Genomic DNA, 111,110 nt, shown 5'->3' on the forward strand with positions numbered 1-111,110 from the left:
GCAGTTTCTGACGCTCTTCACCCATGCTGGCTTCGAGGACGGCACGACGCGACAGCACAACGTTGTTGCGCTTGCGATCGAGCTTGATGACCTTGAATTCCATGGTCTTGCCCTCGTAGGGCGTGGTGTCTTTGACCGGACGCAGGTCGACCAAAGAACCGGGCAAGAAGGCACGGATACCGTTGGTCATGACTGTAAGACCACCTTTGACCTTGCCTGTAATCGTACCGTTAACCAGCTCGCCGGACTCGAGCGCTTGCTCGAGAGAGAGCCATGCCGAAAGACGCTTGGCGCGATCACGCGACAGAATTGTGTCGCCATACCCGTTTTCGAGGGAGTCGATGGCCACGGAGACGAAATCGCCTGCTGTAACTTCGAGCTCGCCCTGATCGTTCAGGAACTCTTCAAGGGGGATCAGCGCTTCGGATTTAAGACCGGCGTTGACAACGACAAAGTTGTGGTCGATACGAACGACTTCTGCCGAAATAACTTCGCCAGACTTCATGTCTTGGCTTTTTACACTTTCAGCAAACAGATCGGCAAAGCTTTCACCGCCAAGAGCGGCAGCAGGGGTTAGCGTTGAGGACATTAAATTAAATCCATAGGCCAAAATGGCCGGTAAATACACACCGGGGCAAACCATTTACCCCAGCGGAGTTGACAAAAAATACCCCCGGAACCTACCAGAAAACTACCCGGTATACGTGCCGGAAGCACCTCTATTCGACCAAAGGTCGAGTACTGCATTAACGGTTTCTTCGATGCTTAAATGCGATGAATCGAGGGTAACCGCATCGGGCGCGGCCGCAAGCGGCGCATTTGCCCTTGACTGGTCTCGGGCATCGCGTGCTTCAAGATCCCGTGTTAAGTCTGCTAGGTTAGCAGGAAACCCCTTTTCGATCAACTGCTTACACCGTCTTTGTGCCCTTGCGTGCACATCAGCCACCAAAAAAACTTTTAATGGTGCATCGGGGAACACTACCGTACCCATATCGCGACCATCGGCGACCAGCCCCGGCAGCTGACGAAAAGCGCGCTGGCGCCCCAAAAGCGCCTCACGCACCCCCCCCAAGGCAGCAATTTGCGAGGCAAACAGCCCAACGCTCTCGGCACGGATAGCCTCGGTAACATCCTGACCCGCCATAAATATGCAGCCGTCGACAAAACGCACATCGAGTCCTGCGGCAATTTTTGCCGCACCGTGCTCGTCGTCGGGCGCAACGCCCTGACCAATGCACGCCAAAGCAGTCAAACGATACAGCGCGCCACTGTCGAGCACCGTCCAACCCAACGCATTGGCCACACGCTGGGCGACGGTACCTTTACCCGACGCCGTCGGCCCGTCGATAGCGATGACTGGAACCGCACACGCTTCACTCATTTATTCACCAATTGACTGAACACTTTGAAGTAATCTGGAAAGGTTTTGCTAACACAGTCAGGGTCTTGAATGGTGACCGGCACCGGACCAAACGAGGCCAACGAGAAGCACATGGCCATGCGGTGGTCGTCGTAGGTCGCAATGCTGGCCGAATGCCAGTCACCAAACGATGCCGGTGGTGTTATGCGCAACCAGTCGGGCCCTGACTCAACGCTGGCCCCAAGTTTTTCAAGCTCGGTATGCATGGCATGGATACGGTCGGTTTCTTTAACGCGCCAGCTGCCAATATTGCGTAACGTACAAGCGCCGTCGGCAAACAGCGCCAGAGCCGCCGCCGTCATGGCCGCATCGGGGATCAGGTTGAAATCAAAATCGAAGGCGCGCAATTTTTGGCCGCTGGCAACGTCGATGCCACGGGCCTCAATGAAATTGTCATGGCGAACGATTGTCGCCCCCATCGCCTCAAGCGTATCGGCAAAAGCGACGTCGCCCTGAATGCTGTTGACACCCACGCCATGCACCCGAACCGGGCCGGCGCCTATGGCACCCATGGCCAGAAAATAGGACGCAGAAGACGCATCGCCTTCAACGTCGATGAGGCCAGGCGCGATATAGGCCGCACCCGCCGGAATCGTGAACCGTTGCCAACCATCGCGTTCTACAACAACACCAAACCGCGCCATCAGATTGAGCGTAATCAGGATATAGGGCTTGGAGATAAGCTCGCCCTCGACTTCAATGACAACTGGCAACCCGGCCTGCCCCGTATAAATAGGGGCCGCCAACAGCAAGGCGGTTAGAAACTGGCTGGACACATTGCCTTTGATTCGCACAGGCTGCGCGGCATTGATCTTTGCACTGGATATCGCCAATGGCGGATAGCCCGGGTTCCCCATGTAGTCAATGGAGGCACCCAACTGTCGTAACGCCTCGACCAGGTCGCCAATGGGGCGCTCATGCATGCGGGCTACGCCCGAAAGGCGATACTGCCCGCCCATCAGGGCCAGCGCAGCAGTTAAGGGGCGGAAAGCCGTACCGGCATTGCCTAGAAAAATATCGATATCGTCACGTTCGAAGGGTAGCCCGCCTGTAATTTCGACCTCTGTCGTTGCCACCCGATCAAGCGACACACCCAGCTTCATCAAGCCGGCAAGCATGACCCGGGTGTCATCTGAGTCGAGCACACCGCGAATGAGCGTGGTGCCACGTGCCAAAGCAGCAAGCAGCAACACGCGGTTCGAAATACTTTTGGACCCGGGCAAAACCATATCGCCAGAGGCGTGATTGACCGGCGACAACAACAAATCGGGACTGGCCGTCATGACAAACCGCTCCTGCTACCCCAAAAACGACGCGCTAATGCAGCACGCTCGAGCAAATCAAAAAGTTTCACGCCATCGCCATCAGCCAACGCCTGCTCGGCCTGAGCCAGCACATCGCGCACCTGGGCAACTTCGGCTAATACGGCCTGCCGATTGGCAAGGAAAATATCGCGCCACATTTCGGGCGAGCCCGCTGCAATGCGCGTGAAATCACGAAAACCAGTGCCCGCCAAACTTAAACGCAAGTCGGCATCGTTGGCTGCAGCAACCTGAGCCATAAACACTGATGCCAGAAAATGCGGCACATGACTGACAGACGCCAGCACAGTATCGTGTGCGGCGGCGTCCATGTTCAAAACACGCGCACCGCAGTGCTCCCAAAGCTGGGTTAACCAATGGCGGTCTTGAGGCGTATTTTCGGGCAGCGGCGTAAGAATGACATTTCGCCCCCGATACAGTTGCGCGTCAGCGGCCTCGGGGCCTGTACGTTCGGCCCCGGCTATGGGGTGACCCGGAATAAACTGCGCTACCCGATCACCCAATGACTGATAAGCCGCTTGGACCACATCGACCTTGGTGCTACCAGCATCGGTAATGACGGCCTGCGAGCTTAACGTGGGCAACATGCCAGCCAGCAAGGCGGGAAATGCGCCCACCGGTGCAGCCAGAAATATAAGATCGGCCTGCGCTGCAGCTTGTGCCAGCGTAGCCACTTCGTCGATTAACCCCAAACGCTTGGCCAACGCCAGGGGACCGGGACGGCGCCCCACCCCCAATACCTTGTCGACCAGGCCTGCCTGGCGTAAGGCCGCCGCAAAAGACCCCCCAATCAGGCCAACACCAACAATTGCCAACACGCCCACCCTGGGCGTGCGCTGCACCTCTGGGTCAGTCATCAAGCGGCGCCCTTAAATATGTACCGGGTAGGAACCCAGCACCTTGAAGAACGCGGCTCGTTTCTTGAGCGCTGCCAGCGTAGCCTGAACTGCCGGCTCGGTATGGTGGCCAAGCAGATCAAGATAGAAATAGTATTCCCATTGGCCAGTACGCGCCGGACGGGATTCGAGACGAGACATAGACACGCCATTCTCGGCAATAGGCGCCAGCATCTCGTAGACAGCACCGGCCCGGTTGGGCACCGCAAGGATAAGACTGGTTTTGTCTTGCCCGGAAGGGAGCGTATCTTGTGCGCCCACTGCCAGGAAGCGCGTGCGGTTTTGCGGGTCGTCTTGAATGCCAGCAGCCACTACCTTAAGCCCCCACGCCTCGGCCGCAACCGCACCTGCAATAGCGGCAACGGTAGGATCTTCAGAGGCAAGGCGTGCCGCCTCGGCATTACTGGAGGCCGCGTCACGAGACAAAGCGGGATAATGCTGCGTCAGCCAGCCCTGGCACTGAGCCAGCGCCTGCGGATGCGCCATAACACGCGTGACGCCGTCGAGCGTACCCGAACGCGTCATGATGCAATGGTGGATGCTCAGCGAGCGCTCGCCCAATACCTTTAGCGGCGAATTCAACAAAAGATCGAGCGTGCGGTTGACCGCGCCTTCGGTAGAGTTCTCGACAGGCACCATGCCCACATTGGCCTGCCCTGCCTCGACAGCACGGAAAACTTCGTCGAAGGAAGCACAGGGTAATTTGGTAATGGCATGGCCAAACTGTTCCAGCGCGGCCTGTTCTGAAAACGAACCCTGAGGACCCAGATAAGCCACCGTCAGGGTGCTTTCGAGCCCCCGGCAAACAGAAATGATCTCTCGCCAGACCGATTCAATGCCAGCCTCGGTAAAGGGGCCGGCATTAAGCTGTTGCAAGTGGCGAATAAGGCTGGCCTCGCGCTCGGGCTTGAGGACTGGGCCGTCGGCATCAAACGCCGCCTTGACCTGCCCCACCGCCTGAGCGGTTTGAGCCCGTCGGTTCAACAAGCCCAGAATGTCTTGATCGATACGGTCAATTTCTTCGCGCAAAGGCTGAAGCTGGCTTTGCAAAGTGTTATCCATGACGGCGTTCGAATTCCTTCATAAATGTAATCAGGGCCTGGACGCCCTCGAAAGGCATCGCGTTGTAGATAGAAGCCCGCATGCCGCCCACGCTTTTATGCCCTTTTAGCTGCAATAACCCGGCGGCATCGGCCTGCGCCAAAAACTCGGCGTTAAGCGACTCGTCGACCAAAAAGAAGGGAACGTTCATGCGCGACCGGACGTCGGGGTGGACGCGGTTTTGATAAAAACCGGAGCCATCGATGTATTGGTACAGCGCCTGCGCTTTGCGAATGTTTTCTTGTTCGATAGCCTCAACGCCACCCTGGGCCAACAACCACTTAAACACCAGCCCAGCCATGTAAATGGCATAGGTGGGCGGCGTGTTGTACATCGAGTCGTTCTTCTCGACGTTAGCGTAATCGAATGCCGACGGACACGTTGGCAATGCATGACCGATGAGATCGCGGCGAATAATGAGCAAAGTAACGCCGGCTGGCCCCGCATTTTTCTGGGCGCCCGCGTAAACCACAGCGGCTTTGGAAAAATCGATGGGACGCGACAAGATATGCGATGAGGCGTCGACGACCAACGGCACACCGGATGCGCCCAGCGCAGCCAAATCGGGCCACTGCGTGAACTCAACGCCGCCGATAGTTTCGTTGCTGCAAAAGTGCACATAAGCCGCGTCGGACCTGATTTGCCATTGGTCTGCCGCGGGGAACCAGGTGTACGGCGCCTGATGACGGCCGTCGATAACCGCTTCGCTGGCGCTGGTGGCCGCAACCGCCGCATCGCCGTACTTGCGCGCCTCTTTGGCAGACTTTTCGGACCAGGCGCCCGACACGATATAGTCGGCCTTGTTGGCCCCGTTACGACCGATAAGGTTTAAGGGCAATATGGCGTTCTCGCCTGTGGCACCGCCCTGCAAAAACAACACGGCGTAGTCATCGGGCACCCCCAACAAGGCGCGCAAATCGGCCTCGGCCTGATCGCGAATGTGCATGAACTGCTTGCCGCGATGGCTCATTTCCATGACCGACATGCCACTGCCTTGCCAATCGGTCATCTCGGCAGCCGCCTGTTGCAACACCTGAAGCGGCATCACCGAGGGACCCGCAGAAAAGTTCCAGGGCCGCGTCATACCTGCTCACCACCGTCGTTGTCTGAAGCGTCTTCGGCGTTTCCGGCATCGTTGCCCTGCTCGCCTGCGTCGGTAGACGGGTCAACGGCATCTTCAGCCACCAAACCCTCAACACCGTCTTCATCAAGATCAGCCTCGTCGTCGGCATCGCTCTCGACAACACGGCGCACGCCAGACAAGTAGCTGTCTTCGTCGATATTGATAAGCGTAACGCCCTGCGTAGCGCGGCCCATTTCACGAATTTCTGCCACTCGGGTGCGCACAAGAACGCCTGCTGACGTGATGAGCATGATTTCGTCAGTAGGATTGACCAGCACGGCGCCGACCACCTTGCCATTGCGGGCACTGGTTTGAATGGCGATCATGCCTTTGGTGCCCCGGCCGTGACGGGTGTATTCGACAATAGAGGTGCGTTTGCCGTAGCCGTTTTCGGTGGCGGTCAGTACGCTTTGCGACTCATCGCCCGCAACCAGCAGCGAAATGACCGACTGCCCGTCTTCGAGCATCATGCCGCGCACGCCACGTGCGGTGCGACCCATGGGGCGAACGTCGTTTTCGTCGAAGCGAACGGCTTTTCCAGCATCGGAGAACAACATGATGTCGTGCTTGCCGTCGGTAAGGTCGGCACCAATAAGGAAGTCACCTTCGTCGAGGGCGACAGCAATAATGCCGGCCTTACGCGGGTTGGAAAAGTCGGACAAAGGTGTCTTTTTGACAGTACCACGCGACGTTGCCATGAAGACGTAGTGATCGTCGCTGAACTCTTTAACCGCAAGCACGACCGTGATTTTTTCGCCATCGACCAACGGGAACATGTTGACAATGGGACGGCCACGGGAATTGCGCGAGCCTTGCGGGACTTCCCAGACCTTGAGCCAGTAAACACGGCCGTGGTCGGAGAAACACAACAGGTAATCGTGCGTGTTGGCAATGAAAAGCTGGTCGACCCAGTCGTTTTCTTTCATGGCCGTGGCCTGCTTGCCGCGCCCGCCCCGCTTTTGCGAGCGGTATTCGGACAAGGGCTGGCTCTTGATATAACCCGTCTGTGACAACGTGACGACCATATCCATAGGGGTGATCAGGTCTTCGGTGTCGAGCTCGGTTGCGTTGTGTTCGATTTCGGACAAACGGGTGTCTTTGGCGCCAATACCGAATTCGTTACGGATGGCGATCAGTTCGTCGGAAATGATGGTGGTGATGCGCTCGGGGCGCGCCAGAATATCGAGCAAATCGGCGATGGTATCCATCACGTCTTTGTATTCGTTGACGATCTTGTCTTGCTCGAGCCCGGTCAGGCGCTGCAGACGCATATTCAAAATTTCTTGCGCCTGGGTTTCGCTTAAACGATACATGCCGTCGTCTTGAAGACCAAAGACTTCAGACAGGCCATCGGGACGATAAGCAGCGCGGCCGCCGGGTGTTTCGCCCTGATCGGCACGCGCAAGCATTTCGCGTACCAACGAGGAATCCCACGAGCGGGACATGAGTTCTTGGCGCGCCACCGGGGGTGTAGGCGCGGCCTTGATAATAGCGATGAAATCGTCGATGTTAGCCAGAGCAACAGCCAGGCCTTCAAGCACGTGACCGCGCTCGCGCGCCTTGCGCAGCTGGAACACGGTGCGACGCGTGACCACTTCGCGACGGTGGAACAGGAAGTATTCGACCAGTTGCTTCAGGTTCAACAAGCGGGGCTGGCCATCGACCAGCGCCACAAAGTTCATGCCAAAAGTATCTTGCAACTGCGTGTGCTTGTACAAGTTGTTCAGCACCACTTCAGGCACTTCGCCACGCTTGAGCTCGATGACTAGACGCATGCCGTCTTTGTCAGATTCGTCACGAATATCGGAGATACCCTCGATTTTCTTTTCGTTGACCAGCTCGGCAATACGCTCTTGCAGGGTTTTTTTATTGACCTGATACGGAATGGCATCAACGATAATGGCCTGCCGGTTGCCGCGTTCGAGGTCTTCGAAGTGGGTTTTAGCCCGCATGACCACGCGACCGCGACCCGTGCGGTAGCCTTCGCGCACACCCGACAACCCGTAAATAATGCCGCCAGTGGGGAAATCGGGCGCGGGGATGATCTCGATAAGATCATCGACCGTGCAGTCGGGGTTGCGCAAACAATATAGGCAGCCCTCCACCACTTCAGACAAATTATGGGGCGGGATATTGGTGGCCATCCCCACAGCAATACCCGAGCTGCCGTTGACCAAAAGGTTCGGCAAACGCGACGGCAACAGCAGAGGCTCTTGTTCGGAACCGTCGTAGTTGGGCCCGAAGTCGACCGTTTCCTGGTCGATATCAGCCAACAATTCGTGTGCGATTTTCGACAAACGGATTTCGGTATAACGCATAGCCGCCGCGCTGTCGCCATCGACCGAGCCAAAGTTGCCCTGACCGTCGACCAGCGTATAACGCAGCGAGAAATCTTGCGCCATACGGACAATGGTGTAGTACACCGCCCAATCGCCGTGCGGGTGATACTTACCGATAACGTCACCCACAATACGCGCCGACTTCTTGTAGGCACGATTCCAGTCGTTATTCAGTTCGTGCATGGCAAACAGCACACGCCGATGCACCGGTTTCAGACCATCGCGGACATCGGGCAGCGCCCGACCCACAATAACGCTCATGGCGTAGTCAAGATAACTGCGGCGCATCTCCTCTTCCAGCGATATGGGAAGAGTCTCCTTGGCGAAGGAATCCATAGGGTTCTATATTCTTGAAAGGTATGATCGTGAAGTGGCCGACTACGGGCGAATGGGAAATTCTAGCACTTCCACCCTAGCCCTGAAGACGTTGCCCAAAACCAACAATATTGCAAAACTTACGGTAGAATTACTCATATCTGGACACCGCATGCGAATCAGGCGTCACGAAGCTCACAAAAATACCGTAAGATTCGGCCTAACACGCATGATTTCCAGAGCAATTCTTTGTTTAAAACCATTGCATTGCTATACTGGTTACGTTTTTCAATAATGCGGCGGAGGTTCGCTGCGGTCACTTACCAGCATTAAGCTCAACGAGGAGAAACATGAATAAACCCTCTAAATTCGCATTAGCCCTTGCTATTGCCGCCTTTTCGGCTTCCGGTGCAGCTTCTGCGCAAACTGTAGACAACTGGCAAACTCCTTACGGCGGCGCCGTAATGAACGGCACGAACGAATTGTGCTGGCGCGACAACTTCTGGACACCTGCTACAGGTCTGGCCGGCTGTGACGGTGTGCCTGTTGCTCAGCAAACGCCTGTTGTTGCTCCTACAGCTTCGAAAGTTGTCCTGAACGCTGACACGTTCTTTGACTTCGACAAAGCCACGCTCAAGCCCGCCGGTCGCCAGGTCCTTGACCAGGTTGCTGCTCAGGCTCAGTCGCTGAACCTGGAAACCGTTATTGCTGTTGGTCACACCGACTCCATCGGTACTGAACAGTACAACATGGGTCTGTCGCAGCGTCGCGCCAACACAGTTAAAAACTACCTGGTCAGCAAAGGCATTGATGCCAACCGCATCTACGCCGAAGGCAAGGGCGAAGCCCAGCCTATCGCCAGCAACAAAACTCGTGAAGGCCGCGCACAGAACCGCCGCGTAGAGATCGAGATCGTAGGCGTTCGCAAGTAATTCTTGCAGCAATAAACGCTACAATAAGGGGTGCCTTCGGGCACCCTTTTTTTATTCGGGAAACGTCCATGCAACAGAACACGTCGTCTTCTTCTACCCAAAATGTCAGCCAGGCTGAAATCGACAAATTCAGTGCACTGGCCTCGCGCTGGTGGGACCCGGAAAGCGAATTCAAACCATTGCATGCCATCAACCCGCTACGTTTGGGCTGGGTACAAGACATTGCAGGTTCGCTAAGCGGCAAAAATATTGTCGATGTTGGTTGCGGCGGCGGCATATTGGCCGAAAGCATGGCCGTAGCGGGCGCGCAGGTCACGGGTATCGACTTGGCCGACAAGTCGTTAACGGTCGCCCGACTGCACAGCCTCGAATCGGGTGTAAAGGTCGACTATCAATCGATTAGCGCAGAAGACTTCGCGGCGCAGCATACCGGTCAGTTCGATGTGGTCACCTGCATGGAAATGCTTGAACACGTCCCCGACCCGGCATCTATCGTGCAAGCATGCAGCCAAATGGTCAAACCGGGGGGGTGGGTATTTTTTTCCACACTCAACCGCAACCCAAAGTCGTTCCTGTTTGCCATTGTCGGCGCCGAATACGTACTGCGTTTGCTCCCCAAGGGCACGCACAGCTACGAAAAATTCATCAAACCCAGCGAGCTTTCGCGGGCCGTGCGTCAGTCGGGCCTCACCGTCATGCAAATGGCCGGCATGGAATACAACCCCATCACCGATTTGTACTCGCTGTCCAACGATACCTCCGTCAATTACCTGATGGCCACGCAAAAAAAGGTACTGTAAGGCATGAGCAAGCTGGTTCTGTTTGATTTTGACGGCACCCTGGCCGACACCGCGCCCGACCTGGCAGCGGCGGCCAACCGGCAGCGCGAACGGCAGGGGCTCAATGCCCTGCCCTACGAAATGCTTCGGCCAATGGCATCGGCCGGGGCACGCGGCTTGCTTAAAGTCAGCCTGGATATCGACCCTGACCATCCCGACTACGAGTCGCATCGGCGACAATTTTTGTCAGACTACGAGCAGCACATGACGGTGCTGACCCGACTATTTCCGGGTGTACCCGAATTGCTTCAGTCTTTAAAAGCACAAGGTTACCGCTGGGGCATCGTCACCAACAAGGTGGAATACCTCGCCCTGCCCATCGTCAAGCACCTTGAACTTCATACCGAATGTGCGGTCACTATTGGCGGCGATACCGCCGGGTACGCCAAGCCGCACCCGGCGCCCTTGCTTCTTGCGGCCGAGCGTGCGGGGTTTACGCCACAGCAATGTATTTATATTGGCGACGACGAACGCGATATTGTGGCGGGCAAGGCAGCGGGCATGCCCACCATTGCGGCTGCCTATGGGTATTGCAACCCGGCACAGGTGGCCAACTGGCAGGCCGACGCCATTGCGCATCAAGTTAACGACTTGTTGGGGCATATCAACCGGCTACTGTAAGCATTACTGTGCCATACCAGCGGTCGCTTCTGCTGCGCAGCGGCCTTACCTGCAGCCCGGCGCAGTGCATGGCCGGTTTTTTGCACAAATAATGCGATGCGGGCGGAACTTTCTTCCAGCCCTTCCCTCTAACCCTGTGTAGTACGTTACAATCTATGTTCTGGGGTCGACTTGGCTTCGACGTGGGTCGCGAAACAGAGTAGGGCATGCCGAGCACCAGTAAGCTCGTTAATCCACTGGAAAACTACAAACGCCAACGACGAGCGTTTCGCTTTAGCCGCTTAAGCGGTAAGCCGCTGCACTGATTTGTCTTTGGGTCAGGTAGGGTAAAACCTACAGCAGCGTCATTTACAAAGAATCGGTTTTGGCTGGGTCACTCAGTCAACGCTTAAATTAATGTGAATCGCTAAGGGATGGCCTGTTAACCGGCATGGCCCGAGGCTAAAACCTTAAAGTTGGTTGACTAAGCATGTAGAACTGCCTGCAGAGGGCTTGCGGACGGGGGTTCAATTCCCCCCGACTCCACCAATACACACCACGCTGCACTATGTAGCACTAGACGGGGCCAATAGAGATATTGGCCCTTTTTAGTGTCTGGTGGTGTAGCAATTCACACACAATTCACACGCGATTCACACACGCCAACATAATTGCTTTGAGCCGGCCAGCGTATCAACGGAATCAGCGCCAGGCTGACCCGGATTGCAAATCCGTGTACCCCGGTTCGATTCCGAGTTGCGCCTCCAATACTCATGCGGTTCTTAAGAGGATTTTTAAGTATCGCCGCTTCGCAAAAGCCTGTTTGCTTCGCAAACTAAAAAAATCACCCGCCATTGAGCGGGTTTTTTATTGCCCGGAACGCAAAGAGTCATAAGCCATTTCACACGCCAATCCCGCTACTTTGAGCCGGTCAGCGTATCTGCCCACTTCCCCCGCTCGATCGTCAAGTTCGCCAAGCACGACGGCAAGCACACCGATGGGGTCGGCACCAGGCTGACCCGGGCCTGAGCCGGTAGCGGCGGTATCGCTGGCGGCTCGACGGAGACGGGCAAGTTCTGCGCGCAGCCGCTTAGCACTATCAGCAGCGGCATCAGCATCAGCCTGCACAGCAGCGATCTTTTCATCTGCATCTTTTGTCACCTCTTCAATAGCGGCCACACGGGCCTGTTCAATTTGTCGCGCTTTGGCCTGGGCATCAGCCATGGCGGTTGCCTGGGCAGTCTCAATGCGACTAATCTGGGCGTCGTATCGCCAGCCCTGCACCCACCAGGCGGCGACCCCAGCGACTATGGCAGCGGCGGCGTAGCCCTTCCAGCCTAAAAGCACCCTAATCATTTGCGGCCACCGTGCTCTAGCGAATAGTGATTGCCATCGTTGAATATTTTAAGAATATTAATTTTCCATTCTTCGTTATATATAATGATATCCATCGCTAATTTCCTAAGAATTAAATGAACAAAACTTGCACGCATTGCGGCAGCGAAATTCAGAGAAAAATTCATCCAAACACCGTACGCCCGTTTTGCAACTCCTCTTGCTATGGCCTTTGGCAGAGGGGGAGAAAATTCGCAGAACAAGGGAAACAAGAACGCCCCAAACTCTCTTGTTCAGTGGACGGGTGCAAGGCTGAGCATTTCGGGAAGGGGTTTTGCCGACCTCACTACCTCCAAATGGCATACAAGCCTCCGAAAACACCAACGGCATTCACCACTTCGACCCCGCACAAATGCCTCCACTGCGGGAGAGCATTCATTGCCCACTGGGCAAATCCAAAATATTGCTCGATGGCGTGCTCTGGATCTCACAGGAAAAAGCCATTTATTATCAAAAAGGGGTATAAGAAAATTCTTCTGCCTACCCACCCAAGAGCAGACGCCAAGGGTTATGTGTTCGAGCACATAATTGTGGCTGAGGCGAAAATCGGACGTCCCATCAGGGATCCAGAGGAAGTTCACCACAAAGATTTCAACAAGCTGAACAACTCACCTGACAACCTAGTTGTTTGTGCCGACCACGCCCAGCACATGGCGTATCACGCTCTTCCGTTATGCTCCAAAGAGTAATGATTCCCATCCGGTGACGAGAATCTTCCACCCCAGGTGCCGCCGATAGATTCCCAATACTCGCCCAGCGGTCGGTGATCTTCGGTCGAGGTCAAATACCGCCCGTCTTTAAACAGGTTGAAGTCCACCGCTAGCCGTTCTTTGTGCAAGCTGTTGGCGCTGCTGTAGGACTGCTTTTGCCCGACATGGCCATGCACTCGTGGATCTCGATAAGCATCACCGAAGGTCAGCTCATAGCCCTGGTCATACGCATACCGGATAAGGTCAGCGATCATTCGGGTGAATTTGCGTTGCTTTTGTCCAAGCGTCATTTCCGATACCTCCATACCCACGTCTTAACCATCGTTCCTGCAGCGAACACAGCCATGCCCACGGCGCCAAGCACCATGTGCGGGTGCACCTGCCCCTCTTCCACAATCAAAGCAATGCGCCAAGCCGCCCAAAATGCGATCAGGGTCATACCAACGCGCTGCAGCAGCGTGCCGGCGTAGCACTGGCTAAACGCACCGGCCACACAGGCCAGGCTCACAAAGCACAACAAAACAATCACGATCTTTTCCATGGCTTACTCCCGAGGCAGGCCCAGTCGCATACGAACCCACTCGCGCACGATCGATGAAATGCCGAGATCAGCCCACGCACGAAAAATCGAATCGACGACGCTCATGCCAAATAGGCCGACCATCAGCCCCGCAAAGCCCTCTGGTATGCCTGTCACATGAGATAGCCAAGCCGAGGCGTACCAGCTCATCACCCCGCCAAAGGCAAACAGCGAGAACCTTCGCTTCCACGACCCCTGTATCCAGAGCATCGCGCCCATGCTCCCAAGCAGGCCGGGGGCCAACTTCTCCAAGTGGTTTAACCAATCTGCCGGCATTGCCTCTCCTTTGAATAGACGAAAAAAATGCCCCCTCCGGGGCAGTTGTGATCGACGCAAAAAAACCGCTCAATGGCGGCTGTCGTTACTGCTATCGGGTTGTTGCTGCTGGATTAGAGCGTTTGGGCGAGCACGAAAAGATCGTCTAGTTGCGACTCGGTACCACCAAGCTGCGCCCAAAGTGCTTGCAACGTTTGGTTGTTGCGCTCCCAGGTGGACGCGTTGAAGTCCAGCTCGGCATCTTCCCTCATGAAGTCGTCAGGGATCGAAGCGATCAGCGCTTTGACCGCCGCAAGCATGTTGCTATCTTCGCCGTAGGGCGTGCGAAGTAGAGCCTTCTGGCCTTGGCGACCGCTGCATTGTTGGGGCACTGGTGGTTTAAGTTTGGATTCGTCAATCTGAATATTAAGCATTTTGTTGACCCCCAATCCCGTCCATTAAATCAGCTTCATCAATAACCCATGCTTCTTGCAGTACAGACGGAAGGATCGCCACGTCAACAATCGCAAACGGCTTGCCTGTCGGAACGTCTTTGACTGCTACTTGGTGAATTGTCATTACTTGCAGTGCTTCAGGTGTTGGCATCATTACTGCCGGGACACCGTTGTCTTGTAGGTAGATAATTGCTTGTGTCATTTGGTGTCCTTAACGGAAAACAGCTACATTGCACTGAGTTAAGTCAGCAAAAGTGCCGTCAGTTTTATCGAACCTCCCAACACTCACTTGAACAGACGAGGCGCTTGGTAGCGACCCAATGTTTGTCGTCATGTACGCATAGTTGGTATTGTTCCCTATGACCCCGCCCACGACAGCGTAGTTGGCGTCAGGCATGGTATTTGTAAACGCTATCTCATACCTCCCCGTAGTGAGCTTGGTTACACTACTCACATTCCCACTCGCCCGAATTGTCGGAGGTGTAGTCGTACCGTTAAAATTCACCCATGCGCGACAGGCGTAAATAGGGGCACCACCAGTGGCATTTAATGCTTTCTTGGCCCCAACGTTATTAGCTGTGCTTAGCTCATCGACTGCAGCTTGCACGTCGTCAGCCGTCAATTCACTGCCGGTATTGTCATAAGAAACCTTTGCCGCGCCTGTCAGCGTACTCGGAGCATACGCGGATCCATCCCACTCAATTGGGCCTTTGCCGACAACATAGATCGGGCCTTTATCAGAGGTTGGAATATCGGCTTCAAGATACTGCGGTAGGGAGGCCTTGAATAGCACCCCCTCGACAACCCAAGCAGTGCCAGCGGCATTCCTGCGCTTTTTCAGGTTATTTCCCGTATCAGCCCAAGTGCAGTATGGCCAAGACATGCCAGCAGGATCATCCGGGCCAGCAAAGTCAGTAGCGATCGTGCGAATGATCTTGTTGATGTTCTGTATCGCAACCGCCCCAGGCAGTGGCGGGTCTTCAGAAAGCTGAGAAAGCTCTTGTGACATAGTTCTCTTCCATAAAAAAGCCCCGCACTTGGCGGGGCAATGGGGCTATCGGTGTCAGTAACCTTGACTGATCCAGTTGATGCTTCGCTCGACGTAGCCGGCGCCGTTGATGATCGAAACAAAAAAGCCCGTCTCGTCCGGCCCGCCCAGAACAGCCTGGTCACCATCCTCGGCATCCAGGATCGTGATCTGAACGTTCGGTACCGCGTGAAAATGCTTTTCGTAGTCGATTTGCAGGCCGCCGGCAGGAACCAGAACGCCCTCGTCGCGCTGAACCAAATCGGGAACATCGACTGTCCATTCAAACTTCGAAATGAACGGCACGATCAATGGGTCGCTGGTTTCGAGCACTAGACGGACATCAAAGTACCGGGCATTGACGAGACCTGGCACATAGTCGCGCCACGGCGTCCAATTGCCAGCCTCCTGCGCGTGTCTGATCTGAGGGCGCGCAGAAATTGCCTGTAGGTCGGAACCCCCAAGCAAGTCAGCCACAGCAAAAAGGTCGGGCTCGGCCAGCAAGTCCGCGGACATGTTGTAGGCCGCGACGTCGATATCAAAATCCACGCGCACCGGGGTCACATACCCAATGTCGACCTGCTCGACCTCGGCATTGGTGTAGACGCCCGACAATGCGGGCCCGCCGAACCAGAGCAAATCACGCTCAGCCAACAGATCAGGGCTATCAAATAGATCACCCTGCGGCGCCAAGGTCAGCTGGCCGTTGTAGACCATCGCACCGCCGCTGACGGTGCCTGACCAGGCTGGGGCCTCGTCCTGAACCAGAATCACGTTGCGAGTCAGCGTGGCGCCTGAGATTTGCAGGCTATCGGCAGGCCCGTAGACGGGCGCACCCTTATAAGCAAATCGAGCCGCAACCCAGTACAGCCCATTACCAACGGCCAATGTCTCGAGTGAGGCTGTAATGGCTACCAGCCTGGAGTTAGCCCACGACTGACCCATACGTATCTCGTAGACCGGCTGGCGAATATCGACCACCCGATCCCACACCAGCACCGTCAGCCCGTCGCGAAATACGCTAGTCAGCCCGGTCAGCTCAGGTAACGGCGCAGTTAGACCTTGGACGGTATAGCTCTGAGTAAGAGGCTGTCCTCGCCCTGCTGAAGATACGGGCGTAACCGTTAGGGTCACAACATCGCCAGTCTGAGCCTGTACCGTAAGCGATCGGTCTGTCATGCGAACCGATGGCCGTGCCGCGCCGTTAACACTGACCACAATCTCCGAGTCCATGGAGCGAGACAGAACCCACCCCATGCGTACATCAGAGATATCGGCCTGCACATTGACCAAGCTCTCGGTAAAGCCAATGCTGAAAACAACGCCGGCCAGTAGCGCGCCATCCCGAGGCGGCGTGTACAGGTAGGGATTGGTTTCGCTGGCGTAATACTGAGGATCGTCGTCGACGGCGCTGAATTTCACGCCGTCTTGGGTGGGCTCGACCGATGTAATCTTGAACCTGCGCCCAGGTGTGGCCATTGGATCAAAGAACCAGGCCCAATCCATGGGGACGATATCTTCGAAACCAGCGTCCCCCGGCAGGGCAAAATCTGACATATCGCCGACGATGGTCAGCTCGTCAACGTCACCGGTCAGCGAAACCACAGACACAACCCGCATTGCCCCTTCAGGGTCACGGATCATGAGGGTGCCGGTACCGCCAGACGGCACATGCTTATCCAACGTAATCACGTTACCCACACGCCCCAGTAGCCGCCCGGAATAGCCCCAGACGGTCAGGTCGTGGCTAATCTGAACGACATCCCCCCTGTTGGCCACCCAGCCCTCGATGTCCGTCTCCCAGCTTGTGCGCCGGCGGTGCCATACTTGTGAGGCCGCGATAAGGTTGGCCTCGCGCCCAGCCATGTCCGGGTTCGTGCACCCTTCAAGGTCAAGCTGCAGGGGGTTGGTCGCGCTGGTGGCGCCGGGCACCATGACCCGAACCTCGTCCATTTCGTAATCACGCACGGCATTAGAGAAGTTAACGATCACCTCATCGACGTTGCCCTCATTGATGTAATCCACCTTGAAAGTGCCCGCCTTGATGTTGAACGGGCCAAACATGGCGGTCACCGGCAAGTTGGCCGCATCCCAGATAATCCCGAGCTTGCCCGTTTGCCAGGTCGGCGAGGCCCGGCCCGCACGAGCGATGGTCTGCAAGACCTCCGCTGTACTGACCTTGCGGTCAAGCACATAGTCAAAGGTCAGGCTTTTCTCTTGGCAGAACAGCGCCCAGGCCTTGATACGATCGATATCAATCTGCGCGTCCAGAAGCCCTGCCCCGTATAGCCGCTTGCCCGAAATCTTCTTGCCGCGCGCAAAGTGCAGATACCACCAGGCCGGGTTGCGTGTGTGCTCAACCACCCAGGCAGAACCATTCCAAACTTGCGTTTTGGCCAGGGCCACAGCGTTGAATTCGTCGACGGCGCCGTTGAGCTGACTGGTCGCCTTGATCCGCAGAGCTACGCGCTGCTGGCTAAGATAGCTGGCTTCGTCCGCCTGGTAGGCCAGGATTTGATTGACCGCCGTCTCGTTCGACTCTCGGCTGCTCTTGATGTCGCCAGACTCCTTCCAGACTCGAATCTCGTATTGCCCTTTGGCCACCGACCAGCCTACGGTCTGGCGGGTCGGCTCCTGGCGCGCACCGGTCAGACGCACGCCCGGGGCCGAGCTGTACCCAATTAAAGGATCAGGCGCATACCCTTGCCAAGGCTGCCCAAGACGATACGGGTGTGGCTTCCAGCGCCATGTGCCATAGCGCGCGTTACCCCAATTGTCATAGTCGATAAACCCTTGCTGCCCTTCGTAATGATCCGCATAGTTCGTCGAACCAAAGCCCACCTGCGCAGTGTAGGAAAGGGCATATTCCGGATAGACCGTGACCTCTAGCGACCAGTAGTGCGTGGCGTATATCGCATCTTGAAGCAGGCCAATATCTGTCCAGGTCCCACCCACTGGCCGGTATTGGATACGAACTTGGGTCGTACGCGCATCAATACCGCCATCATCCCGGATGTAAAAAAGCTGCGCAGCAAGCTCAACCGCCAGATAGGTCACGTCTTTGGCTGTCGTGCGGCTATTAACAACGCCCGACTGCAGCGTAAAGCCCTGCAGAGTGTCCACGTTCCCCGGGAAAAGCGTCAGACTGCCGTCCGCACCCGAGACTTGCAGCTGCACGCCCTGGTAATTACCAATCGGGGTGTTGCCGATCTTGAAGTCGATCAGATCCAGCTCGCCAGCCTGCAGGCCAAAGTGAAAGGCCTGATTCAGATACTGGTCTTCGCCAACATACTCCGTGTAGTAATTGGCGGCCAAATCAGGCACAACCTTGTGCCTACCAAAGATAATCGGCATCGGCTCCCAGAGACGGGGCCGGTTACGGCCACCGGCAATGGCGTACGTCGGGCTGGTTTCGTACTTGCCACCGCTGGTCAGCTGCGGGAGCGTGGCCTTGGGCGGCGGGAGCAAGGCGTTGATCAGCAACGAACCGCCGATCATGACACCGGCTGTGAGGACTCCCATGCCGATACTGCCGGCGGCAAAACCAAGGCCAAGAGAAGTGTTCAAGAGGCCTGCAATATGTGGCGCAGCGATCACCAGCGCAATCATCGCCACGGTGCGCAGAATTTTCCCACCACCGCCCCCGCCACCTTCAGCAACTGCCTGAATCATCAGTTGATCGCCCGTGCGCGGGATGAGCCGATCCCAAAGGTGCATAGGTACGGGACGCGCATTGTGCCAAACACGGAACTTGGACCGAGGCAGGCCAACGCTATTGCGCTGAATGTAGGCACCCAGCGTCTCACCGGGCAAAAACTCTGCCACGTAGGTGCGCTTGCCCTCTGGAATGAGCGGGTTAGGCAGAACCACCAGAGGCGTTGCGTGCTTGATCAAATCCACTTGTAGTGTCCTTCCAATCTGTAGGCCCAACGTGTCATCTCGGCCAGACGCTGGCACACCACCGCGCCGGCGCTCTGATCCGCGTGCACGATCCAGGTTTCGCCTCCAATCAAGGCGGCCACGCCAATGTGAAAAAAGCGGCCACGGGCCACAAACAGAACGGGCTGGCCGTCGATCGGAGCATCGACCCGCACAGCGTGAATGTGTTTAAGCTCAGCAATCTGTTTAGCCTGGGCCCGCAGGCTTTTTGCGTGCGAAACAGGCAATTTCGGATCAACGCCCAGCACCTCCCGGGCCACGCGCTCGGCAAACGCCGCGCAGTCGCCGACCTCGGGAACGTAGGGTTGCCCGATATATTTGTCTGACCAATGCATTAATAGAGGCCCGGTGCGGTAAGGGTGTCGTAGCGAATTGCCACAGCGGGTTGATTCAAAGTTTCCTGGTAACCGAGGTCGCCGGACACCGACATGTTGTCGATCGACAGGCCTGTAAGGTCCATCGTCATTTCGTACTCGATAATGTCCGGCTCAGACGGCAGCACCATCAGAATGCGGCACTTAGCACCCTTGCCCCCGTTTGATACCTCAAGCCATTGGGTCAGCTCGCGGCCGATGTTGTCGACCGACAGCCTTGCCTTGGGCACCTGCTGATCAACATCATCAGGCAGGGTCAATTGAAACGGGCAGGCCACGAACTCGTTGCCACCAATGGTTATTGGCTGCGAATCATTGACCACCCGAATCGGCGCCACAAGCTCGGGGTGCGTGATTTCAAGCGCAACCAGGAACGGTTCATCGGCGCTGGTGGCCAGTAGGTTGCGTCGACCTTTGGCGGAATATGAAGTGGCCATAAAAAACCCGCTCAAAGGCGGGCATCAAGGGTTAAACGTAAGACTCAAGGAAGCAAGTAATCAAAGTCAGGCCGGTTGCCTGTCAGTTCCTCAACAGTGTCAGCAACGCTCGGCAAATCCATTTTTAAGAAATCCGCCCGGCTCCTGACTTTCTCATCATCCCATTCGCCAGCCACAATATCATCGACGCTCGCCTGAAGCATCCTGGCGTGCATCAGCAAAACCATCCAATTTTTAACGGTCCTTCCGGCCAAATCGGCGCCCAATACCCCGACCTTGCCCGCCAGCTCGGGCCAAACCATTAGATCTGGCGCTCTCATCGCCCGCACAAGCGCCATGCTCCGACCTGGCTCAGGCGGAACCCTGGCCTGCATAAACAACCTGCATAACATTACCGTATACACGCCCATCTCTGCTCCAATCGCCGCAGCAATGCTCTTTGCCTCATCATTCATGATTTTGTCGTCTCGTTTGCGGGTTAGCTTGGCGTTGTAAAGCGCACCCAAAAGAATCGCAATCAACCCGATCAAGCTACCCAGTAAAGCACCCACCCACTCAGCCATGCCTATCCCCTTGCTTTGACGAAGAAGAGGGAAGATTACCCGATGGTCTCGATTTCAGTTTGCGCAGCCCAGGTTGCGCCGCGAAGCTGCCAGGTCAATTCCCCGCCAACAAAGCGTGCCTGCTTTGAGATGCCGTCGACAGGATCGGTATAGGCAAACCAGCCTGATCCGCCCGACAAGCTTGTTTTGAACCACTCATCAAACAGAGACTTGTTTGTATCCGCCCCAACCAGCACAGAGCACTTTCGGCGAACAACGCGCTTTGTCCAGCGCGCGCGCTGCTTGGCCAGTCCGCCATCCATTTCAGTGCGAATAACGCCGAAATCAGGAGTCTCCGTGTAGCCATCACGCTCGATCGAGGCGTAAGTTGGAAACGTAGCCATTAACCAGTTACCCCCTTCATTCCTCGAGCAATAGGCCCGTTAGTACGCAGGTCTGACAAAATGACCTCCTGAACCCAACGTTTTCCATCAAAGGACATCGCGCCAGGCTTGGCCTGAACCGGCTGGCTTGACTGGTTGATAACGTTTAGCTGAAGGCTTGGCTGAGATGCTTGCGCAGGGGTATGCACAACACCGCCCCCCGCATAGCCACGGCGAAGCGACTCCAGAAAAGGGACACCAAGCCGTCCTGTGCTCTCCTGATCAAACACGTACTCGCCACGGTGAACCACGCCAGCGGGCTCAAATTTCCCGCCGGCGCCGGTGTAGCCGTCAGAGGCCCAGCCGTTAGCACCGATCAGCACACCAATGCCATCCCCACCGGCCATTTGCACCTGGCTTGCAGCCTCAACGCCTGAAACCCCGCCAAACAAGCTGCTGGCAATGTTCCCGAGAATTCCACCAATCTGACCTGTGCCGCCATAGTCACCGAACAGGGCCCCCGCCAAGTTGGCGGCCGCAGCGTCAGCAACCATGCGCGTGATGGTGTCCCCGAACGCCTGGCCGATATCGTCAAAGTTGCCCTTCAGAATGTTGTAAAGGCCGTCACCCAGGGCGTTCTGGATGTTCCTTGCCGCCTGGACAGTGAACTGATCCATCTGCCCCATGGACTTGTCGGTTTTATCAACCAACTGATCAAGCGCCTTTGAATACTCTTCAGAGGTGATCGCGCCAATGCTCAGGGCGTTCTGGAGCCACTCGGCTTGAGTAACCAGAATACGATCCTTCGACCGCCCTGTTGCTTCATCGAGAAAGTCCAGGTACTTCTGATACTCGCCCATGGCGTAGTCGATATTCATCGACTTCATGAAATCGCCGAGATGATCGGGGACCTTCTTTTCTTTGGCAGGTTTGCCCAAACCGCCCGAACCGCTGCCGGCGCCCCCAGACCCGTCTTCGCCCAACATGTTTTCGTACAGCTTCAGGATTTGACGCGTCTCAGAGTCTTCGGCTCGCTGCTGCTGGCGAAGCCAATACTGCTGCTCCATGAGAAGACCGCGCAGGCGCTCAGCCTTTCCCTCTCCCCCCATTGTGATTGGATCGATGTCGAATAGTGAAACCGACCCATCCTTGATTGACCCAACCAGGCCCGACATGTCCTTATTCAAAAGATCGATTTCTTTCTGAATGCGCTCCAGGTGCTGAGACGGGCTCTTCGAGGGATCTGTTAAGCCATATTTAGCCAACGCATCAAAGAACCCGTCCGAGTAACGCATGCCCTCGGCAAACTGGTTTGTCAGAGTCAATACCGATTTTGCCGCGCCCGCCATCCAAGCAACAAATGACTCAAATGTCCGTTTTGTTTCTTCCGAGCCAAGGGCATCTGTCAAATCATTGATTTCCTCAGTTAGGCCGTCGATACTTCCATCGCCGCCAGTCATCAAATCATTGACTCTGTTCTGCAGCGCCGCTAGGGCGCCACCCAGCGTGTCCCTGGCCGCCGCAGCTGCACCGCCATAGCTCGACTCAAGCGCCTGCAGGACAATGGCTTGCGCCTCAGCCACCCTGCCGGTTTTCTCAAGCTGCTCCACCACCTTTTTCTGCTCTTCGGTGAAGCGAAAGCCCTGACGCGAAAGAGATGAAAGTCCTTGGCTGGGAATATCCAGTGCCCGCCCCACAGTCTCCGCGGCCTGTTCAACAGACATACCCATGCGAACAGAAGTATCAACGACGGCTTGCATAGCTCGTGGGAAAGTTTCGCCGGCTATTCCCGTGTAGGAAAGCAATCGAGTCTGCGCCCTATTAATGTCGCCGGCACTCAAAGTTGTTGCATTCGCCAACGCCTCCGCCATGTCGTTCAGTTGCTTGACCGAATAACCGGCCGCCGCCCCCGTAGAACGAATCACAGCTGCCAGCTGTCGCTGCTCGTTTTGGGCATTGATTGTCTCTTGCGCAAACTTATTAAAAGCCATACCAAGCCCGACCCCGAGCCCGGCCCCGGCGGCAACCCCCACCAACCTAGAAAAAGCAGAACTTGCGGAAGATGCGGCCTTTTCTACCGTATTGAGTCTTGAGGCAACGCCATTGCTGCCATTTTTCAAACCGTCAAACTGTTTTTCGGCCTTGGCGCCAGAGGCTGCCATTTTGTCCAAGTCGGCGGCTGCCGTCTTTGCAGAGCGGCTATCAACCTCCAGCGCTAGGCTTGCTATGTCCATACGACACCCAATAAAAAGGCCCCGCGTAAGCAGGGCCAGAAACGACAAAGCCCCACGGTTAAGTGGGGCCGAAAGCAAAAATAAAATCGAAAATAGCCTTATAGTCCAAGCGCCCTAAGGATTTCGCCGAAGTGCCTGGGCAAACGATTTGAAAGTCTGAAGCCAGCCAAAATATCCGCCATTAATTCTTCAGTGCATGGATCTGCACAACGCCACTGATTCGAATTAACTCTGGACTCAACGTCTACCACAGGACAAATTCGCGGTTCGCGATAGTAAATAAAGCTGTCCCGCGTAATGAACGGATGTGCGCCAGCGTCGACCGTGCACGCACCATCATAAGGAAAACCGGGCTTAATTGAAGAGAAACTAACGAGCACAACTTGAGGCTGGGATCCATATCCATCAAAGACGGCAGGCCCAAGGGCTACAGCAAAAAGGTGCTCATTTGGACCTGATGGGATCATTAGGCAAGCCCCTGGCTTGCACCGCCATTCCGCCATCAGTACTGACTTAACACCGCATTGAGCTTGGCCTGCTCATTTAAATGATCCAGCACTGACCGAAGGGCGTCTCCGTCATAACCTAAAGCCCTTAGAAGCCTGCCGGTAGGAATGGGTCGACTCGAACCATTCGGGTCTTCCCACTCCGGGCACGCCTCTGAGTGAGTGTATTGCACAAGATCAAATTTACCCATGTGACCAAACTCAGCCCACACCGACTCAAGGACTTCCAAGTCGCCATTACTAAGTTCCAGCAAGTCCTGCTCCGGCGAGCGAATCATGCTCGGGTCACGAAGCGCCAAATCATGCCCTGACCTATCCTCAACCCAGGAGTTCCAACCGCCCTGAGCCTCGCCACCCCAACCATTCATCATATCAAGGGTTTTGGATAGCACTGGACCTTGTGGCAGAGAGACCAACCGATCACCAGTGATAGGCTCCCCAAACACGCGCAACGACTCACGCTCTGCTAAATACATCAGCTTCATTAGCTTTAGCAGTGGCAGACGTCCGCCGGCCTTGTGCAGCAAAAATGCCGCAGCCTGAGCGGTGCGTTTTTCATTGAAAAGTGTGGGATAGGTCATATATGAGAAGTAGAGCTTATGGAGATCACGCTGAAGATGCACCACAATGCCTGTTGGACGAATGCTACGCCCAAATCCATAAAGTTATTCGATTGGAATAACTTTACATTGTCAATGTACTCAAATTTGAGCAACTTAGCAATCCACTGACACTAAGAGAGCTCAACTAGTAAGCGAAGCCAGCTAACTTACAAACTCAAGCAAGTAACTGAAGCGTACGTTGTGTTAGGCAATAAAAACCATCAAAAGTTCCACTTTTTGCTTCGATGGTATCCTGACGGCTAAGTAGCCGTCAGGCGGATGACCCTTCAACATTTCACGCTTCCCCAACAATCCCATCATCCAAAAAATAGACGCGCTGGGCATCCTTTGCGCCCAGGCGCTTCTACTTTTTAGGCGGCGTCTTAGATTTCAGAATCTCGACCGGCAAGGGCTGATAAGACGATTGGAAAAAATCCGTATTTTCGTGCGGCTCGGCACTCGATGGACGGCGCATAGGCAAGCCAGCAGAAGCTAACAACGCCACCGGCCCAAATAAAACACCCCATAAGAACCAGCATATGCCACAGCGGTTCTTCTCTGACGCGACATATCCAGCAAATAAGCCGCATGCAAGCCAGCCAATAAGCAACCATGTGCCGGCAAGACTCCCCAGGATAAACATTAGTTCACGCATTGCTCTTCCAAAAGTATGTGACTACGCCCACTATACTTTGGCTAGCCTCTGCCGGGAAAGGCTGCAGGGCATCACCGTTTCATCAAAAGAAGCGCGTCCAGGCGCAATATCAAATCCAGCTGCCACCTCGCTAAGCGAATGCCTCTTAGCCTGCCCCAGGCGTCGATCTCGGTGAAGGAAAGAGACATGCCCCCATTAATGCCCTGTTGCCGCTGTGCCGCCAGTTCTTGAAACCAGCCCCAAACTGTCTCGGCACCCTCAGGAAGTTCAGGCGGATTCTGCAGGGCCGCCGGCGTTATCCCGGTCTTGGTCCTGACTTGTTCAAGCACCTGCCTAAGTGACTCGCCGCTTTCGGTTTTGCGCTCCAGGTCGAACAACCATTCAGCAAACGCGGCCAGTTGGTCACTTAGGCCTTGGTAAAAAGGGTTTCGTCAGCCGATGCGGCAATCACCTGGCGCGCAATGCTCCGATTCAGGCGGTAAAGCTTCTCGGCATTGGCCTCGGTACACTCCTCAGCCAATCCGCGCCAGCCAGCTGTGCGAACCACTGCCGACTCAATTTCATCGTCCAGCGTGTCCTGAGCGGAGAGCGCCGGTTTCTTGTTTTGGCGAGCCTTCATGATGGCGGCAGCGCGCTCGTCTGCTTTGCGAACAAGATACTGCTCCACCACTGGCGATTGCTCGCCTAATACCATGATGAAAACACCCGTACCGGTACCGTCGGCCCGTGTGATTTCGATTTCTTGGCCCTTGGTCGACGGAGTGCGGATGTCAAAGTCATCAATAGAAAGTGTTTTTTGCGTCATGGTTTTCCTTAAGCAGCGATAAAAAACCCGGCTCTTGGCCGGGCTAATGAAGTTGTAGGGAGGGCTGGATTTCGGCCTCCAAGCGCTCACGCCGCCGCCGAAACTCGGGGATTGCGCGTTTTCGTTCGAGCATCAGGCGCGAGCCGAACGAAGCCTTTACCTGAGTTTCGACCTCCTCAGCCACCAGTGCTTGAAGCTGCTGGTACAAGTTCTGGGTGCGCTGATTCAAAGCATCGCGCATGCGGTAGAACTCAGCAATCAGCCCGGCCTTGAATTCCACCACGTCGTCCGTGTTGCGCATCAGTGATATCAGCAGGGCCGCCTGTCGCTCGTTCAGCATTGCGTACTCAAGGTCTCCACCACCATGGCGACCGCGCAATCTTGGTCGGATTTCAAATCTGACCAAGCCGAACCTGTTCAATGTCTTCAGGTGCCGACGAATCAGTTTAATGACGCTGGCGTGCTGTTGTTTCATGCCTCGCGCAATCACAAGGCTGGACGCCAATGGCTCACCTCCGATGACAGAAACTAATGGTTCAAATGGTGCTCGCATATTCACTCCCTGCAATGCCCTGGAATGAGGTTGGCCGCAGCAGCGCCCCAGGGAAGGCGGTTTCGGATGCCTCCTAGCTGCAGCCAAAGCGTTAAGCGGCGATACGTGAGTCTTCAATCAGGATGACGGACTTGGCCTTAGCGTCCAGGCCGTCGCCATCCATCAAAGCCGTGAACTGGCAAGTGGCCACGGCCTCCCCAGCAACGTCGGCGACCGTGTAGCTTCCGAGTTTGATCTTGGGCATCGAGAAGCGCATGAAATGAGCGCTGCTGCCGCCCTCATCAAGCTGGATCGACAGCGACAAAGTGTCTTCATTGATGAATTGGTCGAGAATCGTTTTGTCCTGCATGTAGAGCGTCAGTTGGCCCGAAACCTCGACCACGCCAACAAACACATCCGGGCTCAGGTCCGATCCGATCACGGCGCCGGTTGTACCGTTGCCGTTGATGGTGAACTCGGCGCCTGTCACAACCGCTATGGAAACGCCATCTGCCTTTACTTCGCCAATCGCACCAGAAGCGACCGACGTGGTGGTGGCAGCAGTTGGCGTCGTGAAATAGCGGCTGGTGGCCGTCTCCATGTCCTGGCCAAGTACTGTGAATCCGACCGTGGCGATGCCGTTGGCCGGAATGCTGACCTGAGCCTGTGTGATGCGACACCCTGTAGCCGTCTCCGAAACGCTGATATCCGAGCGCCATGACTCGATGGTGAACGAGTCATTCGTGTGGCCCGACTGCGGCACAAACAGGTGGCCTGGCGTTGGCGTAGCGACCACACCTTGAACCCAGGCATTGCGCAGCAGCGCTGCCCACAAGTCTTTGTGCGTGGTGCATGAAATCTCGTCGTTCAGCGTGCCCTCGACCCGGCGAGTGCCATGGCGCATGTCGACAATCTGCTGGTGCGTGGCAATCTGGCTCGACTGATAGGTGTCTTTGATCAGGTTCAGGTCGAACGTGGTGCGGCGCATCTCTTGAGCGCCGGTCGCACCGGCCTTCGTGCCGAAAGTCGTTTCCTTTTTCAGCGCAACAGTACGGAAAATGCCTTTAGATATGGCCATGTCTAGCTCCAAAACAAAAAGCCCTCGCGAAGGAGGGCAAATAGGTGGTTAGATGGTGTTACGCGAAAATGTCTGCTCGATACCGGATGCTGACAGGAATAAACGAATACGGGCCGTCAGGCATCAGCCTGCCAACCTGAGGCGTTCGATCAATCACGACACGCGTTGTGCCTTGGGTCATTACAGTGCCACGAGCAAACAACGCGGCAATGCCAGCCGCCTTTGACTCCGCCGTGACTGGCCCGGATCCGGCCGGAACGAACACGGAGATCTGGTAGACGCCTTGATGTCGCTGCAGGCCCTGGCCAAGCACAGGATCGTCAGGCTCAGCCGTGAGCATGCTCACGCGCAGATAAGTGCCGTTTGGCGAGAATGGCCGGTCTTCCCAAGCAACCGGAAGCGCCGGCGTCTGTTGAGCGGCCCATGTCGCCAGACGCACTTCGAGGGCGGCTCGTATAAGGTGTTTCATGTCTGTCCTTGAACTGCGCGCCGCACAAAAGCGTCGAACTCAGCCAATGTGACGCGCACCATTCCTGATGCGGCCTGCTGTGACCACCCATACTCAAGCCTCTCGGCGTACGGAAGTGAATTGCTAATGTAGGTCTGCCCGCCGGCCTTACTGGCCCCGATGCTGGCGGCAAGTCGACTTAACGTGCCTTGCCCGCCTTTGTCCACGGCGTCTGTGGTCTGAGCATCGATGGCACCGACGCCAAACACCCAATTGGCTCGGAATCGACCAGTATCGACCGGGCTCTTGAGCACCACACTTCGGGCGAGGTCGAGTGTCACCTTGCGCACTACCTGGTCAACATTGCCGTTGGCCTTGGCCACAAACTTGGAAATGTCAGCGGTAAAGCTCATAACTGGGCCGTCGCTTGATAAATGATTGGATTGGCTGCATCCGGGCTCAGCGGCGTGCAGCCAAGCAAAGTCGCCGTGCTACCGTCGGGAAAGACTACTGTGTCGCCAGGGCCCGGCTCATACTGCATGCCGTACGCCGCGATCAGCAAGCCGCGCAGCGTGGACTCGATCAACGTACCGTTTTCAAACCTCAAATCGAAGGCCTGGACGGTACCTTGGCTGGCCGGAAGAACTACCGCAATACCAGTCCACGTTACTTCCACGTCCGTGGCGCCGCCCGTGGCCGGGTCGTACTGACCAGGAACCTTTCGCTTGAACGTCAGCTCTGCGGCATCGCCTTCGTCTTTTGCCTCCTGCAGCATCTGCAGGGCTTCTTGTGCGTCTTGCAGGCTCATGCTCTAACCAACTTGATAGTTGCACCACCGCCAACGGTCCAGCGCTTGACCAGGGCATCCACCCCAGCGAAACGCTTTTGACCACCATTAGCGGGCGCGGCGTACTTTTTGGTGATCGGGCCGATGGTCTTTTCGATGACGGCTGATGCTTCCACATCGGCCCAAAGATCGCCCGATTTACAGGCCAGCTCGCAGCAGGCGGACACGATTTCACGCGGGATACCTGCCATGACCGTGCGCGGCCACGCTAGGGCTTGAGATGCCGTGAGCTGTTCGCCCTTATAGGCATACTCAGCATCCAAGTACTGGGTGGCGCGGCGCAGGCGGGCTTCCTGCTCGGACTCAGAGCCGGTGAAGACCAGGTTGTGCGCGGCGGCGTAGGTTGTGCAGTCGGCTACGGAAATGTAGCTCTCGGCGCTGGGATTTGATCCAGTACCATCCTCGACAATCAGCGCCATATCAAACCTCCACCACAAAAGCTACCTGATGCCGATCCGTACGGCCTATCGGCTTGACCTGGCGACCAGTGGCCAGCCATTCGTTCAGAGCCTTCCACTCGCCCTCTAACCAGTTCTGGTAACTTCCGTCGAAGCTGCAAAGCTCGTCAAACAAGAGGATCGTCCCAGGCTGAATGTGCTCGTTCAGGAGCGTGAGCACGTCCCGCGCGCTGCTGTACAGATCGCAGTCGATGTGCACGAACTGCACGGGCTCGCCATGCTCAGCCAGCCAAAGCGGGAGCGTTTCAGAGAACAGCCCCTGCACCAGCTGCACGCCGATGGCAAAGTCGCGCGGAACATCGCAAGCAAAGTGACCTGTCGGGTGCTCCGCCTGGCCCATATCCCATGCCTCGGGAAGCCCTGACCACGTATCAAAGCCAAAAACGGGCGGCTTGCGAAAGTTTCGGATGACCCGCAGTGAATCGCCTTTGAATACGCCGAACTCGCACGCAATACCGGGCGGGGCCGACAAGCAAGCGCGCCGAATCAGGCTGTACCGTGTGTAAACAGGCGCAGACTCGATCAGCGCCAGCAAAGCACGTTCCGAATCAGGCAATCGTGCATCTGCCCTGTCCGGAATTCCGCCCAGGTCCACTGCCCCCATGCTGCTCGGCAAAAGTACTGCGTCCTGGCTTTCAGTGTGGGCAGACTTGGCCCGCTCAGACCCGCCCAGGCCGCCCCGGGCATAGTCGCCAGTGCCGGCACCCCTGCCAGAAGCGCGTCGTGTCCGCTGTTGCTGTTGCCCGTCACTACCAGCCTGGCCGACTTCAGCGCCTGCTCCAGAGTCTTGGCTGGACAGATCGGCAGCCCGTAGTTCAGGTGCTCCTGCAGAGGATGTGGCCGAATCATCAGGCCCGGCCACTCTCGCGCTTGCTTTTCTGCCCATTGCTCAAGTCCTTTTTCATCAAGTCCATGCGACGCATCGCCTGGGGTTTGGACGCATAGAAGCGGATAGCCCTCTGGGTTACCGCCGCGTTCGATAATTTCAATGCCCAGCGCATCGAGCCGGCTCGAATCGCAGCCCCAATCAGGAACGCGATTCAGGCCGCCTAAACTCACTTGCCAGTGGCCCGTGCGCCAGTCATGTGCGTGATTGGTGCGCTTGAGGTACCCGTAATCGATCACGAAAGCGGGTACCCCCAGCGCGGTATAGTCCCGCAGGACATCCCGCCCCTTCCACTGCAGGCCGAATACGGCCACGGCATCGAACCGCTCGCTCTGGCCCGGCGTGTAATCCGAAACCGAGCGGGCGGTTGGGATGCCGCCGGCCCTGATGGCGCCCTCACAAAACGCCTGAACGCCCTCAAAGCCGTTGCGCCCGTAGACGCCCCAGTGGATCAGCGACACTGGATGATGATGCCCGCCAGGTCTTTGTCGGACGTGGCGGCCTTATCCCAGGACCCAGATGTGCCCAAGGTGGCATCGGTCGGATTAGCGCCCGCCGAAGTGTCGTACTTGTAGCCCTTGATGCCCAGGTTGTAGGCATACTCGCCTTGCATGCGGATCACAAGGTTTTCAAGGCCGGTCACCTCATCAAGCACCACACGCTCGGACTCGCTGTTCTCCACCACCACGCCGCCAGCCGTCAGGCCAAGAACGTGATAATCGGTGTAGGCGCCGGAGCCAGAGCCGCCTGCTACCATCAGCGCATCCGAGTCGGTGACAATCACGGGGCGATTCAGTGTGGCAGGGGTGGCCGACTGCACTACCGTGCCCGACACGATGTCGCCGTTGGCGCTGGTGCCGATCTGGTGCTCCATCAGGTCGAAGTAGTTCTTCGAGTGCATGACCCAGGCGCTGATTGCGCTGGCGCGGTCGCCGAACTTAGCAAGGCCTTTGACCAGGTGGGCTGTGGTCAGCTTATCGGTCGCCGCATCGTGCAAGAGATTGGTGTTCTGCACGAGCGCTGCACGAGCGGCGCGCAGGCCGCTATTGAGCATCTCGACCTGCATGCCCTTGCCGATCATCTCACCCAGGAGAAAGGAAAACTCTTCCGGGCTCATGTCCATGGCGACCTTCGCGAAGGCGTCATAGGTTTGGTTTACAGGCCCGATCTTGCGGTTCAGCTTGACGCTGATGGTCTCGTCCATCGAGAGCAGCAGGTCAGTGGCTGCCGATACCGAGGTGGTATCTCGGCGGCTGACGATGTTCGCGATGTTCTTGAAGAACGATTCCTTGGCGAAGTCGCCACGGCGCGAGACCGTCGAGAGCAGGATGGCGTTGCCGGCACCGTTGAAGTAGTTGGAGGCTTGCGTCAGGGTCTCGACGATCCCGCCGCGCATTTCGTCTTGGTAGACTTTGAAGTTAGAGGCTTTACCGATGGTCATGGCTTATTCCTTGAAATTGAATTAGATGGTTTCGGCGTTGAGCTTTTTGCGCCATGCGTCAAGCCCGTTTTCGCCGATGAATTTCGCTTTTTCTGCTGAGGTCATTTCAGCGGCCTTCTTGGCCTTATCTGACCCTGCGCCCTTGTTGCTTGGTGTGCCGCTGCCAGTGGTTCCAGTAGCTTCAAACGCACGACCAAAGATGTCGGACTGGCGCATCTCGCTGACCAAATCCTTGATTGAGAGATAGTCTCCCTTGGCATTCACCCGGGGATTACCATTAGCGTCGACAACTCGCACGCTGTACTCGCCGCCTTCCTCGATAACGCGGACAGACGACTTAACGTGAGGCAGCAGAAGCGCCGGCACGCCTTTAAGCTCCGCAATGGCCGCAGTGGCCTGGGCATCGACAAGATGCTTCTCAATGGCGCGTTCCTTGGTGGTCAGCGAGTCAAGAAGCTGCTGTTTTTCCTTGCTGAACTGCTCGTTCATCTGGGCTTTGAGCTTGTCCCATTCGCCAGCTTTGTTCAGCTTGTCTTCCTCAGCCTTTTGCTGGGCTTGCAGAAGTTCCTGAATTTCCTCGGGCGATTTGCCTAAGGCTTCCCAAGACTTAACCTGTTTTGCAGCAGCTTTGGCAGCTTCACGCTCCTTTTGCAGTGCACTTTTCAGGTTCGATGGGTCTTCGTAGCCATCAAGGTCAAGACGAAACTTCCCGTCAACTTCCTTGTACTGGTCACGCAAGGGTTCAGGCACAGCGTCGATCGAATCGACAATCAGGGGTATTGGCATTGCAGTCACTTCCTCTCGAAGCAGGTTGATGCGCGCCAATCACTGGCGCAAATAAAAAGCCGCCGAGGCATCACACCATGGCGGCTTTAAAAAACGTGTCTTTTATCCGTATCGCTCACGCAGCTGCGCAAGCGTTAATTCGCGACCTCGCATGTTGGTGAGGTCGCGCAGGGTAATCTTCCCATCGCGGTACAGTTCGTATCGGCCTGGGCCAAACCACTCACGCTGCACGGCAACGGGCTTGGCTTCGATCCACTTCTCGAACGTCAGGCCTGCCGATACTTGCCCGTCTGCGCTTGCCCTGGTCGTTGGCTCAAACTCATCAATGTCCAGGCCCAGCTCACGGTAAGTCTTTAGCCAGGGCGTTGTCGCGCACCGGCAGTTGATATGAATAGCCCCCGGCCCAGATCCCCACGGCAGCGTGTGACCCGCCGGGCGATGCTCCATCGAGTACTTCTTGCCGTCCCTGGCTGCGCACACAGGGCATGTCCTGCTGTCGAGTGTGCTCACCCAGTAATAGCCATTCACAACATCATCGTTGGCGGCTATGGCTTCTTGAACGCTCGCATTGGCCACGGTCATCACAGATGAATGCGCTAGGCTTCTGGCTTGGCGAAGCGACACATCGATAACACCCGGTTGGCCGCGCATACCGACAATTCGCCGCGCGATTTCATCCGTGGTCTCGCCAGACGCAAAGCCGGTACGAACCTCCTGCGCGAATGCACGGCGAGCCGCATCGCTTTGGCGGCGCCACCATTCAGCCGTTGGCGCCCCGTCTATCAAAAGCGACTCAACACGCACAGAAAGGCGAGGCGGCTGCTTAAATAGCCCCACCGCCAGACCGCTATTGACTGTGGCCACCGTCGCCTTGCCCGTCAGCTCTGCGAACTCTTGCAGCTCATTGGCCTGCTCAGAGGCGATCGCGTCAAAAACCTCTTTTGCCTCAGCCCCGAAATCGCGAATAGCTTGATCCTGACCGGCTTTCGTGTCGAGCCTTGCCTGAGCAGCGATCTTGCTCGCTATGCGCCTTAACACCTCAACCTTGATCGCGGCCTTGCGCTCTTGGGTGGCGGCAAACCGCAGTGCCACAATTTCATTGTCCAGCAGCCCCGAGGCTATGATCTGCTCTATGCGGTTCATGCGACCTCAGTGAGTGCGCCTGCGGCGATACGCTCCTGCTCAGCCTCCCAGTCAAGGTCATCGGACAGAACCCCTCGGCGCTGCAGCTCACTGAACAATGTCTGTGTCGAAAGCTGACCGGCAGCGGCCATCTGCACGAGCGATTGCACCGACTGATCGGAGATCACCTCAATATCGAAATCGTCATTCACGGCAACCGCCCCAGCATCTTGCTCGATGCCTTGCCATGCGGCCATGTACTGCAAGGCCAGATCGACGGCATCCTCCAGGGCCTGGGCCATGCGCCCAAGCTGGGATTGCTCATTGATCGAATCGTCACGGCTCTCGGTTGCTGTTTTAGCGGCGGCCTGACCCTTCTTAAGTAAGCGCGCACCGGCCTCGCGCATTTCGTCTTTCAGATCTTCAAGAGCCAGACGCCCGGCGGCAATCGCGGCCCCTGTATGCTCGATGTACGAACCCTTTGCCTCTGGATGATTGGAAGTCAGGGCATAACGACTCCCAAACTTAATCTCCCCCTCCTCGATCCCCGTCAGGAACAGGATCGGATTGCGGGCAATATGCAGGTTGGTGTCCTGCTCAGATTGCTGCTGCCAATGCTTGATGTTCAGGTTCGCCAGGTGAATAAGCGGCGGGGTTGCCGTCATGAACCCGGTACGGTTGGTGTATAGCGTCACGAGAGGGATGTCAGGGACAGACATCAGCCCCTCATCGAACAGCAACCACCCGCCGTTTTCAGCGGCGCGGTAGACCTGCCAGCTCCCCCGGCGCAGCACCCGAATCTGTTCGACGCTGGCCACACCAAAGTCGCCGTCATCCTCCTGCACCGTCTCCTTGATGCGAACCTGAGTGAGCTTCTCCACACCATTGATGCGGGCAGACTTCCAGCCGATGACCTGCTTTGGGTTGATCACCGTGGCATAGGGCCGACTTCCTGACTGGCGCTCTTCGGCCAGATTGCGGGGCTGCTCCTCAACGCTGGGGTAATCAATCAGCAGGTGCGACAAGCCATAGGTCAATGCCTCGTCGAACCAATCGGCCGCCACGATATCCAGGCGCGAGCCCTGCAGATCAAAGTCTGCCGTTTGCTGGCGAATAACCTCGGGAATGCTTTCACCCAGGACGATAGGACGCATAAATACGCGACCAACCATGTTTTCAACAGTCTGAGCCAGGGCCGGATACAGAACTGCAGAGCCCAGACGGATTTTGTAATCCTCATCATCCTCGGCAGGCCATTGGGGCAGGTACGCCTTGCCCGCCGCACGCATGGCGCGCGTGCCCCCTTTGAGCGCATCGATGAGCTGCCAGTCAGACAGCATCGCCTCATACGCTGGTAGCGGGGTAGAAATATCTGCCATTTCAGAATGCTCTCAATTCAATCTTGGTTGTGGTGCGTTTTCTGCGGCTCATCGCCACTGCAAAGTACCTAAAAGCGTCGGCGCCGTGACTCGACCAGTCGTGCAGCGGCTTATCCTTCCAGCAGCCGCGTTTGTCATCCCACTCTTTGCGGTAGTTCTCAAGGCAGCTAATGCCCTCTTCGCAAGTTGGCTGATGAAACGCGCAGTGCGGCAGGATTTCCCGGGCCTGATCTATGCCGTCGTCGACGCCAAGCTTGGGAACGACATTGAATTTGATGCTGTATTTCTGCCCGTCGATCTCGTAGCCTTCCTTGGCCAGCTCACGTCGAGTCTTGCCATCGCTTCCAAACTCGCGGTTGTCAATATCATGCGGACCCCAGTGATCGCCGTAGGCGTAGCCGCGATCCTTCAGCACTTTCATGTAGTGGCGCAAGCCTTCGCCGGAGTTCTCGTAGTAATCGACTACGTGGTATTCCTCGCCAATAATCCGTACAAACCAGATTGCCGTCGAATCGCCAACCCCAATATCCCAGAAGGTATGCACAGGCTGGTGACTGTTGTCGGGCAGCTCGCCAATGCGCTGCTGCGCATAGAGCTTGGCAAACTGCTTGGCGTAGTAGGCACCCTCGACAGACTGCTGGAAGGCCTCAGCCGGTATCGACGGGTATTCCCGCTTCATATCGTCGCCAAGGGTCTTTTCCTTAGCGTGATACCAGGCCTTCTGCCCTGCAGTGAGGCTTATGCCGTGCTTTCCCTCGAGCTCGGCGAAATAATCAACCAACCGGCTTGGCAACGCGCCAACCGGTTCAATACTGTATTCAGGGTTCTTCCACCAGGCAAAGAAGAAGAACTTCCAATCTAATTGCCCTAAGGGCTGTTTGGCTGCAGCCTGCTTTTCTGCCGCCTGCGAATACTCGAAGAAATACCCTGCGCGACCCTCAGCCGTCGATTCGATAGTGACGAAGCAGTTTGCAGCAACAGCCTCAAACGCTCCCGTAACAATCTCTCGCGCCTTATGCGGAAACTTCGCGCATATCTTGCCAAACTCCGATACATGAAGGTATCGAAGCGTGCCGCCACGAAAGGATGTGCTGACATACAGCGAGCCGCCTTTCGCAAACACCAATTCGCCAGCAGCATCATTGCGCGCCGGGTTGGCCAGCTTGATCTCAGCAGGCAGATTGTCATAGGCGTACTTGATTTTTTCCCTGAATAGCCGTTTGGCGTCGTTCAGGGTGTGGGCAATCAGTGCGCACTTGGCCGACTCGAACAGCGCGGCATCCAACTGGATGATGCATTGCTCGGTCGTAAAGCCAAGCTGCCGCGCCTTCAGAATGATGTTTCGGGTATGCAGGCCCTGGAAGTACTCCAGCTGCTCTGCAGTCATCCGAAACCGTACTTTTTTGCCTTGCTTGTTGGTTATCCAATAAAGGTGATTCAGGCGCCAATGCTTATCCCGAAGCTTTTCCAAGTGCTCCGGTTTCATAATCACGCCTCGGTCGATAAGTCATCCATGAGCGAAGAAAGCGATTCGACAGTGCTGTCGCCCTCTTCTGTGTCCAGGTTGTATGCCTGCCGCTCGCCCTTGATGACTTTGAGCTGGGCGTCAACACCAGCGTTCAGCGACCGGGCGAACTCGTTGTGGTTGTCCTCTGTAACTTCCATGGACTCCAGAGCCGTGCAAAGCTTGCCTGCAATACCTCGCCACTGCGCGAGCACAGTGCGGTGAGCCAGTACGACAGCGGCGGCCTCGCTCGCGGCTTCCTCAACAATCTCCTCATCGGTGCGCGGCGTGCGTACCTGCGTACCAGCCGTGCGTACCAGCTTGGTCTTTGTAGCCGCCTTGACCTTCCCGGTAAGGTCTCGCATCCAGCCCTCTTTCTTGGCCTTCTTGCGAATCGCGCCTTCAGTGATCCCGTATTTTTCTGCTATTGAACGGATGGACAGCGAGCCAGCACGGTAAGCCGATTCGATGGCCTCCCAGTCTGGTGCCTTCGTTGTCATTGTGATTTCCTATTGTTTTGCTGGCCGCCCGCATTCATGCCGCGCCTATCGCGACCGCTCAACTTCGATCTTCGCTGCCCTGGCCACCCAGTATCCCACCCTTTTTGGGTCAGGCCGCAAGCCCGTGACCGAAGCCACGAACACAACCCCGCGCAGGTACCATTTCAGCCACCAGGCAAGTTTGATTGAGAAGGTGATTTGATTGGTAGCCATAAAAAGCAATACCCGCCGAACCGTGAGGTCAAGCGGGCATTAAAAAGCTTCCGAAGAGGCGGAGGAGACAGCGGGAAATAGGTACGCAAACCGGGCGCTACCCGGTCAAAAGCTTTTTGGTTTCGGAGCTGGCGTAAACCCGGTGCATCCGTCCGTGGCGTTTAAGTGGTGGTAATGCCCAAAGCCTTAATAGTTGGGCGGGTGAAAGCAATCCACTCCTCGGGGGTCTTCGTCAGAAGCGCCTCACGGCCCGCCAAAACTGCCTCAATGTCAAAGATATGATCCCACAGACCGTGCATAGGGCCGACTGGCTGCGCAATCCTCCTCATTGCAGCAGCCATCCGTGTAAGCTCAGCTCTTTGCTCGTCGGTCATGGCTACCATGAGGGTCACAGATCCTTTTCGTACGAGGCCCAAACAGCCTCACCTGTTCCTGAGCATGCGTCTTGGCCGTCTTGAAGCCCCCACTCAGAGACTTCGAGATCGCCGTAATTCTTTTCGGCGCGGGCGGCCTCTGCGGCCTTGATCGCTGCCGGCAGGGCTGCATAAACGCCCAGCACTTCGCCAAACTCGTATTGGTGGTTCCTGTGCAGCACGTAGACTTTTTGCATCTTGGCTCCATGTCGGATGCTATGCAAAAAGCCCCACCAATCGGCAGGGCTTCATAAATTCTAGGCGGACTTGTGGCCCGACATGCACATTATCGCCGGTATCAGTCCGATTTGCAAGCCCTCTCTATCGCCGTAATCAGCGCCAATGTGCACTCCGGGCAGCCCTCAGGATGCAGGCTCATTGGCACGATATTGCCATCATCGTCGGTCACGGTGTTGCCGCAGCCCTTGCGCCACTCAGCGATCATTTCTAGGATGGTCATTCGTTGCTCCCTCCATCGCCCAGCGCCTTAGTTTGCTCCAATATCATTTGTAGATACCGGGCCAGCGCCTCTATTTCGTCAACACCATCTATCTTGATGTTGAGCGCCTGCTTTCTGCCCATACCAAATTCCTCGTACTCGTATTGAAAATGGAGCGTTTCAGAATCAGCGTCAAACGATACTCCTAAGTTACCCTCGAATATCTGGCTAAAGGTCTTGCCGCCATCATCGGTGCGAGCATTGCCCTCAAACGTAGTCAGTATAAGTTTCGCTGTTGTCATTTCACCATCCCCCTTCTCTTTAACATCGGCCACAATTTCTCTTTGGCCGCCTGATACGCTTTATGTTGATCCTCAATGCGCGGGTTACGGTGAACGCTTACCCCCACATACTTGTTCCGAAAGTGTACGCCTATGGCCGCCCGCTCCAGGTAGTGCAGCGTGTCAATGCAAGCGCCCACTGCCTCTGCCGTCACGCGCTCAAGCCTGGCATCCCTGTCGTCGCCCGTATCGTGTACGTCGCCTGCGTCATGGCCTCGGCATGATGGGCTTACCCTTGGCGCTCCTAGCGCTGGACGGTAGCGGGCCTCGTAGCTGTGCCACGTCTCAAGCAACGCTTCGACCTGCTCCGACTCATCCTGCGTCATACCTTCCCCCTTGAATAGCTGCTCTATCCCTGCCCTTGCCAGTTCCTGCTTGCCTTGGCGGCTTTTGGCGTGCTGGCCTGCCTGTCGCTGGCGAATTTCCTGAAGGCGCTCCGCAACGAGCGAAGGATCCTTCATCATCCATTTTGGCAAGTCCATTACGCCCCCCCTTCCAAAACCGTGCTTGCGCTCCTGGCCGTTTCCAATGCCCTTCATGGTTTTGACCGGCGGCTGCGCCTGGTTAATGTCCTGTCCTCGCGGATGAGGCTTGACCTTGAGCTCTTTTGGCCGGGCTTTGATTCGGGTATTCATCAACCGATCTCCACAACAACGAAGCCCTGACCTTTGGTGTCCAAGCAGTCATCCAGCGTCCAAGGCCTAAAAATCCTGTCGTCTACGCCCAGCGCTTTGGCGATGCCGTCGACGTAATGCTTGATAGCTCCGATGCAACCCTCGATGTCGCGGTTGCGCCGATCCGGGAATGCGAACATGACGCTTACCGGCATGCGATCCGACGGCGAGAATGTGTGCCGCCCAAGGGCTTGCTTGGCAGCAAGAAAACCATCCTGACGAGCGCGAACCTTCGGGGCTTGGAATGTGGCCCAGTGCCTGCCGCCTTTGGCGTTGGGAAATAGAGCCGGATTTGGCCAGGGCAATGTGATAATCAAGCGGTCCTGAGTCATGCAGGCACCTCACCCAGCGCACGCTGTGCCATGGCTACAGCCGTTGGCGATTTGCCCTTTGGATTTTCCAAAACGCGGCGCGCCCATGCCTTATGATCCTTCCGAGATTTACTCAAGACATCGCCAGCGCCAAGCCGCTCCATGGCTTTTTTCGCCTCGGCCTCGCTCATCTGCGTCTTTTCTGGCGCCGGCAGCGCGACATGAGCATCAGGAACAGCCGCCCACTGTCCTTTCGCCAGTTGATTGGCCAATGCCTTTTCCCAGCGAACCTTCATTACGCTGTAGCCGCAATTGAGCAAGTCGTGCTGCCCTGCCTCAATGCCAGCGTGATAGACCGCTGGGTGCGACCACTCGCCCCGCTCGCCCTTGCGTCGCGCAGCCATGCCTTGAACCGCCTCATAGAAAGACGCCTCAGGGTTGATTGGCGGTCGACACATGGCCATAAACTCGGGCAATGTCGGCGCAAAGCCCTTTGTCATTGAGCGGCATGCATCCAAACCTCGTTTTATCTCCTCGCCGGTGTAGCCAGCGAGCTCCTCGGCCCATTCGGTCATCATGACGTTTGGATCAATGCCTTCCCACTGCTGAGCAAAGCGGGCTCCGAAAAGCACTTGCATTTTTTGAACGAGCTTTTCGACCCACAGCTTTGGTAGCGGCTGCGCCTGATTTTGGTTAACGACCTGCATCGATCACCCCCATGTCTTTCATCGGTTGTCGGGTTGGTTGCCAGAACGAGGCCATCCAGCTGGCGCGCTCGTCAGCTCTTGAGGTCCGAGGCTTTGGCGCAGCTTTTGCCGCGCGAAGCACCCCTTGCAAGTAAGCCACGGGCTCCATGGCCTTGCTGTCGACACAAGCCTGAAGCGCAGCAATGACGTCCTCGTCACCATGGGTTTTGCGCAGCATGCCCAGCATTGACCTGGCGTTTTTCTCAGAAACACCTGATGCGGTCAGCAATGGAACCCCTCGACCGAATATGACTTCAGCGGGATCGATTGGCGCATCGGCGCCCGATACGTCAGTATCGGAATAATTGGTTCTTGGTTCTTGGTTCTTGGTTAGTTGCTCATCTGTTGAACACTCGTTCAACGGCTGTTCAACGTCTGTTCTTTCTTTGCTCGTCGGCTCTTTGACTGATGCTGTACGTTTGTTGGTTTTAGGCGTACTTTTATGCGCTCTACGGGCTGCACTGGCCTTGCCTGCTGCGGACTTTGCCGAAATGTTTGCCCTGTACTTCTGAATCTCGTCGTCGCAACGATCGTGAAACCATCCTTGTTCAGTCTTTGTAAAGAACTCGTTCAACACCTGTTCAACAGCTGTTCGTTCTTCGTCTGAACGGGCAATGATCAGACGGCATAACGCGTTGAAGTCCAGCGTTAGTTCTGCTTCGGTGTCGTAATACAGGTCAATCAGATCCCGGTAGACACTGCGTTCAATTCGCGTAAGGTGCCTGGTGGCGCTATTGAAGTCGCCTATGTGATGTGGGTAATAATTCATGCCGCCTCCAATTCATATCCGGCAGCGGCCAGCGCTTCCTTGGGCAAGGCGTGACCTTGGTCGACCAGCAGCTGCACGCACTCCCTAAGCAGGTCACGCTGGGGGCCGTACTTCGCCTCAAAGCGCCCTTTCCATGGATGCACAGCGATTAACCCGGGCGCACCGGCGCCGTCTTGATGGTGACCGGCGCAAAGGCCAAGTACGAGCCAATGAGCACCCGGCTTGGTGCGACCATCGATGTGGTGGATGCTTACGGGTGTGTTGTGAACGCCGTCCTTTCGGCACGCAATGCAGCCAAGATCGGCAAGAAGGCCGTGATAATGCTTTTGGGCAAGGGTTGCGGAACGGCCTTTCATTCGCCAAACCCTCCCAATACGGATTCCAGTGTCTCCAGGGCCTGAGCTGGGCTCAAATGCGGCCACATGGTTTTGCATGCGTGCGGTGTACGTAGAAAGGCGACAGCATCCGTGTGGAATTGCTCCATGTCGGCCTGCTCAAGCTTTGCGTAGCTGATGGATTTCGGTACCGGAATAACGCCGCCTTTGGGACCCGGGTACCAGTCGACAAAGCCGCTGCCGGTTTTCAACCAGGCGCGAAATGCCTCAAACTCTTCAAATCGCTCCTGCGCTTCAAATACAGCAGACTCAAGCGCCATGTGCTTGCGGTGGAACCAGCCGATGCGCTCCTGGTGGGTGCGCAGCTCGACCATCTCACCGGGCTCAAGCTTCATTAATCGATTCCAGAGCCGACGCCATTGTTTTTGCCCGCGCTCACCAAGGCCGTCGACAAAGCCGAACATGGCCTTGCGTGCGATGGCCTTTTCTTGCTCGGACAGCTGAACGTCAGGTTTGCGCACCAGGGTAATTTCAGCCATAGCTAGCCCACCATCCCGCGCAAGCGCTGTTGAATTTCGACGACCTCGGTCATGAAGGCCTGCCCTACCTCCTCGATCTTGGTCATTTCCTTGGCGCTCAGATCGCCATCGGCCAAGGCGGTATGGATTTCCTGGGCAAACTTGCCTTGGGCGACCATCAGGCCCGTGACGTGCTCGAGCACGCTCATGTCCGATTCGACGGTGCAGTTCTCAGGGGCCCGCACCAACAAAAATCCGTGCTTATGAGCCAGGGCTCTCAGTACCCGGTAGTCGCCCGTCAAATCCATGATCTTGTCGACGTCGGCCAAGAGCGGCTTGTTGCACTCTTTCTTTGGGTCAGCCTTGTTGCGCAACACGGCAGCGCTCATGCCCATGCGCGGCGCCAAAGACTCTGCCCCGCCGGGCTGGTCATGTACCGTGTGATAGAAGGCGTCAATTGGGTTCATCTGTTACCCCTGAAATCTGATGATGTTTTGTTGCTAGTCCTGGCCTACAGTGGCCACATGGACAAAAAAATCAAACGACAACTACGAATTGCGCCGGGCGCACCCAGCCTCGAAAATGACCTCATGAGCCAAGACATCCGCGCTGAATTGATTGACGAAGCCTTCGACCTTGCTTATGAGGCCTTCGAAGCCCCAACCGACGAACACATCGAATGGGTGTTCGAGCGGTTGCTGTTCAATCGCGCTATTGGGGTCGGGATGGCTGGGGCTGTGACGCTGCATTGAGTAGGTCAATCCCAATCGGTTACGCTCAGAATCTCCAGTAACTGAACTTATCCAAAAGGAATTGACCATGAAAAAAATGCAGCTAACTGGCGTCACTGTTTTTGACGATGGAACCACCTTGCACGCAAAGCTTCGCTCATTTGTTGACGACGGCGATGTTTCGCATGAGCTATCTGCTAACGTTGTCTTGCAGTACTCGGATGTTGATGTCATGAGCCTCACCTTGAGCCAGATTCAGGACGATGCTCGTAGCCGTCTGAAGACAAGCGAATGGCCCTCGATATAGGCCCATTCCTTCGCAGGTCTTTGAGCATGACGTCAATGACCTGCTGCGAATCGAGGGGCGAAGATTTGATTTTCGACAGGCGCAACTCCAACGCAGGCCGGATCAGCCATAGAACGAAACGGGCATATAGGGTTTTAAGCATGGGAGGGCTCCTTGATTTTTTTTGACTTAAGAGCGCGCCCATGCAGGGTTAGCAAACGATTGCCGTTAATCCATCTCATGTCGCGCTGGTGCCCAGCAACCAACCCAGCAATGGTTGGTTGCGATACCCCGGCTGCCTTTGCGATTTGCGCCTGTGTCAGACCGCCAGAGATGAGATCGTCAATAATTTTTTTCCAGTCCATATCCGAATAATATAGGAATTCCTATTTATCAACAATAGGCAAAACTATTTCAAATGGCATCAGAATGCCTATATGCAAACATTTGGTAGCCGTCTTAAAGACGCTAGAAAAAAAGCGGGCCTAAGTCAGAAAGAGGTAGCCAACAGAATTGGTACCAAGCAGCCGCTTATCTCCGAGTTGGAAAACGACGAGTATCAAACCTCGGGCTTTACGCCCAGGTTGGCGCATCTTTACAAGGTCAACGCTCGATGGCTGGCGGAAGGCAAGGGGCCGCGTGACGCTTCGGCGATTGAGTTGCTGGACGATGTGGAGCTGGAAGACCTTCTGCGCCGTTATGCAAATCAAGATGACTCAACAAAAGCGATAGTCCAATACCTATTGCGAGAGGACCAAGACCCTAGGCCCGCATGGATGAGCGAAGGCACTGCCTCATTCATAGAAAACGCCAGGCAGCTTGTGCGAGAGCAGTTGCAGGCTGCCAAACAAAACTCGAGCACGGAAAAGTAACGCATGCAGAATCAGGCAACTTTGTTTACCCATGAAGTAACAAAACTTTAGTTTGATGTTTATTTGTGAGGAATCTTGCGTGAAAAACCCGCTGACCATCTTCGTTCTAGCTATAGCCCTAGTGGGCTGCGCCCCAGCCACTCTCGAGGGCGTCAGAAAAATGGGGCCGGATCGATCCTACGCATTCACTGCTGCGCAGAACTACCAGCAGGTCTATCGAACCGTTTTGGATCAGGCTAGAAAGTGCTATCAAACTGGAATGATCACCGCCCAGATGGTCGTTCAAGGCGATCTGTACCACGACATTAAATCGGGCACGATATCTGTGGCTCTGCATGGCGGCCTCGGTGTAGACACATACCAAGTAATCGACATAAGCGAGACGGGCGAAAACGAAACAAAAATCGTTGGGCACTACTCACTTGGCAGCGTGCAAAGCTACGGCTCATTGCTTGAATCCTGGGTATTGGCCGGCAACAAAGAGTGCCAAGTTTGACTTATGACGACCAACCGAAAGCCAGCGTTAAATCAAAGCCACCCCGGAGACAAACCCATGTTGAAGAAATTTGCCGCCCTGGCCATCGCGGCCGTCGTTGGACTAGTGACGTTTACGCCCGAGGTATTCGCCCATGGTGGCGGTTGTCGTAAAGACTCGCCACCGGGCCAGTGCTGTCACATGGACCGCAAGACCGGTACTAGCCATTGCCATTAAGCAGTATGCAAACGCCCACCCTAGTACTGCTCTCGATCGCGGCCGTCTTTGGACTGGCGCTTTGGATAGTGTGCCGGCGGGATTGATCCAAATACTTTTATAAAGGAAACGTTTTGAAGAAGGTTGTAATTGCAACACTCGCGCTGGCTTTGGCCGGCTGCGCTACCAAAAACTACGGTCGCCAGGGCGAACTGACCTCATACGAAAAAGAAACGATGACATGCAGAGAAATCGCGCTTGAAGAGGCGAAGGTGATGGGATTCCTCGAGCACGTCAACAAAGAAAGTGAATTCGATGGGCGCTCTGTCCTTTCCTTCTTGGGTGACTTCGGGATTGGGAATTTGATGGAAAAAGATAACGCCGTCAAGAGTGCAAATACGCGGCTTGCTCAGTTGAAAGAGGTTTCAACTCAGAAGAAATGCGGGCAGGGTGCCTCACTGTAGGAGCCCCATAGCATTTGGATTGGCAATTTCAATCCTCGCAGGGCTGGATTCCGTTACGCCGAAGGAGTGCTCTCACGGCATTGGTTCTGGCAAAAATTAACTGCCAGGCCAACGCTGTCACTTGATTCAAGATAAGGGTGAAGTTTGTTGTCATTGAATGCTCAAAACGCTCGAACATTTAGATCAAAGATTAACAACCCACCGCAATGAACTCCGTAGGATCAAGCAAGTAATAATTAAGACAAATTATGACAACAGAATATACAGAAGCAGACGCGCCGAAACTAACAATTAGCAGCGTTGAGGAAGCGCTAGAGTTGCTTGATAAATTGGGGGAAGATGACTTTGCTTTTACGGATCGCGATTATGAAAACCTAGAAATTACGGGCGTGGTAGCTACGCTGGCGATCGAAATCAATGGCCCCCCATTCCATGGGACGATCACAGGTGGGCTGGCGAGGGGCTTGTGGCATTACCAGAAAGAAATTTATAAGGCAGCCGCATTCGCCATCTACAATAATGATAATTACGGGAAAATACCTCGACAAGAACTAAAAAACTACACGCTGGTCTTTGATGTTGACGAGGGCTGCACAGAGCTTATCGCCAAAATTCTGGATATCGGAAAAAGCTTAGTTGAAAAAACCATGGACGGAATGACCCCAAAGGAGAAGGCTTCCTTATTGCTTAAAATCACACTGGCGATCAGCGGAGCTGCTGCGAGTGTCGTAATTGCAACAGCATTTAGCGAAGACTATTACAACCACAAATCAACTGTCTTGGTCGAAGAACAAAAAGCTAGGCAGGCCGAAGCAACTACAGAAGAAAATATCGAACGCATTAAGTCCGAAGTGGAGCGCGATAGGATTCAAGCCCAATTGGTTGCATCTCTTTTGGACAAAGAGCCTGTTCCTAGTCGCTTCAATGCAGCATCAGCAGAAGGGATTAAGGCGATTGCCAAGTACAGCCCAGAAGCCACAGCCCTAAAATTTGGCAATGTAGAGCTCGGAAAGGAGCAGTTGGAAGAGCTTAATCAACGATCATCAAGAGAAATCCCCGACGAATTCAATATTGTTGGATACTACCGAGTGACATCAACGACTGAGCCACTACCAGATGGAACCGTGAGGGTTGGCCTTTCTGGGAACGGTGACGATTTTACTGCTTATGTAGACTTGAACAATGAAGAATCGCCGATCACAGATGAGCAATCGGACGCATTGTTTTTGGCACCAAAAACAGGGGAACGACTTTACATGAATGTACGAATAAGACGTGCCAGTGACGGTATACGCTCTGCATACATTGAAAGCTTCCCTCCCATTCCAGCCGCAACCGCCAGCGCAAAAGCTGCGGACGACTAGCAAATATCGCACTACATTTGCAGAAGCGCCATTAAACCAACCCGTCGCACAAACTCCTCATACGCAATAGGCCGCCCGGCCCTCGCCTCCGGTCCATTCTCTTGCCAATGCACCCACGACCTCTTGGTCGTCGCATCATAGACGACCTTGAACAGGTGCGTTGGTACCGCCACCTGCCCTGTTCCGATCCGTTCTGAGCGGTCGGCATACACCGGCCCGGTGAACACATACACGTCCCCCTTGGCCCGCATGATGTATTTGCGGGTGTCCTGCTCGATCTTGTTCCATGGCCCGCTGTTCTGGCGCTGGTCTTGCGGGACCATGTTGGCCAGGCTGAAGCTTTGCGCCATGGCTTCGGGCGTGTGCATGTCGCCCGCTGGCGCCATGTGGCCACGGGCATAGCCTGAACCCTTGTAATCATCCAGCCTGGCCCGATCCGCCGACGGCAAGCGCCCTTCTTCATAGAACCGATCCTGTCGCTGAACGCTTTGTGCTTGCTCGAGCATCTGACGATTCAGGCGCTGTGCGACAAACACCGGCGTCTTGGTCTGACCACTGTGTAGGATCGCGAACGACGAATAACACAGCTCGCGCAGCCTAGGAGCAGCCGGTACCGCCGGCGGCTTGCCCGGGAAGAACTGCGGGCAGTCTTTGAACGAGGTTTGAACAAGGCCGGATTTCGCCGCGACGGGCGGCTGGCTGGCGACCGCCGTGGCCACGCGACCAATGTCGACATGCTCGAGCCCAACCAGGTCAGCCAGCTGTGGATTAAAAAGCGCGGTGAAAAACGCGAATGATGCCGCCGTAGAGGTCAGAAGCAGCTTGAAGCGCCTGCCTTTCTGGGGTGTTCTTTTGATACGTCTGCGTGTTGCCATGGCCTGAATTCTAACAACGTTATGCGGGCAGAATTTTACGTCTAGAGCCGCGCCAGGCGGGCGCCACCCACCCCAAACCCATACAATTAAATCTTGCAACATCAATCCGTCAAAACAACTTAACTTATTGATCTACAAGAACTTTCTATGCAAAACCCGCCAGTACGTGATAAACTTCAGCTCACTCGCCGCCGGTGAGAAAGCAGATAGGTAGGGGTGGCTTCGAAATGCAACCGAACAGCTCATAAATTCGGTATTGACTGAAACAACTGGTTAAATATACAGTACATACTCCCCGCCCCAAAAAGGATGCGCCCCCACCAGCTGGTACCTGGAAGGGGCGCGAGTTGCCACATTTCAGAAAAGCACTAAAAAGCAGCGACATGAATCATAACTTAGATGATCCCCCGGACCCCAACAATCCAGCCGGCGTCGAATTACACGCCTTCTGCCCCTCACTTCAAAGCACGGTCACGCTAGATCTACCTGTTACTGCCGCCGATATCGCTGCGCTCGACGAAGCTATTCGCCTGGCGCCTATTGGCGTACTGGACCGCCGCACTATCGCGCAATTAAGAAACTTGCGCGAACGCCTATCAATCACCGCCCCACATAACTAGCCGCAGCAACCTGACCGAGCAGTAGTCTTTGCCTTTGTTACAAATAAATATAGGAATTCCTATTGACTATAAATATCGGATTTCCTATACTTCATCCATCGCAGCACAGAACGCTTAGGCCCAAGGCCAGCAAGTAATGCTGCAGCAGTACCCCGGCAAGGCCGGTTTGCTCATTAACAACCAGACAAGCGATAAACAGGCCAATGACTGCATTGCAGTGGCTAGGCCCAGGGCGCAACCCGTTACCCCTGACACAAGATCGACGGCTACCGATACCCAGGATGGGCGAAAGCTCTGCCTGTGGACGGTTGAAGAGGTGCCACGCCAAAGCCAGAGCCGCTAATTGGAGCGGGAGTAGCTGGATGGCGTGGTGCCCCGGAAGTTATCCGAGACAGCTTTCAGTGAGAGCTGTGCCTGATAACCAAAAGGAGAAAAACATGCCCAACTGGGTCACAACAGAAATCAAGACAAGCCCGGAAGTGATCAGAAGCATGGTTAATGGCAACGGCAATATAGATTTCTCTACCGTTCTACCATTCCCTGGTGAATTCGAGTGGGGTGGCGTTTACGGTGATGCAGAAACCGCTGCTGAAGCGGTGCTTAGAAATCCACTGAGCGACCACCCTCTGATAGCTAGCCTGGAGGCCGCAAACCGAAGTCAAGCGGATATTGCCAAGCTAAGTGACGAGTCATTCGAACAGTTTATTCAGATGCTCAGGAATCATCGGAAATGCGGATTTCTGCATCAGATGGATTTTGCCCGCGAAAAATGGGGAAGCAAGTGGAACGCATGCGATAGCACCCATAACGCGGAAGATGGAACGGCGCGATTCGATACCGCTTGGTCTTGTCCGGAGCCGCTTTTAATCGAAGTCTCGAAGAAATTCCCGGATACAACCATCGAAGTCATGTTCGCCGATGAGGATATCGGCAGCAACTGCGGACGGTTCTCTTTGAAAAATGGGGTAATCATCTCATCCGATATCGCGCCGAGCTGGAACGACATGGACGAACAGGCGAGAAAGAAATGGTCTGACTTCGCCAGAAAGGTGAAGGGGTGGACGGATGAAGAAAATGACGATTCCGAATAATCCCGACCTAGACAGCCATCTCCGCCGACCATCAACGCCTCCATAACCAAGGGGAAGAAATTGGAAATCAATCAACTGAAACAGGTCAAGGTTGACGCCAAGACCATAAAGCTTTGTCTGAAGGTTAGAGACAGGTTCAGCTACATCATCGAAGATACGCAAGGCGATGTTCTCTTCCAGCAAGATGACGGATACGTACCTGAATTCATGCCAGGTGAACACTATGGCGATTACGTCATTCTGGACATCGACATTGATTCAGGCCAGATAGCCAACTGGCCAAAACTCACGGCGGCTGATATCGAAAAGGCTATCAAGCCTGACGAATACTAACTTCAACGCCTGCTTAGCTGGGATATGAGCCTCACCCAGGCTCAGGCCCCGTCCGGTTGGGTAAGCCGGAATCATCATCAAGGCGGCGGCGTGGAAAGCAGGCACGCGGGAGGCGCGGGAACAAGCGCGCACTATGAGCCGGAAACGGTTGAGGCTCCGGGTATCAGCACAGTAAGGCCAAATGGCTCGTTATCGAGAAGCGCACTGATACCAATTGCCGGGGTAGCGTCCGGCCCGCCTTGATGATGATGAATTACACAGGCCGACCGGGAAACCGGGTGTGTGCAGGCGTGAACGGTCTAGCGATCCTGCCCCCTACCATGCGGCGTTATCAGAGGCGAACCACCTGCCTAGGACATGGGAATGCAAACCTGCTGCAGCAGGCTGTGGTGACCACCCCGGGAAAGTAGCGGGGACTATCATCAAGGCGGAAGCACGTAAGCTCGTGCCGATCTAAGTGCGGAGTCTTGGAGCGGGCTAGAACCCAGCCAGAGTAGCGACTGGCTCGCCTTGATGATGGTGAATGGCATTGTGTCCGTGCAAGGTTAGTCCTACGGCGCATTTGCAGGTTCAAATCCTGCCACCATCACTCCCGGAATCTCTTGGAAAGTTGGGAGTAAAGATACAGCAAGAGTGACGCCCAGGAAGAGCACTGGGATCAACCGAAGCGGATGCAGGAACAACCAGGTTGCGAATACGCGCCCTGCCTGTGCAGCCTCGCGGCTGGCCCACGATACGGGCCATCTCACCATCAACCGACCACAAGGAGCATCATGTTTTTATCAGAACAGAGTTGCCGCGACATCATAATTGCCGCGCTTCACGCTAAATCGAGCACCAGTACGTTTCAAAGCGAATGTGCATCGATCAAAGAGGTGATCCAAGAGACGGTCGACGCATTGGTTAGCGCCGACCGCAAGCTACTAGAGCATTACAAAAAATCCGATTAAGGCTGTTGCAACTCTTTCGCCAAGGTTTTAACTAGAGTTGCCAAATAAACGCCGTCCGCAGTGCCTCGTGAAACGGCCTTCTCTCCAAAAATCACAGCTGTCGAATTATTGACGGGCAACGCCCCGGCCTGAGCTAAAGCCATAACGATATCTTTTGCCAAGCTATGGGCCATGTTTTCATTAATTTCCACTTTTCCATCCTTGTTGAGTTGTTAACGCGAAATTTCAACTTAGCACGGATGGTGACGGTCGGGAATAGACCGGCACCCTCAAGCAGTGGCGTTCGGTACAGCGTCTTAGCCGCGCTGATAACGACTCCTTCATGCTGACCCTATCCCGGGGCTTTACACCGGGCCCGAGCGTCACTCCTTGAGGGCTGCAGCGTTGCGGCTTGGCCCCGCAACACAACAAACCATCTGACTACGTGAAGGCGAACAACGCTGCCTCAAGCGAAGCTGCCTGCCCTCACCCTCTTTTCTTACTCCACCAGGAGAACCCCATGACCTACGTACTTGACCGGGACGGCATAGCCGCCTGCCCCGATGACCCGTTGCGCGTCGGCGCACCCACTTACATCGACATCGACTACGAAAAGATCGACGCCCTGGCTGCCGATTACGAGCACGAGGTTTACCAGGTCATCGACGGCTATCGCTCAACCGCCACGATCGCTGGAGACAGTTACGACGTTACCGAGCTATTTGAACTGATTTTCATGGTCGACAACCCGGAAACCATGCGACTGCTGATGGCCTACGACCGAGCAACAAAAGAACGGCTGATCAGCACCTGGTGCAAGAGCATGGCCGAAAAACACATTTTGGGGGAATGACATGAGCAACTGGCCCGGACAAGATTTAAGCCATAGCAACTACACGTTGAGATTCCCCCGCGTCAGCAAATACGACGGCATGGGGAAGTGGGAAAAGGGCTCAAGCACACCCCCTTGGGGCTGGCCGCTGGCTCTTGCAGCCGGGGTTGCTGTATCCGCCCTGTTCCTTTTTGGCCCAACGCTGGCCGCACGAATTATAGGAATGTGAAATGAGCGAAGTCATTGAGAAAGAATCAACCGAACTGGCCATCTTGCCGCCAGCAGAAACCGCCCTGCAGGTCTACCAGCAACCATCGGGCCTTGACCCTTACATCGAACGCATCCGGGCCGAGGTCACTGGTCATGAGCCCGACCTCACGACCGACAAGGGCCGCAAGGCCATCGCCAGCTTGGCATTCAAAGTGCGCAAATCCAAGACAGCACTCGATGCACTGGGCAAGCAGTTGGTCGACGACTTGAAAGAGATCCCGAAAAAGATCGACGCCGAGCGCAAGCGCATGCGCGAAACGCTGGACGCCCTGGCTGATGAAGTGCGCCGGCCGCTGGATGATTGGGAGGCGGCAGAAGAGGCGCGGATTGCCACCCATAAAGACCTGATCGCATGGATCAACCTGCGCGAGACGGAAAATCGCGATCTTGATGCCGCTGAGCTGAAGGCATCCATTGCCGAAGTCGAGGAAATCGAGATCGGCCCGCATCTGGATGAATTCGAACCGGAGGTGGCACGGGCGAAGGATCGGGCGCTGGCCAGCCTACGTGAAGCCCTAGCAGCCCGCGAGAAACACGAGGCCGAACAAGCCGAGCTTGCCCGCCTTCGCGCCGAAGCCGAAGCCCGACGCGTCCAGGACGAAAAGGACCGCATCGCCAGGGAGGCAGCAGAGCGCGCTACCCGGGAAGCTGAAGCCAAGGCCCAGGCCGAACGAGACGCAGCAGCCAAGCGCGAAGCCGACGCAAAAGCTGCCCAGGAACGCGCCGAACGCGAACGCCTGGAAGCCATCGAGCGCCAGAAACAAGCCGAAGCCCGGGCCGAAGCCGAAAAGCTGGCCGCAGAGCAACGCGCGAAAGAAGCCGCCGAGGCTGCCCGCCTGGCTGAAATCCAGCGTCAGAAAGACGAACAGACCCGCATTGAAGCCGAGCAGAAGGCCCGCGAAGCCGACCGGGCGCACCGAGTCAAGATCATGGGCGCGGCCAAAGAAGCCCTAATGATCGAGGGCATAGACGAGGAACAGGCGCGCGCCATCGTGCTTGCAATCGTTCGCGGCGAAGTGCCGCACGTCACTATCAATTTCTAAGGCAGATATGCGTAGCCGCTGCACCCTACACAAGACCAAGCTGACCGAATTCCAGAAATTTTGCGAGGAATACGGCTGGCGGGCCGAGCCGACGAAAGGCCCCTATGAGGTTCTGCGCATGCGTCATTCAGGTTGCGAAGACCCGATGATCGTTCATGGCCGGAACAGTGGCGATCACTTCACTACATGGGGCGAATCAGCGCGGATGGTTCGTCAGTACATCAGGAGCAAGAGACATGAAAGTCCTGCGTCCGCAAAACAAGCCGCGCATCAAGATGATTGATGGTCGCTGGTACGCCAGCCCTGGGCACGGTATCCCGTTGCGCCAGATGCATTTGATGTTGGCCGCCGCTATTGCGTTCTGTCGGCGACTGAACGGGAGGAAATTATGAGCACAGAAATTATTGAGGCCCCGCAAACTGCGGTGTCAGCCCCTGCACCCGCCGGATCACCCATGGCAATGGCAATTGCTGCCCTGCAGTCCGGCATGAGCCCGGAACAGATTAGCGCCATGATGGATTTGCAGGATCGCTACAACGCCACGCAGGCAAAGAAGGCCTACGACGAGGCGTTTGCTGCGTTCAAGGCCGAGTCCGTCCGAATCATCAAGGGCCGCGACGTGAAAGACGGCCCCCTGAAGGGCAAGAGTTATGCAGAGCTTCACGATGTCGTGAACGCGGTCACCCCCGCCCTGTCCAAACACGGCCTGTCGTCAAGCTGGAAGCTGACCAAAGACGAAAAGGACTGGATGGAAGTCACCTGCTACCTGCGCCATGTGGGCGGCCACGAAGAAAGTGTGAGCATGGGCGGCCCGCCAGATGCCGGCGGCGCAAAGAACGCCATCCAGGCCCGCGCCAGCACCAAGACCTACCTTGAGCGCTACACCCTTAAGGCCATCACAGGCCTTTCCGAGCAAAACGACGACACCGATGGTCGACCCGCTTTTGACCAGGACATTGTCGACGACTGGGTAGCTGCTGCCGAGTCTGCGGCAACCCTGGAAGAGCTAGACCAGACTTGGAAAGACGGCCTCAAGGAACTGGGCAAGACCGACTCGCTGCAAGTTTATGAGCGCTTCAAGGCCGCCGTCTCGACAGCCAAGAAGCGGCTGGAGACCAACAAATGAGCTACCAAGTCATCAATTGCGACCAGGGCAGTGAAGATTGGCACCGCATCCGCGCCGGCCGCATCACCGCCAGCATGTTCTCAACCATCCGAGCCAAGGTAAACGGACTGGACGAGAAGCAAACCAAGTATGTCGAGGCGATTCTAGCCGGCAGGACGGAAGCCGCTGCGCGGGAGATTGCCGGTTACAAGGCTGCGCCCAAAGCGGAGGCCGTCTTTCGCGCTATCGATGGCCTGCCTGTCGGCGAGTTCTCGGATGTGGCCAAAAACTATGCCTTTCGCCTGGCCGTCGAGCGTATCAGCGGTGAGCCACTAGATGAAGGTTTTCAGAACTTCGCCATGCGCCGCGGTCATGAGCTCGAGCCTCGCGCCCGCATGGAGCATGAGCTGCAATCCGGCCTTTTCGTCGAGCGCGCCGGGTTCGTCATGACTGCGGACGGTGTGTTCGGCGCCAGCGCTGACGGCCTGATTGATCCAGATGAAGGCAGTGAGTACAAGTGCTTTATCGCACCCGAGAAGCTGCGCGCCTTTTGGATCGACAACGACCCTTCCAGCGTTATGGAGCAGGCCCAGGGGTGCATGTGGATCACCGGCCGCAAGCGCTGGCACATCTGCCTTTACTGCCCGGCCCTTGAGGCCGCCGGCAAGCAACTCTGGTGGCAAGTCTTCGACCGTGACGACAACTACATCGAAAAGATGGAAGCCGACCTGCTGGAGTTCAAAGGGCTGGTTGATATGTACGAGCAGAAGTTACGGCTCAAGGAGGCCGCATGATTACGGAAGATCAATTCTTGAAGGAAGTCGACCAGCACGTCATGGAGGTCATCCGTGGCGACGGCCTATACCGGCACGTTCGGTTTCGACGCCCAGACACAATGTGCATGCACTTTGACCTGATCACCTGGCCAGGATACCTGTGCTACTGCGGCGATATGGGCACGTATGTCTTCTGTCGATTGGAAGATATGTTCGAGTTCTTCCGAACTGATCGTGATTACGCGCACCGCAGAGGCCGAAAACTATTTATCAACCCCGGCTACTGGTCGGAGAAGCTGCAGGCCGTTGACGGTAACCGCAACAGCGCGAGTGCCAAAGAGTTTTCAGCAGAGAAATTCGAACAGACGGTAAAGGACTGGCTTGCAGGCTGGATGCGACACCGTGGCCTGGACAAAGAGGGCCGTCGCGAACTGCGGCAACTGGTCGAAGATAGCGTTCTGGCCTGCGCCTACGACGGAGATGTTCGTGCCTTCGATGCAGCTATGAATTTCTCTAAGGAGGTTGGCGGACAACGCTTCGAGTTCACCGACTTCTGGGAGGTGGACTGCACCGAATACACCCACCGTTTCATGTGGTGCTGCTACGCCCTAGCGTGGGGGATCCAGCAATACGACGAATCAAAAACACTACAGGAGGCTGCGTAATGGCCCAGTTATTTGGATTGGCCCGAATCGGGCGAGATGCTGAAATTCGATACACCCAGGATGGAACGCCAGTTGCCGGCGTTGCGCTGGCTTTCAATTATGGCAAAAAGGGCCAGGACGGCAAAAGGCCTACCCAATGGGTAGAGGCGTCAATTTGGCGCCAACGAGCCGAGGCGCTTGCGCCCTACCTTCTGAAAGGTACTAGTGTGAGCGTGACGATTGATGATATCCACATCGAAACCTATCAACGTCAGGATGGCAGCACAGGCGTAAAACTGGTGGGCGTTATTTCATCAATCGAGTTTGCTGGCGCGCCAGCACAAGAACAAACGCAATCCCAGGCTCAACGACCAGCCGCCCCGGCACGACAAGAGCGGCCGGCAGCGCCCCGGGCGCCGGCGGCTAATTCCAGCTCGGGCGGAGGTCTGGCCGACCTCGACGACGATATCCCATTTAACCGGCTTGGCTCAGGACGATCTTGGCTGTGTATTTAGGGGGCAACCTCAATCACGTCAACAATTGCTTCGTTGGGAATATTTCCGCCATCACTGGCGCGGATTGAAACCTCGGATTCTTCAGGATATTTTGGGCCATCAACTCGCCTCATGATGATCCCAAGATCATTGAATCGAGAAACGTCGAGCACATACACAATCCCCCGTTCCTTGCCCCCAGAGGTTGCGAAACACTTGGCCACCTCCAGATTTTCGGCGGTCGAGATAAATGCCCCGCCCCACAAGCCTGAATCTATATGGTGAGCATGAACGGTATTTGTTTCTGTTTCCCCGTGGGTAAAAGTTCCGTCATAACTCGCTCTGCCATCGTACCGAGCTGTGACGCTTACTTTATTTCCACGTGGAGCAAGCTTTCCGCAGTTCTGCTGATGCATGCGCAGACTTACGCCCCAATAGAGAATTTCGGCCATTAGAAGCCCTCAAACTAAACCGCCAGTAGAAGCGGCAACTCTTAATCATACCCCCAACCACCACGAAGCCCGCGCCCCCAATAAGGGCGTGGGATAGACCTGTGCGCGAAACCCATGTTCATCAGGCCCGCGTCTATCTAGCCCAGGCGCGGCACTTCAGGCAACACCCAAGATTTCACGCGATCCTGCTTATGTGGGCGGCCAACAGGCGCAGCCAAGCAAACCATGGCAACCAGCAACTGGAGCTTTTCCGATGAAGCCGTACGAAGATTTTCTACGCCACAAGATAAAGATCGCTAAGTTCGAAGGCTTCGATGTTTCTGACGACGATCTGTATCCCGGCCTGTTCCCCCACCAGAAGATGCTGGTCAAGTGGGCCGTGAAGGGCGGCAATCGTGGCCTGTTCGCCTCATTTGGCATGGGCAAGTCAGTTATGCAGTGTGAATGGTTGCGCATCATCATCGGCAAAGTCGGAGGGTTCGGCCTGATCGTCTGTCCGCTGGGCGTGCGCCAAGAACTGATCCGGGACGCCAAGATGCTGGGCGTCGATCTGCGATTCATCCGCGCCGATGCGGAAATTTCATCCGACCATCAGTTCTACATCACGAATTACGAGTCTGTGCGAGACGGCAAGCTCACGCCTGCTCAGTTCACGGCCGTCAGCCTGGATGAGGCGTCTGTGCTACGCAGCTTCGGCAGCAAGACCTATCAAGAATTCCTGCCGCTATTCTCTGGCGTGCGCTTCAGGCTGGTAAATACCGCCACGCCATCGCCCAACCGCTACAAGGAGCTGATCCACTACGCAGCATTCCTTGGGCAGATGGATTCTGGCCAGGCGCTCACCCGATTCTTCAAGCGCGATTCCAGCAAGGCCGGCAACCTGCAGCTGTACCCGCACAAGGAACAAGAGTTCTGGCTGTGGGTATCCAGCTGGGCCGTCTTCATTCAGAAGCCCTCAGACCTGGGGTTTTCAGATGAGGGCTACGACCTGCCGGAACTGGATGCTCAATTCCACGAAGTGCCGACGGACTACGCGACCGCAGGCGCTGACAAGTGGGGTCAGGGCCTGCTGGTGCCGGATACCGCTCTGGGCCTGTCGGCCGCCGCCCACGAGAAGAAAAATAGTCTGGATGCCCGTGTGACAAAGGCCGTCGATCTGATCAATGAATCGCCCGATGATCATTTCGTTATCTGGCATGACCTGGAAATCGAGCGCTACGCCATCCAGAAGGCCATCCCGGATGCTGTCAGCGTCTGGGGGTCGCAAGACCTGGATGAACGTGAAGACCGAATCATTGGGTTCGGTGATGGCGCATTTCGCATCCTATCCACCAAGCCAGTGATCGCTGGCAGCGGCTGCAATTTCCAGCGCCACTGCCACCGGGAGATCTTCTTGGGCATCGGCTTCAAGTTCAACGACTTCATTCAGGCCGTGCACCGCGTACAGCGGTTCGGCCAGAAGCGCCCTTGCCGAGTGGACATTATTTACTCCGAAGCCGAGCAGGACATCCTGAAGACGCTGATGGAGAAATGGCGTCGGCACGACCAGATGGTGAAGAAAATGACCGAAATTATCAAGAAATACGGATTGAACCAGCTTGCTATGCAAGAAGCACTGGCCCGTTCCATCGGGGTCGAGCGCATCGAAGTCACAAGCGACCTGTTTACAGTTGCCAATAACGACTGCGTAGAGGAAGCAAAACTGCAGCCTGACAACCATGTAGACCTGATCGTCACCAGCATTCCGTTCGCCAATCACTACGAATACAGCCCTAGCTATAACGACTTTGGCCATACGGAAAACAACGATCACTTCTGGTCGCAGATGGACTATCTGACGCCCGAACTGCTGCGCATCTTAAAGCCGGGGCGCATCTACGCCTGCCACGTTAAAGACAGGATCCTGTTCGGCAACGTCACCGGCGCCGGCGCACCTACCGTCAGCCCATTCCACTGCGAAGCCATTATGCATGGCCGCAAACACGGCTTTGACTACATGGGCATGATCACCGTAGTAACTGACGTGGTTCGCGAGAACAACCAAACCTATCGGCTTGGATGGTCTGAACAATGCAAGGATGGCACAAAGATGGGTGTTGGCTCACCCGAGTACGTCATCTTGTTTCGCAAGCCCCAGAGCGACCGCAGCCGGGGGTATGCAGATATTCCGGTAGTAAAGAGCAAAGATGCTTACACGCGGGCGCGATGGCAGGTTGACGCACATGCCTTTTGGCGATCAAGCGGCAATCGACAAATTACCGCTGAAGAGTTGGCCGTCATGGGCCCGGACAAGCTGGCCAATGCCTTTACCCAGTACAGCCTGCAAAACATCTACGACTACGAGTTCCACGTCCGCATCGGGGAAGAGCTTGAGGGCCGCAGCGCACTGCCATCGACATTCATGAGCTTAGCACCGGGCAGCCATCACCCAGAGGTCTGGCACGATATTAACCGCATGATCACCCTCAACAGCGACCAGTCAAAGCGCGCCGTTGAGCAGCACGTATGCCCTTTGCAATTCGACATCGTGGATCGGCTGATCGAGCGCTACAGCAACAAGGGCGAGTTGGTTTACGACCCATTTTGCGGCCTGGGCACAGTTCCATATCGCGCCATAAAACTGGGGCGTCGCGGCCAAGGTAGCGAACTGAATCCTGGCTACTTCTTCGATTCGGTTCATTACCTAAAAGCCGCCGAAGCCGAAGCAAAGATGCCGACCCTGTTTGATTTTGAGGAGGTCGCATGACAGACAACCCGCCCCGCCCTACTCCAAGGCTACGGCACGTAAAGCCTGGGCAAATCATAGTCCTGAAGCACGAAACCAAGCCCCGCAAACTAATCGAGACCGACGGCAAGTACGGATATTTCGACGGCATGAAAGCCAGCCTGTGCCACGAGGTTGATAAAAGCCTCATGGTGTTTGGGGATGGGGCTGGGTGGAGAGTTAAGGAGAGCCCAACTTATCCACACAAACTGTGAATAACCCAATGGATAACCACATGACAACCAAAAAAGACGCAAGCGGCACGCCGGATTACGTTGGCGTGGTCGATTCGGGCCCATTCCCGCCGATTAAACGCTACGACCTGGGCACCCACTTTTACAACAGCCTTTCGGTGCCGGAGATTGTCGAGACGGCCGACGGCAAGTACGTCACCTACGACGATTACCTGATCATGGTGAAGATCAACGACTACCTACAGGCACGGCTGGCTAAGCAGGCGGCGCAGATGGAGGCGATTGGCGCGGGCGGCGTCAGCGGCAAGCGAATTACGAGCCCGGATGCTGCAGAGCTGGTTAGTGATGCCGCCGAGATCATCGACACATTGACCTGCGAACTACCCGCAAATCACCCGATCCGTGCGTCAGCCCAGAACCGGGCAAAACGGCGGGTACAGGAACTGTATGTGCTGGCAGAGTCGATATCCAAAACGGAAGGAGAAAAGTCATGAGAATGCAACGCTACTGGATGGCCCACGACTGCCCCAGCTGTGGGAAAAAGGACGAGCACGACCAATGGGGCGGCGCTCGGATGTGGTCGTCTACATGGGGACACGGCTTTAGTTGCTGCTCAGAATCCTGCGGGGTGGCTTTCGCCGAAGTAGTCAAAGAAAAAGAGCGAACAAAGAAGGGTCGCAAGTGGCTGGCCTCGCTATGGGAAATGCTCGAATCTCAATCAGACGCACGCCTAACGGGTGAACCCTATAGCGGGTACAGCGCGGAGCGCCAATTGAAAGCACTTGGAAGATTCTGACATGACACAGCAAACCGTACTCAAAGACGAGCAGATCAATCAAATCCGCCGATCCATGCAGCCGTGGCAACTGATGAATGAATTTGCCCGCGCCATCGAGCAAGCTGTATTGCAATCGCCAGAGGTGAAAGATTTGGCCTCGGCATTGCGCGCCCTTCTGGATGCATTGCCGTCCGCTACTGCGCACCCGGCCATTCAAAAAGCCCGCGCCGCACTTGCTGCCATGGAGAAACAGAAGTGACTGACCTGATCTTGCCGCTCAAGCGGGAATACTTCGAGCAAATCAAGGCGGGCGAAAAGTGGTTCGAGTATCGACTGCTAAATGACTACTGGGCTAAGCGCTTAGAAGGATCGCGCGTCTACAGCCGCATCATCCTTACCCTTGGCTACCCCCGACGCGACGACTTTGAGCGCCGCATCGAGCGGCCATGGCGCGGATTCTATATCAGAACCATCACGCACCCGCATTTCGGCCCTGAGCCAGTGCAGGTGTACGCAATCGACGTGAGGCCGGAATGAACCAACAAGACAAAGACAACCAACGAGAAGCGGTTGACGCGCAAATCGAATTGCCGCCTATGCCCTCCGTGTGGCCCGCCCCAGACACCAATCTATGGTCATTGGTACTTAAAATGAGCAAAGCTGCATATGGCTTTGATTCAGACTTGGCGGCAAGTGAACTACGGACGGAACTTCAACGTGTTACGCAGAACTACGCCAGCCAAGCCATCGCCCACGACCGGCAGCAGCGCGGAGATCCTTGGCGCCCACATGAGTACTCGGACACTGAGATAGAAACTCTTGTCGAGGGTTTCGGTCTTAAATGGAACGGAGATTACTGGATTTGTGAAGACGCTGACTTGCATCCAATGGTTCGCAGCCTGCTTTACCGATTTACGGAAGCCCCACAACCAGTCGAGCCGGTGAGCGAACACGACTTGAACACCAGCAAAGGCGGGCGTGCATACCTGGCCGAGTTTTTTGCCAAGAAAATGCGCCGCCATGACTTTCAGCAATACATTACAAACATGTTGGCGGCTGATTTCGCGTGTGTGTTGGCTAAGTGGCTGCGTGACCAAGCGCCACAACCAGCCGAGCAGCGCATGGAGCCTGTGGCTGATCTCCCGGCCGGCGCCATTGAAAACGGCCGGGCGTTCGCAGACCGCTTGGAAACTGACTACTCCTTTGAGTGTCAGGGAGGCCCACTTCGCAATTGCTCCGACTGGCAAGAGTTCCGGCGATGCTTTGAATATCTTGCGGAATGGGCTGCAGGTCGCGCCCCACAACCAGCCGAGCCTATAGCATGGCCGGAAATGCCTCCATCCAAGGGGCAGTCACAGGTACTATTTGAAGATGGCTATGCTGAAGGATGGGCTAAGTGCATTGATATGTGTAAGGCAGCGGTAAAAGCATATCGAGAGTACGAGCCGGTGAGCCCAAGCGCAACTAGGGCCGACTTTGAATTGTGGGCGAAGTCCCATGGTTGTCTACCGCTTGATGAATGGGATAGCAACGCAAATCACTCATTGGCACCTGCCACCTATCGAAACAATCTCACTGAAATTGCTTGGCGCGCTTGGGCGAATAAACCGCGCCACGATAAGCCAGTGAGCAACACCCCCCGACGCCAGTTGCGCTGAGTGCGGGAAGTCCGCCAGCGAGGGCTGGGCGCTGTATTGCGTGGCTTGTATGGATAAGGTTAGCCCGGTGAGCGTGCCGAGTGTTGAGGTGTGGCACGGTCTTGCGGAAATATGGGAACGCAACGCCGCTGAGCTTAGGGAGTACGGGGATGAATTACGAGCCGAAGCCTACTACGAGTGTGCTCAAGAGCTTCGCGCCATGCTCAAAGCCACACCAGAGCCGGAGGTCACGTGACCGACCGCATTAAAGAAGTGCTGGCCACGACGGCCAAAGATTGGAACCTTACCGCCCCATGTGGGCGGTAGTTTTTTGGGAGATCACCAATGAAATGGGTGAGACTGGACAAGTACTGCGAAATTTCAGGCGACACGAAGCAAGCGGTTTACTTTCGTCGAAAAACCTTCCTATGGAAGGAAGGTGTACAACTGCGCAAAGACCCTCAAAATCGCCTTTGGGTAAACCTTGAAGAGGTGGAAAATTGGCTACAGCAAAAAGCGCCAGAAAACTCCCCAGGGGAGTCAGCATCCGCTCGCTAAAATCCATCGAGCGCCTTCAAATAGCATTTAGCTATCGCGGCAAGCAATGTCGTGAACTGCTGCCAGAGAAAAAAATCACACAAGCCTATATTGACTATGCTGCCGGGCTTCGAAATGAGATCAGAAGAAAAATAGCCGACGACGTATTTAACTATGCAGCCTACTTCCCTGAGTCGCCTTCCGCCGATGCTTTTAAGCCAGAACGCAAATGGGTAACTATAGGAGACCTGCTGCTGGCGCAACTATCAATGTATGGCCAGCAGGTGACAAATGGCAGCATGTCGCCTTCAACGCTCCTGGGCTACACGAAGATAATTAAGGGCAAGCTTCTCCCCAAATGGGGTGAGCTGGCTGTTACGGATATCTCGCCATCAATGCTTCGAGAATGGATCGGTCAAATGGGCGTTACCGCAAAGACCGCTCGAAATGTCTTGTCTCCTTTGCGGTCAGTTCTCGATGACGCAATGAATGATGACCTTATTGAGTTCAACCCGCTGGATCGGGTGGCCTTGTCCAAACTGATCAGGCAGACGTCCAAAAAATCGGAATATGACGTTGATCCGTTCGACGCTGACGAAACCGCAGAATTGCTAAAGCATGCCCGCCCCGACGAGCGATCGCTTATTCAGTTCTGGCTGCAGACAGGACTGAGGCCGGGCGAGATCATCGCCTTGCCCTGGTCAAATATTGATTGGGTGCACAGCAAAGTTAGGATCGACACAAACATCGTCACCGGCATTGTTGACGGCAAGCAAACGCAAATCGAAAAGCCACCAAAAACCGAAGCAGGCATCCGAGACGTGGAGCTGTCTTCACTTGCGCTGGCGGCCCTGCGTGAGCAGAAATCGGTCTCTTTTATCTCATCTATTAGGGTCTGGATCAACCCGCGAAACGGTGAGCCGTGGTCTATGGACTCCCAGATCAGAAAGACGCTATGGGAACCACTGTGCAAACGATCTGGCGTAAGGTACCGAAACCCGTACCAACTTCGACACACCTACGCAAGCACCCTACTCACCTCGGGCTGCAATCCATTTTGGCTAGCGAATCAGATGGGGCATGAGGATGTCGAGATGGTTTTTAAGATCTACGGGAAGTGGATTCCGGCCAATTATCAAAAAGGACAGAGATTCACACAGGAATCACACGCGCCCGATTCTGACCGAAAAGCAAAATCCTTAACAGGTTGATTCGGCGGTATATTTTCCCCACAACCAAATTATTTGTCGGGGGTTCAATTCCCCCCGACTCCACCAAATGCAGAAGGCCGTAAACGGATAAAACCGTTTACGGCCTTTTTTTGTCTCGGCTCTTAATACGGGCGGCGTCAGGGCCGCCGAGCAATAAACTACCGCTACAATCGGCGCAACCGCCGCGTGGGTAACCTGCACCCACGGCATCGAACATTCCAAGAAAAGCACACCTGATGAATAAAAATGCACTCAAGCCGCTGTCTGAAGCGGAGTTTTCCGAGCTCGATGATCTACTGCTGCACCACGTTGACGCCGATGATGCGATGACGTTGGACATGCTGGACGGCTTTCTGCACGCAATCGCCATCGGCCCCACAACTATTCACCCGGCCAAATGGCTCCCCTTTGCGCTGGGGTTGGACGGCTCAGGGCCACCGAAAACGTCAATGGCTGTGCTGAACCGTGTCATGGATTTAGCAATGCGGCACTACAACGGCATTATTACGGGCCTGCAATCAACCCAACCCGAAATGACACCCACTTGGGCAGCGCAGGAGTATGAGGGACAGACCTACGATACGGCCGAGGGCTGGGCTTACGGCTTTATTGAGGGCATGCAGATGTGCGCAGACGACTGGCAACCCATGCTGGACACCGCAGACGGCGCAGCCTGGTTTCGTCCTATTGCGCTCCTGGGTCAAGACGATTTTTCGCCCGATCAAGACGAACTAACGAAAACGCCGGCGCAGCGGGCGAAAATCACACAAGAGATTCCGCCAGCCGTACTCGAGATGTACTTATATTGGCTGCCCCATCGCGAGGCCATGCATGAGCAGGAGGTCGCTAACACCTCAAAGCCCAAAGTGGGTCGAAACGACCCCTGCCCATGCGGCAGTGGAAAAAAATTCAAAAAATGCTGTGGTGCCGGTGATGCCCTGCATTAAAGTCAACCACACTTTTCCTAAGGCCCACGATAACCTTAGAGGCGGGTGAAACACCCATAATAAGCTGCGGTTCGCAGCATAGAACGCAGCGCAATGCGCTTCGTATTCAGCCAAATCCAAAAGTGCTGTCATATTCGAGCACTATGGCGACTGCTACACTGCGACGGCCTCCACTTTATAAAATGTTGCCAGGATGACCAGTACTTTAGCCATTGTTGTTTCGCTTTTACTTCTGATGTACCTGGCCTACCGAGGCGTGACCGTGCTGCTTCTGGCACCGCTCATGGCGGCGCTGGCAGTGCTGCTGTCGGGCGAGATCGGCGTGTACCTGCCCATCTACACCGACACTTTCATGAAGGCGCTGGGTAACTACGTCATTCAATTTTTGCCCATTTTTTTGCTAGGGGCGTTGTTCGGTCAGTTAATGGCAGATTCGGGGGCAGCGCATTCAATTGCGCGCTGGATCGTCGACAAGCTTGGCGATAAACACGCCATCGTGACGGTGGTGTTGGCTTGCGCGGTACTTACCTATGGCGGGGTGTCGCTATTTGTAGTGGCATTTGCCATCTACCCTATCGCAAAAGACCTGTTCCGTACGGCTGACATTCCCAAGCGGCTCATACCCGCAACAATTGCACTAGGTTCGTTCACTTTTACAATGACCGCGCTACCGGGCACGCCGTCTATTCAAAACGCCATTCCCATCCCCTATTTTGGTACTAACGTGTTTGCAGCGCCAGGCCTGGGCATTATTGCGGCTGCCATCATGTTTGTGGGGGGTATGTGGTGGTTGCGTGGCCGCGCGGCCAGCGCAAAACTCGCCGGCGAGGGCTATGGCCATCACGAAGACGATAACGACGATACAGCGCTTCGCAACGTAGACAGCGGCGCGTTATCGCATATGCCACTTTTCCTGGCGCTTTTGCCGCTGGTGCTGGTCATTTCCGTGAATGCGCTTTTCACCTACGTTGTCTTCCCGCGTATGGACATGAGTTTCATCACTGACCGCTTCCCCCACATCACGCCCGCCAAAGTTATTGGGCTTTGGGCCTTAATTATTGCGCTGGCCACAGCTTGTACCACGCTGATTATTTCGCGCTTGGGGCACTGGAGCAACTTGCGCGACACAATCAACAAAGGCGTGTTTGGCTTTATGTTGCCCCTATTCAATACGGCCTCGGAAGTAGGCTACGGCGCAGTAATTGCCGGCCTCGCCGGCTTTGTGGTGATCCGCGATGCAGTGCTTAATGTAACCCCCAACAACCCACTGATTTCAGAGGCAATTGCCATGAATGTGCTGTCGGGCATTACGGGTTCGTCGTCGGGTGGCCTGAGCATTGCGCTGCAAACTCTGGGGCCGGACTATTTACGCATGGCACAAGCAGCAGGCATTAGTCCCGAACTGATGCACCGGGTTGCCGTACTTGCCGCAGGCGGGTTCGACACCCTGCCCCATTGCGGCGCCATTATTACGCTGCTGGCCATCTGCAAACTGACGCATCGCCAGTCGTATTTGAACATTGCCGCCGTCACCATGGGCGCGCCCATGATCGCCTTGGTTGTTGTGATTACTTTAGGCACGATGTTCGGCAGCTTTTAAGTCAAAGCCTGAACCTATTCGCTATGTAAAGGTCAATGAGCCTTGCTGTTGATGCCTCCGAATGCTATTAAAACGCATAAGCCATGGTGAGCCAAAACCGGGGCTTAGGGTCTGCATGGGTATCAGAGGATGGTTCACCGCCACGAGTTCGCCATGCAATGGCGGCATCCATCGAAAGCCCGTGCGCCTGGTAACGCACCCCAACCCCCGCCCCGGCACGGGTTTCGTCGGGCGCAGGCGATGTCACTTGGCTGGGTCGGGCATTGATTTTCATGTACCCATAATCATAGAACGCATAAGGTGAAAAATCGCCCAGACGATAGCGAAGCTCTAGCTGGGTAAGCCACCCTTGGTCTCCACTGGCTTCGCCGCTGGGGTAGGCGCGCACAGCGCTGGCCCCACCCAAAGACATTGACTCAGAACTGTCCAGATTCTTATTCGCCCACTGCCCGCTAAAACGGACAAACAGACTGACATTACCAGTTACGGCTTGCAGTCGAACCAGATCAAGGTTGTATTTACTGAAGCTGCCCTGGCGGACGACATCATCTTTGTGCAAGTGGCCCTGTGTCCATGTCACGGCACCATAAGTCACGCCACCGCCGCCAAAACTGTCTTTGTGATCAAAGCCAAGTGTGACGGGGAGCGTCGTTGAATGGTAGCGCTCGGTCGACGCGCCGAAAAAATAACTGTTGTACAGGCGTTTGTGTTGCCACGACACACTTAGGTTAATGTTGCTGCGTTGTGACCTAAGCAGCGCATATCCAAGGCCCGCACCACTTATACGGGCGACGCCTTCATTACCCTCAAAGCCGTTATCCAGGCTGTATACCGTTTGTGCGTAGCCTATATTGGCGCGCAACCCCTGACCGCCTAAGGGAATGCTGTAGTTAGCGCTACCCAGCCATAAGTGGCTTTGGGTGTACAAGGCACGAAGGCTGATCTGATCGCCCAAGGCAAACGGGCTGTTGATGTCCAGATTGGCGCGTGTGCGCCATTGGCCGGAATAGTAGTTACCGTGGTTATCCAGACCGACCTCACCCTGGTAACGCTTATCGTAATCTACGACGATATCGAGATCACCGGTACCCAGCGCTGTACCAGGGCGTATCACGGGGGTTATTTTTATGCCGGGCAGATCATCCAACAGCAACGTGGTGCGCTCGAGTGCAGACGACTCGATAAGCGAGCCGGACTGCAAGCCGGAAAGATACGATTGCGCCTTTTGAGTCAGCCCAGGGTTACCGTCCGCACTAACCCGACCATAACGTCCCTCTACAACCTGTATTTGCAAAGCACCGCCGTTCACAAGCTGCTGCGGCGCGATAAAAGCCCGCGCAAACGGGTAACTGGCTTGTTGATAATGCTGGGTGATTTTGTCGCTTAAAGACCGCAAACCCACCAGATCGAAGGATTGGTCTTGAACCTTACCCAACACCCGCAGTAATTCGTCTGAACCGAAAACTGTATTTCCCGAGAAGGTGATGCTACCCACCACCACCTGCGGTCCGCCGGGCTGCGCCGGAGCGCTTTGTGTCGGCTGCATATCCAAGCCTTTGGATGTTCTGGGTGGCGTAGGCAGTTGCTTCAGTTCTTCTTGCAAAACTCTGCCGGCATCGGGTGCTACTTGAGCAGCTGCAGGTACATGGGCAAGACCTATTAACGAAAAACACAGGAGCGCGGCGGACTGAAAAACGAATCGAGTCATGTATGCAAGTAGACGGTACGTTGAATGGTGTTGCAGCTTCGGGGGGCTGTATCAGTTTGCAGGAGGGGCAAATTTATGGCTGCGGTTCGCGTTCGCCCAAGTTACCAAGGGGGTTGGGGTTTACGTTGGCACCACCAGCAGCGGCCTCGGTGGCGGCCTGTGGCAGGCTGACCCCCGAACTAACGACAAAGATCGGGTTCAGTCCCGCAGTGCCAGGTAAGCTCGGCGCAGCCTGACGGCCGACACCATTGAATGACACGTTGTTGTTCAACCCGTTACCAAAACTGTTACTGGTGGCCGATTCGATGGCATTTCTTCCTGGCGTACCAAGCTCGTTCGACGATGCATTTGACGAAACGGCACGACTAGGAATTTCGTTTGACGAGGCCCCTGGCTGGATAGTCAGAACGCCTGACTGAGTAGCTACCTGGTAATTGGAGTTATTCAGGCTTTGCGCGAAGATCGTGTACGTGCCCACGGCTTCGCCGACGTTACGCGTTAAAGGAATCGTGAGTGTTTCGTTGGCAACCAAACTGCCTTCGATAAGGTGCCAGGTGAGTAAGGGATCGGCTTCAGTGCGTATTTTTGTTTTGTCATCAGCCTTTACGGTCACAGCACGTGGCGTAATGCTTGCAGTAATGTATTGGCTGGCCAACGTGTAGTTGCTTGCCTCCCCTTCGCCGGTACTACCGTCGGCCAGGGTATAGCTGACGGTAACGTAGTTTTCCCCGACGTTCTTGCTGTAGAACTGCGCAGAGACTTGCGCTAACGTCAGGCTTTCGCCATCTACTAGCCCGACAAGCTCACCACCCGAGACTGTTGCACTAGTGTTGCCATCGTAAATCTTACTTGCCACGGTCGCACCCGAAACACTCAAGGCCTTCGGGGTAATGGTGGCTGTTTGCGCCTGGCCGGTAATGTTGTAGCTTATGTCATAACCCACGGGGGACGATGCATAGTAGCCCTGTGTCAGTGTAAGTGTCTGAACCCCGGCGTCTTTCCCCCCAAGTTCGAGTAGCGTGCCCGAAAGAAATGTTCGGTCCGGATCAAACGCAACACCATTTTTGAGCCACGTCAGATTGGCCTGAGATTCCGTAAGCGCACTTGACCCGTCATAAACTTTCGTAATGGGCGCAGCCCCCAGGTCGCCATCGATACTGACCTTCGTCAGAAACCGCCTGAGTAGGGGCGCCGACAGGCCTTCGTAAATGCGCCATGTTGTGTTGTCTGCCCCTGACGATGAAATACCCCAGTCGGCAAACGAACCGGAGGCTTGCATTTGACTGGTGCTTAGGCCCGTGCCGCCCCCGCTAGTGGCCCGGCCGGTAGAGTCAACATTCCAGTAGCTGGCATTCACTACGCCGCTGTTAGACCCTACCAGGCCCCCGATAGGCGCTTTGGCGCTGGGCACAGTTCCACTGGCATAGCTTCTGTTGATTACCCCGCTGGAGCTACCGACCAACCCACCTACGATACCGCCACCACGTACTGAACCCAATGCAAAAGAGTCAGAAATTGATGCTGTCCCAGTCATGTGCCCCACCAGCCCACCGACATTGTTCGCTTTTGGCGCGTAAACCGCACCAGCGGCAAATGACTCGGAAACTGAAAAACCACCGGTGTAGCCGACCAAACCACCAAAGTACCTGCTGGTAGAGTCTGTGGAGAGGTTTGCGCGAGAATACGCCCCTATGATCGAACCCATTGAAGAGGTTTGAGCAGAGCCCACAAGCCCGCCAACACGCTCCCACCCTGCTACCGACCCTGTGCTGTAGACATTGATAACTTTGCTGTCGACAACCATTCCCGCAAGAATGCCTGTATAACTTGTGCCCGTTACGTTTGCCGACGTCACCCCGACGTTACTGATTACCGTGGATGTGCCACTTATATAGCCAAACAGCCCCACGTAGTAGGCTTCCCTGTTGATACGCAAACCATCAATAACATGCCCCAAACCGTCAAAACTACCCGTGAATTTAGTAGTAAAGTTTCCCAGCGGCATGAAACCCGCCCCAGAGTCCCAACCCGATGTCGCTCTGGCATCGATATCGGCACCCAGCACAAAACGGCCCGACAGGTTGCCGTTAATACCCTGAAGATCAGAGCCGGTGGTGCTGCCCTGGCTGCCCAAACTGGTAATAACCGTCCAGTTCAGCACTGCGCCGTCTTCGCCCAATAATGTGCTGAAGTTTTCCCCAGCTTGAAGGTTAACTTTGGCCCCTGATTGGATGGTGTACGTCGCCGTATTTCCGGCCGCCGCGCCGCCCTGGCCATACTGCAGCGCCAGTCGCCCACTAGCATTTTGGGCGGTAATGTCGGCATTGATGGCAATATTGCGCTCGGCGTTTAACGTAAACTTCGTCGTCGCATTCCAGGTTACGGCATCGTTAACAAAAATATCGCCGTTGCCACCGGCTGTACCGCCCGCCGTGCTGATCAACATATCGTTCAGGTTCAGGTCGGCCCCTAACTGGGCGCCTGTCATGTTGCCGCCGCTGGCCGCGATAATAAAGTCGTTCGGGTCGATTAAATAGGTACCGGTTTTGCCGTTGACCGCAAGGGTCGTTACTTTGCGATCGCCTAGCGCAACCACATTGGCCGCACTGGTCTCAATAAACCCGCCATCGCCCCCGCTGGGCGCCGAAGCGTCGAGCGTACCGCCAACGTTGATGCGGTCGTTCTGCATGTCGGCCAGCAGGTAAATTTGGCCCTTTTCGCCGGTTTGCAGCGTTTGTGCCTGGGTAATGCCGGTATGGTTGATGACCGTGGCTGCCAGATTACCGGCCGCCTTGGCAGTCAAATACACCAACCCGCCGTCAGCCTTGATGGCCCCACCTTGTTCAATCAGAGCATCGATCGCAGCTTGTTCTACCTCTAGCTTTACCGGCCCGCCCAGGTCTAGCTGCACCCTTTGCCCGGCACCGATCAGCACATTGCCTTTGGCGGCCGCTAGTGTACCCAGGTTGGTCACCTTGGCGGCGATAAGGGCCACGGTGCCCCCGCCGCTGCCATCGCCCACGGCCGTTATATTGCCTTGGTTAACAATGGCGTTCGAGCTCGTACCTTCAAAGCGGTAATTGCCGTTCATGAAGTCTTGTGTGCTCATGTTAAGCGTACTGGCCACCATGCTGCCGACGTTGACCTGAGCACTAGAGGTAAACAGCACCCCGTTGGGGTTTAGCAAGAATACACGCCCATTAGCATTAATAGCACCCTGAATCACAGATACGTCGGCCCCCATGACCCTATTTAATACAGCTGCTTGGGCAGAAGGCTGGACGAAATTAACCGTGTGGCCGGCGCCCACACTGAACGAATCCCAGGTGACGGCCATGTTTTGAGTGTTTTGGGTAACGGTGAGCGCGTTACCCGACTGATTAATACTGCCTGCACCCGCCACAATGGCGCCGCCAGTAGGCAAATCGGCCCCCAGGGCTGTACCCGCCAAGCTGGCACCAAATACAAGCTGCAACATGCCAGCCAACGGGCGTAAACGCCCTGACGCCGTGCCAGCCTTAGACCCTGCTACGCGCGCGCGGGCACACTGCTTTTTGTGTGACCTGTTAACTACCCCACGAACCGCATTTTTGCCCCTGGTACGCCCCAATTCGGTGACGGCTTGCCACAACTGTTTGGACGCATTCCAAACCAGACGGTAAATACGATTCATGGGTAAAGCCTTGAAGCATTATGTTATTGATGCAAGCAAATACTTGATTTTTGTAAATTTTAGGTAGTTAGGCGCTTGCGAATCTGAGCGAATCTGATTGAATCTGATCAAATCTGATGGAGTCTGATACCTCATATCTGGCGTGGTAAAGTGAACCTTTAACAAGGATGTAACCACGCCGCATCGGGGCATATCCGGCCCCGCCCATGCGTATGTTGCCAAACTATAAAATCATGACGCTGCCCGACCCCAAATGTGTGTCTGATGTCATGAACCTTACACTCGATGCCGTATGCGTCGTCGGGGAAAATGGCGTATTTTTGTCAGTGAGTGGTGCGCACCAACGCATCTTTGGCTACACCGCCCAAGAAATGATTGGTCGTCAAATTCTAGACCTTATATACGAGCCAGACCTCGGCCGAACTCTAGAGGCCTTTGGTAAATTAATTCAAGGGCTCTTGCCGCCAGGATTCGAAAATCGCTATCGGCGCAAAGACGGCAGTATTGCCTATATTACGTGGTCGGCACGCTGGTACAAAGACAAAAGAATTTGTGTTGCTGTGGCTCGTGACGTTACCGAAGAAAGAATAAGCAAGTCGCCCAATCATGATGCCGCGGTCGCCATGCACACGCCGGTTGGCGGCAACACATGGCGACTTTCCAGCGCCCCGCCTTCGCTTACTACGCCCTCTGGAAAAACCGTGAAACTATCAACACAAGATTACGTGGTTTTACTGGCTTTAGCTGCAGGTAATCAACAACTCGTCAGTCGGCGCGACATCGTTCAGGCCATGGGTAAAGATTTTCTGGAATACGATCAACGTCGCCTCGACTCTCAAATATGGCGCTTACGACGCAAGGTAGAACAAGCAACATGCGAACAACTGCCCATAACCACGCTGCGCAGTATGGGCTACCGGTGCTATGAAGAAATTTTTATACAGCGTTAATCTGGCTGCTGTGGCGCCCCCCAGACTCCGCATTCGTGTAATACCAAAGAAACTCCGCTGGGCATCGTGTAGGGCTATTTAACGCCCAATTTCAGCGCACTGCGTTACGACGCAACCTTTCAAGCTCAGCCTGGTTTAGCCGGGCGGCTTCGTATTCGGCATAGGCGCGCTCACCCGATTCGTACTGGCCTTTGTGTATGCAGCTACGAGGGTTGAGACGACACTGATCGGAACTGGCTGACGGGCCACTGGCGGCCGCCCCCGAGGACGAGGGGCTAAACAGGGCAATGCCGCCGGACGAACAACCTGCAAGTGCCAGGCCTAACAGTACCAGCGCACCAGAACGACCGAATTTACGAATAAGCATGCCAGCCCCTAGAAATTAACCTTACTATTCTATAGCAGGCGACCAGGGTTGCGAATACTCGCCATCTAACTGATGGCAGACACTCAGCCCGACCGGCAAACTAGACAAACTCTAATTGCCGCGCGCGAGGTCGCTATGCCCACGCAAGAAGAAACTGCAGCCCTGGCCCGCAAAGTATTTGCGCTGGTTGCAAGCTTTACTTTCCCCCTGGCTATTCAAGCGAGCGACTTCCATACACCTTCTCGCTACTTCTCATACCAGAATCAAGAAACGGCGGGTGCAGAATGGACGCCAACAGACCCATACCAGGTGTGTTTGTCTGCATCTGCCAGTGGCAAGCCACCCACACCAGCCCATGCCGCGCGCATTGTTGCCTTATCCGGTGCACATCGCGTCATCAGGTGCAATTCGGAAGACATAGCCACGGCCAGAACGCATATTGCAGCGGCGATTGAAGCATTTAATACCGATGAAATGGCCAGCGCAAAAGCAGCCAGATCGGCGATGGATGGAGGCATCCCCAACTTCAGCACCGATGCCATGCTGATGAATATATTGAACGCCACTGAACCTTTCAACGAGCAAGCATGGCTTTCTGCAACACGAGACGAGATTATCCGGGCTCAGTACGCCGACAAGTCTGCCTCGACCTCGGGGAAGAAAATCGTGTTCGACTGGGTATTTCCACCTGAAAGCCTGCGCGACCGAAACCCAGACATCTCTGCGCAGGAACTTCTGCCGCGCTTCAAAACAGAGGCTCTGAGACGAGCCAAAGGCGTTCAAGATACCTTTGTCATGCGTAGCGTGGTCGGAAATGTCAAATACGATCTGGGCAGCGGTGTACTTATTTTTGGTAATGGTAAAACGGCCGACAGCCCCATCGTGTTCAAACCACCGATGAATGTAAAGTTTAACGGCCATACCGTTTATGCCGTTAACGGCGCAAACGACGGCATATCAAAATATACCGATGACGCGCCGCTTACCGTGGTTGGGTTCCGAAACATCGTTGCCGCCGGACACCATCCGGGCCTGGTAACCGACCGGACGTTGCTCGCCAAGGCCATTCGTATGCCACAAGACCAAGCCGAAAAACTGCTGAACAAAACAAATATGCTGGTCGTGAATGTGGTTATGACCATTACCGGGGCCGAACGCCTAAAGAACAAAAACGGACTGGCTTTAAGCCCCAGCAACGGCATTTTGTTTGCCAGGGTAGACAAAATGTTTGTGACCGACATGACAGGCATGCCGTTGACAACATACGCCGTCGAAGCCTTGCCTGCTAATAACGCAGCCACCGCACAACACAAAAAAACAATAAACCGCGCCCCAAACTAAAACACGGCCAGCCCCGGGCCAGGCAAAAACTGGCACAACGCGACCAGATCAGCACAGCTGCGTTCAGTCATCCATTTGCGCCGTGTCACAAACTCGTGCCGAAAGTAGCCCAAATGGGCAATAGGCCCGCCAAACGAGGTGAGCCCCAGGCGCAAAAAAATCAAAAATACGGACTAAGGGCTTTGATCGGATGTGCGGTCGACTTCAGGCGTCATGATCTATTTTCAATAAAAGGTAGCCGGGTCTCGAAAGCATAACCCGGCATTGATGACACTTGCCCCTACGCTTGCACCAACAAGAAATACCGGTGCACAGGCTTGTGACCCCTGCTGCACGCCGATACGATGGCTACTCAAATCAAACCGCGTTTTATTATCCACTGCCGAATTTCCCGATCCCGCCATGTCTTATCACGTCGTTTGGTTCAAGCGCGACTTTCGGCTTCATGATCACGCGCCTTTGCTCGAAGCGGCTCAGCGCGGGTCGGTACTATGTCTTTATGTCATTGAGCCCGATGCGTGGGCGCAGGCAGATGCTGCAGCCCAACACTATGCTTTTATTCAAGAAAGCGCTAACGCAGTAGACCGCGCATTACGCAAAGTGGGCGGGCAGTTGAATATTGCTGTCGGAAACATCACGGAAGTACTTGATCAACTGCATGCAGCAGCGCCGTTTGCATCATTACAATCGCATGAAGAAACAGGCAACGGGTGGTCGTATCGGCGCGACCAGGCGGTAGCGCAATGGTGCCGACGGCATAACGTCACTTGGCAAGAACACCAACAATTTGGGGTGGTCAGGCGGCTGAGACATCGCGATATGTGGCAGAGCCAGTGGGAAAGTTTTATGGCGCGTACGCAGGTCAAGTCGCCGACAAGCATTCAATTCATGCCATGGCCGCTAGGGGCACCATGCGTAAGAGTCGCCCCACCCGCCTGGCCAAGCCCATTGACCCTAGGTCTTAACGATACGCCGCCCACACGCCGACAACACGGCGGGCGTGAGCGCGGGCTAGCGATTCTTAATCAATTTTTGAGCACCCGAAGCGCACAGTACCGGGGTGGCATCTCCTCGCCTTTGTCTGCCTCCACTGCCTGTTCACGCCTCTCGACCCATCTGGCATACGGGACACTAAGTTTGCGAGAAGTCGTACAAGCCACGCGAGCTCGTGTTAACACCCTACCCATGTCGGCACTGCACCACCGCAGGGGTTTACAGGCCTTTATCAGCCGACTGTACTGGCATTGCCACTTCATCCAGAAACTGGAAAGCGAGCCGGATATTGAATTTCACAACATGCATCGCGGCTACGATGATCTGCGTGAAAACGACTGGAACGCGCTACATTTTCAGGCCCTGACGCAAGGTCGCACCGGCTGGCCCATGGTCGATGCCTGCGTTGCCATGCTGCGCGAAACCGGCTGGTTAAATTTTAGAATGCGCGCCATGCTGGTGTCGGTAGCCGCCTACCCCTTATGGCTGCATTGGCGAGAAGTCGGGCTGTGGCTGGCGCGCCAGTTTCTGGACTACGAGCCGGGTATTCACTGGAGCCAGATGCAAATGCAATCAGGCACCACCGGCATGAATACTACCCGCGTCTACAACCCCATCAAGCAGGCCCACGATCACGACCCTAAGGGCGTGTTTGTCAGGCGCTGGCTGCCGGCGATGCGCAAAATCCCCGACACATGGCTATTCGAGCCCTGGCGCATGCCGCCAGAGCTGCAGCGACGCTACGGCATCGAAGTCGGTAAAGATATCCCTGTGCCGTTGGTTGATCTGGAAACCGCCACGCGGGCCGCCAAACAACGACTTTACGCACGGAAACGTCTGCCGTCGGTGCAAGCGGCTAAAAGCAAGGTCGTCGAGAAACATGCTTCGCGAAAGCGAAGCAACACGCCACCGCGCAACACCACACCCCAGAACACCGCAAAACGCCATCAGCTGGACCTGGACTTTTAACTGCCTACGAAGCGCCTACTTATACACACGCAGACTTAGAAAAAGTCATGACGTGCGGCAAAAAATTGCAATGAAAATGCGAAAAAAATCAGACCTACCGACTAAGTTGTGCTTATGCTGCGGCCTGCCATTTACATGGCGCAAGAAGTGGGAACGCGATTGGGCAACAGTTAAGTACTGCTCAAAACGGTGCCAAAGAACCGGCAAAAAACATCACGTCACGCTGCGGGAAACCCCGCCTTCTGCGGCCACAAATTATTAAACGCATGCACCGCGACGCTGCCATACAAGCCGGCCTTGTAAAACGGCTCATTAGCCAACCAAGCGTGCGCCGCATCGCGCGATTCGAAGTCCATAACCAGCAAGCTGCCCAACATTGTTTGACCGTCGTCGTGCGTTAACGGGCCGGCAAAAGCGATATGGTCTTGCCGCTGCGCCAGGTAAGCTTTATGTTCGGGCCTGACGCGCATACGCAGGTCGGCCGTACCGGGTTTGTCGAGCAATACAAAGGCAAACAGCATAGTTATTTCCTTTTAAACAATCCGTCTACAATCAAGACCATACACATAAAAAATTCAGGAGTTACGCATGTCAAAACTGGTACCCGTTGTCGACCCCGATGGTTTGCTCGAATATTCAGTCGTCTACACCGACCGCGCGCTAAACCACATGTCAAACCTCTTCCAGGGCGTCATGAACGACATTTCGGCAACCCTGAAAGAAGTGTACGCTGCACAAGCCGCTATTGTTGTGCCGGGTAGCGGCACATTTGGCATGGAAGCTGTTGCCCGCCAGTTTGCCACGGGCAAACGCTGCATGGTGCTACGCAACGGTTGGTTCAGTTATCGCTGGACGCAAATTTTTGACATGGGCGGCATTCCAGCCGAACATAAAGTGCTCAAAGCCCGACCAATTGAAAGCGGGTCGCAAGGCGCCTTCGCCCCTACCCCCATCGACGAAGTCGTGGCAGCCATTAACGAATACAAGCCCGACCTGGTATTTGCGCCGCACGTTGAAACCGCCTCGGGCATTATGCTGCCCGACGACTACCTGAAACAAGTAGCCGACGCCGTTCATGCGGTTGGCGGTTTGTTCGTACTCGATTGCATTGCCTCCGGTACGGTGTGGGTCAACATGAAAGCTGTAGGGGTCGATGTACTGATCAGCGCGCCGCAAAAAGGCTGGACTGGCGCGGCCTGCTGTGGCTTGGTCATGCTGGGCGAAGCCGCCCTGCAACGTATCGAACACACCACCAGCACCAGTTTCGCGTGCGACCTGCGCAAATGGCTGCAAATCATGCAGGCCTACGAAAACGGCGGGCACGCCTATCACGCGACCATGCCTACCGACGGTCTGGTCAGCCTGCGCAACGCCATGGCCGAAACCCGCGCCGATGGCTTCGACATCATGAAAGCCAAACAACTTGAACTAGGCAAAGCCGTACGTGCCCTGCTGGCTAAACATGGCTTTAAAAGCGTGGCCGCCCCCGGCTTCGAAGCACCCGGCGTCGTGGTCTGCTACACCACCGACAACGACTTGCAATCGGCTCGTAAGTTTATTGAGGTTGGGCTACAAGCTGCAGCAGGCGTGCCTTTGCAATGCGACGAGCCCGCCGATTACAAAACCTTCCGTCTGGGCCTGTTTGGGCTCGACAAACTCAACAACATTGACCGTACCGTTCAGCTACTAGACGCTGCGCTAGCCAAAATTTCCGACTGACATTTCCGGCCGGCGTGCGGTCTATATAACCAAACAGCACCGTACTCTGGCCTTTTGTACGAAATTGCTCCTTATGACCCCGACAACGCTCACATATAACCATCAGAAATAAGGTTATTTTCTTATATTAGTTCTGATTCTATAGGCGGCTCTCTAGAATGAACGGAAAGAATTTTGATGAACCTCTTTCTGTGAGCATCCATGAGCCGCCTTACTATTCACTCGATCGAATCCGCCCCAGAAGCCGCTAAAGAGCGCCTGGAAACTGCCAAAAAGAACAACGGCTTTTTGCCCAACCTGATTGGCGTACTGGCCAATGCCCCGACTGCTCTAGAAACTTACCAGGTCGTGGGCGCTATCAACGCACGCACCGGCCTGACACCCGAAGAGCGCGAAGTCGTGCAAATCACCGCTGCCACCCTGAACGGCTGCGGCTTTTGCGTCGCTGGCCATACAGCGCTGTCACGCAAAAAACTGGGTATGCCCGAAGAAGTCATTCAGGCGCTGCGCAACACCCAAGCACTGGCCGACCCCAAGCTTAACGCGCTGGCACAGTTCACTATCGCCGTCATCGAGAACAAGGGTCAGGTCTCTGACGACGCCTTGAAATCTTTCTTTGACGCGGGCTACAGCCAAGCCAATGCACTTGAAGCCGTATTAGGCGTAAGCCTGGCCACGTTGTGCAACTTTGCCAACAACCTGGCACAAACACCCATCAACCCCGAACTCCAGCCGCACGCCTGATTTCAGGCATCAGCCTCGGCGTCGCTTGTCGCCGGGGCGCCGCAACACAATTTGCTCCGCCCTGCCCCGAATCGCCCGCCCCACCCAAGGAACCTGGTCATGACTCAATCTGCCTCTACCCTGATCAACGCCATCGCCCAACACGCCAAATCCGACTTGGCGCCACTGGTGACAGCCATTGACCAGGGTCAGTATCCAGAGCAGTATCTGCGTAAGCTGGGGCAACTGGGCGGCTATTCGGCCAGCGTACCCCAGGCTCAGGGCGGTCAGGGCCTTGATTTGTCTGTGCAGGTCGAAGCCACCACATTGGTCAGTCGCGAGTGCGGTTCGACCGCTTTTATGGTGTGGTGCCAGTCAACCTGCGCGTGGTACCTGCTTAATGCCGCCAACGCAGCAGTGCGTGAGCGCTATCTGGCACAGGTGGCATCGGGTGAGCTGCTGGCCGGTACAGGCATGTCGAATACCGTCAAACATCTGGCAGGCATCGAAAAAATCAATCTGCGCGCCACTCGCACCGAGCACGGCTACGAAGTAAACGGGTCGCTGCCCTGGGTATCGAATATCGGTGAAGATCACCTGGCCGTTGTTGCCGCTCATGTCGAAGACGAGGGCTACATTATGTTTGCCGTGCGCTGCAATGCACCTGGTGTCACGCTGCGTCGCTGCCTGCCGTTTTCGGGTATGGAAGGCACCCAGACACTTAATGTACGCTTCGACAAAGTTGCCGTCACAAACGACGACATCATTGCTCACCCCTCGCAGTTCAAAGCCTATATACAGCGGATCAAGCCCGGTTTTGTGTTGGGCCAGACAGGTATGGGGCTAGGCATTATCGAAGCCAGCATCGAATCGATGCGCGCCACCAACCAAACGCATTCGCACGTCAATGTCTTTCTGGATGACCAAGCCGAAGACCTGGCTGCAGAGCTGCAAACACTGAAGACACAGATTGCCGACCTGGCTCGGCAGGCGCAAACCGGCGAAGCACCGCTTCTGGACGTGCTCAAGGCACGCTTGGCGACATCAGAATTGGCTTTACGCGCTACGCAGTCTGAAGTACTACACACGGGCGCCAAAGGCTATCTGATGAACCACGGCGCACAGCGCCGCCAACGCGAGGCTGTGTTCGTCGCCATCGTGACGCCTGCCCTCAAGCACTTGCGCAAAGAAATCAACGACCTGGAACGACTGCAAGCCCAGGCGGCCTGAACAGGGTGTCCCGACCGCTTGCCGGGCCATCGCGTTAACCATTGATCTACCCCGTTAAACCAGACGATCGCCCAAAACTTTCAAGCATCATGAATCAAACCACCCACCGCCCGCTCGTGCTCGAGGCCCGTAACATCCAGCTGACCTATACGGGCAAAGGCAAACCTCGCAACACGGTACTTACCGAGTTTTCGTTGCAGGTAGCCCAGGGCGAGACCGTGGCCATATTGGGCCCCAGCGGCGTCGGCAAGTCGTCTTTATTGCGTGTGCTTGCTGGCCTTCAGCAACCCGAAACCGGCTCTGTACGCGTACACGGCGAAGAACTCAACGGGCCGCACCCTCGACTGGGGTTTGTATTTCAAGACCCCAGCCTGTTGCCCTGGCTCAACCTCGAACAAAATGTCGGCTTCGGGCTCGACTTCAAGCACCAGCCCAAAATCGGTGAAACCGAACGTGAGGCCCGTATCGCCGCCGCCATTGGCGAAGTCGGCCTGGCAGCAGCGCGTCACCGTTACCCTGCCGAACTATCAGGGGGTATGGCGCAACGTGCGGCGCTAGCCCGCTGCCTGGCCCGTCAACCCGAAATGCTGCTGCTCGACGAACCGTTCAGCGCGCTCGACGAAATTACCCGCACCGAGATGCAGGACCTGCTGCGCGCCATTACACAGAAACACCAGGCCGCCGCAGTGATGGTGACCCACGACATCGACGAAGCCCTGTTGCTGGCCGACCGTATCGTACTGATTGGCCATCATCCCGGACGCCTGATCGGCGAATGGCATATCACTTTGCCTCATCCGCGCGACGAAGCCGTCGACGAACTCGAAAGTATTCGCCTTGAAATCGTGCATGCCTTGCGCAAAGCACGCCAAAAACCCGCCCAGACACACTGAGAACGACCATCATGACAACTTTTAACGACACATCCGCCACGAACGAGGCCCGTCGCCAGTTCCTGAAACTTTCGTCTTTGTTTACCGCCATGGGCGCGCTGCCTTTGCTGAGCATGCAACGCAAGGCCTTTGCTGCCGACCCCAACGCCCCATTGCGTATTGGCTACCTGCCCATCACCGACGCCACGCCCTTACTGGTGGCGCACAACAATGGCTTGTTCGAAAAGCAGGGCCTGCAAGTCGAAAAGCCCCGCCTGTTCCGCAGTTGGGCCCAACTTGTCGAAGCCTTCCTGGCCGGCCAGGTCAATGCCGTTCACCTGCTGTCGCCCATGACCGTCTGGGCACGTTATGGCAGCCAGTCGAAAGCCAAGATCGTTGCCTGGAACCACATGTCGGGTTCAGGTTTGACCGTACAGCACGACATCAACGACGTTGCGCAACTGGGCGGCACCACCGTGGCCATTCCCTTCTGGTATTCGATTCACAACGTCATGTTGCAGCACCTGCTTAAAGGTAAAGGCCTTGAGCCCATCAGCGACGGCGAGCCTAACGAAAAACAAGTCAAGCTAGTGGTCATGGCGCCTTCAGACATGTTGCCCGCGCTGGCCAACAAGCAGATTTCGGGCTACACCGTGGCCGAGCCGTTTAATGCCTCGGCCGAACTACTCAAGGTTGGCAAAATTTTGCGTTTTACCGGCGACATCTGGAAAGATCACGCCTGCTGCGTCGTGCTGATGCACGAAGAAGATACCGTGAACCGGCCCGAATGGACTCAGGGCGTTGTCAACGGCATTGTTCAAGCCCAGGCATGGATCCAGAACAACCGTGAAGAAACCGCGCGCATTCTGTCCAAAGATCACGCACAACGCTATACGCCCCACCCCTTCAATACACTGGCCGAAGTTCTGGTACCTGCGAAACTGGATCGTGCCCGCTACGAGGCAGACGGCGCTATTGTCAATAAAGCTTGGCAAGAAAAGCGTATCGACTTCCAACCTTACCCGTTTCCCAGCTACACCGAAGAACTGGTGCGCCGCCTGAAAGGCACGCTGGTGTCAGGCAAAAACGAATTCCTGGAAACGCTGGACCCGGCATTTGCAGCCAAAGACCTGGTCGACGACCGCTTTGCACGCAAGGCCATCGAAAGCATTGGCGGCATGAGCGTTTTTGGCATGCCTCCAGGCTACGAGCGCCAGGAAATCATCACCGCTTAAGGCAAAACGTTCATGCGCAAGATTCTGTTTTTCGCAGCACCCGGCAAGCGCACACTGCTCAGCCTGACCGGGCTGCTGGTGCTGATCGTCCTTTGGGGGGTTGGTATCGAGTTTTTAAAACGCGATATCGCAATGGCCGGACTTCTCAGCCCCGCCGACACGCTGTCAAGCCTGTACGCCCTTGTCAGCGACAACCAGCTCACCACGCACACCCTGACCAGCTTGAAACGAGTACTGGTGGGGTTGTTCTTTGCCTTGCTCATCGGCATACCGGTCGGGCTGGCTATCGGTGGTTCGCGCACGCTTGAAAACAGCACCAGCAGCGCCTTTCAGTTTTTGCGCATGATTTCGCCGCTATCGTGGATGCCTATTGCGGTAATGATTTTTGGTATTGGCGACGCCCCCATTTACTTTCTGCTGTCGTTTGCCGCTGTCTGGCCTGTTATCTTGAATACAGCCGCGGGCGTCAAGCAACTCGACCCAAAATGGTTGATGCTGGCAAAAAGCTTAAGTGCAACCCGAAGCGAAGTCTTGCTGCGCATCGTCATCCCCGGTGTTTTAGGCCACATTCTTACCGGCGCTCGTTTGGCCATTGGTATTATCTGGATCGTGCTGGTACCTTGCGAGATGCTCGGCGTCAGTTCGGGACTGGGATACTTCATTCTAGACACCCGCGACCGCTTGGCTTACTCAGAGTTGATGGCCGTGATTGTGCTGATTGGTGCCCTGGGCTTTTTGCTTGACCTGGCCGCCCAGAAGCTTTATCAGCGCTGGACACACACCAACCAAACTTGACCCCCCTAGTCAATTACTCAAACAGGCGCTGATGCAACTGCAACAGCGCCTGTTTTTCTGATGGTAGCGTCAGTGCCGACTCGGCGCGCTCAAGCGCAATACGGGCATGTGTTAGCAAGTCCCCCTGCACCCATCGCGGCGCGTTACAAAACAAGGCATGCAACGACTTTTGCACGCGCACCTGAACCTCGATCATTCCTGCGCCATCTCGAGAGATCGGCATAAAGAAATCGTTCAGCATGTCTTCGAACGCCAAAGGTGGCACCCATACGCGGGCATACGCTATGTTTTCAGGCGATGATAGCGGCGCAAGGTACTGGGTCAATACTCGCACGCCACGGCCCAGAACATCTATCGCCGTGCCCGGGTCATTGACGGCAGGCGACAACGCGCGCGATGCAATTTCGGCGAGCACGCACAATCCAAAGCGCGGATCTTGATCGAAAGAGCGTTCAGGTGCCAATGTGTAAGCCGCGCGCATCGCCTCGGTTAAACCACTGTCAGAGCTTGAGTCGACCCACAGCAATGGCGTGCGCGGATGCACAAACGCGCCGGCTACGGCATCGACATAAACGTTGCAATTGAACTTTTCAGCACACTCGTTTAATTGACCAATATCAAGATGCTCGACGTAAGCAACACCATCGGGGTATATCGGCATTGCATGCGCTGGAATGGTGGATTGTGGATCACGCAAAACTTGCCCGCCCATTGCTGGGCAACGCCGCCAGTAATCAAGTGCGTTGGCCGTTGCCGTCTCGACGCGCTCGGTGGTGTCGCCCACACGGCCAAAATGGGTCAGGTGGGAAATCCAGCGCAGCAACGCCAGCACCACCAACCCAATAACGACTAACGACACCACAAACAAAATAACCCGGCCACGCGGCCCATAAACCCCGGCGCTAAGCGCCACAATACCGACCAGGCTAAACAGAAACGACCCCAGAAACGTGGACAACACATTTTGGCTGGTGGTGTCTTGCATGAGCAGCCGGGTGGCGCGCGGCGTAACGCTGGACGTTGCCGCACTATAGGCCGAGACCATGACGGTTAACGAGAACGTGGTCACCGCCAACATACTGCCTGCCAGGATATCAAGAATATGATCGACAGCATCAGCACCAATAACACCGGCCAGGCCTTCAGGAATGAACGGGTCGAGCAGTACCGACAGCAACGCCGAGGCGATGGCAAGTAATGAGAACAAAAGCGCCCTGACCCAAAGGGTACGGGTGAGCTGCTTAACCAGCCATTGCCATTTTGACAGCATGATTTCCCCCAGTTAACCAAGCGTCCGGCAGAACAATCAGCACTATTTAAAACGTGTCGAACGGGTTGTACGGCAGTGCGCGCTTGTGAGCGGTGGCCCGATAAATACCCACGATTTTTTCAAAGACATCAACCGGAACCGGCTTACCTTCAAGAAAATCATCAAGCTGATCGTAGGTTAGGCCAAACGCCTCTTCATCAGGTTTGAGCGGCGACAGGGATTCGAGGTCGGCCGTGGGTACTTTATAAACCAACGATTCGGGTGCCCCAAAACGCAACGCCAGCGCCCGTACACGGCGCTTGGACAGCCCCGTCAGGGGGGTCACGTCGGCAGCGCCGTCGCCAAATTTAGTAAAGAAGCCCGTCAAGGCTTCGGCGGCATGGTCAGTGCCCACCACAATGCCATCGTATGCACCGCCCACAGCAAACTGGGCAATCATGCGCTGGCGCGCCTTGATATTGCCAAGCAAAAAGTCTTGGTGCGCCGGGTCGCGAAACTCGGCGCCCCCCTGAACAACCGATGCCAGCATTGCATCGCTGGCGGGCTTGATATCGACGGTAATCAGGCGATCGGGGCAGATAACGCCCAGGCCAGCCTGCGCATCGGCTTCGTCTTTTTGTACGCCGTAAGGTAAACGCATGGCAATAAATTGCGCCTCGGCCCCGGCGGCACGCACCCGCTCGACAGCGCGCTGCGAAAGGCAGCCCCCGACCAGCGAATCGACCCCGCCACTGATACCCAGCACCAACGCCTTACGGCGTGTGCGCAACAGATAATCAGCCAAAAACGTGACACGCTTTTCGATTTCCTGGTCAACATTGAATGTATCGGCAACACAAAGTTCTGAAATAATCTGTTTTTGTAGAGCAGTCTGGTCAGGAGACAACACGGCGCTTCCTCTTTATGGCGTCAAGATCAGGCTTTATGATAGCTGATGCGGTGCACAATCCGGGCACCGCCACCACATTGGAGATTTCGATTCTATGGCACTCAAGCTTCAGGTAGTTATTTGCAGCACCCGCCCCGGCCGCGTTGGCCCGTCTGTGGCCAAATGGTTTGCCGACTATGCCAAGGCCAATAGCCAGTTCGACATCGAGCTGATTGACCTGGTCGACTTCAAGCTGCCCGTTTTTGACGAACCCAACCACCCGGCCATGCGCAACTACCAGCACGACCACACCAAGCGCTGGAGCGCCAGTGTTGATTCGGCCGATGCGTTCGTATTTGTGACTCCTGAATACAACTACTGCGCCCCACCCTCGTTCTACAACGCGCTGAATTATCTGGTTAAAGAATGGGCCTACAAACCTGCAGGCTTTGTCAGCTATGGCGGCGTCTCGGGCGGGCTGCGCGCTGCTCAACAGGCCAAATCGCTGGTTACAACCCTGCGCATGATGCCCATTACCGAAGGCGTGATGGTGCCCATGGTGGCTACCATGCTCGACGAAAACAAAAACTTCAAATCGAACGAACTTATCGACAAATCGGCCGAAACTATGCTGGGCGAACTGCACCGCTGGGCTGTTGCCCTGAAAACCATGCGCGCCTAAACCGGCTAAACAATAGGCGGCAGGTCAACATAAACCTGCAGACGCGTCATTAAAAACACCCCAAAAATTGGATACGCATCCAGTCTTTGGGGTGTAGTTCAATGGGCAATCGGTGTCTTCATTGCGAAGCTATTGCGGCCGCTCGTGTATCGAAAACATTAATGCGCCCCCGGCTAATACGCCGTTTTAACCGCCAGCGTCCGCCATAAAATCTCCCACGCCCATCAGCGCCAACACACCTAATATGGCAAAAATGGCGGCAGCAATGCTGTGAACCAGTCGCATCGGAATCTTGGCGGCAAATTTATTCCCCACAAAAACGGCGGGAACGTCAGCAATCAGCATGCCCAGCGTCGTGCCGGCAATCACCAGCACCGGCGCGGCGTAGCTCGCGGCAAGAGCCACCGTCGCAATCTGCGTTTTATCGCCCATCTCCGCCAAGAAAAACGTGACAAACGTTGCACCAAACACCCCAAGTCGACGGGCGATCTGGGTTTCTTCCTCTTCGATCTTGTCGGGGATGAGTGTCCAAATAGCCATGGCCAAAAATGACAGGCCGAGAATCCAGCGCAAAACATCGGGGCTAAGCACGGTCGTTACCCAGGTGCCAACCGCGCCGGCAAGGCCATGATTAAGCAGGGTTGCCGCCAAAATACCCAAAATAATAGGCACTGGCTTTTTAAAACGTGCGGCCAGAATAAACGCCAGCAACTGGGTTTTGTCACCCATTTCTGCCAGTGCGACGACACCGGTCGATACCCACAATGCTTCCACAATGCTACCTTCACCTATAATTGATCCGGGCGGTATTGTATCGCCCTAAACCTGTCGCAGGCCTGACGACCGCAGCTCAATTACCAACCCCTGTCGCAGTGCTCACCGTGCCCGCCAAATCGCGGTCCGCGTCCCGAACACTTTGTCACCCTCCCCGCCTCAAGGTAAACACCATGCCGATGATTCCCGTCAAACACGCCGAAATCGTGACTTCACCCCGCCCTATCGAGCGTCTGATCGTCGGGCGCCCCACTTCTGATGGCGCCGGCGTCAAATTGACGCGAGTACTGTCAGGTAGCCTGCAGCGGCGTCTGGACCCCTACCTGATGCTTGACGCCTTTGGCAGCGATGACCCCGACGATTACATTGCCGGCTTCCCGAACCATCCGCACCGCGGTTTTGAAACTATTACCTACATGATTGCGGGGCGCATGCGCCACAACGACAGCGCGGGCAACGAAGGCATTTTGCAGAATGGCGGTGTGCAATGGATGACGGCCGGGCGCGGTGTCATTCACTCTGAGCTGCCCGAACAAGAAGAAGGTGTAATGGAAGGTTTTCAGTTATGGCTGAACCTGCCCGCCGCCGACAAAATGTGCGAGCCCGGATACCTTGATATCCAGCATGAAGAAATGCCCGAAATTACACCCTCGGCAAATGTCACCGTGCGAGTTATTGCAGGGCAAAGTCATGGGGTCGCGGGGAAAATCCAGCGCACAAAAACTCGTCCGCTGTATCTGGACATCCATTTCAGTGGGCCAGGCCAGTTTACCCAAGCCCTGCCTGCATCGGCAAACGCGTTTGTTTATGTGTATCGCGGCGAAGTTAAAACGGGTGACACTCCCGTCCCCTTGCAAAACATGGGCATATTTACCAACACGCCGGGTACCGACGGCGTTGTCATCAGTGCAGACGGCCCGGCCCGAGTATTGCTCATTGCCGGCGAGCCCCTGAACGAACCCATTGCCCAATATGGCCCCTTTGTCATGAACACCCAGCAAGAACTCATGCAGGCCGTCAGCGACTTCCAATCAGGACAATTTTAATTTTATGACCACACCTACGGGTTTTCACACCCTGCCCTTGCCCGACACACTACTGGCCACACTCGACGACCTCGGTTTTACCGACATGACGCCGATTCAGGCACAAACATTGCCTCTGGCACTCGACGGCAAAGACCTGATCGCCCAAGCCAAAACCGGCTCGGGCAAAACAGCGGCATTTGGATTGCCCTTGCTGGCAAAGCTCAACCCGCGCTTCTTCGGCACCCAGGCACTGGTACTTTGCCCCACGCGCGAACTGGCCGACCAGGTCAGCCGCGAACTGCGACGACTGGCGCGCAACATCGAAAACATCAAGATACTTACGTTGTGCGGCGGAGCCGCCATCAAACCGCAAATCGAATCGCTGCAGCACGGGGCCCATGTCGTCGTGGGCACACCCGGCCGGGTGCGCGACCACCTGGAGCGCGAAAGCCTGATTTTGCCCGGGTTGCAGACCCTGGTACTTGATGAAGCCGACCGCATGATCGACATGGGCTTCTATGACGACATGGTGGCGATTGCATCGCACTGTCCGCACAAGCGCCAAACCCTGCTGTTCTCGGCCACTTACCCCGACAACATCCGCAAGGCCAGCGCCCGCTTCCTTAACCGCCCACTCGAAGTCTTTACCGAAGCGCTGCACAGTGCCCACCACATCGAACAGCACTTCTACGAGGTCAACGACGACCAGCGCCTCGACATTGCCGTCAAGCTGCTTTCAAAACACCGGCCCGGCTCCACCCTGATCTTTTGCAACACCAAGGCGCGTGTCACCGACATGACCGACCTGCTGCGCGAGCACGGTTTCAGCGCACTCGAACTACATGGCGACATGGAACAACGCGACCGCGAGGACGTGATGATCCAGTTTTCCAACCAAAGCTGTGCGGTATTGGTCGCCACCGACGTCGCTGCGCGCGGCCTAGACATCAAAACCCTAGATGCGGTCATCAACGTCGATATTTCGCCCGACCCCGAGGTGCATGTTCACCGCATAGGTCGTACAGGCCGAACCGACCAGCCGGGCCTGGCCATTAGCCTGGTCGGCGCCAAAGAAATGCAGTGGGCCGAGCGCATTGCGCAGTTCCAGAAGGCCCCTTTGGTCTGGAAACCGCTCGAATCGGTTAAAAAACAAGCGATTAAACCGGTGGGTGCGCCCATGGTCACCTTGTGTATTCAGGGGGGCAAGAAAAACAAGCTGCGCCCTGGCGACCTGCTGGGTGCCCTGACAAAAGACGCGGGCCTGCAATTCGACGATGTCGGCAAAATCACTATTCTTGATTATGTCGCCTTTGTTGCATTACGGCGCGAAGTTGCAGACGACGCCTACGCCCATCTGGCCAATGGCCAAATAAAAGGCAAGCAATTCCGGATGCGGTTTATGAGCTGACGTAATACCCGGCCTGTCGAGCAACCACACGCTTGGCGGGCCGGAAAAAATTGCGTTGCCTTCTACTCGGGTCGCGCGACGTGGCGCCCCTGAAGCCGGGTAGCCCGGAAACTATTCTTGTTCGTCGGCCGGGGCGTGAGTCGCAAACCAATGGCCAAGCTTGGCGGCCTTGGTCTGCAAATACCCTTCGTTGTACCGATTACGATTTACCTGCAAAGGCAAACGCTCGACCACATCGATACCAGCCTGGGTAAGCGCGTTGACCTTTTTGGGGTTATTAGTCATTAAACGCAGTTGCGAGACCCCGAAATGCGCCAGCATGGGCTTGCAAATGTCATAGCGACGCATATCGGCCGGGAACCCCAGACGGACATTAGCCTCGACGGTGTCAGCACCTTGATCTTGCAGCTGGTAGGCCCGAATCTTGTTCACCAGGCCAATACCGCGGCCCTCTTGACGCAGGTACAGCAACATACCCCGCCCTTCTTTGGCAATCACTTGCAAGGCGGTTTCAAGCTGGGCACCGCAGTCGCAGCGTTGGCTGAATAAGGCATCGCCGGTCAGGCATTCGGAGTGCACGCGCGCCAGTACGGGCTGCCCATCGGCAACATTCCCCAATGTCAGGGCAACGTGCTCTTTTCCGGTGTCGGGGGAAACAAAGGCGTGAAGCGTGAAAACGGCCCAAGGCGTGGGCAACTGACAAGAATCGACGTAATCCAATTTGAGATACTCTGCGTATGCGCTGAAACAGCCGCAAATAAATACAAGATTAACACTGTTTGCCTGGCGCAACGCCCGACAAACACTTGAGGACAGGTTTAGAGCAGATTCTGGAAATCGATCTCGCTGGGGTTTTCATCCCAGGCGCCAGAGGACAGCGCCCCCCGGATACGCGCGATAGCCTGAGACCGCAGCTGAGAAACACGCCCTTCGGTCACGCCCAGAACCGCCGCGATTTCTTTCTGGTTAAGGTCTTGCTCGAACTGTAGCGACAGCAACAACTGTTCGCGCTCGGGCAACCGGGCAATGGCATCGACAAGCGCAGAGCGCAGGCCCTGAGACATTAAAAGCTGCAGCGGGTTAGCCCACTGGCTGTGCGTTTCGTCAGGGTCGCCGACGTTTTCGCCGGCATGACCCGCATCGTTCTGAAAACGGGCCAGGTCTTCGTAGTGCACGACCTGCACCCCGTGCGCGTCTTCAAGCATGCTTTGGTAGTCGTCAAGCGGAAGGTCGAGTTCTGCCGCGATTTCGGCTTCAGTCGCCGGACGCATAAGCTGCTGTTCGAGCTTGTGCACTGCCCGTTCAATAGCTCGCGCCTTGGTGCGTACGCTGCGGGGCAACCAGTCTTGGCTGCGCAATTCGTCGAGCATGGCGCCGCGAATACGCGTAACGGCATAAGTTTCGAACTGGGCATCAGGCACTTGCTGATAACGCCGAACAGCGTCGAGCAACCCCATCATGCCGGCCTGCATCAGGTCGTCGAGCTCGACACTGGGCGGCAGCTTTGAAATAAGCTGCAGGGCCAGACGCCGCACCATGGGTGCGTATTGGCCAACCAGTTGATCTTCCGAGAGCGACATACTTGTTTTAAACGTTGAACAGGGGACAATAAGCCCGTTGCGCCAATTATCGTAGTTTTTTTGCTACAAATTCGCTGGATCAAGCCGGTATTCGCCGGGCTATTCTGTAATTTGAGCCGTTGACCTAAAGTTGACCCGACAACTGCCGTTAAGCACGTTATCCGTTAATAATAACCTGCCTGGTCATACCGCCTCGGGAGCATGCGTCATGATTAACCCCTTATCTTCGTCCCTGCAAACCACCGCCGTGAATATTCAGGCGCAAGACACGGGGCGCGTTGTCAACCAACCCGAGCCCGCCCGTGTCGTGACGGCGCTTGAGAATGCCCTTGATGCGCGGCTTAACCCGCAAGACCAGCAGCAACAGCAACAAGAGACCTCAGCCCGAGGCCTCGACGAAACCCTCGAAGATCTGAATGCGCGCATGCAGGCTTGGTCGACCGGGCTGCGCTTCACGGTCGACGAAGACGCCCAACGCGTAGTGGTATCCATTGTCGACAACAACACAGGTGAAGTTATTCGCACCGTACCCAGCGACGCCGTCCTGAAGGTGGCAAAAATGATTGTCCATCTACAAGGCCAGGTCGTTAACACGAAAGTGTAAGGCCCGCAAATTCCCAATATTTCAAACCGGCAAAATAGACCACATTCTGTCGGTTGCACACGGGTTTACACTAACCCGTAATCGGTAAAAATACCCCCAAGGAGATTCAACATGGCTATTACTTCGATCGGTGTCGGTTCGGGGCTTCCGCTTCAGGATCTACTGGCCGATCTGCGTGCCAGCGAGAGTCAAGCACTTACGGTTATTAAAAACCGCCAAACCTCCGAGCAAAACCGCATGTCGGCGTATGGCCGCATCAAAAGCGCTGTCGAAGCACTTCAAGGCGCCACAACCGCGCTCGGTAAGCCCGAGGCCTTCACCACCCTTAAAACGTCAATCAGCGGTGGCGATGGCCTGACGGCAACCGCATCAGCCGACGCCATTGCCGGCAGCTACAAAGTCAAAGTCGAAACCCTGGCCACAACGCAATCGCTGGTTACCCAGGGCATAGCCAGTCGCACCGACGCCCTGGGCGAAGGTGGCGTTATTACCTTTACCTATGGCGACGGCAGCACCAAAACGCTCGACCTCACGGGTAAAGACACGTCAATCGACGGCCTGATTGCCGCCATCAATGGCGACGACACGCTAGGCCTGCAGGCCACCGTCCTTAACGACGGCTCGGGCACACCTCACCGTTTGCTTATTACGGCGACCACGACCGGCACCAACGCGGCGCTGACCAACATCAGTGTTGCTGGCAACACCGACGGTGGCGGCGGCGAGCCCCTGGCCGACTTGCTCAATTTCGGCGATGCCGGCTCGACCATCAGCGAACAAGCCGCCAGCAACGCCAAAATCGACATCAACGGCATTGCCATCACCAGTCAGACCAATACAGTTGAAGACGCTATCGAAGGCGTAACACTTACGCTTAAAGCCGAAGACGCCAGCAAAACGCTTAACCTGACTGTATCGCGCGACGACGAAGCGGCCACAAAGGCCATTACCAACTTCGTCAACGCCTACAACAGCCTGCAAGGTACGATCCGGTCACTCACGTCATTCAACACCGAAACCCAAACAGGCAATGTGCTTACCGGCGACTCCATGGCGCGGCGTGTACAAGATCAGGTTCGCGGCATTCTGACGGTCAGCAGCAGCTCGGGCGATATCCGCTCGTTCGCCGACATGGGTATCGAATTCAACTACCAAAACGGCGAACTGAAACTCGACACGGCCAAACTGGCCAAGGCCATGAAAGATAGTCAAGGCGATATCGCCAGCTTCTTGCAAGGCCCGCAGGGTATTGCCAATCGCATGACGCAAATTACCGACAATTTGCTCGGTAGCAACGGCCCCATTACGTCGGCCACCAAGGGCGTCGACCAAACGATCAAAACGCTCAAAGAACAATACGACACCGCCTCGGCGCGTATTGATTCGCGTATGTCTATTTATCAAAAGCAGTTCTCGGCTCTCGACAAAATGCTTGCCGAAATGAACTCGGTCAGCAGCTACCTCACCACCCAGTTGTCGGCCCTCGAAAACCTGACCAACCAGACGAAAAAATGACCTACTCCATGCCCCGCGGCCCTCGTGCCAATCGTTCGGCTCAGGCGTATGCAAATATTGGCCTCGAAACCGAAGTGCTCAGCGCCTCGCCCGAGCGTCTTATTACCTTGCTCTACGATGGCGCGCTTGCCGCCATTGCCAAGGCGCGGTTATATATGGAAAATAACAACGCACAGGGGCGCGGCGTGGCACTATCCAAGGCCATAGACATTATCGAGTCCGGTTTAAAAGCCAGCCTTAACATGGAAGCCGGCGGCGACCTGGCCAAGAACCTGTCAGCCACCTACGACCTGATGATCAGCCACCTGATGCTGGCCAACCTACGTAACGATACCAGCAAGCTCGACCTTGCCGAAAACATGCTCCGCGAAATTGCCGACGCGTGGAAGACTTCTGTCGACACGCCTAAGGCAAAAAATGGTGCTGCAGCGGCCTGATGCCCTCCATCCCTGCGCCTACACAGGCGCAGGCAACTTAAAGATTTCGACATGCCAGCCGCCCACATAACTATGACCGAATCCACGCCTACGCTGCGCCAGTACGAACTGATCGCAGAACTCTCCGACAAAATGGTCAGACTGGCGTCCCAGAACGACTGGGAGTCGGTCATCTCAATCGGGCAAGAATATTGTCAGGCTGTAGAATCACTCCGCGCGCTCAGCCCACTCGACGACGAAGATCGCGTAGCGCGCAAGCCCCTGCTCACCAAAATCCTCAACGACGACGCGCGGATTCGGCACTTGGCTGCACCAGAGCTCGAACGCCTGGGCACCATGTTAGGCAGCATCAAGCGCCAACAAAATGTCGTGCAGGCCTACCTGGCACAGCCTAAAACGCAATCATGAGCGTCGGAGGCCCTTCCGGCCTGGGAACACTCCTGGTGCAGCGCATCGACGCTGCCCTGGGCACAACACTTGCGCAACAAACTAACCTGGCCTCAGGCGCACGCCCAGACGCCGTATCCCAGGCCGCTGAAGCGGCCCGTGCCGAACAGCTTCAAAATCAGGTCAATCGCCAACCACGCGAAGCTGTCGACCGAGCACAACTGCAAAACGAACAGCAAGTTCGACAACAAATCGAGCGCGGTAAACTCGAAGCCCACAAAGGGCTGCTCGGCACGACCAAAGAAGGGCCTAATACCGGCACCACACCATCGGCCCCCACCACACTAGGCAACGCGGCACGTACGATTCTTGCCCTGCTGATGAATTTCCCCGAACACCCCGCCCCCGTTCAGGGTCGGCAACCGCTGGTGCCGCCGCCTTCCGAAGGGGGGCAACAGCCCGCGCAAGGTCAACAGACAGCCGCATCGACCAGTGGTACGCCAGCGCAGCAGTCAACCGGCGCCAGCGCCCCGGCCGCCGGGGCTCAGCAAACGGCCTCATCGGCAGCCGGCACGGCTAGCACGGCTCAAGGCACAGCCCAAACAACCACGACGGCACAGACGCTTTTCGCCCAGCGAGTTTCGGCGCAGGCTTTTAGCCAAGCGCTCAGCAACGCCCTCCAAACCAGTGGCTTGTTTTACGAATCGCACTTGAGCAATATGGCTTTCGGTAAAACCAGTCTGCCACTATTGCGCCAAGAGCCGCAGGCACAACTGACGCAACAAGCAGCAAACACTGCCGGCACCACGTCCAACACGCCCGCCGCCGGGCAAAACACCGCCGCAACTGCACCCAATACAGCACAAACAGCAGCGACGGCGACAAACGCATCCGCCCGTGTCGACTCAGCCGGCACCCCGGCCGGTACAGCCACAAACACTCCCGCAACATCGCCATCTAGTTCCCCGGCTACCCAGCCGCAAGCCAACACAGCCCTAAGCGGCCTGCACCCCGAGACCCACTTGCTGGTTCGCCAACAACTCGAAGTTTTAGCGAACCAGACGGTGGCATGGCGGGGTGAAGCCTGGCCCAGCGCCCCTATGGACCTCGAAATCCAACGGCGCGAACCCGGTGAAGGATCGGCAGATGACCTACGGCACTGGGCCACGCGACTGACGCTGCATTTGCCCAATCTTGGCGAAGTCCAGGTACGCATCAATCTGGTCGGACAACAAGTCTTGATGCATATGGTCGCCCCTCAGTCGGCCGATGTCTTGTCGTCCAACAGCGACGCCTTACGCGCCCGTTTCAATGCATCCGGCCTGGCACTCAGCCAATTGGCCATCGATCGCAACACCTCGGAGCCGCAGCATGATTAAGCCCGGGCCAGGCGACCTGCATAAACACCGGCCATCAGCAGTCGCCATCACCTACGACGCGCACGACACCGCCCCCCGTGTGGTGGCCAAAGGCTATGGTTCACTGGCTGATACCATCATCCGGACAGCTAAAGAAAATGGGCTGTACGTACACGAGTCCCCCGAGCTGGTGGGCTTGCTGATGCAAGTCGACCTCGACCAGCATATCCCGCCTGAGCTTTACCAGGCGATTGCCGAAATCCTGGCCTGGTTGTACGCGCTTGATTCCCGAAAAGACGAATTCAAGCCCGAATAAAAAAGCCCGCATGATACGCGGGCCAGATACATTAAAACTTTAACAAAACCAGCTTTGCACAATGGCAAGCCAGCGCCAAGCCTTAACTTATACGGGCATGCTGGCAATTTCCTGATAGGCCGCAACCAGCCGATTACGAACTTGCACGGTGGCCTGGAATGCCACGCTGGCCTTCTGCATATCGATCATGACATCGTTAAGCGAAATGTTCGGGTCGCCCAACTGAAACGCCTTGGCTTGCGTCGTAGCGGAGTTTTGCATTTGCGCTACCCGCTGCAAAGAGCGCTGAAGCTCGTTTGCAAAGCCGCCTGGTTCGATAGCCGACGCACCATTATTGGCCGGCTGTGCCTGGGCCGTCTGGGCAACAGACCGCATTTGGGCCAGAACGTTTTCTATTGCAGAATATTGTTGAATAGCCATGACAAAAATTTTGATGATCGACACGCAGGTCTTAGTGGATTTAATGTAACCTGATACCGTCAAACCAAAGACCGACAATAAACGGACATATCCCCGGCTTTTCCGGCGTTTCAAATCCAAACAAGATTTGTTCCTAGCGATCAAAGCATTACAAGAACAAATAAATGAACGCAACAGCCTAAACTTTGCCAACACATTGCCGTTAGAGCGAAAAGACACCCAAAAGCGGTGCTTTTCGGCGCTTGCGACTCCCCTCAGACAAGTAATAATCGACGCTCTGATTATTAACGTCTAATCGAATGCGTAACTTGCACTCTGCCCGATCAACCGCTTTACCCGCAGCACAAGTGTGTCGTCCCCGAGGTCTTCAATGAGCCAGGCCGCCGCTTTGTTGGCTCGTTTCCCCATGCTGTCAAAGTTGGGCGCTATCCCCAAGCCTGCGCTGATCGGTGCCGTATCGGTGCTAGTCGCGCTTGTTGTGGTGGCCTTTCTGTGGTCACGCCCGCCCGAATACCGTACATTGTTTTCAAACCTTGAAGACCGCGACGGCGGTGCCATTATCACGGCACTGACGCAAATGAACGTACAGTACCGAATTTCGGACAACGGCACGTCGATCATGGTGCCAGCCGATATGGTGCATCGCACCCGCCTGCAACTTGCCGAACAGGGCTTGCCGCGTGCGGGCGGCGCGGGTTTCGAGCTACTCGACAACACCCGATTCGGGGCCAGCCAGTTTACCGAGCAAATCACCTACCAACGCGCCCTTGAGGGCGAGCTGGCCAGCTCGGTCGAAGCAGTTCATGCGGTCCAGTCGGCACGCGTACACCTTGCGCTGCCGCGCGAAAGCCTGTTTGTGCGCGACCGCCAGCCCCCTACCGCATCGGTATTGGTCACGCTGTACCCAGGTCGCTCACTCAGTGAAGCCCAGGTTGCCGCCATCACCTGGCTGGTTTCGTCCAGCGTTCCCAACCTCACCTCTGACAGCGTTTCCATCGTCGATCAAAATGGTCGACTACTCACTTCCCCCTCCGGCGAAGCCGGCCTGGAGAACTCTCGCCGGTCTTTGGTCAACGACATCGAACAGCGAACCGTTCAGCGGATCATGACACTACTGACCCCCCTGGTGGGTGCCGGTAACGTCAGGGCGCAGGCCAGCGCCGATGTCGACTTTTCGGTGCGCGAGCAAACCTCCGAAGTTTATCGTCCCAATCAGAACCCGGGCGAAGCGGCCGTACGCAGCGAGCAGCGCAGTGCCGCCGACCAATTCGATAGCCTTCCGCCCACTGGCGTACCGGGCGCACTCACGAACCAGCCGCCCGCCAACGCCGCTGCGCCTATTGTTGTTCCTCCCGGCGACAACCCGAACGCGCAACCGGGCAACAACGCTAATGCAGCTGCAAATCAAGATAACGCTCAGGGTACCGACGGCGGCCCCGCCAATATCCGACGTGACTCAACCATCAATTACGAAGTCGACCGCACCATCAGTCACATCAAAGACCCGGTCGGCAAACTGCGCCGGTTGTCTGTCGCCGTTGTCGTCAACTACCAGCCCAATGCCGAAGGCGAATACGCTCCCTTGCCACAGGAAACGCTCGACAGCCTGAACAGCCTGGTGCGCGACGCCATGGGCTACTCGGTCGATCGCGGTGACACCGTCAGCGTCATCAACAGCCCGTTCAACGAAAACACCACCGTTACGCCGCCGGTCTGGAAAGACCCCGAATATCACGCACTGGCGCTCAAAGGGCTTGAATACCTGCTCATTGCCATCGCCCTGTTCATTGTCTGGCGCAAGATCGGCAAGCCAGCCATCGACAGCCTGACTGCCAAGCGCGAACAGGTCGCTGCTCTGGCCGGGGCTGCCGGCACCCAACCCGAAGGCGAAGATGCTGTACTGAAACGCGCATCCGAAATCACACGCTACGAAGACCTCCTGAAGGCGGCACGCGAATTGGCCGAGAAAGACCCACGCGCTGTCGCCATGGTCTTGCGCTCATGGATGGAAAAAAATGGCAAACCTTGAAGACCCCTCTGAACGCTGTGCCATTCTGGTGATGTCGCTGGGCGAAGACGCGGCGGCCGAGGTATTCAAACACCTCTCACCACCCGAAATCCAGCAGATCAGTAGTTCAATGGCCGGCATCAAACAGCTCACGCGCAGCGATGTCGACAAAGTTTTGGCCGACTTCCGCCAAGAAGCCGACCAGTTCATGGCGGTCAGCCTGGGCTCTGAAGACTACATCCGCTCGGTGCTGACAAAAGCGCTGGGTACCGATCGGGCGGCCGGCCTGATCGAAGACATCCTCGACGCCGAGGCCGGCGCCGGGGGTATCGACGCGCTTAACTGGCTGGATGCCGCCAGCGTTGCCGAACTCGTCGCCGACGAGCACCCGCAGATCATCGCTACCATCCTGGTTCACCTGCAGCGCGACCGAGCATCCTCGGTCCTAGAGTTGCTTAACGAGCGCCTACGCAACGACGTCATGCTGCGTATTGCCACGTTTGGCGGGGTACAGCCCGCCGCCTTGGCCGAACTGACTGACGTACTGAATAATTTGCTGTCCGGCCAGGGTGCAAAACGCAGCAAGCTGGGTGGTGTACGTACGGCAGCAGAGATCCTCAACTTCATGACATCGTCGGAAGAAGATGCAGTCATGAACAATCTGCGCGAACTCGATGCCGATCTGGCCCAACGCATCAGCGAGGAAATGTTCGTTTTCGAGAACCTCGTGGACATCGAAGATACGGCTATCCAGCTTATTCTCAAAGAAATCAACACCGACAGCCTCACCATTGCACTCAAGGGCGCCCCCGAAGAGCTGCGCGAAAAGTTCCTGGGCAACATGTCCAATCGCGCCTCCGAAATGCTACGCGACGACCTGGAAGCGCAAGGTCCTGTCCGCATGTCCAAGGTCGAAGAAGCCCAGAAAGGTATTCTGGCTGTGGCACGCCGTCTGGCCGAAACAGGCCAGATCAGCCTGACACGCCTGGGCAACGACGAGTATGTCTGACACCAATCACGATCACAACGACCCTGGCACGTGGCAGCGCTGGGAAATGACTGACCTGGGCAACGGCAAACCTACAGCGTCCGCCCCAGGTGGTCGTCTGGCGCGCCGCTTGGCCGAAGAAAAAACCGCTCAAAAAGCCACCTCCGCTCGACAGCCGGTTAAGGCTACCAACGATATCCCAGAAGATGTCGTCGCCCAGGTCGCCCGAATCGGGCAAGAGGCGCGCGAGCGAGCTGTTCAGGAAGGCCGTGAAGCCGGACTGAAACAGGGGCACGCGGAAGGCTTTGCTGCGGGCAAGGCCGAAGGCCTGAAAAGCGGCCATGACGAAGGGTTTCAGGCTGGGCACCGCGAAGGCTACGAGAAAGGGCTGGCCGAAGGTCGCGCCATCAGCGCAACCGAGGTCGGTCAGATCCAAAGCGTAGCCCAGTCTTGCGCGGCATCTGTCAACGCACTTAATAATCAGGTGGCCGAATCACTGGTTGATTTGGCCCTGAACATTGCCAGACAAGTGATCCGCTCGACCATAGCGGCCTCACCGGAAGCCATCCTCGATACCGTACGCGATATCCTCGCCACCGATAGCGGCGAAGGCAAAGGGCTCATGCGTTTGCGCATGCACCCCGAAGACCTGACGCTGGTCAAACGTCATTTGTCAGACGACCCTCGCATGCATCATTGGCATCTCGAAGCCGACCCTCGAATCGAACGCGGTGGTTGCTACGCCGAGACTTCGCTAGGCGATATCGATGCTACGCTGAAAACCCGCTGGGAGCGTATTGCTGGCACCCTGCGCGAAGCTCCGGCCTGGGACACGGGCAATGACTGAAGCCAAGTCTGCTCTACCTCAAATGGCCGCACGCTGGAGCAATCGACTGCAAAATGCGTCTCGCCGAATCTCGACGATTGAATCCTGGAATGCCAGCGGACGGGTCACCCGTGCGACGGGTATGGTGCTTGAGGCAACAGGCCTGCGACTAGCCGTGGGCGCCGCCTGCAAAATCGAAATTTCCCCCCGGCACAACCATTGGGCAGACGCAGAGGTCGTGGGCTTTCATGGCAACACACTTTACCTGATGCCGCAAAGCGACATTTCCGGTTTGCCGCCCGGAGCCCGTATAGTCCCAGGTGAAACCACCGTCGTTCAGATCGACGATCGCTCTCCCGAGGAGGCGGACGAAACCCCGCTAACGTCGCAGGCCCGACACTTGCCGGTAGGCGATGCCCTGTTGGGCCGGGTACTTGACGCCGCCGGGCGCCCGCTTGACGGCTTAGGGCCCGTCAACCACGTCTCGCAAGCATCGCTCAACGCGCACACCATCAACCCTCTGGCGCGGGCCCCCATCGATACGGTGCTCGACGTTGGCGTGCGCGCCATCAACGGGCTGCTTACCGTTGGGCGCGGTCAGCGCATGGGGCTGTTTGCAGGTTCAGGGGTCGGCAAAAGCGTATTGCTAGGCATGATGGCGCGCTACACTGCGGCCGACGTGATTGTGGTGGGCCTGATCGGCGAACGGGGCCGAGAAGTTAAAGAGTTTATTGAACACAATCTTGGGCCCGAAGGCCGTAAGCGCGCCGTTGTCGTTGCTGCGCCGGCCGACGTGTCGCCACTGCTGCGCATGCAAGGCGCCGTATACGCTACCCGGTTAGCAGAGTACTTTCGTGATCAGGGTAAAAATGTATTGCTGATCATGGACTCACTGACCCGCTACGCCATGGCGCAACGAGAAATCGCCCTGGCCATTGGCGAACCGCCAGCCACCAAAGGATACCCACCTTCAGTATTTGCCAAACTACCGGCGCTGGTTGAGCGCGCGGGTAACGGTGCCCCTGTCGGGGACAAGCCCGCAGGTTCTATTACCGCGTTTTACACCGTTCTGACCGAAGGCGATGACCAGCAAGACCCGATCGCCGATTCGGCGCGCGCCATTCTTGATGGCCATATCGTGCTGTCGCGAAAGCTGGCAGAAGCCGGCCATTACCCAGCCATCGATATCGAAGCGTCGATATCCCGCGTCATGAACGCCATTGTGCCCCAGTCACAATTCAGCATGGTGCATCAGTTCAAGCAAATGCTGTCGCGTTACCAGCGCAACCGCGACCTTATTGCCGTGGGCGCTTACCGCCAGGGTAACGACCCAAAAATTGACGAAGCTATCGAAAAATACCCGTGGCTTGAAGCTTATTTGCAGCAGAGCCTTAACAGCCGGATCGACTACACGCGGGCCAGCAAAGAGCTGGCCGGCCTGCTTGGCCACCCGGCCAGTGGAGATGTAAATGGCAAAGCATAACCCCATGCACACGCTCATTGACCTGACTCAGAACCAGGCCAACGAGACAGCACGACAATTGCAGAACCTGAATGCGTCGCGAGACGACGCCCAGGCGCAGCTGTCTACACTGCACGTTTACCGACAAGATTATGTTGACCGCCTTGAAAAAGCCACAGCATCTGGCATATCGGCGGCGAACTATCACAATTTTAGGCAGTTTATCGCCACTTTGGATGAGGCCATTTCGCAGCAAAATAAGATAGTGGCCCAGCTCGACCAAAAACTCGAACAGGGCAAGCAGCGGTGGTTCGACCACAAACGCCAGCTCACATCGTATGAAACCCTGTTGTCGCGCCAGGAGCAAGAGCGTATCCAGCAAAACAACCGGAAAGAACAAATCATGACCGACGAACTATCCAGCATCCAGTTTCGTCGTCATCACAACACCCATTAACAGGGTAAAGCCATGAACGCACAAAATCCGGCCTCGGTACTTAATATGATTTCTGCGCCGCCAGCAGTGGCCAGCCAGTCATCGCCCGACGCCAATGCCAACGGCCCCCGTTTCTCCGAAGTCCTGGGTTCGCAAAAAGCAGCCCAGGCGCCGGCCAAAAAGCCGGCGCAAAGCAACGACAACGCCTCGGCCCAAAAAAATGCGGCCGCCCAGGGCAGTCAGAGCAACAACGGGGCAAAAAGCACCCAAGATAGCAACAGCCAAAGCACAGACGGTACCGATGGTGCCCAATCAAGCAAACCGGACGGCGCTCAAACAAATCAAGACGCCCTGGCAACCGCCGACGATGCCGCCCAAGCCGCCCCCGCACCGGGCACCGAAACGGCCGCAGCCATGTCTAGCCTTGCCCTGGCCGTGGCCCAGGTGCAACTGGCCGCCCGCAGCGCGCAAGTCGACGCCGATAGCGTCAAAGCCGCTCGTAGCGCAAGCGCGGTCGACGCAGACTCCATTACCCTAGCATCACAATCGCAGCGCACACCCGCGCTAACCGAAGAAGGCCTGCCTGGTAACACCGCGCGACTGAACGATGCCAACCTGGTTAGCGCTGCTGCCGCGCGTCAGTCTGAAGCACGCGAAGCAACGCAGCGTTTTTCGCTGACTAACGTCGGCACCGACACAGCCGACTCAATCGAACGCAATTCCGCCGACACTATCTTGCGTTCGCAATCGGCACGCGAAACCAACACCAACAAAGCAGGTGCGGCCATCACACTGGCCGACGTGGGCCAACGCGCCGATCATCTCGACAAGCAAGCACGCCTTAACGCCAGTGCACGTGATGTTTTGGCCAACAAGATTGCACAAAGCCAGGGCACTGCCGAAACAACGACGGCAACTCGGGTTGCCGTCGCCGAGTTCAATACCAACGCCGCCGATACACGCAGTATCGAGCCGCTTGCGTTAAGCAGCACCCCGCAAACTGGCGCCATGGCCACACCTGGGCAGCTAACCGCATCGGGGGCACCTGCATCCGGGGCCTCGCTCGTCGTCGCAACACCGCTTGGGCACCCACAGTGGGGCAACAACTTCAGCCAGCAGGTATCGCAAGTCAGCCAGTCGCTTAAAAACGGCCTGCAATCGATCGAATTGCGCCTCGACCCACCCGATCTTGGCCCTATTCGGATTTCCATCAATATCAACGACGGCGTGGCCCAGGCCATGTTTGTTTCGCCTCACGCAGCGGTGCGCTCTGCGGTTGAAAACGCACTGCCGCAGTTGCAGCAACAAATGGCACAAGCGGGTATTTCACTGGGTCAAACATCTGTCAGCGATCAGGGTCAGGGCCAACAACAGGCAGAAAACGGTAATAATTCGGGGCGCGCCGGGCTGTCCGGCACCGCGCTGAGCTCAGGCGCAACGCTTGATCAACCCGACACTGCGCTGGCATCACGCCCCCAAAGCACGCATAATGGTCAGGTTGATACATTTGCCTGATTAATACGTTAAAAAGCCGACCCTTAACCGATGAAACTGCTGAAACTTGCGTTACTTGTTATTGCGATCATGGCGGTCACCCTGGGTGCCACCTTCTATTTCCTGAACGCGTCCGGCATGCTGGGCGCGCCTGCAAACAGCACCGAAGTGGTCGAAGCCAAACCCCCAGCCAAACCCATTTTCCTGCCACTTGATCCTTTCACAGTAACGTTGCGCGACAATCATAGTTCGCGCATTCTGTATGTTGAAATCACGTTGCGCGTCGACGACGAAGCCTCGCGTGAACACCTGCGCGAGTACATGCCCGAAGTTCGCAACCGCGTTATTTCAGAGCTTACAAAAAACACCCCAAGTTATGTTCAGGCCAATGAAGGTCGTAATCAGCTGGCGGCCGATATCGTCGCTTCGCTGACACAACCCTACTTCCCGAATCCCAATCAGCCCAAAATTTCCAACGTGCTTTTCACCGCGTTCGTCATCCAGTAAATGTCGTATTCGAACTTTCTATCTCAGGATGAGGTTGATGCCATCCTGGCCACGGTCTCCGGCGAAGAAACTCCCGTTTCGCCGTCGTCCGACGACGCGCGCACGGGGGTCAGACCCTACGACTTAAGCTCACCCGACCGTGTCGTGCGTCATCGTATGCACACGCTCGAGCTCATTCACGAGCGTTTTGCTCGCCGTTTGCGCACCGTGTTGCTCAACTTCATGCGACGCAACGCCGACATCACTGTCTCGGCCATCAAAATCCAGAAGTACTCCGACTTCGAACGCAACCTGCCTGTGCCGGCCAACCTTAATATGGTTGCCCTCAAGCCGCTGCGCGGCACGGCGTTGTTCACCTTCGATCCAAATCTGGTGTTTCTGATCATCGACAGCCTGTTTGGCGGTAGCGGTCGTTACAACACCCGCATCGAAGGACGCGACTTCACCACCACCGAGCAACGCATTATTGGCCGTTTGCTGAACGCAACACTCGATTGCTACAAAAGCTGCTGGGAAAACATCTACCCGCTTGAGCTCGAATACATCCGATCCGAGATGTACGCCAAGTTCGCAAGCATCACCAGCGGCAACGAAGTCGTTGTCGTGTGCTCGTTCAACATCGAACTGGGCGCATCGGGCGGCAACCTGAATATTTGCCTGCCCTATTCCATGATCGAGCCCATTCGCGACGTGCTGTCTCGCCCGCTGCAAGACTCGTCATCTGACGCGGTCGACCGTCGCTGGACAAACCAGCGCGCCAACGAAGTTCGCAGTGCCGACGTCGAAATGGTCGCCGAATTCGGTCAGATCCAAAGCACAATCGGCGAACTCATGCGTATGAAGATCAACGACGTTCTGCCTCTCGAACTGTCCCCCACTATTACTGCCCATGTGGGCGGCGTCCCGGTCCTCGAATGCAGCTACGGTACATTCAATAACCGTTACGCACTGCGTGTACAGAAAGTTCTGGCACCGATAGAACACGAATTAACCCGAGCAAGACACCATGACTGATCCGACTCAAGATCCCGATAAAGAAAACGCAGCCACCAACGGTCTGTCCGACCAAGACCCTACACAGGCCGGCGGTTTGTCAGAAGAACTTGACGACGACTGGGCCGCTGCGCTGTCTGAACAAGCGGCAGCCTCACGTGGTCCTACTCAGGCCGATGGCTTGCAAGACGACATGGACGACTGGGCTGCTGCGCTGGCAGAACAAACTGCCGCCACGCCATCAGGCGTTGCCGAAGACCAGGACAAGCCAGGCTCAACTGCAGGCAACGCCTTTTCATCGCCCGCACCCACGGCAACGCCGGCGACACAACAGGTCTTCCAGCCGCTCATTGGTTCGGGTAGTGGTGGCAACAGCGATATCGACCTTATCATGGACATCCCCGTCCAGCTTTCGGTCGAACTCGGGCGCACCAAGCTCACGATCAAAAATATCTTGCAACTGGGACAAGGTTCGGTCGTCGAGCTCGACGGCCTGGCCGGCGAGCCCATGGATATTTTCGTCAATGGCTACCTGATTGCTCAGGGCGAAGTTGTTGTGGTCGATGACAAGTACGGCATTCGTCTTACCGACATCATTACGCCGTCCGACCGTCTGCACCGACTCAACAGCCGCCGTTAAACCCATGAATGCGCCCGAAGTCCTGCAGCCGATTCTGGCTCTGCTATTCATTCTGGCGTTGATTTTGGGCGGTGCCTGGCTCGCCCGACGGGCCGGCCTTATTCGTGGCCGTAGCCAGCAAGACATCAAGGTTGTCAGCTCATACAGCCTTGGCGGCCGCGGCTTTATTACCATTGTCGAGGTCGAAGACACCCGATTGGTGCTGGGCGTAACGCCTCAGAACATTTCGTTATTGCATACGCTGCCGCCAGCAAACAGCGCGCGCCAAGACGCCGGCACGCCAAAAGACACAGTATGAACGCGCCCCTACAGTCTGCCTGCACCACACCCTCGTTCAGAGTGTCTTTAAAAGCATTGATTTTGGTTGCCCTGTTCATTTTGGGCAGTACCTTCGCCATCGGTGCAGCCGCACAAGGCATGCCCGCGTTTATAGCCACGCCAGGGGCCAACGGCGAACAAACCTATTCCCTCAGCCTGCAAACCCTGTTGCTGCTGACCATGATGTCGTTCCTGCCGGCCATGTTACTCATGATGACCGGTTTCACACGCGTCATTATTGTGCTGGGTCTGCTGCGTAATGCCATGGGTACCGGTGCGTCGCCCCCCAACTCGGTATTGATTGGTCTGGCATTGTTTCTGACCTTGTTTGCAATGGCACCGGTTTTCGATCAAATCTACGAACAGGCCTACCTGCCCCTAAGCACCGGCGACCTGTCTTTCGAGGCTGCCTTGCAGGCCGGATCACGGCCCCTGCACGCCTTTATGCTCAGCCACACTCGCGAAACCGACCTGTCGCTCTTTGCCAATATGGCCAACATTGGCGACATTCAAACCCCACAAGATGTCCCGCTACGGGTACTTGTACCTGCTTTCGTCACCAGCGAATTAAAAACCGCGTTCCAGATCGGCTTCACCATTTTCATTCCATTCCTGATCATTGACCTGGTCGTTGCCAGTGTTTTGATGGCCTTGGGTATGATGATGGTACCGCCAGTAACCATTTCGTTGCCGTTCAAACTCATGCTGTTTGTACTGGCTGATGGCTGGCACCTTTTGCTGGGTTCGTTGGCCCGCAGCTTTTCTCAATAGCACAACGCAAGGCAAGCTCAATGACTGCTGAAACCGTCATGTCGATGACCTACGTGGCAATGCAAGTCGCTCTGATGATGGCGGGCCCGCTGCTATTCGTAACACTGGTGGTCGGTTTGGTCATCAGTATTTTCCAGGCAGCCACACAAATCAACGAAATGACACTGTCATTTATTCCGAAGCTGCTGGCCGTTGGCGCTACGCTCGTGTTGCTTGGACCCTGGCTGATCAGTGTGATGGTCGATTACATCCGTCAACTCATCCTGTCATTGCCCGGGCTGGCCGGCTAGCCGCAGCCCCCGCGCCATGGTCTCCATCGAAGTCGATCAGCTATACACTTGGCTAAACGCCTTTCTGTGGCCGTTTGTTCGACTGCTGGCATTTTTAAGTACTGCACCACTACTGGGCGAATCCTCGATTCCCACGCGGGCCAAAGTCGGGCTCGCCGCGTTCCTGTCCATCATCATAGCGCCGACGCTACCCACCCCACCTGCCATTTCACCGGCATCGTACGAGGGGTTGTTCATCACGCTTCAGCAGTTTCTTATTGGCACCATACTGGGCCTGGTGATGCGCATCGTATTTGCCGCCGTGCAAACCGCGGGCGAATTCATCGGACTACAAATGGGGTTGTCGTTCGCCTCGTTCTTCGACCCGCAAACTGGCGCCAATACAGCAGTGCTGGCGCGCCTGATGAACATGATCGCCATGCTGCTGTTCCTGGCGGTCAACGGCCACCTGCTCATGTTGGCCGGCCTCATACGCAGCTTCGATCTGCTGCCCATCAGTTCAACCCCTATCCAGTCAACTGGGCTAGGTGTGCTGTTTGACTGGTCGGCCCAAGTCATGATTTCGGGGATGCTGTTGGCCTTGCCACTGATTATTGTGTTGTTATCTATCAGCCTGGCGCTCGGCATCCTGAATCGTACCGCTCAGCAGCTGTCGGTTTTTGCCGTTGGCTTTCCCATTAGCTTGCTGGTCGGGCTAATTTTGCTGTGGGTTGTGCTGCCGCAAATTGCCCCGTTCGTTCAACAGTTATTTGACTCGGGGTATGACGCGATGGGCCGCGTCATTAACGCGCTATAGCCGAACACGCAGCCGCTGGTTTGGCCTCACGCCTACACCAAATCGGTCACGTCGGGAACCTGACCCCGACGGCGCCTTTATCAAATTAGTATGTTCCCCGAACCGGGTAGGTCACCGACTTGGAATGCAACGGTTGCTCTAGCTCGGGATTAGGTTGCGGCACCGGCGATGGCGGCGGCGGCATAGGCGTGCTGACTTTTACCGGCGTTGGCTGGATTGTGGCGCTCATGGTGGGGTCATCGTAAACCTGGCCATGCGCCGGCATTTTTTGGCCACCGGGCTGAGTCAGCACGTTCACGCTATCAACCACACGCTCAAACCGCCCGTCAGGGCTAAACCGCAACATCACTTCTTGCCGAAAATAAATAGCATCGGTCAGCACTGAGTTTTTGTTCGCCCATCGGGCGATCATGGTGCCGTTAAGCTGCGAATAAGTGTTTTCCGGCTCCGACCCTAACATTTCGACAGCCTGGGCGTAAGTCGTTTGACCGGGCACAAAATTGGCTAGCGCCATGCTGTTGAATGAACGGCCGGTTGTAGAACAGGCCACCAATAGCGCCGACACCGAAAATACCGTCCATCGGCATATCTGAGTAAAACGTTGTTTGACTGACATTCAGAACTCTTCCCAATCGTCTTCGCGATGGCTTTCGTTGGTACCGCTGCTCACGTAACGTGCAGGGGTAGGAGGCACTGCTCGCGACGCGCCCGCATCGGACTCTGAACCAGTAACCGACCCGCGCGGATTAAGCGTTGCATCGCTATCGCGTGTTGCGGATGCCGCCGTTAACGACGAGGCTGGCTTACGCGCGATCGCCTGGTTTCGAGGGGTACTTGAGGCTGTCCCGGCGCCCGCTGTCGTTCCAGAAACAGCTGGCCGAGCCCTACCCCCGGTCAATGCCGGTGCTGCAGACCCTGTCGCCTGCCGAGCCGCCCCTGCAGACAACTTGGGTGCATTTACCTGGGCTGTCGCGCGCTCGTTCTTTACTGTCGACGCGTGCGCCGACGCGACATCAACGACGGCCCCCTGCTCGACTTGAAAGCCCAACAGCGCGGTACTGACTTTATTTACCCGACCATCAAGATCTGCAGCGACTTCGGTCGAGCGATGCACCAATTGCGCGTTCTGACGCGTCATACCGTCCATCTGGCCAATCGCCTGATTAATCTGGTCGATACCTTCGGCCTGCTCGGTGGTTGCGGCGGAAATCTCGCCCATGATGTCGGTAACACGCGCCACGGAAGTAACAATTTCCTCCATGGTCGCACCAGCACGCTCAACCTGACCCGAACCTTCGGTCACTTTCTTGACCGAATCTTCGATGAGGTCTTTAATTTCTTTGGCCGCATGCGCACTGCGCTGAGCCAGCGCACGCACCTCAGAAGCCACCACGGCAAAGCCCTTACCCTGTTCACCGGCTCGGGCGGCTTCAACGGCGGCATTTAGCGCCAGAATATTAGTCTGAAAGGCGATACTGTCAATAACGCCAACGATATCTGCAATTTTGTGCGAACTGGTCGAAATGCCGTGCATAGTTGCCACTACTTCACCAACCGCATCACCACCGCGCTGCGCGACCTGCGACGCAGTTACGGCTAGTTGGTTTGCCTGGCGCGCATGATCTGCATTTTGCCTGACAGTGCCTGACAACTGCTGAATACTTGACGCTGTTTGTTCGAGGGCAGTGGCTTGCTGCTCGGTACGCGAGGTCAGGTCGGAATTGCTAGAGACCAGTTGCTTGATGTCGTGATTGATATAACTGACACCTTCACGCACGGTACCCACGGCGTTGCTCCAGGCATCTTGAAGCGCCTTTGCGTTAGCAAACATCTGGCCAGGCTCGTCGGTGCTGCGTACCGAAATTTTATTCGTGAGGTTCCCTTGTGCCAGATTAGCCAGCAATGCCGCCATATGCTGCATTGGATCGGTTGCCTTGCGCACTACGGTCAGGTAAGTCAGCAGCGCCAAGAGCACCGCAAGTACAGCAACCATCATAAAAACATAAGTCGCCTGCTCTTGGCGCTGAACCAATGCGGCAGAAGCTGACCGTGCTTCAGAGGCTGACGGCATGGCATACCAACCCATTGCCACGGCCAGCAGCGTTAGCGCCAGCATAAAAAACAGCAACAATGCCAAACGTGTTTTCACCTGCAATTGCGCGCGCATGTTTTTTTATATCTCGATGAAAAAGTAAAAGGAAACCGCAAATAACGCGTACTGAAAAGGGCGCCTGATGCGCCCTTTGATGCTTATCAGTTGTTCATATTGAACAAACTGGTCGCCTGAATTTTCTTGAAGGCCATTGACGCCGCCTCGAGCGCTGCAGTACGCAACTGGAGCTGCGCCGTCGCCTCGTAGTAGTCAACGTTTTCGAGACGCGACAGATCTTGTGCGTAACTTAAACCGCGCAGGCTGGCGTTATCGTCGATGGCGGCGATTTCGGCCATACGCGTACCCACCGACGAACGCACGGTGAGCACCTGATCATAGACCACATCGACGCGCTGCATGGTGGACGCGAGCACGTTACTGAACATGGCACGCGCGGCAGGATCGGCTACAGTAGGCCGCTCGAGGGCCGCAATCATGGCGTCGATGGAATCAAAAATATTCAGGTTCGCTGGAGCCTCTACGGGCTTGACCGTAAAGGCGTCACCACTGACCGGTACGCCAGACAACGCCACTTGCATGCCTCCCCCCAGGTCTAGCGGATTGCCGCTGGCAGAATCGTATTGAAGCGTCGTGGATACTGGCGGTGTACCGTTATCGGTCACGGTGTAATCATAAATACCCGAACCCGGGGCGGTTTCGGCCCCAAAAACAACGGACAGTTCGCTGCTGACATTGGCCCCGGCTGGGTCAGTAACCTGCGGTTTGCCCAGGGTTACGCCACCCGACCAGCCGGCCGATGCAGCCGCCACATGAGGGTTGCTCAGGAATACGGGTTCGACACGGAAGGTATCGCCGTCGGCTGGAACGCCCGAGAACTTAACCTGCACGCCACCCGGCAAATCGAGCGAGGCGTTTTCAGCCGAATAGTTAACCGGTGTTGAGGGGCCCGAAAGGACATTACCATCAGCATCAAACACCTGAAAACTGTACTGCATGGTGCCATCGGCAGCTTCGGAAAAGTCGATTTGAAACGACTCGCCCACATAGGCGCCTTTGGGGTTGGTGATAATGGGCGATTCAATAACCCCGGTACCGGTATTGCCCAGGTCGGCCATGGTGATGTAATCGCGTGCACCCGGAGCAGCACTCATGAAGATTTCGCGACCGGAGTCAGCAGAGTCGAGCTGGCGGGTTTGATCGATCTGAATCAAACGGCGGCCTTCGTCGCCCTGATAGGAAACAGCACCAGTTGAGCCGGCGACAAAGGGCGGACGGCTACCGGCATGCCCGGAAAACAGATATTGCCCACTGCCATCGGTGGCGTTAGCCAAACCCAGCAGGTTGTCTTTGGCGTTTGAGAGCACATTGGCCAGCACCGTACGGTCGGCGTCGGAAAGCGTACCGTTACCCGCTTCGACCAGCCGGGTCTTAATACCTTGCAATAACGACGACACCGAATTCAGCGTGTTTTCTTCAGTTGCCAAGGCTGTTTTGGCCACTTGGCGATTTTCGGTATAGCGCGCATTCAGAGATTGCGACTGCGCAATATTGATGGTTTGAGCGGCCGCCAAGGGGTCGTCAGACGGCGTGATCATGCGCTTGCCCGTACCGATTTGCTGATACAAATGCATCAGGTCGGCTTGCTGGGTGTTGATGGTTTTTACACCGGTCTGGAAAAACAAAGATGAACTGATACGCATGACGACCGCCTATAAATCGGGGACTGTAATTGCTACCACTAACCCAAAACCTAAATTACTGCTTCAGACCCAACAGGGTGTCGAACAGCGTACCGCTGATATCGATAAGCCGTGAGGCCGCCCGAAACTGCTCTTGATAGCGTTCGAGATTGACGTACTCTTCGTTGAGGTTGACGCCTGAAACGGCCTGCTGTGCAGAAAAGTTTTGCTGCACCAGCGTAGATTGCGCCTTTTGTGACGTAATGTTTTGCTGGGTTTGAACACCGATATTGTTGACGATCTGCGAAAACGATTCGTTCAGGCTCATGGTGCCCTGCCCCAACGTTTTTTTGGTTTGCAGTTGAGCCATCGCCAGCGCATTAGCGTTATCGGCGTCACCTGCGTCGGTACCGGCCGCAGCAAACCGCGCAGGGTCATTTAGTGTCAAGCCGAGGTCTGATGCCGCGTTGCGAGTGGGCGTCAACGACCAGACGTCGCCGGCAACCGGCGCGCCCGAAGTAGACGAAAAGTTAATTTCGAGGCCATCGATAACCTGAGGAAAACCGCTGCTGTCCCCCTTATAGGCCAGCGAGCCCTCGGGGACACGAACCACCGAGTAATTGGTGCCATCGTAGGCTATTTGATAGTCTTGCGCCGTCAGCTGGCTGGCGTCGGAAAACGTAGCCGTGAATGCAGCCGTACCTTTGTTGGTAACTGCCGCCCCCACAACGGGTTGACGCATGGAAAAGACTTCGCCACCCGGGTTGCCATTTTGATCAAAGCCTTGCGCGTGCGCCTGATTAACCGACATGGCCAAGCCCACCGCCATACGTCCCAGGTCGTTCTGGATAGGGTCGAGCGTTTCGGAACGATACTGCATGAGGCCGCCCAAAGCACCGCCGCGGATGTACTGATCGTCGATTTCGACTTGGGTGGTTTTGTTGTTGCCCACCGGCATGGTGTACGAAACCACCGTACGTTTAGGGTCGTTGTCGGACGGCTTGGCCGTAAGCGGGTACATCGTGTCGGCGCTCAGCAATACTTGCCCGCTGCCAAACGACAACCCAAATCGATCGCCTTGTTCGATAACAGTAACGCCCACCAGCTTATTTAGTTCAGCCACAGCCTGATCGCGCTGATCGAGCAGATCGTTAGGCGCAGCGCCTGCGCCGGCAGCCTTAGCCGTCACAATTTGCTGGTTGAAACCGTGAATGCGTTCGACGTAACTATTGATCTGGCGCACCGTCGTGCTGATTTGCGTATTCAGGTTATTGCGCTGGTCGTCAAGGAATGCGTTGGCATCATTGATTTGACCCACAAGACTCGAAGCGCGGCCCAGCAGCTCTTTACGGGCGGCCGGATCAGCAGGCGCCGATGCCACGGCCTGAATGCCGTCAAAAAACTTTTGCAGCGCCGGTGAAATGCCTACCGTGCGATCGGCAAACAGATTATTGATTTGCTTAATCTCGGTACCGTAAGACGCAAGCTCGGACTCTTTGCT

128 protein-coding genes, 1 other RNA gene and 1 pseudogene (2 of these 130 cut by a window edge) are annotated in these 111,110 nt (G+C 55.9%); 62 read left to right on the forward strand and 68 right to left on the reverse strand.

What is annotated here, in order from left to right; translation table 11 throughout:
• From rpsA to gyrA, 7 genes are all read right to left on the reverse strand, one after another.
• A protein-coding gene (gene rpsA / locus CHR62_RS08995) for a 30S ribosomal protein S1 (RefSeq protein WP_093970556.1) crosses the window boundary here: on the reverse strand, window positions 1-589 show its 5' portion. Its footprint begins 1,130 nt before the window's first position; only the first 589 of its 1,719 coding nucleotides appear in the window; it begins with the start codon at window positions 587-589; its stop codon lies beyond the left edge, outside the window.
• A 102-nt stretch (window positions 590-691) separates the two neighbouring features.
• Complete coding sequence (cmk, locus tag CHR62_RS09000; RefSeq protein ID WP_123660700.1) at window positions 692-1,381, reverse strand: (d)CMP kinase; 690 nt, start codon at window positions 1,379-1,381, stop codon at window positions 692-694.
• Window positions 1,378-2,703 carry a 3-phosphoshikimate 1-carboxyvinyltransferase gene (aroA, locus tag CHR62_RS09005; RefSeq protein ID WP_123660701.1) on the reverse strand — a complete coding sequence of 442 codons (1,326 nt, stop codon included), beginning with the start codon at window positions 2,701-2,703 and terminating at the stop codon, window positions 1,378-1,380. Before aroA ends, cmk begins: the two co-directional genes overlap by 4 nt.
• Window positions 2,700-3,599 (reverse strand): prephenate dehydrogenase/arogenate dehydrogenase family protein, encoded by a 900-nt coding sequence (locus CHR62_RS09010; protein WP_123660702.1) that lies wholly within the window; start codon window positions 3,597-3,599, stop codon window positions 2,700-2,702. The genes aroA and CHR62_RS09010 overlap by 4 nt, the downstream gene beginning before the upstream one ends.
• Window positions 3,600-3,611: 12 nt before the next feature.
• The gene (pheA, locus tag CHR62_RS09015; protein WP_123660703.1) at window positions 3,612-4,700 is read right to left on the reverse strand and encodes a prephenate dehydratase; all 1,089 of its coding nucleotides are present in this window, start codon (window positions 4,698-4,700) and stop codon (window positions 3,612-3,614) included.
• Entirely contained in the window at window positions 4,693-5,823 is a 1,131-nt protein-coding gene (serC, locus tag CHR62_RS09020) for a 3-phosphoserine/phosphohydroxythreonine transaminase (RefSeq protein WP_123660704.1), read from the reverse strand. Before serC ends, pheA begins: the two co-directional genes overlap by 8 nt.
• Entirely contained in the window at window positions 5,820-8,537 is a 2,718-nt protein-coding gene (gene gyrA / locus CHR62_RS09025; protein ID WP_123660705.1) for a DNA gyrase subunit A, read from the reverse strand. The genes serC and gyrA overlap by 4 nt, the downstream gene beginning before the upstream one ends.
• 329 nt (window positions 8,538-8,866) lie before the next feature.
• Here gyrA and ompA point away from each other — a divergent pair, with 329 nt between their 5' ends.
• The 4 genes from ompA to ssrA all read left to right on the forward strand — a co-directional run bounded on the left by ompA (window position 8,867) and on the right by ssrA (window position 11,436).
• Window positions 8,867-9,448, forward strand: coding sequence for an outer membrane protein OmpA (gene ompA, locus CHR62_RS09030; protein ID WP_123660706.1), 582 nt, complete (start codon window positions 8,867-8,869; stop codon window positions 9,446-9,448).
• Window positions 9,449-9,516: 68 nt separating this feature from the next.
• A complete protein-coding gene (ubiG, locus tag CHR62_RS09035) occupies window positions 9,517-10,248 on the forward strand; it encodes a bifunctional 2-polyprenyl-6-hydroxyphenol methylase/3-demethylubiquinol 3-O-methyltransferase UbiG (protein WP_123660707.1) in 732 nt (243 codons plus the stop codon).
• A 3-nt stretch (window positions 10,249-10,251) separates the two neighbouring features.
• Window positions 10,252-10,908: a phosphoglycolate phosphatase gene (gene gph / locus CHR62_RS09040; RefSeq protein WP_093970424.1), complete on the forward strand. Its 657-nt coding sequence runs from the start codon at window positions 10,252-10,254 to the stop codon at window positions 10,906-10,908.
• Window positions 10,909-11,070: 162 nt separating this feature from the next.
• Window positions 11,071-11,436: a transfer-messenger RNA gene (gene ssrA / locus CHR62_RS09045) on the forward strand.
• 318 nt (window positions 11,437-11,754) lie between these two features.
• Here the strand turns inward: ssrA and CHR62_RS09050 are convergent.
• Window positions 11,755-12,243 (reverse strand): DUF2514 family protein, encoded by a 489-nt coding sequence (locus CHR62_RS09050; RefSeq protein ID WP_123660708.1) that lies wholly within the window; start codon window positions 12,241-12,243, stop codon window positions 11,755-11,757.
• 449 nt (window positions 12,244-12,692) lie between these two features.
• Here CHR62_RS09050 and CHR62_RS15980 point away from each other — a divergent pair, with 449 nt between their 5' ends.
• Window positions 12,693-12,971: an HNH endonuclease gene (locus CHR62_RS15980; RefSeq protein ID WP_370318055.1), complete on the forward strand. Its 279-nt coding sequence runs from the start codon at window positions 12,693-12,695 to the stop codon at window positions 12,969-12,971.
• Here CHR62_RS15980 and CHR62_RS09060 read toward each other — a convergent pair.
• The 40 genes from CHR62_RS09060 to CHR62_RS09245 all read right to left on the reverse strand — a co-directional run bounded on the left by CHR62_RS09060 (window position 12,941) and on the right by CHR62_RS09245 (window position 41,993).
• Entirely contained in the window at window positions 12,941-13,282 is a 342-nt protein-coding gene (locus tag CHR62_RS09060) for a M15 family metallopeptidase (protein WP_123660710.1), read from the reverse strand. The genes CHR62_RS15980 and CHR62_RS09060 overlap by 31 nt on opposite strands.
• The gene (locus tag CHR62_RS09065; protein WP_123660711.1) at window positions 13,279-13,533 is read right to left on the reverse strand and encodes a hypothetical protein; all 255 of its coding nucleotides are present in this window, start codon (window positions 13,531-13,533) and stop codon (window positions 13,279-13,281) included. Before CHR62_RS09065 ends, CHR62_RS09060 begins: the two co-directional genes overlap by 4 nt.
• Window positions 13,534-13,536: 3 nt before the next feature.
• Entirely contained in the window at window positions 13,537-13,848 is a 312-nt protein-coding gene (locus CHR62_RS09070) for a hypothetical protein (protein WP_123660712.1), read from the reverse strand.
• A 113-nt stretch (window positions 13,849-13,961) separates the two neighbouring features.
• Entirely contained in the window at window positions 13,962-14,261 is a 300-nt protein-coding gene (locus tag CHR62_RS09075; protein ID WP_123660713.1) for a hypothetical protein, read from the reverse strand.
• Complete coding sequence (locus tag CHR62_RS09080) at window positions 14,254-14,484, reverse strand: hypothetical protein (protein WP_123660714.1); 231 nt, start codon at window positions 14,482-14,484, stop codon at window positions 14,254-14,256. Before CHR62_RS09080 ends, CHR62_RS09075 begins: the two co-directional genes overlap by 8 nt.
• A 9-nt stretch (window positions 14,485-14,493) precedes the next feature.
• Complete coding sequence (locus CHR62_RS09085) at window positions 14,494-15,291, reverse strand: hypothetical protein (protein WP_123660715.1); 798 nt, start codon at window positions 15,289-15,291, stop codon at window positions 14,494-14,496.
• Between the two features lie 54 nt (window positions 15,292-15,345).
• Window positions 15,346-19,209 (reverse strand): host specificity protein J, encoded by a 3,864-nt coding sequence (locus CHR62_RS09090; protein WP_233574939.1) that lies wholly within the window; start codon window positions 19,207-19,209, stop codon window positions 15,346-15,348.
• Window positions 19,200-19,583: a hypothetical protein gene (locus CHR62_RS09095; protein WP_123660716.1), complete on the reverse strand. Its 384-nt coding sequence runs from the start codon at window positions 19,581-19,583 to the stop codon at window positions 19,200-19,202. The genes CHR62_RS09090 and CHR62_RS09095 overlap by 10 nt, the downstream gene beginning before the upstream one ends.
• Complete coding sequence (locus tag CHR62_RS09100; protein WP_123660717.1) at window positions 19,583-20,059, reverse strand: DUF1833 family protein; 477 nt, start codon at window positions 20,057-20,059, stop codon at window positions 19,583-19,585. The genes CHR62_RS09095 and CHR62_RS09100 overlap by 1 nt, the downstream gene beginning before the upstream one ends.
• A 44-nt stretch (window positions 20,060-20,103) precedes the next feature.
• On the reverse strand, window positions 20,104-20,622 hold the full coding sequence (locus CHR62_RS09105) for a hypothetical protein (RefSeq protein WP_123660718.1): 519 nt from the start codon (window positions 20,620-20,622) through the stop codon (window positions 20,104-20,106).
• A gap of 35 nt (window positions 20,623-20,657) precedes the next feature.
• Window positions 20,658-21,005 carry a hypothetical protein gene (locus tag CHR62_RS09110; protein ID WP_123660719.1) on the reverse strand — a complete coding sequence of 116 codons (348 nt, stop codon included), beginning with the start codon at window positions 21,003-21,005 and terminating at the stop codon, window positions 20,658-20,660.
• Window positions 21,005-23,218 (reverse strand): phage tail length tape measure family protein, encoded by a 2,214-nt coding sequence (locus CHR62_RS09115; RefSeq protein ID WP_123660720.1) that lies wholly within the window; start codon window positions 23,216-23,218, stop codon window positions 21,005-21,007. The genes CHR62_RS09110 and CHR62_RS09115 overlap by 1 nt, the downstream gene beginning before the upstream one ends.
• Before the next feature lie 502 nt (window positions 23,219-23,720).
• Window positions 23,721-24,347, reverse strand: coding sequence for a Panacea domain-containing protein (locus CHR62_RS09120; RefSeq protein WP_199722916.1), 627 nt, complete (start codon window positions 24,345-24,347; stop codon window positions 23,721-23,723).
• Window positions 24,348-24,690: 343 nt separating this feature from the next.
• Window positions 24,691-24,981, reverse strand: a complete 291-nt coding sequence (locus CHR62_RS09125; protein ID WP_123660721.1) for a hypothetical protein — start codon at window positions 24,979-24,981, stop codon at window positions 24,691-24,693.
• Between the two features lie 71 nt (window positions 24,982-25,052).
• The gene (locus CHR62_RS09130) at window positions 25,053-25,358 is read right to left on the reverse strand and encodes a hypothetical protein (protein WP_123660722.1); all 306 of its coding nucleotides are present in this window, start codon (window positions 25,356-25,358) and stop codon (window positions 25,053-25,055) included.
• Between the two features lie 29 nt (window positions 25,359-25,387).
• Window positions 25,388-25,786, reverse strand: coding sequence for a hypothetical protein (locus CHR62_RS09135; RefSeq protein WP_123660723.1), 399 nt, complete (start codon window positions 25,784-25,786; stop codon window positions 25,388-25,390).
• A gap of 43 nt (window positions 25,787-25,829) precedes the next feature.
• Entirely contained in the window at window positions 25,830-26,339 is a 510-nt protein-coding gene (locus CHR62_RS09140; protein WP_123660724.1) for a Rha family transcriptional regulator, read from the reverse strand.
• A gap of 91 nt (window positions 26,340-26,430) precedes the next feature.
• Entirely contained in the window at window positions 26,431-27,396 is a 966-nt protein-coding gene (locus CHR62_RS09145) for a phage tail tube protein (protein ID WP_123660725.1), read from the reverse strand.
• A 58-nt stretch (window positions 27,397-27,454) separates the two neighbouring features.
• Complete coding sequence (locus CHR62_RS09150; protein WP_123660726.1) at window positions 27,455-27,865, reverse strand: DUF4128 domain-containing protein; 411 nt, start codon at window positions 27,863-27,865, stop codon at window positions 27,455-27,457.
• Window positions 27,862-28,257 (reverse strand): HK97 gp10 family phage protein, encoded by a 396-nt coding sequence (locus CHR62_RS09155; RefSeq protein WP_123660727.1) that lies wholly within the window; start codon window positions 28,255-28,257, stop codon window positions 27,862-27,864. The genes CHR62_RS09150 and CHR62_RS09155 overlap by 4 nt, the downstream gene beginning before the upstream one ends.
• Window positions 28,254-28,652, reverse strand: coding sequence for a hypothetical protein (locus CHR62_RS09160; RefSeq protein ID WP_123660728.1), 399 nt, complete (start codon window positions 28,650-28,652; stop codon window positions 28,254-28,256). Before CHR62_RS09160 ends, CHR62_RS09155 begins: the two co-directional genes overlap by 4 nt.
• On the reverse strand, window positions 28,649-29,110 hold the full coding sequence (locus CHR62_RS09165) for a DnaT-like ssDNA-binding protein (RefSeq protein WP_123660729.1): 462 nt from the start codon (window positions 29,108-29,110) through the stop codon (window positions 28,649-28,651). The genes CHR62_RS09160 and CHR62_RS09165 overlap by 4 nt, the downstream gene beginning before the upstream one ends.
• Window position 29,111: 1 nt before the next feature.
• Window positions 29,112-29,705: a class I SAM-dependent methyltransferase gene (locus CHR62_RS15615; protein WP_158609106.1), complete on the reverse strand. Its 594-nt coding sequence runs from the start codon at window positions 29,703-29,705 to the stop codon at window positions 29,112-29,114.
• Window positions 29,672-30,496, reverse strand: coding sequence for a hypothetical protein (locus CHR62_RS15620; RefSeq protein WP_158609107.1), 825 nt, complete (start codon window positions 30,494-30,496; stop codon window positions 29,672-29,674). The genes CHR62_RS15615 and CHR62_RS15620 overlap by 34 nt, the downstream gene beginning before the upstream one ends.
• On the reverse strand, window positions 30,487-31,476 hold the full coding sequence (locus CHR62_RS09175) for a major capsid protein (RefSeq protein WP_123660731.1): 990 nt from the start codon (window positions 31,474-31,476) through the stop codon (window positions 30,487-30,489). The genes CHR62_RS15620 and CHR62_RS09175 overlap by 10 nt, the downstream gene beginning before the upstream one ends.
• Before the next feature lie 21 nt (window positions 31,477-31,497).
• Entirely contained in the window at window positions 31,498-32,262 is a 765-nt protein-coding gene (locus tag CHR62_RS09180; RefSeq protein ID WP_123660732.1) for a hypothetical protein, read from the reverse strand.
• Window positions 32,263-32,364: 102 nt separating this feature from the next.
• Entirely contained in the window at window positions 32,365-33,405 is a 1,041-nt protein-coding gene (locus tag CHR62_RS09185) for a phage minor head protein (RefSeq protein WP_123660733.1), read from the reverse strand.
• Window positions 33,402-34,763 (reverse strand): DUF4055 domain-containing protein, encoded by a 1,362-nt coding sequence (locus tag CHR62_RS09190; RefSeq protein ID WP_123660734.1) that lies wholly within the window; start codon window positions 34,761-34,763, stop codon window positions 33,402-33,404. The genes CHR62_RS09185 and CHR62_RS09190 overlap by 4 nt, the downstream gene beginning before the upstream one ends.
• 1 nt (window position 34,764) lies before the next feature.
• Complete coding sequence (locus CHR62_RS09195; RefSeq protein ID WP_123660735.1) at window positions 34,765-36,249, reverse strand: terminase; 1,485 nt, start codon at window positions 36,247-36,249, stop codon at window positions 34,765-34,767.
• A 2-nt stretch (window positions 36,250-36,251) separates the two neighbouring features.
• Window positions 36,252-36,767 carry a hypothetical protein gene (locus CHR62_RS09200; RefSeq protein WP_123660736.1) on the reverse strand — a complete coding sequence of 172 codons (516 nt, stop codon included), beginning with the start codon at window positions 36,765-36,767 and terminating at the stop codon, window positions 36,252-36,254.
• Between the two features lie 601 nt (window positions 36,768-37,368).
• Window positions 37,369-37,590 carry a hypothetical protein gene (locus CHR62_RS09205; RefSeq protein ID WP_123660737.1) on the reverse strand — a complete coding sequence of 74 codons (222 nt, stop codon included), beginning with the start codon at window positions 37,588-37,590 and terminating at the stop codon, window positions 37,369-37,371.
• A 101-nt stretch (window positions 37,591-37,691) separates the two neighbouring features.
• Entirely contained in the window at window positions 37,692-37,853 is a 162-nt protein-coding gene (locus CHR62_RS15625; protein ID WP_158609108.1) for a hypothetical protein, read from the reverse strand.
• A complete protein-coding gene (locus CHR62_RS09210; protein WP_123660738.1) occupies window positions 37,850-38,167 on the reverse strand; it encodes a hypothetical protein in 318 nt (105 codons plus the stop codon). The genes CHR62_RS15625 and CHR62_RS09210 overlap by 4 nt, the downstream gene beginning before the upstream one ends.
• Window positions 38,131-38,808 carry a hypothetical protein gene (locus tag CHR62_RS09215; protein ID WP_123660739.1) on the reverse strand — a complete coding sequence of 226 codons (678 nt, stop codon included), beginning with the start codon at window positions 38,806-38,808 and terminating at the stop codon, window positions 38,131-38,133. Before CHR62_RS09215 ends, CHR62_RS09210 begins: the two co-directional genes overlap by 37 nt.
• Window positions 38,808-39,179: an endodeoxyribonuclease RusA gene (locus CHR62_RS09220; RefSeq protein ID WP_123660740.1), complete on the reverse strand. Its 372-nt coding sequence runs from the start codon at window positions 39,177-39,179 to the stop codon at window positions 38,808-38,810. Before CHR62_RS09220 ends, CHR62_RS09215 begins: the two co-directional genes overlap by 1 nt.
• Window positions 39,176-39,865 carry a hypothetical protein gene (locus tag CHR62_RS09225; protein ID WP_123660741.1) on the reverse strand — a complete coding sequence of 230 codons (690 nt, stop codon included), beginning with the start codon at window positions 39,863-39,865 and terminating at the stop codon, window positions 39,176-39,178. Before CHR62_RS09225 ends, CHR62_RS09220 begins: the two co-directional genes overlap by 4 nt.
• A complete protein-coding gene (locus tag CHR62_RS09230; protein WP_123660742.1) occupies window positions 39,852-40,673 on the reverse strand; it encodes a YdaU family protein in 822 nt (273 codons plus the stop codon). The genes CHR62_RS09225 and CHR62_RS09230 overlap by 14 nt, the downstream gene beginning before the upstream one ends.
• Window positions 40,670-41,029, reverse strand: a complete 360-nt coding sequence (locus CHR62_RS09235; protein WP_123660743.1) for a Ref family recombination enhancement nuclease — start codon at window positions 41,027-41,029, stop codon at window positions 40,670-40,672. Before CHR62_RS09235 ends, CHR62_RS09230 begins: the two co-directional genes overlap by 4 nt.
• Window positions 41,026-41,547, reverse strand: coding sequence for a DUF1367 family protein (locus CHR62_RS09240; protein ID WP_123660744.1), 522 nt, complete (start codon window positions 41,545-41,547; stop codon window positions 41,026-41,028). Before CHR62_RS09240 ends, CHR62_RS09235 begins: the two co-directional genes overlap by 4 nt.
• Window positions 41,548-41,549: 2 nt before the next feature.
• Complete coding sequence (locus tag CHR62_RS09245) at window positions 41,550-41,993, reverse strand: phage regulatory CII family protein (RefSeq protein ID WP_123660745.1); 444 nt, start codon at window positions 41,991-41,993, stop codon at window positions 41,550-41,552.
• Window positions 41,994-42,050: 57 nt separating this feature from the next.
• On the opposite strand from CHR62_RS09245, the gene CHR62_RS09250 reads away from it, so the two are divergent.
• Window positions 42,051-42,278 (forward strand): hypothetical protein, encoded by a 228-nt coding sequence (locus CHR62_RS09250; RefSeq protein WP_123660746.1) that lies wholly within the window; start codon window positions 42,051-42,053, stop codon window positions 42,276-42,278.
• A 218-nt stretch (window positions 42,279-42,496) separates the two neighbouring features.
• Here the strand turns inward: CHR62_RS09250 and CHR62_RS09255 are convergent, their stop codons facing one another.
• Together CHR62_RS09255 and CHR62_RS15985 are read right to left on the reverse strand one after the other, a co-directional pair.
• Complete coding sequence (locus CHR62_RS09255) at window positions 42,497-42,706, reverse strand: hypothetical protein (protein ID WP_123660747.1); 210 nt, start codon at window positions 42,704-42,706, stop codon at window positions 42,497-42,499.
• Entirely contained in the window at window positions 42,699-42,908 is a 210-nt protein-coding gene (locus tag CHR62_RS15985) for a helix-turn-helix domain-containing protein (protein ID WP_123660748.1), read from the reverse strand. Before CHR62_RS15985 ends, CHR62_RS09255 begins: the two co-directional genes overlap by 8 nt.
• A 72-nt stretch (window positions 42,909-42,980) precedes the next feature.
• On the opposite strand from CHR62_RS15985, the gene CHR62_RS09265 reads away from it, so the two are divergent.
• The 5 genes from CHR62_RS09265 (at window position 42,981) to CHR62_RS09280 (ending at window position 45,934) form a co-directional block, all read left to right on the forward strand.
• Entirely contained in the window at window positions 42,981-43,415 is a 435-nt protein-coding gene (locus CHR62_RS09265) for a helix-turn-helix domain-containing protein (RefSeq protein ID WP_123660749.1), read from the forward strand.
• 79 nt (window positions 43,416-43,494) lie between these two features.
• Window positions 43,495-43,911 carry a hypothetical protein gene (locus CHR62_RS09270; protein WP_123660750.1) on the forward strand — a complete coding sequence of 139 codons (417 nt, stop codon included), beginning with the start codon at window positions 43,495-43,497 and terminating at the stop codon, window positions 43,909-43,911.
• A gap of 57 nt (window positions 43,912-43,968) precedes the next feature.
• The gene (locus CHR62_RS15630) at window positions 43,969-44,127 is read left to right on the forward strand and encodes a hypothetical protein (RefSeq protein ID WP_158609109.1); all 159 of its coding nucleotides are present in this window, start codon (window positions 43,969-43,971) and stop codon (window positions 44,125-44,127) included.
• 113 nt (window positions 44,128-44,240) lie between these two features.
• Window positions 44,241-44,570 (forward strand): hypothetical protein, encoded by a 330-nt coding sequence (locus CHR62_RS09275; RefSeq protein ID WP_123660751.1) that lies wholly within the window; start codon window positions 44,241-44,243, stop codon window positions 44,568-44,570.
• A gap of 248 nt (window positions 44,571-44,818) precedes the next feature.
• Window positions 44,819-45,934, forward strand: coding sequence for a hypothetical protein (locus CHR62_RS09280; RefSeq protein ID WP_123660752.1), 1,116 nt, complete (start codon window positions 44,819-44,821; stop codon window positions 45,932-45,934).
• Window positions 45,935-45,945: 11 nt separating this feature from the next.
• Here CHR62_RS09280 and CHR62_RS09285 read toward each other — a convergent pair whose 3' ends face one another.
• On the reverse strand, window positions 45,946-46,809 hold the full coding sequence (locus tag CHR62_RS09285; protein WP_123660753.1) for a DNA/RNA non-specific endonuclease: 864 nt from the start codon (window positions 46,807-46,809) through the stop codon (window positions 45,946-45,948).
• A 383-nt stretch (window positions 46,810-47,192) separates the two neighbouring features.
• Here CHR62_RS09285 and CHR62_RS09290 point away from each other — a divergent pair, with 383 nt between their 5' ends.
• From CHR62_RS09290 to CHR62_RS09300, 3 genes are all read left to right on the forward strand, one after another.
• Window positions 47,193-47,429 (forward strand): hypothetical protein, encoded by a 237-nt coding sequence (locus CHR62_RS09290; protein ID WP_123660754.1) that lies wholly within the window; start codon window positions 47,193-47,195, stop codon window positions 47,427-47,429.
• A gap of 437 nt (window positions 47,430-47,866) precedes the next feature.
• Entirely contained in the window at window positions 47,867-48,520 is a 654-nt protein-coding gene (locus CHR62_RS09295; protein ID WP_123660755.1) for a hypothetical protein, read from the forward strand.
• Window positions 48,521-48,580: 60 nt separating this feature from the next.
• Window positions 48,581-48,853, forward strand: coding sequence for a hypothetical protein (locus tag CHR62_RS09300; RefSeq protein ID WP_123660756.1), 273 nt, complete (start codon window positions 48,581-48,583; stop codon window positions 48,851-48,853).
• 946 nt (window positions 48,854-49,799) lie between these two features.
• Here CHR62_RS09300 and CHR62_RS09305 read toward each other — a convergent pair.
• On the reverse strand, window positions 49,800-49,994 hold the full coding sequence (locus CHR62_RS09305; protein WP_123660757.1) for a hypothetical protein: 195 nt from the start codon (window positions 49,992-49,994) through the stop codon (window positions 49,800-49,802).
• 308 nt (window positions 49,995-50,302) lie between these two features.
• Here CHR62_RS09305 and CHR62_RS09310 point away from each other — a divergent pair, with 308 nt between their 5' ends.
• The 7 genes from CHR62_RS09310 to CHR62_RS09335 all read left to right on the forward strand — a co-directional run bounded on the left by CHR62_RS09310 (window position 50,303) and on the right by CHR62_RS09335 (window position 54,967).
• Window positions 50,303-50,635 carry a hypothetical protein gene (locus CHR62_RS09310; protein ID WP_123660758.1) on the forward strand — a complete coding sequence of 111 codons (333 nt, stop codon included), beginning with the start codon at window positions 50,303-50,305 and terminating at the stop codon, window positions 50,633-50,635.
• A 209-nt stretch (window positions 50,636-50,844) separates the two neighbouring features.
• Entirely contained in the window at window positions 50,845-51,927 is a 1,083-nt protein-coding gene (locus CHR62_RS09315; protein ID WP_123660759.1) for a hypothetical protein, read from the forward strand.
• Between the two features lie 236 nt (window positions 51,928-52,163).
• Entirely contained in the window at window positions 52,164-52,319 is a 156-nt protein-coding gene (locus CHR62_RS15635; RefSeq protein ID WP_158609110.1) for a hypothetical protein, read from the forward strand.
• Window positions 52,316-53,053 carry an ERF family protein gene (locus tag CHR62_RS09320; protein WP_123660760.1) on the forward strand — a complete coding sequence of 246 codons (738 nt, stop codon included), beginning with the start codon at window positions 52,316-52,318 and terminating at the stop codon, window positions 53,051-53,053. The genes CHR62_RS15635 and CHR62_RS09320 overlap by 4 nt, the downstream gene beginning before the upstream one ends.
• The gene (locus CHR62_RS09325; RefSeq protein WP_123660761.1) at window positions 53,050-53,826 is read left to right on the forward strand and encodes a lambda exonuclease family protein; all 777 of its coding nucleotides are present in this window, start codon (window positions 53,050-53,052) and stop codon (window positions 53,824-53,826) included. The genes CHR62_RS09320 and CHR62_RS09325 overlap by 4 nt, the downstream gene beginning before the upstream one ends.
• Window positions 53,823-54,473: a hypothetical protein gene (locus CHR62_RS09330; RefSeq protein WP_123660762.1), complete on the forward strand. Its 651-nt coding sequence runs from the start codon at window positions 53,823-53,825 to the stop codon at window positions 54,471-54,473. Before CHR62_RS09325 ends, CHR62_RS09330 begins: the two co-directional genes overlap by 4 nt.
• On the forward strand, window positions 54,473-54,967 hold the full coding sequence (locus tag CHR62_RS09335; RefSeq protein WP_123660763.1) for a single-stranded DNA-binding protein: 495 nt from the start codon (window positions 54,473-54,475) through the stop codon (window positions 54,965-54,967). Before CHR62_RS09330 ends, CHR62_RS09335 begins: the two co-directional genes overlap by 1 nt.
• Here CHR62_RS09335 and CHR62_RS09340 read toward each other — a convergent pair.
• Entirely contained in the window at window positions 54,964-55,398 is a 435-nt protein-coding gene (locus tag CHR62_RS09340; RefSeq protein ID WP_123660764.1) for a hypothetical protein, read from the reverse strand. The genes CHR62_RS09335 and CHR62_RS09340 overlap by 4 nt on opposite strands.
• Before the next feature lie 253 nt (window positions 55,399-55,651).
• On the opposite strand from CHR62_RS09340, the gene CHR62_RS09345 reads away from it, so the two are divergent.
• The 9 genes from CHR62_RS09345 (at window position 55,652) to CHR62_RS09385 (ending at window position 65,066) form a co-directional block, all read left to right on the forward strand.
• Window positions 55,652-58,144, forward strand: coding sequence for a DNA methyltransferase (locus tag CHR62_RS09345; RefSeq protein ID WP_123660765.1), 2,493 nt, complete (start codon window positions 55,652-55,654; stop codon window positions 58,142-58,144).
• 253 nt (window positions 58,145-58,397) lie between these two features.
• Window positions 58,398-58,850, forward strand: a complete 453-nt coding sequence (locus CHR62_RS09350) for a hypothetical protein (RefSeq protein ID WP_123660766.1) — start codon at window positions 58,398-58,400, stop codon at window positions 58,848-58,850.
• A gap of 303 nt (window positions 58,851-59,153) precedes the next feature.
• Complete coding sequence (locus tag CHR62_RS09355; protein ID WP_123660767.1) at window positions 59,154-59,393, forward strand: hypothetical protein; 240 nt, start codon at window positions 59,154-59,156, stop codon at window positions 59,391-59,393.
• On the forward strand, window positions 59,390-59,671 hold the full coding sequence (locus CHR62_RS09360) for an ASCH domain-containing protein (RefSeq protein WP_123660768.1): 282 nt from the start codon (window positions 59,390-59,392) through the stop codon (window positions 59,669-59,671). The genes CHR62_RS09355 and CHR62_RS09360 overlap by 4 nt, the downstream gene beginning before the upstream one ends.
• Window positions 59,668-60,792, forward strand: a complete 1,125-nt coding sequence (locus tag CHR62_RS09365; protein WP_123660769.1) for a hypothetical protein — start codon at window positions 59,668-59,670, stop codon at window positions 60,790-60,792. The genes CHR62_RS09360 and CHR62_RS09365 overlap by 4 nt, the downstream gene beginning before the upstream one ends.
• A gap of 67 nt (window positions 60,793-60,859) precedes the next feature.
• The gene (locus CHR62_RS15640) at window positions 60,860-61,027 is read left to right on the forward strand and encodes a hypothetical protein (protein WP_158609111.1); all 168 of its coding nucleotides are present in this window, start codon (window positions 60,860-60,862) and stop codon (window positions 61,025-61,027) included.
• Between the two features lie 244 nt (window positions 61,028-61,271).
• Window positions 61,272-62,519, forward strand: a complete 1,248-nt coding sequence (locus tag CHR62_RS09375; RefSeq protein ID WP_123660771.1) for an Arm DNA-binding domain-containing protein — start codon at window positions 61,272-61,274, stop codon at window positions 62,517-62,519.
• A gap of 236 nt (window positions 62,520-62,755) precedes the next feature.
• Window positions 62,756-63,466, forward strand: a complete 711-nt coding sequence (locus CHR62_RS09380; protein ID WP_123660772.1) for a UPF0149 family protein — start codon at window positions 62,756-62,758, stop codon at window positions 63,464-63,466.
• 193 nt (window positions 63,467-63,659) lie between these two features.
• Window positions 63,660-65,066: a GntP family permease gene (locus tag CHR62_RS09385; RefSeq protein WP_123660773.1), complete on the forward strand. Its 1,407-nt coding sequence runs from the start codon at window positions 63,660-63,662 to the stop codon at window positions 65,064-65,066.
• A gap of 67 nt (window positions 65,067-65,133) precedes the next feature.
• Here the strand turns inward: CHR62_RS09385 and CHR62_RS09390 are convergent, their stop codons facing one another.
• The gene (locus CHR62_RS09390) at window positions 65,134-66,612 is read right to left on the reverse strand and encodes a ShlB/FhaC/HecB family hemolysin secretion/activation protein (RefSeq protein WP_199722917.1); all 1,479 of its coding nucleotides are present in this window, start codon (window positions 66,610-66,612) and stop codon (window positions 65,134-65,136) included.
• Window positions 66,613-66,847: 235 nt separating this feature from the next.
• Window positions 66,848-70,447: a filamentous hemagglutinin N-terminal domain-containing protein gene (locus CHR62_RS09395; protein WP_123660775.1), complete on the reverse strand. Its 3,600-nt coding sequence runs from the start codon at window positions 70,445-70,447 to the stop codon at window positions 66,848-66,850.
• A gap of 206 nt (window positions 70,448-70,653) precedes the next feature.
• Between CHR62_RS09395 and CHR62_RS09400 the strand changes: the two genes are divergently transcribed.
• A complete protein-coding gene (locus CHR62_RS09400; RefSeq protein ID WP_233574941.1) occupies window positions 70,654-71,397 on the forward strand; it encodes a PAS domain S-box protein in 744 nt (247 codons plus the stop codon).
• A 91-nt stretch (window positions 71,398-71,488) separates the two neighbouring features.
• Here the strand turns inward: CHR62_RS09400 and CHR62_RS09405 are convergent, their stop codons facing one another.
• Window positions 71,489-71,764 (reverse strand): hypothetical protein, encoded by a 276-nt coding sequence (locus tag CHR62_RS09405; RefSeq protein WP_123660776.1) that lies wholly within the window; start codon window positions 71,762-71,764, stop codon window positions 71,489-71,491.
• Window positions 71,765-71,836: 72 nt separating this feature from the next.
• On the opposite strand from CHR62_RS09405, the gene CHR62_RS09410 reads away from it, so the two are divergent.
• The gene (locus CHR62_RS09410) at window positions 71,837-73,105 is read left to right on the forward strand and encodes a hypothetical protein (protein ID WP_123660777.1); all 1,269 of its coding nucleotides are present in this window, start codon (window positions 71,837-71,839) and stop codon (window positions 73,103-73,105) included.
• Between the two features lie 14 nt (window positions 73,106-73,119).
• On the opposite strand, the pseudogene CHR62_RS09415 reads toward CHR62_RS09410, so the two are convergent.
• A pseudogene (locus CHR62_RS09415) lies at window positions 73,120-73,269 on the reverse strand (chromate transporter); the annotation flags it as partial.
• A gap of 238 nt (window positions 73,270-73,507) precedes the next feature.
• Between CHR62_RS09415 and CHR62_RS09420 the strand changes: the two are divergent.
• Together CHR62_RS09420 and CHR62_RS09425 are read left to right on the forward strand one after the other, a co-directional pair.
• Complete coding sequence (locus CHR62_RS09420; RefSeq protein ID WP_123660778.1) at window positions 73,508-75,067, forward strand: cryptochrome/deoxyribodipyrimidine photo-lyase family protein; 1,560 nt, start codon at window positions 73,508-73,510, stop codon at window positions 75,065-75,067.
• A 76-nt stretch (window positions 75,068-75,143) separates the two neighbouring features.
• Window positions 75,144-75,329, forward strand: coding sequence for a DUF2256 domain-containing protein (locus CHR62_RS09425; protein ID WP_123660818.1), 186 nt, complete (start codon window positions 75,144-75,146; stop codon window positions 75,327-75,329).
• Here the strand turns inward: CHR62_RS09425 and CHR62_RS09430 are convergent.
• The gene (locus tag CHR62_RS09430; RefSeq protein ID WP_123660779.1) at window positions 75,286-75,588 is read right to left on the reverse strand and encodes a YciI family protein; all 303 of its coding nucleotides are present in this window, start codon (window positions 75,586-75,588) and stop codon (window positions 75,286-75,288) included. The genes CHR62_RS09425 and CHR62_RS09430 overlap by 44 nt on opposite strands.
• A 67-nt stretch (window positions 75,589-75,655) precedes the next feature.
• Between CHR62_RS09430 and CHR62_RS09435 the strand changes: the two genes are divergently transcribed.
• From CHR62_RS09435 to CHR62_RS09460, 6 genes are all read left to right on the forward strand, one after another.
• Window positions 75,656-76,786, forward strand: coding sequence for an aminotransferase class V-fold PLP-dependent enzyme (locus CHR62_RS09435; RefSeq protein ID WP_123660780.1), 1,131 nt, complete (start codon window positions 75,656-75,658; stop codon window positions 76,784-76,786).
• Window positions 76,787-76,987: 201 nt separating this feature from the next.
• Entirely contained in the window at window positions 76,988-77,530 is a 543-nt protein-coding gene (locus CHR62_RS09440) for a carboxymuconolactone decarboxylase family protein (protein WP_093970434.1), read from the forward strand.
• Window positions 77,531-77,629: 99 nt separating this feature from the next.
• Complete coding sequence (locus tag CHR62_RS09445) at window positions 77,630-78,739, forward strand: acyl-CoA dehydrogenase family protein (RefSeq protein ID WP_123660781.1); 1,110 nt, start codon at window positions 77,630-77,632, stop codon at window positions 78,737-78,739.
• A gap of 89 nt (window positions 78,740-78,828) precedes the next feature.
• Window positions 78,829-79,632 carry an ABC transporter ATP-binding protein gene (locus tag CHR62_RS09450; protein WP_093970436.1) on the forward strand — a complete coding sequence of 268 codons (804 nt, stop codon included), beginning with the start codon at window positions 78,829-78,831 and terminating at the stop codon, window positions 79,630-79,632.
• A gap of 11 nt (window positions 79,633-79,643) precedes the next feature.
• Window positions 79,644-80,846, forward strand: coding sequence for an ABC transporter substrate-binding protein (locus CHR62_RS09455; RefSeq protein ID WP_093970437.1), 1,203 nt, complete (start codon window positions 79,644-79,646; stop codon window positions 80,844-80,846).
• Between the two features lie 12 nt (window positions 80,847-80,858).
• Entirely contained in the window at window positions 80,859-81,641 is a 783-nt protein-coding gene (locus CHR62_RS09460) for an ABC transporter permease (RefSeq protein WP_093970438.1), read from the forward strand.
• 13 nt (window positions 81,642-81,654) lie between these two features.
• On the opposite strand, the gene CHR62_RS09465 is transcribed toward CHR62_RS09460, so the two are convergent.
• Together CHR62_RS09465 and nadE are read right to left on the reverse strand one after the other, a co-directional pair.
• Window positions 81,655-82,911: a DUF2254 domain-containing protein gene (locus tag CHR62_RS09465; protein ID WP_123660782.1), complete on the reverse strand. Its 1,257-nt coding sequence runs from the start codon at window positions 82,909-82,911 to the stop codon at window positions 81,655-81,657.
• 46 nt (window positions 82,912-82,957) lie between these two features.
• Entirely contained in the window at window positions 82,958-83,800 is an 843-nt protein-coding gene (gene nadE, locus CHR62_RS09470) for an ammonia-dependent NAD(+) synthetase (RefSeq protein WP_199722919.1), read from the reverse strand.
• Between the two features lie 94 nt (window positions 83,801-83,894).
• On the opposite strand from nadE, the gene CHR62_RS09475 reads away from it, so the two are divergent.
• On the forward strand, window positions 83,895-84,461 hold the full coding sequence (locus tag CHR62_RS09475) for an NADPH-dependent FMN reductase (protein WP_093970440.1): 567 nt from the start codon (window positions 83,895-83,897) through the stop codon (window positions 84,459-84,461).
• A gap of 186 nt (window positions 84,462-84,647) precedes the next feature.
• Here the strand turns inward: CHR62_RS09475 and CHR62_RS09480 are convergent, their stop codons facing one another.
• Window positions 84,648-85,235, reverse strand: coding sequence for a TMEM165/GDT1 family protein (locus CHR62_RS09480; RefSeq protein ID WP_093970441.1), 588 nt, complete (start codon window positions 85,233-85,235; stop codon window positions 84,648-84,650).
• 173 nt (window positions 85,236-85,408) lie between these two features.
• Here CHR62_RS09480 and CHR62_RS09485 point away from each other — a divergent pair, with 173 nt between their 5' ends.
• Entirely contained in the window at window positions 85,409-86,281 is an 873-nt protein-coding gene (locus CHR62_RS09485) for a pirin family protein (protein ID WP_123660783.1), read from the forward strand.
• A 4-nt stretch (window positions 86,282-86,285) separates the two neighbouring features.
• A complete protein-coding gene (gene dbpA / locus CHR62_RS09490; protein WP_123660784.1) occupies window positions 86,286-87,671 on the forward strand; it encodes an ATP-dependent RNA helicase DbpA in 1,386 nt (461 codons plus the stop codon).
• A 111-nt stretch (window positions 87,672-87,782) separates the two neighbouring features.
• On the opposite strand, the gene ribA is transcribed toward dbpA, so the two are convergent.
• On the reverse strand, window positions 87,783-88,391 hold the full coding sequence (gene ribA, locus CHR62_RS09495) for a GTP cyclohydrolase II (RefSeq protein WP_173862519.1): 609 nt from the start codon (window positions 88,389-88,391) through the stop codon (window positions 87,783-87,785).
• Window positions 88,392-88,489: 98 nt separating this feature from the next.
• Window positions 88,490-89,251: an RNA polymerase sigma factor FliA gene (locus tag CHR62_RS09500; protein WP_093970444.1), complete on the reverse strand. Its 762-nt coding sequence runs from the start codon at window positions 89,249-89,251 to the stop codon at window positions 88,490-88,492.
• A 208-nt stretch (window positions 89,252-89,459) separates the two neighbouring features.
• Between CHR62_RS09500 and CHR62_RS09505 the strand changes: the two genes are divergently transcribed.
• From CHR62_RS09505 to CHR62_RS09530, 6 genes are all read left to right on the forward strand, one after another.
• A complete protein-coding gene (locus tag CHR62_RS09505; protein ID WP_093970445.1) occupies window positions 89,460-89,855 on the forward strand; it encodes a flagellar protein FlaG in 396 nt (131 codons plus the stop codon).
• A gap of 111 nt (window positions 89,856-89,966) precedes the next feature.
• Entirely contained in the window at window positions 89,967-91,370 is a 1,404-nt protein-coding gene (gene fliD, locus CHR62_RS09510; RefSeq protein WP_123660785.1) for a flagellar filament capping protein FliD, read from the forward strand.
• On the forward strand, window positions 91,367-91,807 hold the full coding sequence (fliS, locus tag CHR62_RS09515; RefSeq protein WP_093970447.1) for a flagellar export chaperone FliS: 441 nt from the start codon (window positions 91,367-91,369) through the stop codon (window positions 91,805-91,807). Before fliD ends, fliS begins: the two co-directional genes overlap by 4 nt.
• Window positions 91,808-91,858: 51 nt before the next feature.
• Window positions 91,859-92,215, forward strand: coding sequence for a flagellar protein FliT (locus CHR62_RS09520; RefSeq protein ID WP_233574942.1), 357 nt, complete (start codon window positions 91,859-91,861; stop codon window positions 92,213-92,215).
• Window positions 92,212-93,573 carry a flagellar hook-length control protein FliK gene (locus CHR62_RS09525; protein ID WP_123660786.1) on the forward strand — a complete coding sequence of 454 codons (1,362 nt, stop codon included), beginning with the start codon at window positions 92,212-92,214 and terminating at the stop codon, window positions 93,571-93,573. Before CHR62_RS09520 ends, CHR62_RS09525 begins: the two co-directional genes overlap by 4 nt.
• The gene (locus CHR62_RS09530) at window positions 93,566-93,868 is read left to right on the forward strand and encodes an EscU/YscU/HrcU family type III secretion system export apparatus switch protein (protein WP_093970449.1); all 303 of its coding nucleotides are present in this window, start codon (window positions 93,566-93,568) and stop codon (window positions 93,866-93,868) included. Before CHR62_RS09525 ends, CHR62_RS09530 begins: the two co-directional genes overlap by 8 nt.
• 87 nt (window positions 93,869-93,955) lie before the next feature.
• On the opposite strand, the gene fliE is transcribed toward CHR62_RS09530, so the two are convergent.
• The gene (gene fliE / locus CHR62_RS09535) at window positions 93,956-94,288 is read right to left on the reverse strand and encodes a flagellar hook-basal body complex protein FliE (RefSeq protein WP_123660787.1); all 333 of its coding nucleotides are present in this window, start codon (window positions 94,286-94,288) and stop codon (window positions 93,956-93,958) included.
• 370 nt (window positions 94,289-94,658) lie between these two features.
• On the opposite strand from fliE, the gene fliF reads away from it, so the two are divergent.
• The 13 genes from fliF to fliR are packed head-to-tail and all read left to right on the forward strand — an operon-like array spanning window position 94,659 to window position 105,817.
• The gene (gene fliF, locus CHR62_RS09540; protein WP_093970450.1) at window positions 94,659-96,317 is read left to right on the forward strand and encodes a flagellar basal-body MS-ring/collar protein FliF; all 1,659 of its coding nucleotides are present in this window, start codon (window positions 94,659-94,661) and stop codon (window positions 96,315-96,317) included.
• Window positions 96,304-97,305: a flagellar motor switch protein FliG gene (fliG, locus tag CHR62_RS09545; RefSeq protein WP_093970451.1), complete on the forward strand. Its 1,002-nt coding sequence runs from the start codon at window positions 96,304-96,306 to the stop codon at window positions 97,303-97,305. Before fliF ends, fliG begins: the two co-directional genes overlap by 14 nt.
• Window positions 97,298-98,131 carry a flagellar assembly protein FliH gene (gene fliH / locus CHR62_RS09550; protein ID WP_093970452.1) on the forward strand — a complete coding sequence of 278 codons (834 nt, stop codon included), beginning with the start codon at window positions 97,298-97,300 and terminating at the stop codon, window positions 98,129-98,131. Before fliG ends, fliH begins: the two co-directional genes overlap by 8 nt.
• The gene (gene fliI / locus CHR62_RS09555; RefSeq protein WP_093970453.1) at window positions 98,124-99,593 is read left to right on the forward strand and encodes a flagellar protein export ATPase FliI; all 1,470 of its coding nucleotides are present in this window, start codon (window positions 98,124-98,126) and stop codon (window positions 99,591-99,593) included. The genes fliH and fliI overlap by 8 nt, the downstream gene beginning before the upstream one ends.
• Window positions 99,580-100,029 (forward strand): flagellar export protein FliJ, encoded by a 450-nt coding sequence (gene fliJ / locus CHR62_RS09560; RefSeq protein WP_233574944.1) that lies wholly within the window; start codon window positions 99,580-99,582, stop codon window positions 100,027-100,029. The genes fliI and fliJ overlap by 14 nt, the downstream gene beginning before the upstream one ends.
• Before the next feature lie 12 nt (window positions 100,030-100,041).
• The gene (locus CHR62_RS09565) at window positions 100,042-101,523 is read left to right on the forward strand and encodes a flagellar hook-length control protein FliK (RefSeq protein WP_123660788.1); all 1,482 of its coding nucleotides are present in this window, start codon (window positions 100,042-100,044) and stop codon (window positions 101,521-101,523) included.
• A gap of 30 nt (window positions 101,524-101,553) precedes the next feature.
• Complete coding sequence (fliL, locus tag CHR62_RS09570) at window positions 101,554-102,009, forward strand: flagellar basal body-associated protein FliL (RefSeq protein WP_123660789.1); 456 nt, start codon at window positions 101,554-101,556, stop codon at window positions 102,007-102,009.
• Window positions 102,010-103,023 (forward strand): flagellar motor switch protein FliM, encoded by a 1,014-nt coding sequence (gene fliM, locus CHR62_RS09575; protein ID WP_123660790.1) that lies wholly within the window; start codon window positions 102,010-102,012, stop codon window positions 103,021-103,023.
• A complete protein-coding gene (gene fliN / locus CHR62_RS09580) occupies window positions 103,016-103,642 on the forward strand; it encodes a flagellar motor switch protein FliN (RefSeq protein ID WP_093970458.1) in 627 nt (208 codons plus the stop codon). The genes fliM and fliN overlap by 8 nt, the downstream gene beginning before the upstream one ends.
• 4 nt (window positions 103,643-103,646) lie before the next feature.
• Window positions 103,647-103,940 (forward strand): flagellar biosynthetic protein FliO, encoded by a 294-nt coding sequence (gene fliO / locus CHR62_RS09585; protein WP_158214024.1) that lies wholly within the window; start codon window positions 103,647-103,649, stop codon window positions 103,938-103,940.
• Window positions 103,937-104,731: a flagellar type III secretion system pore protein FliP gene (fliP, locus tag CHR62_RS09590; RefSeq protein ID WP_093970460.1), complete on the forward strand. Its 795-nt coding sequence runs from the start codon at window positions 103,937-103,939 to the stop codon at window positions 104,729-104,731. The genes fliO and fliP overlap by 4 nt, the downstream gene beginning before the upstream one ends.
• 20 nt (window positions 104,732-104,751) lie before the next feature.
• Complete coding sequence (gene fliQ / locus CHR62_RS09595) at window positions 104,752-105,021, forward strand: flagellar biosynthesis protein FliQ (protein ID WP_093970461.1); 270 nt, start codon at window positions 104,752-104,754, stop codon at window positions 105,019-105,021.
• 16 nt (window positions 105,022-105,037) lie between these two features.
• Window positions 105,038-105,817, forward strand: a complete 780-nt coding sequence (gene fliR / locus CHR62_RS09600; protein WP_093970462.1) for a flagellar biosynthetic protein FliR — start codon at window positions 105,038-105,040, stop codon at window positions 105,815-105,817.
• An 85-nt stretch (window positions 105,818-105,902) separates the two neighbouring features.
• Here the strand turns inward: fliR and CHR62_RS09605 are convergent, their stop codons facing one another.
• From CHR62_RS09605 to flgK, 4 genes are all read right to left on the reverse strand, one after another.
• Complete coding sequence (locus CHR62_RS09605) at window positions 105,903-106,433, reverse strand: hypothetical protein (protein WP_123660791.1); 531 nt, start codon at window positions 106,431-106,433, stop codon at window positions 105,903-105,905.
• Complete coding sequence (locus CHR62_RS09610; protein WP_233574946.1) at window positions 106,434-107,966, reverse strand: methyl-accepting chemotaxis protein; 1,533 nt, start codon at window positions 107,964-107,966, stop codon at window positions 106,434-106,436.
• Between the two features lie 104 nt (window positions 107,967-108,070).
• Complete coding sequence (flgL, locus tag CHR62_RS09615; protein ID WP_093970465.1) at window positions 108,071-109,630, reverse strand: flagellar hook-associated protein FlgL; 1,560 nt, start codon at window positions 109,628-109,630, stop codon at window positions 108,071-108,073.
• Window positions 109,631-109,685: 55 nt separating this feature from the next.
• Window positions 109,686-111,110: the 3' portion of a flagellar hook-associated protein FlgK gene (gene flgK / locus CHR62_RS09620; RefSeq protein WP_123660793.1), read on the reverse strand. 234 nt of this gene lie beyond the right edge of the window; the window shows 1,425 of its 1,659 coding nt (coding positions 235-1,659); the start codon falls outside the window, past its right edge; it ends in the stop codon at window positions 109,686-109,688.

This window comes from Pusillimonas sp. NJUB218, from assembly GCF_003788685.1.
In the GTDB taxonomy this organism is placed as follows: Bacteria; Pseudomonadota; Gammaproteobacteria; order Burkholderiales; family Burkholderiaceae_B; genus Neopusillimonas.

Excerpts from the sequence above, each read along its gene's own strand:
- CHR62_RS09475 (WP_093970440.1), top strand. The coding sequence starts at position 83,895 with ATGGCACTCAAGCTTCAGGTAGTTATTTGCAGCACCCGCCCCGGCCGC.
- CHR62_RS09530 (WP_093970449.1), top strand. The coding sequence starts at position 93,566 with ATGATTAAGCCCGGGCCAGGCGACCTGCATAAACACCGGCCATCAGCA.
- fliI (WP_093970453.1), top strand. The coding sequence starts at position 98,124 with ATGACTGAAGCCAAGTCTGCTCTACCTCAAATGGCCGCACGCTGGAGC.
- CHR62_RS09365 (WP_123660769.1), top strand. The coding sequence starts at position 59,668 with ATGAACCAACAAGACAAAGACAACCAACGAGAAGCGGTTGACGCGCAA.
- CHR62_RS15635 (WP_158609110.1), top strand. The coding sequence starts at position 52,164 with ATGAAAGTCCTGCGTCCGCAAAACAAGCCGCGCATCAAGATGATTGAT.
- CHR62_RS09200 (WP_123660736.1), bottom strand. The coding sequence starts at position 36,767 with ATGACAACGAAGGCACCAGACTGGGAGGCCATCGAATCGGCTTACCGT.
- CHR62_RS09455 (WP_093970437.1), top strand. The coding sequence starts at position 79,644 with ATGACAACTTTTAACGACACATCCGCCACGAACGAGGCCCGTCGCCAG.
- CHR62_RS09335 (WP_123660763.1), top strand. The coding sequence starts at position 54,473 with ATGGCCCAGTTATTTGGATTGGCCCGAATCGGGCGAGATGCTGAAATT.
- fliD (WP_123660785.1), top strand. The coding sequence starts at position 89,967 with ATGGCTATTACTTCGATCGGTGTCGGTTCGGGGCTTCCGCTTCAGGAT.
- fliM (WP_123660790.1), top strand. The coding sequence starts at position 102,010 with ATGTCGTATTCGAACTTTCTATCTCAGGATGAGGTTGATGCCATCCTG.
- CHR62_RS09060 (WP_123660710.1), bottom strand. The coding sequence starts at position 13,282 with ATGACGCTTGGACAAAAGCAACGCAAATTCACCCGAATGATCGCTGAC.
- dbpA (WP_123660784.1), top strand. The coding sequence starts at position 86,286 with ATGACCACACCTACGGGTTTTCACACCCTGCCCTTGCCCGACACACTA.
- CHR62_RS15630 (WP_158609109.1), top strand. The coding sequence starts at position 43,969 with ATGTTGAAGAAATTTGCCGCCCTGGCCATCGCGGCCGTCGTTGGACTA.
- CHR62_RS09430 (WP_123660779.1), bottom strand. The coding sequence starts at position 75,588 with ATGCTGTTTGCCTTTGTATTGCTCGACAAACCCGGTACGGCCGACCTG.
- CHR62_RS09115 (WP_123660720.1), bottom strand. The coding sequence starts at position 23,218 with ATGGACATAGCAAGCCTAGCGCTGGAGGTTGATAGCCGCTCTGCAAAG.
- fliF (WP_093970450.1), top strand. The coding sequence starts at position 94,659 with ATGAGCCAGGCCGCCGCTTTGTTGGCTCGTTTCCCCATGCTGTCAAAG.
- CHR62_RS09255 (WP_123660747.1), bottom strand. The coding sequence starts at position 42,706 with ATGCTTAAAACCCTATATGCCCGTTTCGTTCTATGGCTGATCCGGCCT.
- fliH (WP_093970452.1), top strand. The coding sequence starts at position 97,298 with ATGTCTGACACCAATCACGATCACAACGACCCTGGCACGTGGCAGCGC.
- CHR62_RS09135 (WP_123660723.1), bottom strand. The coding sequence starts at position 25,786 with ATGACGCAAAAAACACTTTCTATTGATGACTTTGACATCCGCACTCCG.
- CHR62_RS09340 (WP_123660764.1), bottom strand. The coding sequence starts at position 55,398 with ATGGCCGAAATTCTCTATTGGGGCGTAAGTCTGCGCATGCATCAGCAG.
- gph (WP_093970424.1), top strand. The coding sequence starts at position 10,252 with ATGAGCAAGCTGGTTCTGTTTGATTTTGACGGCACCCTGGCCGACACC.
- CHR62_RS09190 (WP_123660734.1), bottom strand. The coding sequence starts at position 34,763 with ATGGCAGATATTTCTACCCCGCTACCAGCGTATGAGGCGATGCTGTCT.
- CHR62_RS09100 (WP_123660717.1), bottom strand. The coding sequence starts at position 20,059 with ATGGCCACTTCATATTCCGCCAAAGGTCGACGCAACCTACTGGCCACC.
- pheA (WP_123660703.1), bottom strand. The coding sequence starts at position 4,700 with ATGGATAACACTTTGCAAAGCCAGCTTCAGCCTTTGCGCGAAGAAATT.
- fliG (WP_093970451.1), top strand. The coding sequence starts at position 96,304 with ATGGCAAACCTTGAAGACCCCTCTGAACGCTGTGCCATTCTGGTGATG.
- CHR62_RS09450 (WP_093970436.1), top strand. The coding sequence starts at position 78,829 with ATGAATCAAACCACCCACCGCCCGCTCGTGCTCGAGGCCCGTAACATC.
- CHR62_RS09185 (WP_123660733.1), bottom strand. The coding sequence starts at position 33,405 with ATGAACCGCATAGAGCAGATCATAGCCTCGGGGCTGCTGGACAATGAA.
- CHR62_RS09330 (WP_123660762.1), top strand. The coding sequence starts at position 53,823 with ATGATTACGGAAGATCAATTCTTGAAGGAAGTCGACCAGCACGTCATG.
- CHR62_RS09420 (WP_123660778.1), top strand. The coding sequence starts at position 73,508 with ATGTCTTATCACGTCGTTTGGTTCAAGCGCGACTTTCGGCTTCATGAT.
- CHR62_RS09350 (WP_123660766.1), top strand. The coding sequence starts at position 58,398 with ATGACAACCAAAAAAGACGCAAGCGGCACGCCGGATTACGTTGGCGTG.
- CHR62_RS09160 (WP_123660728.1), bottom strand. The coding sequence starts at position 28,652 with ATGAGCCTGCAAGACGCACAAGAAGCCCTGCAGATGCTGCAGGAGGCA.
- CHR62_RS09075 (WP_123660713.1), bottom strand. The coding sequence starts at position 14,261 with ATGCTTAATATTCAGATTGACGAATCCAAACTTAAACCACCAGTGCCC.
- CHR62_RS09085 (WP_123660715.1), bottom strand. The coding sequence starts at position 15,291 with ATGTCACAAGAGCTTTCTCAGCTTTCTGAAGACCCGCCACTGCCTGGG.
- CHR62_RS09380 (WP_123660772.1), top strand. The coding sequence starts at position 62,756 with ATGAATAAAAATGCACTCAAGCCGCTGTCTGAAGCGGAGTTTTCCGAG.
- CHR62_RS09225 (WP_123660741.1), bottom strand. The coding sequence starts at position 39,865 with ATGCAGGTCGTTAACCAAAATCAGGCGCAGCCGCTACCAAAGCTGTGG.
- fliN (WP_093970458.1), top strand. The coding sequence starts at position 103,016 with ATGACTGATCCGACTCAAGATCCCGATAAAGAAAACGCAGCCACCAAC.
- CHR62_RS09155 (WP_123660727.1), bottom strand. The coding sequence starts at position 28,257 with ATGAGCTTTACCGCTGACATTTCCAAGTTTGTGGCCAAGGCCAACGGC.
- CHR62_RS09150 (WP_123660726.1), bottom strand. The coding sequence starts at position 27,865 with ATGAAACACCTTATACGAGCCGCCCTCGAAGTGCGTCTGGCGACATGG.
- CHR62_RS09445 (WP_123660781.1), top strand. The coding sequence starts at position 77,630 with ATGACTCAATCTGCCTCTACCCTGATCAACGCCATCGCCCAACACGCC.
- CHR62_RS09505 (WP_093970445.1), top strand. The coding sequence starts at position 89,460 with ATGATTAACCCCTTATCTTCGTCCCTGCAAACCACCGCCGTGAATATT.
- CHR62_RS09345 (WP_123660765.1), top strand. The coding sequence starts at position 55,652 with ATGAAGCCGTACGAAGATTTTCTACGCCACAAGATAAAGATCGCTAAG.
- CHR62_RS09435 (WP_123660780.1), top strand. The coding sequence starts at position 75,656 with ATGTCAAAACTGGTACCCGTTGTCGACCCCGATGGTTTGCTCGAATAT.
- flgL (WP_093970465.1), bottom strand. The coding sequence starts at position 109,630 with ATGCGTATCAGTTCATCTTTGTTTTTCCAGACCGGTGTAAAAACCATC.
- CHR62_RS09080 (WP_123660714.1), bottom strand. The coding sequence starts at position 14,484 with ATGACACAAGCAATTATCTACCTACAAGACAACGGTGTCCCGGCAGTA.
- CHR62_RS09400 (WP_233574941.1), top strand. The coding sequence starts at position 70,654 with ATGCGTATGTTGCCAAACTATAAAATCATGACGCTGCCCGACCCCAAA.
- CHR62_RS09290 (WP_123660754.1), top strand. The coding sequence starts at position 47,193 with ATGAATCATAACTTAGATGATCCCCCGGACCCCAACAATCCAGCCGGC.
- CHR62_RS09010 (WP_123660702.1), bottom strand. The coding sequence starts at position 3,599 with ATGACTGACCCAGAGGTGCAGCGCACGCCCAGGGTGGGCGTGTTGGCA.
- CHR62_RS09395 (WP_123660775.1), bottom strand. The coding sequence starts at position 70,447 with ATGAATCGTATTTACCGTCTGGTTTGGAATGCGTCCAAACAGTTGTGG.
- CHR62_RS09220 (WP_123660740.1), bottom strand. The coding sequence starts at position 39,179 with ATGACTCAGGACCGCTTGATTATCACATTGCCCTGGCCAAATCCGGCT.
- ubiG (WP_123660707.1), top strand. The coding sequence starts at position 9,517 with ATGCAACAGAACACGTCGTCTTCTTCTACCCAAAATGTCAGCCAGGCT.
- CHR62_RS15980 (WP_370318055.1), top strand. The coding sequence starts at position 12,693 with ATGGCGTGCTCTGGATCTCACAGGAAAAAGCCATTTATTATCAAAAAG.
- CHR62_RS09110 (WP_123660719.1), bottom strand. The coding sequence starts at position 21,005 with ATGGCTACGTTTCCAACTTACGCCTCGATCGAGCGTGATGGCTACACG.
- CHR62_RS09140 (WP_123660724.1), bottom strand. The coding sequence starts at position 26,339 with ATGCGAGCACCATTTGAACCATTAGTTTCTGTCATCGGAGGTGAGCCA.
- CHR62_RS09440 (WP_093970434.1), top strand. The coding sequence starts at position 76,988 with ATGAGCCGCCTTACTATTCACTCGATCGAATCCGCCCCAGAAGCCGCT.
- ompA (WP_123660706.1), top strand. The coding sequence starts at position 8,867 with ATGAATAAACCCTCTAAATTCGCATTAGCCCTTGCTATTGCCGCCTTT.
- CHR62_RS09070 (WP_123660712.1), bottom strand. The coding sequence starts at position 13,848 with ATGCCGGCAGATTGGTTAAACCACTTGGAGAAGTTGGCCCCCGGCCTG.
- fliQ (WP_093970461.1), top strand. The coding sequence starts at position 104,752 with ATGACTGCTGAAACCGTCATGTCGATGACCTACGTGGCAATGCAAGTC.
- CHR62_RS09385 (WP_123660773.1), top strand. The coding sequence starts at position 63,660 with ATGACCAGTACTTTAGCCATTGTTGTTTCGCTTTTACTTCTGATGTAC.
- CHR62_RS09325 (WP_123660761.1), top strand. The coding sequence starts at position 53,050 with ATGAGCTACCAAGTCATCAATTGCGACCAGGGCAGTGAAGATTGGCAC.
- CHR62_RS09280 (WP_123660752.1), top strand. The coding sequence starts at position 44,819 with ATGACAACAGAATATACAGAAGCAGACGCGCCGAAACTAACAATTAGC.
- CHR62_RS09050 (WP_123660708.1), bottom strand. The coding sequence starts at position 12,243 with ATGATTAGGGTGCTTTTAGGCTGGAAGGGCTACGCCGCCGCTGCCATA.
- gyrA (WP_123660705.1), bottom strand. The coding sequence starts at position 8,537 with ATGGATTCCTTCGCCAAGGAGACTCTTCCCATATCGCTGGAAGAGGAG.
- CHR62_RS09355 (WP_123660767.1), top strand. The coding sequence starts at position 59,154 with ATGACACAGCAAACCGTACTCAAAGACGAGCAGATCAATCAAATCCGC.
- CHR62_RS09250 (WP_123660746.1), top strand. The coding sequence starts at position 42,051 with ATGGACAAAAAAATCAAACGACAACTACGAATTGCGCCGGGCGCACCC.
- CHR62_RS09230 (WP_123660742.1), bottom strand. The coding sequence starts at position 40,673 with ATGAATTATTACCCACATCACATAGGCGACTTCAATAGCGCCACCAGG.
- CHR62_RS09165 (WP_123660729.1), bottom strand. The coding sequence starts at position 29,110 with ATGGCGCTGATTGTCGAGGATGGTACTGGATCAAATCCCAGCGCCGAG.
- CHR62_RS09315 (WP_123660759.1), top strand. The coding sequence starts at position 50,845 with ATGAGCGAAGTCATTGAGAAAGAATCAACCGAACTGGCCATCTTGCCG.
- aroA (WP_123660701.1), bottom strand. The coding sequence starts at position 2,703 with ATGACGGCCAGTCCCGATTTGTTGTTGTCGCCGGTCAATCACGCCTCT.
- cmk (WP_123660700.1), bottom strand. The coding sequence starts at position 1,381 with ATGAGTGAAGCGTGTGCGGTTCCAGTCATCGCTATCGACGGGCCGACG.
- CHR62_RS09310 (WP_123660758.1), top strand. The coding sequence starts at position 50,303 with ATGACCTACGTACTTGACCGGGACGGCATAGCCGCCTGCCCCGATGAC.
- CHR62_RS09285 (WP_123660753.1), bottom strand. The coding sequence starts at position 46,809 with ATGGCAACACGCAGACGTATCAAAAGAACACCCCAGAAAGGCAGGCGC.
- CHR62_RS09065 (WP_123660711.1), bottom strand. The coding sequence starts at position 13,533 with ATGGAAAAGATCGTGATTGTTTTGTTGTGCTTTGTGAGCCTGGCCTGT.
- CHR62_RS09145 (WP_123660725.1), bottom strand. The coding sequence starts at position 27,396 with ATGGCCATATCTAAAGGCATTTTCCGTACTGTTGCGCTGAAAAAGGAA.
- fliL (WP_123660789.1), top strand. The coding sequence starts at position 101,554 with ATGAAACTGCTGAAACTTGCGTTACTTGTTATTGCGATCATGGCGGTC.
- CHR62_RS09240 (WP_123660744.1), bottom strand. The coding sequence starts at position 41,547 with ATGGCTGAAATTACCCTGGTGCGCAAACCTGACGTTCAGCTGTCCGAG.
- CHR62_RS09215 (WP_123660739.1), bottom strand. The coding sequence starts at position 38,808 with ATGAATACCCGAATCAAAGCCCGGCCAAAAGAGCTCAAGGTCAAGCCT.
- CHR62_RS09205 (WP_123660737.1), bottom strand. The coding sequence starts at position 37,590 with ATGCAAAAAGTCTACGTGCTGCACAGGAACCACCAATACGAGTTTGGC.
- CHR62_RS09245 (WP_123660745.1), bottom strand. The coding sequence starts at position 41,993 with ATGAACCCAATTGACGCCTTCTATCACACGGTACATGACCAGCCCGGC.
- CHR62_RS09425 (WP_123660818.1), top strand. The coding sequence starts at position 75,144 with ATGCGAAAAAAATCAGACCTACCGACTAAGTTGTGCTTATGCTGCGGC.
- CHR62_RS09320 (WP_123660760.1), top strand. The coding sequence starts at position 52,316 with ATGAGCACAGAAATTATTGAGGCCCCGCAAACTGCGGTGTCAGCCCCT.
- CHR62_RS09565 (WP_123660788.1), top strand. The coding sequence starts at position 100,042 with ATGAACGCACAAAATCCGGCCTCGGTACTTAATATGATTTCTGCGCCG.
- serC (WP_123660704.1), bottom strand. The coding sequence starts at position 5,823 with ATGACGCGGCCCTGGAACTTTTCTGCGGGTCCCTCGGTGATGCCGCTT.
- CHR62_RS09295 (WP_123660755.1), top strand. The coding sequence starts at position 47,867 with ATGCCCAACTGGGTCACAACAGAAATCAAGACAAGCCCGGAAGTGATC.
- CHR62_RS09390 (WP_199722917.1), bottom strand. The coding sequence starts at position 66,612 with ATGCAGCCGACACAAAGCGCTCCGGCGCAGCCCGGCGGACCGCAGGTG.
- CHR62_RS09465 (WP_123660782.1), bottom strand. The coding sequence starts at position 82,911 with ATGCTGTCAAAATGGCAATGGCTGGTTAAGCAGCTCACCCGTACCCTT.
- CHR62_RS09105 (WP_123660718.1), bottom strand. The coding sequence starts at position 20,622 with ATGGCTGAGTGGGTGGGTGCTTTACTGGGTAGCTTGATCGGGTTGATT.
- fliP (WP_093970460.1), top strand. The coding sequence starts at position 103,937 with ATGAACGCGCCCCTACAGTCTGCCTGCACCACACCCTCGTTCAGAGTG.
- CHR62_RS15625 (WP_158609108.1), bottom strand. The coding sequence starts at position 37,853 with ATGACCATCCTAGAAATGATCGCTGAGTGGCGCAAGGGCTGCGGCAAC.
- CHR62_RS09485 (WP_123660783.1), top strand. The coding sequence starts at position 85,409 with ATGCCGATGATTCCCGTCAAACACGCCGAAATCGTGACTTCACCCCGC.
- fliO (WP_158214024.1), top strand. The coding sequence starts at position 103,647 with ATGAATGCGCCCGAAGTCCTGCAGCCGATTCTGGCTCTGCTATTCATT.
- CHR62_RS09500 (WP_093970444.1), bottom strand. The coding sequence starts at position 89,251 with ATGTCGCTCTCGGAAGATCAACTGGTTGGCCAATACGCACCCATGGTG.
- fliE (WP_123660787.1), bottom strand. The coding sequence starts at position 94,288 with ATGGCTATTCAACAATATTCTGCAATAGAAAACGTTCTGGCCCAAATG.
- CHR62_RS09235 (WP_123660743.1), bottom strand. The coding sequence starts at position 41,029 with ATGAAAGGCCGTTCCGCAACCCTTGCCCAAAAGCATTATCACGGCCTT.
- CHR62_RS09265 (WP_123660749.1), top strand. The coding sequence starts at position 42,981 with ATGCAAACATTTGGTAGCCGTCTTAAAGACGCTAGAAAAAAAGCGGGC.
- CHR62_RS09125 (WP_123660721.1), bottom strand. The coding sequence starts at position 24,981 with ATGCGTGAACTAATGTTTATCCTGGGGAGTCTTGCCGGCACATGGTTG.
- CHR62_RS09410 (WP_123660777.1), top strand. The coding sequence starts at position 71,837 with ATGGCAGACACTCAGCCCGACCGGCAAACTAGACAAACTCTAATTGCC.
- fliJ (WP_233574944.1), top strand. The coding sequence starts at position 99,580 with ATGGCAAAGCATAACCCCATGCACACGCTCATTGACCTGACTCAGAAC.
- CHR62_RS09460 (WP_093970438.1), top strand. The coding sequence starts at position 80,859 with ATGCGCAAGATTCTGTTTTTCGCAGCACCCGGCAAGCGCACACTGCTC.
- CHR62_RS09180 (WP_123660732.1), bottom strand. The coding sequence starts at position 32,262 with ATGCCAATACCCCTGATTGTCGATTCGATCGACGCTGTGCCTGAACCC.
- fliR (WP_093970462.1), top strand. The coding sequence starts at position 105,038 with ATGGTCTCCATCGAAGTCGATCAGCTATACACTTGGCTAAACGCCTTT.
- CHR62_RS09605 (WP_123660791.1), bottom strand. The coding sequence starts at position 106,433 with ATGTCAGTCAAACAACGTTTTACTCAGATATGCCGATGGACGGTATTT.
- CHR62_RS15985 (WP_123660748.1), bottom strand. The coding sequence starts at position 42,908 with ATGGACTGGAAAAAAATTATTGACGATCTCATCTCTGGCGGTCTGACA.
- CHR62_RS09195 (WP_123660735.1), bottom strand. The coding sequence starts at position 36,249 with ATGAAACCGGAGCACTTGGAAAAGCTTCGGGATAAGCATTGGCGCCTG.
- CHR62_RS09405 (WP_123660776.1), bottom strand. The coding sequence starts at position 71,764 with ATGCTTATTCGTAAATTCGGTCGTTCTGGTGCGCTGGTACTGTTAGGC.
- fliS (WP_093970447.1), top strand. The coding sequence starts at position 91,367 with ATGACCTACTCCATGCCCCGCGGCCCTCGTGCCAATCGTTCGGCTCAG.
- CHR62_RS09520 (WP_233574942.1), top strand. The coding sequence starts at position 91,859 with ATGCCAGCCGCCCACATAACTATGACCGAATCCACGCCTACGCTGCGC.
- CHR62_RS09095 (WP_123660716.1), bottom strand. The coding sequence starts at position 19,583 with ATGCATTGGTCAGACAAATATATCGGGCAACCCTACGTTCCCGAGGTC.
- CHR62_RS09175 (WP_123660731.1), bottom strand. The coding sequence starts at position 31,476 with ATGACCATCGGTAAAGCCTCTAACTTCAAAGTCTACCAAGACGAAATG.
- CHR62_RS09525 (WP_123660786.1), top strand. The coding sequence starts at position 92,212 with ATGAGCGTCGGAGGCCCTTCCGGCCTGGGAACACTCCTGGTGCAGCGC.